The sequence below is a fragment of the Virgibacillus sp. MSJ-26 genome, assembly GCF_018918075.1.
Classification (GTDB): domain Bacteria; phylum Bacillota; class Bacilli; order Bacillales; family Amphibacillaceae; genus MSJ-26.
This window is the reverse complement of sequence record NZ_JAHLPW010000005.1, coordinates 115,344-230,686: the sequence shown is the minus strand read 5'-3', so window position 1 is coordinate 230,686 and position 115,343 is coordinate 115,344. Positions and strand designations below refer to the sequence as shown.

At 35.2% G+C, this 115,343-nt stretch carries 115 protein-coding genes, 6 tRNA genes, 1 other RNA gene and 3 other annotated features (1 of these 125 only partly in view); of the genes, 104 read left to right on the top strand and 18 right to left on the bottom strand.

The features are described from left to right. The 10 genes from safA to yajC all read left to right on the top strand — a co-directional run. Positions 1-149, top strand: partial view of a SafA/ExsA family spore coat assembly protein gene (gene safA, locus KQI49_RS18545; protein ID WP_253286701.1) — the 3' portion only. The gene continues 850 nt to the left of window position 1, outside the view; the window shows 149 of its 999 coding nt (coding positions 851-999); its start codon lies off the left edge, out of view; it ends in the stop codon at positions 147-149. A 3-nt stretch (positions 150-152) separates the two neighbouring features. Next, on the top strand, positions 153-1,124 hold the full coding sequence (locus KQI49_RS06670; RefSeq protein WP_216487591.1) for a phosphotransferase: 972 nt from the start codon (positions 153-155) through the stop codon (positions 1,122-1,124). 38 nt (positions 1,125-1,162) lie between these two features. Further along, complete coding sequence (gene nadE, locus KQI49_RS06665; protein ID WP_216487656.1) at positions 1,163-1,906, top strand: NAD(+) synthase; 744 nt, start codon at positions 1,163-1,165, stop codon at positions 1,904-1,906. A 206-nt stretch (positions 1,907-2,112) separates the two neighbouring features. Then, positions 2,113-2,844: a YebC/PmpR family DNA-binding transcriptional regulator gene (locus KQI49_RS06660; protein ID WP_216487590.1), complete on the top strand. Its 732-nt coding sequence runs from the start codon at positions 2,113-2,115 to the stop codon at positions 2,842-2,844. A gap of 101 nt (positions 2,845-2,945) precedes the next feature. Beyond that, positions 2,946-3,548, top strand: a complete 603-nt coding sequence (gene ruvA / locus KQI49_RS06655; RefSeq protein ID WP_216487589.1) for a Holliday junction branch migration protein RuvA — start codon at positions 2,946-2,948, stop codon at positions 3,546-3,548. Positions 3,549-3,564: 16 nt separating this feature from the next. After that, positions 3,565-4,563 (top strand): Holliday junction branch migration DNA helicase RuvB, encoded by a 999-nt coding sequence (ruvB, locus tag KQI49_RS06650; protein ID WP_216487588.1) that lies wholly within the window; start codon positions 3,565-3,567, stop codon positions 4,561-4,563. Between the two features lie 3 nt (positions 4,564-4,566). Beyond that, positions 4,567-4,764, top strand: coding sequence for a DUF2905 domain-containing protein (locus KQI49_RS06645; RefSeq protein ID WP_216487587.1), 198 nt, complete (start codon positions 4,567-4,569; stop codon positions 4,762-4,764). A gap of 21 nt (positions 4,765-4,785) precedes the next feature. Continuing rightward, positions 4,786-5,814, top strand: a complete 1,029-nt coding sequence (queA, locus tag KQI49_RS06640; protein ID WP_216487586.1) for a tRNA preQ1(34) S-adenosylmethionine ribosyltransferase-isomerase QueA — start codon at positions 4,786-4,788, stop codon at positions 5,812-5,814. Positions 5,815-5,830: 16 nt separating this feature from the next. Beyond that, on the top strand, positions 5,831-6,973 hold the full coding sequence (gene tgt / locus KQI49_RS06635; protein WP_216487585.1) for a tRNA guanosine(34) transglycosylase Tgt: 1,143 nt from the start codon (positions 5,831-5,833) through the stop codon (positions 6,971-6,973). Positions 6,974-6,989: 16 nt separating this feature from the next. Continuing rightward, positions 6,990-7,259, top strand: a complete 270-nt coding sequence (gene yajC, locus KQI49_RS06630) for a preprotein translocase subunit YajC (protein ID WP_253286700.1) — start codon at positions 6,990-6,992, stop codon at positions 7,257-7,259. A 72-nt stretch (positions 7,260-7,331) separates the two neighbouring features. Here the strand turns inward: yajC and KQI49_RS06625 are convergent, their stop codons facing one another. Next, positions 7,332-7,715: a TIGR04086 family membrane protein gene (locus tag KQI49_RS06625; RefSeq protein WP_216487583.1), complete on the bottom strand. Its 384-nt coding sequence runs from the start codon at positions 7,713-7,715 to the stop codon at positions 7,332-7,334. Positions 7,716-7,792: 77 nt separating this feature from the next. Continuing rightward, positions 7,793-9,343 carry a stage V sporulation protein B gene (gene spoVB, locus KQI49_RS06620; protein WP_216487582.1) on the bottom strand — a complete coding sequence of 517 codons (1,551 nt, stop codon included), beginning with the start codon at positions 9,341-9,343 and terminating at the stop codon, positions 7,793-7,795. A 123-nt stretch (positions 9,344-9,466) separates the two neighbouring features. Here spoVB and KQI49_RS06615 point away from each other — a divergent pair, with 123 nt between their 5' ends. The 11 genes from KQI49_RS06615 (at position 9,467) to ssrS (ending at position 22,802) form a co-directional block, all read left to right on the top strand. Then, positions 9,467-9,757, top strand: coding sequence for a post-transcriptional regulator (locus tag KQI49_RS06615; RefSeq protein ID WP_216487581.1), 291 nt, complete (start codon positions 9,467-9,469; stop codon positions 9,755-9,757). A 55-nt stretch (positions 9,758-9,812) separates the two neighbouring features. After that, positions 9,813-12,068, top strand: a complete 2,256-nt coding sequence (gene secDF, locus KQI49_RS06610) for a protein translocase subunit SecDF (protein WP_216487580.1) — start codon at positions 9,813-9,815, stop codon at positions 12,066-12,068. 762 nt (positions 12,069-12,830) lie between these two features. Next, positions 12,831-13,166 carry a LapA family protein gene (locus KQI49_RS06605; RefSeq protein WP_216487579.1) on the top strand — a complete coding sequence of 112 codons (336 nt, stop codon included), beginning with the start codon at positions 12,831-12,833 and terminating at the stop codon, positions 13,164-13,166. 64 nt (positions 13,167-13,230) lie between these two features. Further along, a complete protein-coding gene (recJ, locus tag KQI49_RS06600; RefSeq protein ID WP_216487578.1) occupies positions 13,231-15,558 on the top strand; it encodes a single-stranded-DNA-specific exonuclease RecJ in 2,328 nt (775 codons plus the stop codon). Beyond that, entirely contained in the window at positions 15,548-16,060 is a 513-nt protein-coding gene (locus KQI49_RS06595; protein WP_216487577.1) for an adenine phosphoribosyltransferase, read from the top strand. Before recJ ends, KQI49_RS06595 begins: the two co-directional genes overlap by 11 nt. Positions 16,061-16,211: 151 nt before the next feature. Next, on the top strand, positions 16,212-18,416 hold the full coding sequence (locus tag KQI49_RS06590; protein WP_216487576.1) for a RelA/SpoT family protein: 2,205 nt from the start codon (positions 16,212-16,214) through the stop codon (positions 18,414-18,416). Between the two features lie 20 nt (positions 18,417-18,436). Beyond that, the gene (dtd, locus tag KQI49_RS06585) at positions 18,437-18,883 is read left to right on the top strand and encodes a D-aminoacyl-tRNA deacylase (protein ID WP_216487575.1); all 447 of its coding nucleotides are present in this window, start codon (positions 18,437-18,439) and stop codon (positions 18,881-18,883) included. Positions 18,884-18,975: 92 nt separating this feature from the next. Further along, the gene (locus KQI49_RS06580) at positions 18,976-19,149 is read left to right on the top strand and encodes a hypothetical protein (protein ID WP_216487574.1); all 174 of its coding nucleotides are present in this window, start codon (positions 18,976-18,978) and stop codon (positions 19,147-19,149) included. 69 nt (positions 19,150-19,218) lie between these two features. Continuing rightward, positions 19,219-19,436, top strand: a binding site (T-box leader). A gap of 57 nt (positions 19,437-19,493) precedes the next feature. Next, positions 19,494-20,774 (top strand): histidine--tRNA ligase, encoded by a 1,281-nt coding sequence (gene hisS, locus KQI49_RS06575; protein ID WP_216487655.1) that lies wholly within the window; start codon positions 19,494-19,496, stop codon positions 20,772-20,774. Next, on the top strand, positions 20,771-22,543 hold the full coding sequence (gene aspS, locus KQI49_RS06570) for an aspartate--tRNA ligase (RefSeq protein WP_216487573.1): 1,773 nt from the start codon (positions 20,771-20,773) through the stop codon (positions 22,541-22,543). Before hisS ends, aspS begins: the two co-directional genes overlap by 4 nt. A gap of 73 nt (positions 22,544-22,616) precedes the next feature. Beyond that, a non-coding RNA gene (gene ssrS / locus KQI49_RS06565) (6S RNA) lies at positions 22,617-22,802 on the top strand. Positions 22,803-23,065: 263 nt separating this feature from the next. Here the strand turns inward: ssrS and KQI49_RS06560 are convergent. After that, entirely contained in the window at positions 23,066-23,734 is a 669-nt protein-coding gene (locus tag KQI49_RS06560) for an RsfA family transcriptional regulator (protein WP_216487572.1), read from the bottom strand. A 195-nt stretch (positions 23,735-23,929) separates the two neighbouring features. Next, positions 23,930-25,213, bottom strand: a complete 1,284-nt coding sequence (locus tag KQI49_RS06555; protein WP_216487571.1) for a replication-associated recombination protein A — start codon at positions 25,211-25,213, stop codon at positions 23,930-23,932. A gap of 237 nt (positions 25,214-25,450) precedes the next feature. Between KQI49_RS06555 and cymR the strand changes: the two genes are divergently transcribed. The 18 genes from cymR (at position 25,451) to KQI49_RS06465 (ending at position 42,443) form a co-directional block, all read left to right on the top strand. Beyond that, a complete protein-coding gene (gene cymR, locus KQI49_RS06550) occupies positions 25,451-25,870 on the top strand; it encodes a cysteine metabolism transcriptional regulator CymR (RefSeq protein WP_216487570.1) in 420 nt (139 codons plus the stop codon). A gap of 47 nt (positions 25,871-25,917) precedes the next feature. Then, on the top strand, positions 25,918-27,072 hold the full coding sequence (locus tag KQI49_RS06545; protein ID WP_216487569.1) for a cysteine desulfurase family protein: 1,155 nt from the start codon (positions 25,918-25,920) through the stop codon (positions 27,070-27,072). 5 nt (positions 27,073-27,077) lie between these two features. Then, the gene (gene mnmA / locus KQI49_RS06540) at positions 27,078-28,193 is read left to right on the top strand and encodes a tRNA 2-thiouridine(34) synthase MnmA (protein WP_216487568.1); all 1,116 of its coding nucleotides are present in this window, start codon (positions 27,078-27,080) and stop codon (positions 28,191-28,193) included. 105 nt (positions 28,194-28,298) lie between these two features. Further along, positions 28,299-28,958 carry a tetratricopeptide repeat protein gene (locus tag KQI49_RS06535; RefSeq protein WP_216487567.1) on the top strand — a complete coding sequence of 220 codons (660 nt, stop codon included), beginning with the start codon at positions 28,299-28,301 and terminating at the stop codon, positions 28,956-28,958. Positions 28,959-28,970: 12 nt separating this feature from the next. Beyond that, positions 28,971-31,301: an SF1B family DNA helicase RecD2 gene (recD2, locus tag KQI49_RS06530; protein WP_216487566.1), complete on the top strand. Its 2,331-nt coding sequence runs from the start codon at positions 28,971-28,973 to the stop codon at positions 31,299-31,301. Positions 31,302-31,378: 77 nt separating this feature from the next. Further along, on the top strand, positions 31,379-31,573 hold the full coding sequence (locus KQI49_RS06525) for a hypothetical protein (RefSeq protein WP_216487565.1): 195 nt from the start codon (positions 31,379-31,381) through the stop codon (positions 31,571-31,573). Between the two features lie 8 nt (positions 31,574-31,581). Then, a complete protein-coding gene (locus KQI49_RS06520; RefSeq protein ID WP_216487564.1) occupies positions 31,582-32,652 on the top strand; it encodes an AI-2E family transporter in 1,071 nt (356 codons plus the stop codon). A gap of 78 nt (positions 32,653-32,730) precedes the next feature. Next, positions 32,731-32,937, top strand: a binding site (T-box leader). A 699-nt stretch (positions 32,938-33,636) separates the two neighbouring features. Continuing rightward, a complete protein-coding gene (gene alaS / locus KQI49_RS06515) occupies positions 33,637-36,282 on the top strand; it encodes an alanine--tRNA ligase (protein ID WP_216487563.1) in 2,646 nt (881 codons plus the stop codon). A gap of 90 nt (positions 36,283-36,372) precedes the next feature. Beyond that, positions 36,373-36,642, top strand: coding sequence for an IreB family regulatory phosphoprotein (locus KQI49_RS06510; RefSeq protein ID WP_216487562.1), 270 nt, complete (start codon positions 36,373-36,375; stop codon positions 36,640-36,642). After that, positions 36,639-37,055, top strand: a complete 417-nt coding sequence (ruvX, locus tag KQI49_RS06505) for a Holliday junction resolvase RuvX (protein WP_216487561.1) — start codon at positions 36,639-36,641, stop codon at positions 37,053-37,055. The genes KQI49_RS06510 and ruvX overlap by 4 nt, the downstream gene beginning before the upstream one ends. 18 nt (positions 37,056-37,073) lie before the next feature. Next, entirely contained in the window at positions 37,074-37,364 is a 291-nt protein-coding gene (locus KQI49_RS06500) for a DUF1292 domain-containing protein (RefSeq protein WP_216487560.1), read from the top strand. A gap of 176 nt (positions 37,365-37,540) precedes the next feature. Beyond that, positions 37,541-38,659, top strand: a complete 1,119-nt coding sequence (gene mltG, locus KQI49_RS06495; protein ID WP_216487559.1) for an endolytic transglycosylase MltG — start codon at positions 37,541-37,543, stop codon at positions 38,657-38,659. 131 nt (positions 38,660-38,790) lie between these two features. After that, positions 38,791-39,456 carry an O-methyltransferase gene (locus KQI49_RS06490; RefSeq protein WP_216487558.1) on the top strand — a complete coding sequence of 222 codons (666 nt, stop codon included), beginning with the start codon at positions 38,791-38,793 and terminating at the stop codon, positions 39,454-39,456. Continuing rightward, entirely contained in the window at positions 39,446-40,093 is a 648-nt protein-coding gene (gene udk, locus KQI49_RS06485) for a uridine kinase (RefSeq protein ID WP_216487557.1), read from the top strand. The genes KQI49_RS06490 and udk overlap by 11 nt, the downstream gene beginning before the upstream one ends. Before the next feature lie 140 nt (positions 40,094-40,233). Further along, positions 40,234-40,710, top strand: coding sequence for a transcription elongation factor GreA (greA, locus tag KQI49_RS06480; protein WP_216487556.1), 477 nt, complete (start codon positions 40,234-40,236; stop codon positions 40,708-40,710). 116 nt (positions 40,711-40,826) lie between these two features. Then, on the top strand, positions 40,827-41,444 hold the full coding sequence (locus KQI49_RS06475; RefSeq protein WP_216487555.1) for a YrrS family protein: 618 nt from the start codon (positions 40,827-40,829) through the stop codon (positions 41,442-41,444). Positions 41,445-41,459: 15 nt separating this feature from the next. Continuing rightward, a complete protein-coding gene (gene mtnN, locus KQI49_RS06470; protein WP_216487554.1) occupies positions 41,460-42,146 on the top strand; it encodes a 5'-methylthioadenosine/S-adenosylhomocysteine nucleosidase in 687 nt (228 codons plus the stop codon). A gap of 72 nt (positions 42,147-42,218) precedes the next feature. Next, positions 42,219-42,443: a YrhC family protein gene (locus tag KQI49_RS06465; RefSeq protein WP_216487553.1), complete on the top strand. Its 225-nt coding sequence runs from the start codon at positions 42,219-42,221 to the stop codon at positions 42,441-42,443. Between the two features lie 833 nt (positions 42,444-43,276). On the opposite strand, the gene sigK is transcribed toward KQI49_RS06465, so the two are convergent. From sigK to sda, 8 genes are all read right to left on the bottom strand, one after another. Next, entirely contained in the window at positions 43,277-43,987 is a 711-nt protein-coding gene (gene sigK / locus KQI49_RS06460) for an RNA polymerase sporulation sigma factor SigK (protein ID WP_216487552.1), read from the bottom strand. Between the two features lie 154 nt (positions 43,988-44,141). Continuing rightward, a complete protein-coding gene (gene mnhG, locus KQI49_RS06455) occupies positions 44,142-44,513 on the bottom strand; it encodes a monovalent cation/H(+) antiporter subunit G (protein ID WP_216487551.1) in 372 nt (123 codons plus the stop codon). Continuing rightward, entirely contained in the window at positions 44,494-44,805 is a 312-nt protein-coding gene (locus tag KQI49_RS06450; protein ID WP_216487550.1) for a Na(+)/H(+) antiporter subunit F1, read from the bottom strand. Before KQI49_RS06450 ends, mnhG begins: the two co-directional genes overlap by 20 nt. After that, complete coding sequence (locus KQI49_RS06445; protein WP_216487549.1) at positions 44,802-45,278, bottom strand: Na+/H+ antiporter subunit E; 477 nt, start codon at positions 45,276-45,278, stop codon at positions 44,802-44,804. Before KQI49_RS06445 ends, KQI49_RS06450 begins: the two co-directional genes overlap by 4 nt. 6 nt (positions 45,279-45,284) lie before the next feature. Further along, positions 45,285-46,766, bottom strand: a complete 1,482-nt coding sequence (locus KQI49_RS06440) for a Na+/H+ antiporter subunit D (protein ID WP_216487548.1) — start codon at positions 46,764-46,766, stop codon at positions 45,285-45,287. Beyond that, positions 46,759-47,097: a Na(+)/H(+) antiporter subunit C gene (locus tag KQI49_RS06435; RefSeq protein WP_216487547.1), complete on the bottom strand. Its 339-nt coding sequence runs from the start codon at positions 47,095-47,097 to the stop codon at positions 46,759-46,761. Before KQI49_RS06435 ends, KQI49_RS06440 begins: the two co-directional genes overlap by 8 nt. A gap of 1 nt (position 47,098) precedes the next feature. Beyond that, positions 47,099-49,432, bottom strand: a complete 2,334-nt coding sequence (locus KQI49_RS06430) for a Na+/H+ antiporter subunit A (protein WP_216487546.1) — start codon at positions 49,430-49,432, stop codon at positions 47,099-47,101. A gap of 488 nt (positions 49,433-49,920) precedes the next feature. Then, positions 49,921-50,085, bottom strand: a complete 165-nt coding sequence (gene sda, locus KQI49_RS06425) for a sporulation histidine kinase inhibitor Sda (RefSeq protein WP_216487545.1) — start codon at positions 50,083-50,085, stop codon at positions 49,921-49,923. 519 nt (positions 50,086-50,604) lie between these two features. Between sda and KQI49_RS06420 the strand changes: the two genes are divergently transcribed. From KQI49_RS06420 to KQI49_RS06370, 11 genes are all read left to right on the top strand, one after another. Beyond that, on the top strand, positions 50,605-51,120 hold the full coding sequence (locus KQI49_RS06420; protein ID WP_216487544.1) for a YqeG family HAD IIIA-type phosphatase: 516 nt from the start codon (positions 50,605-50,607) through the stop codon (positions 51,118-51,120). A 2-nt stretch (positions 51,121-51,122) separates the two neighbouring features. After that, positions 51,123-52,223, top strand: a complete 1,101-nt coding sequence (yqeH, locus tag KQI49_RS06415; protein WP_216487543.1) for a ribosome biogenesis GTPase YqeH — start codon at positions 51,123-51,125, stop codon at positions 52,221-52,223. 13 nt (positions 52,224-52,236) lie between these two features. After that, positions 52,237-53,082 (top strand): shikimate dehydrogenase, encoded by an 846-nt coding sequence (gene aroE / locus KQI49_RS06410; RefSeq protein WP_216487542.1) that lies wholly within the window; start codon positions 52,237-52,239, stop codon positions 53,080-53,082. Position 53,083: 1 nt separating this feature from the next. Then, positions 53,084-53,374: a ribosome assembly RNA-binding protein YhbY gene (gene yhbY, locus KQI49_RS06405; RefSeq protein ID WP_216487541.1), complete on the top strand. Its 291-nt coding sequence runs from the start codon at positions 53,084-53,086 to the stop codon at positions 53,372-53,374. A 14-nt stretch (positions 53,375-53,388) separates the two neighbouring features. Beyond that, positions 53,389-53,958 (top strand): nicotinate-nucleotide adenylyltransferase, encoded by a 570-nt coding sequence (locus KQI49_RS06400; protein WP_216487540.1) that lies wholly within the window; start codon positions 53,389-53,391, stop codon positions 53,956-53,958. Beyond that, positions 53,945-54,529 (top strand): bis(5'-nucleosyl)-tetraphosphatase (symmetrical) YqeK, encoded by a 585-nt coding sequence (yqeK, locus tag KQI49_RS06395; protein WP_216487539.1) that lies wholly within the window; start codon positions 53,945-53,947, stop codon positions 54,527-54,529. Before KQI49_RS06400 ends, yqeK begins: the two co-directional genes overlap by 14 nt. Beyond that, a complete protein-coding gene (gene rsfS, locus KQI49_RS06390; RefSeq protein ID WP_216487538.1) occupies positions 54,522-54,884 on the top strand; it encodes a ribosome silencing factor in 363 nt (120 codons plus the stop codon). The genes yqeK and rsfS overlap by 8 nt, the downstream gene beginning before the upstream one ends. A gap of 4 nt (positions 54,885-54,888) precedes the next feature. After that, positions 54,889-55,644 carry a class I SAM-dependent DNA methyltransferase gene (locus tag KQI49_RS06385; RefSeq protein WP_216487537.1) on the top strand — a complete coding sequence of 252 codons (756 nt, stop codon included), beginning with the start codon at positions 54,889-54,891 and terminating at the stop codon, positions 55,642-55,644. A gap of 181 nt (positions 55,645-55,825) precedes the next feature. Beyond that, positions 55,826-56,419 carry a helix-hairpin-helix domain-containing protein gene (locus KQI49_RS06380; protein ID WP_216487536.1) on the top strand — a complete coding sequence of 198 codons (594 nt, stop codon included), beginning with the start codon at positions 55,826-55,828 and terminating at the stop codon, positions 56,417-56,419. A gap of 103 nt (positions 56,420-56,522) precedes the next feature. Further along, positions 56,523-57,083 carry a ComE operon protein 2 gene (locus KQI49_RS06375; protein ID WP_216487535.1) on the top strand — a complete coding sequence of 187 codons (561 nt, stop codon included), beginning with the start codon at positions 56,523-56,525 and terminating at the stop codon, positions 57,081-57,083. Between the two features lie 52 nt (positions 57,084-57,135). After that, entirely contained in the window at positions 57,136-59,394 is a 2,259-nt protein-coding gene (locus KQI49_RS06370) for a DNA internalization-related competence protein ComEC/Rec2 (RefSeq protein ID WP_371817528.1), read from the top strand. A 116-nt stretch (positions 59,395-59,510) separates the two neighbouring features. On the opposite strand, the gene KQI49_RS06365 is transcribed toward KQI49_RS06370, so the two are convergent. After that, entirely contained in the window at positions 59,511-59,645 is a 135-nt protein-coding gene (locus KQI49_RS06365; protein WP_216487533.1) for a YqzM family protein, read from the bottom strand. Between the two features lie 306 nt (positions 59,646-59,951). On the opposite strand from KQI49_RS06365, the gene holA reads away from it, so the two are divergent. Beyond that, entirely contained in the window at positions 59,952-60,971 is a 1,020-nt protein-coding gene (holA, locus tag KQI49_RS06360; protein WP_216487532.1) for a DNA polymerase III subunit delta, read from the top strand. A 155-nt stretch (positions 60,972-61,126) separates the two neighbouring features. Here the strand turns inward: holA and rpsT are convergent, their stop codons facing one another. Beyond that, on the bottom strand, positions 61,127-61,387 hold the full coding sequence (gene rpsT, locus KQI49_RS06355; RefSeq protein ID WP_216487531.1) for a 30S ribosomal protein S20: 261 nt from the start codon (positions 61,385-61,387) through the stop codon (positions 61,127-61,129). 168 nt (positions 61,388-61,555) lie between these two features. Between rpsT and gpr the strand changes: the two genes are divergently transcribed. The 38 genes from gpr to KQI49_RS06165 all read left to right on the top strand — a co-directional run bounded on the left by gpr (position 61,556) and on the right by KQI49_RS06165 (position 102,836). Further along, complete coding sequence (gpr, locus tag KQI49_RS06350; RefSeq protein ID WP_216487530.1) at positions 61,556-62,653, top strand: GPR endopeptidase; 1,098 nt, start codon at positions 61,556-61,558, stop codon at positions 62,651-62,653. Positions 62,654-63,060: 407 nt separating this feature from the next. Beyond that, positions 63,061-64,431, top strand: a complete 1,371-nt coding sequence (locus KQI49_RS06345; protein WP_216487529.1) for an alanine/glycine:cation symporter family protein — start codon at positions 63,061-63,063, stop codon at positions 64,429-64,431. Between the two features lie 262 nt (positions 64,432-64,693). Beyond that, positions 64,694-65,878: a stage II sporulation protein P gene (spoIIP, locus tag KQI49_RS06340; protein ID WP_216487528.1), complete on the top strand. Its 1,185-nt coding sequence runs from the start codon at positions 64,694-64,696 to the stop codon at positions 65,876-65,878. Continuing rightward, positions 65,879-66,217, top strand: coding sequence for a hypothetical protein (locus KQI49_RS06335; protein ID WP_216487527.1), 339 nt, complete (start codon positions 65,879-65,881; stop codon positions 66,215-66,217). Positions 66,218-66,438: 221 nt separating this feature from the next. Continuing rightward, positions 66,439-68,247 (top strand): translation elongation factor 4, encoded by a 1,809-nt coding sequence (lepA, locus tag KQI49_RS06330; RefSeq protein ID WP_216487526.1) that lies wholly within the window; start codon positions 66,439-66,441, stop codon positions 68,245-68,247. A gap of 279 nt (positions 68,248-68,526) precedes the next feature. Continuing rightward, positions 68,527-69,558: a heat-inducible transcriptional repressor HrcA gene (gene hrcA / locus KQI49_RS06325; protein WP_216487654.1), complete on the top strand. Its 1,032-nt coding sequence runs from the start codon at positions 68,527-68,529 to the stop codon at positions 69,556-69,558. 127 nt (positions 69,559-69,685) lie between these two features. After that, positions 69,686-70,276: a nucleotide exchange factor GrpE gene (gene grpE / locus KQI49_RS06320; protein WP_216487525.1), complete on the top strand. Its 591-nt coding sequence runs from the start codon at positions 69,686-69,688 to the stop codon at positions 70,274-70,276. Positions 70,277-70,305: 29 nt separating this feature from the next. Beyond that, positions 70,306-72,138, top strand: coding sequence for a molecular chaperone DnaK (gene dnaK / locus KQI49_RS06315; protein ID WP_216487524.1), 1,833 nt, complete (start codon positions 70,306-70,308; stop codon positions 72,136-72,138). A 175-nt stretch (positions 72,139-72,313) separates the two neighbouring features. Further along, on the top strand, positions 72,314-73,441 hold the full coding sequence (gene dnaJ / locus KQI49_RS06310; RefSeq protein ID WP_216487523.1) for a molecular chaperone DnaJ: 1,128 nt from the start codon (positions 72,314-72,316) through the stop codon (positions 73,439-73,441). Positions 73,442-73,519: 78 nt separating this feature from the next. Next, positions 73,520-74,461, top strand: a complete 942-nt coding sequence (gene prmA, locus KQI49_RS06305) for a 50S ribosomal protein L11 methyltransferase (protein ID WP_216487522.1) — start codon at positions 73,520-73,522, stop codon at positions 74,459-74,461. Positions 74,462-74,478: 17 nt separating this feature from the next. Beyond that, complete coding sequence (locus tag KQI49_RS06300; RefSeq protein ID WP_216487521.1) at positions 74,479-75,237, top strand: 16S rRNA (uracil(1498)-N(3))-methyltransferase; 759 nt, start codon at positions 74,479-74,481, stop codon at positions 75,235-75,237. After that, positions 75,237-76,586, top strand: coding sequence for a tRNA (N(6)-L-threonylcarbamoyladenosine(37)-C(2))-methylthiotransferase MtaB (gene mtaB, locus KQI49_RS06295; protein ID WP_216487520.1), 1,350 nt, complete (start codon positions 75,237-75,239; stop codon positions 76,584-76,586). The genes KQI49_RS06300 and mtaB overlap by 1 nt, the downstream gene beginning before the upstream one ends. 100 nt (positions 76,587-76,686) lie before the next feature. Beyond that, the gene (deoC, locus tag KQI49_RS06290) at positions 76,687-77,340 is read left to right on the top strand and encodes a deoxyribose-phosphate aldolase (RefSeq protein ID WP_216487519.1); all 654 of its coding nucleotides are present in this window, start codon (positions 76,687-76,689) and stop codon (positions 77,338-77,340) included. Between the two features lie 184 nt (positions 77,341-77,524). Further along, a complete protein-coding gene (rpsU, locus tag KQI49_RS06285) occupies positions 77,525-77,713 on the top strand; it encodes a 30S ribosomal protein S21 (RefSeq protein WP_216487518.1) in 189 nt (62 codons plus the stop codon). A 19-nt stretch (positions 77,714-77,732) separates the two neighbouring features. Beyond that, a complete protein-coding gene (locus tag KQI49_RS06280; RefSeq protein ID WP_216487517.1) occupies positions 77,733-78,179 on the top strand; it encodes a GatB/YqeY domain-containing protein in 447 nt (148 codons plus the stop codon). A gap of 198 nt (positions 78,180-78,377) precedes the next feature. Continuing rightward, positions 78,378-79,712 carry an NfeD family protein gene (locus KQI49_RS06275; protein ID WP_216487516.1) on the top strand — a complete coding sequence of 445 codons (1,335 nt, stop codon included), beginning with the start codon at positions 78,378-78,380 and terminating at the stop codon, positions 79,710-79,712. A 68-nt stretch (positions 79,713-79,780) separates the two neighbouring features. Further along, complete coding sequence (gene floA / locus KQI49_RS06270) at positions 79,781-80,785, top strand: flotillin-like protein FloA (protein ID WP_216487515.1); 1,005 nt, start codon at positions 79,781-79,783, stop codon at positions 80,783-80,785. A gap of 31 nt (positions 80,786-80,816) precedes the next feature. Next, a complete protein-coding gene (locus KQI49_RS06265) occupies positions 80,817-81,380 on the top strand; it encodes a hypothetical protein (RefSeq protein WP_216487514.1) in 564 nt (187 codons plus the stop codon). 169 nt (positions 81,381-81,549) lie between these two features. Next, positions 81,550-81,828 (top strand): sporulation protein YqfC, encoded by a 279-nt coding sequence (gene yqfC, locus KQI49_RS06260; RefSeq protein ID WP_216487513.1) that lies wholly within the window; start codon positions 81,550-81,552, stop codon positions 81,826-81,828. Positions 81,829-81,843: 15 nt separating this feature from the next. Continuing rightward, a complete protein-coding gene (gene yqfD / locus KQI49_RS06255) occupies positions 81,844-83,076 on the top strand; it encodes a sporulation protein YqfD (protein ID WP_216487512.1) in 1,233 nt (410 codons plus the stop codon). Between the two features lie 55 nt (positions 83,077-83,131). Further along, a complete protein-coding gene (locus KQI49_RS06250) occupies positions 83,132-84,094 on the top strand; it encodes a PhoH family protein (protein WP_216487511.1) in 963 nt (320 codons plus the stop codon). A 77-nt stretch (positions 84,095-84,171) separates the two neighbouring features. Continuing rightward, positions 84,172-86,343 carry an HD family phosphohydrolase gene (locus KQI49_RS06245; RefSeq protein WP_216487510.1) on the top strand — a complete coding sequence of 724 codons (2,172 nt, stop codon included), beginning with the start codon at positions 84,172-84,174 and terminating at the stop codon, positions 86,341-86,343. Continuing rightward, positions 86,344-86,808: an rRNA maturation RNase YbeY gene (gene ybeY / locus KQI49_RS06240; RefSeq protein WP_216487509.1), complete on the top strand. Its 465-nt coding sequence runs from the start codon at positions 86,344-86,346 to the stop codon at positions 86,806-86,808. Beyond that, positions 86,798-87,163 carry a diacylglycerol kinase family protein gene (locus KQI49_RS06235; RefSeq protein WP_253286699.1) on the top strand — a complete coding sequence of 122 codons (366 nt, stop codon included), beginning with the start codon at positions 86,798-86,800 and terminating at the stop codon, positions 87,161-87,163. The genes ybeY and KQI49_RS06235 overlap by 11 nt, the downstream gene beginning before the upstream one ends. A gap of 207 nt (positions 87,164-87,370) precedes the next feature. Continuing rightward, a complete protein-coding gene (gene era / locus KQI49_RS06230) occupies positions 87,371-88,273 on the top strand; it encodes a GTPase Era (RefSeq protein ID WP_216487508.1) in 903 nt (300 codons plus the stop codon). Positions 88,274-88,400: 127 nt separating this feature from the next. After that, positions 88,401-88,562 carry a YqzL family protein gene (locus KQI49_RS06225; protein ID WP_216487507.1) on the top strand — a complete coding sequence of 54 codons (162 nt, stop codon included), beginning with the start codon at positions 88,401-88,403 and terminating at the stop codon, positions 88,560-88,562. 31 nt (positions 88,563-88,593) lie between these two features. Next, on the top strand, positions 88,594-89,340 hold the full coding sequence (gene recO / locus KQI49_RS06220) for a DNA repair protein RecO (RefSeq protein ID WP_216487506.1): 747 nt from the start codon (positions 88,594-88,596) through the stop codon (positions 89,338-89,340). Between the two features lie 58 nt (positions 89,341-89,398). Continuing rightward, positions 89,399-89,574: a binding site (T-box leader), on the top strand. A gap of 59 nt (positions 89,575-89,633) precedes the next feature. Continuing rightward, entirely contained in the window at positions 89,634-90,512 is an 879-nt protein-coding gene (gene glyQ, locus KQI49_RS06215) for a glycine--tRNA ligase subunit alpha (protein ID WP_216487505.1), read from the top strand. Continuing rightward, on the top strand, positions 90,513-92,597 hold the full coding sequence (gene glyS / locus KQI49_RS06210) for a glycine--tRNA ligase subunit beta (protein WP_216487504.1): 2,085 nt from the start codon (positions 90,513-90,515) through the stop codon (positions 92,595-92,597). A gap of 122 nt (positions 92,598-92,719) precedes the next feature. After that, positions 92,720-93,349, top strand: coding sequence for a transcriptional regulator CcpN (gene ccpN, locus KQI49_RS06205; RefSeq protein ID WP_216487503.1), 630 nt, complete (start codon positions 92,720-92,722; stop codon positions 93,347-93,349). 20 nt (positions 93,350-93,369) lie between these two features. After that, positions 93,370-94,176 (top strand): pyruvate, water dikinase regulatory protein, encoded by an 807-nt coding sequence (locus KQI49_RS06200; protein WP_216487502.1) that lies wholly within the window; start codon positions 93,370-93,372, stop codon positions 94,174-94,176. A gap of 737 nt (positions 94,177-94,913) precedes the next feature. Continuing rightward, a complete protein-coding gene (dnaG, locus tag KQI49_RS06195; RefSeq protein ID WP_216487501.1) occupies positions 94,914-96,716 on the top strand; it encodes a DNA primase in 1,803 nt (600 codons plus the stop codon). An 83-nt stretch (positions 96,717-96,799) separates the two neighbouring features. Beyond that, entirely contained in the window at positions 96,800-97,924 is a 1,125-nt protein-coding gene (rpoD, locus tag KQI49_RS06190) for an RNA polymerase sigma factor RpoD (protein ID WP_216487500.1), read from the top strand. Between the two features lie 347 nt (positions 97,925-98,271). Beyond that, entirely contained in the window at positions 98,272-98,640 is a 369-nt protein-coding gene (gene cccA / locus KQI49_RS06185) for a cytochrome c550 (protein ID WP_216487499.1), read from the top strand. 81 nt (positions 98,641-98,721) lie between these two features. Then, positions 98,722-99,435, top strand: coding sequence for a tRNA (adenine(22)-N(1))-methyltransferase (locus KQI49_RS06180; protein WP_216487498.1), 714 nt, complete (start codon positions 98,722-98,724; stop codon positions 99,433-99,435). Further along, the gene (locus tag KQI49_RS06175) at positions 99,435-100,550 is read left to right on the top strand and encodes a Nif3-like dinuclear metal center hexameric protein (protein WP_216487497.1); all 1,116 of its coding nucleotides are present in this window, start codon (positions 99,435-99,437) and stop codon (positions 100,548-100,550) included. Before KQI49_RS06180 ends, KQI49_RS06175 begins: the two co-directional genes overlap by 1 nt. 39 nt (positions 100,551-100,589) lie before the next feature. Beyond that, on the top strand, positions 100,590-101,909 hold the full coding sequence (locus tag KQI49_RS06170; protein ID WP_216487496.1) for a DEAD/DEAH box helicase: 1,320 nt from the start codon (positions 100,590-100,592) through the stop codon (positions 101,907-101,909). 27 nt (positions 101,910-101,936) lie between these two features. Beyond that, positions 101,937-102,836 carry a deoxyribonuclease IV gene (locus KQI49_RS06165; RefSeq protein WP_216487495.1) on the top strand — a complete coding sequence of 300 codons (900 nt, stop codon included), beginning with the start codon at positions 101,937-101,939 and terminating at the stop codon, positions 102,834-102,836. A 28-nt stretch (positions 102,837-102,864) separates the two neighbouring features. Here the strand turns inward: KQI49_RS06165 and KQI49_RS06160 are convergent, their stop codons facing one another. Continuing rightward, positions 102,865-103,149, bottom strand: coding sequence for a DUF2624 domain-containing protein (locus tag KQI49_RS06160; RefSeq protein ID WP_216487494.1), 285 nt, complete (start codon positions 103,147-103,149; stop codon positions 102,865-102,867). A 163-nt stretch (positions 103,150-103,312) separates the two neighbouring features. Here KQI49_RS06160 and KQI49_RS06155 point away from each other — a divergent pair, with 163 nt between their 5' ends. Beyond that, complete coding sequence (locus KQI49_RS06155) at positions 103,313-103,744, top strand: DUF4190 domain-containing protein (RefSeq protein WP_216487493.1); 432 nt, start codon at positions 103,313-103,315, stop codon at positions 103,742-103,744. Between the two features lie 47 nt (positions 103,745-103,791). Here KQI49_RS06155 and KQI49_RS06150 read toward each other — a convergent pair whose 3' ends face one another. After that, positions 103,792-104,115, bottom strand: a complete 324-nt coding sequence (locus KQI49_RS06150) for a hypothetical protein (protein WP_216487492.1) — start codon at positions 104,113-104,115, stop codon at positions 103,792-103,794. A 78-nt stretch (positions 104,116-104,193) separates the two neighbouring features. On the opposite strand from KQI49_RS06150, the gene KQI49_RS06145 reads away from it, so the two are divergent. From KQI49_RS06145 to KQI49_RS06095, 11 genes are all read left to right on the top strand, one after another. After that, positions 104,194-104,829 (top strand): NfeD family protein, encoded by a 636-nt coding sequence (locus KQI49_RS06145; protein WP_216487491.1) that lies wholly within the window; start codon positions 104,194-104,196, stop codon positions 104,827-104,829. Between the two features lie 168 nt (positions 104,830-104,997). Next, on the top strand, positions 104,998-106,623 hold the full coding sequence (locus KQI49_RS06140) for a Na/Pi cotransporter family protein (RefSeq protein WP_216487490.1): 1,626 nt from the start codon (positions 104,998-105,000) through the stop codon (positions 106,621-106,623). Between the two features lie 396 nt (positions 106,624-107,019). Next, positions 107,020-107,094, top strand: a tRNA-Asn gene (locus tag KQI49_RS06135). Between the two features lie 3 nt (positions 107,095-107,097). Beyond that, a tRNA-Met gene (locus KQI49_RS06130) sits at positions 107,098-107,171 on the top strand. Between the two features lie 22 nt (positions 107,172-107,193). Further along, a tRNA-His gene (locus tag KQI49_RS06125) sits at positions 107,194-107,269 on the top strand. 23 nt (positions 107,270-107,292) lie between these two features. Further along, a tRNA-Ile gene (locus KQI49_RS06120) sits at positions 107,293-107,369 on the top strand. Between the two features lie 8 nt (positions 107,370-107,377). After that, positions 107,378-107,470: transfer RNA gene (locus KQI49_RS06115), tRNA-Ser, on the top strand. Between the two features lie 241 nt (positions 107,471-107,711). After that, a tRNA-Phe gene (locus tag KQI49_RS06110) sits at positions 107,712-107,784 on the top strand. A 173-nt stretch (positions 107,785-107,957) separates the two neighbouring features. Continuing rightward, complete coding sequence (locus KQI49_RS06105) at positions 107,958-108,569, top strand: superoxide dismutase (RefSeq protein WP_216487489.1); 612 nt, start codon at positions 107,958-107,960, stop codon at positions 108,567-108,569. 183 nt (positions 108,570-108,752) lie between these two features. Further along, positions 108,753-110,027, top strand: a complete 1,275-nt coding sequence (locus KQI49_RS06100) for an MFS transporter (protein ID WP_216487488.1) — start codon at positions 108,753-108,755, stop codon at positions 110,025-110,027. 73 nt (positions 110,028-110,100) lie between these two features. Further along, the gene (locus tag KQI49_RS06095; protein WP_216487487.1) at positions 110,101-112,188 is read left to right on the top strand and encodes a peptidoglycan D,D-transpeptidase FtsI family protein; all 2,088 of its coding nucleotides are present in this window, start codon (positions 110,101-110,103) and stop codon (positions 112,186-112,188) included. Between the two features lie 62 nt (positions 112,189-112,250). Here KQI49_RS06095 and KQI49_RS06090 read toward each other — a convergent pair whose 3' ends face one another. Further along, the gene (locus tag KQI49_RS06090) at positions 112,251-112,790 is read right to left on the bottom strand and encodes a hypothetical protein (RefSeq protein WP_216487486.1); all 540 of its coding nucleotides are present in this window, start codon (positions 112,788-112,790) and stop codon (positions 112,251-112,253) included. Positions 112,791-112,807: 17 nt separating this feature from the next. Continuing rightward, positions 112,808-113,146: an MreC domain-containing protein gene (locus KQI49_RS06085; RefSeq protein WP_216487485.1), complete on the bottom strand. Its 339-nt coding sequence runs from the start codon at positions 113,144-113,146 to the stop codon at positions 112,808-112,810. 177 nt (positions 113,147-113,323) lie between these two features. Between KQI49_RS06085 and rpmG the strand changes: the two genes are divergently transcribed. The 3 genes from rpmG to KQI49_RS06070 all read left to right on the top strand — a co-directional run bounded on the left by rpmG (position 113,324) and on the right by KQI49_RS06070 (position 115,209). After that, on the top strand, positions 113,324-113,473 hold the full coding sequence (rpmG, locus tag KQI49_RS06080; protein WP_216487484.1) for a 50S ribosomal protein L33: 150 nt from the start codon (positions 113,324-113,326) through the stop codon (positions 113,471-113,473). Positions 113,474-113,625: 152 nt separating this feature from the next. Continuing rightward, entirely contained in the window at positions 113,626-114,189 is a 564-nt protein-coding gene (locus tag KQI49_RS06075; RefSeq protein ID WP_253286697.1) for a 5-formyltetrahydrofolate cyclo-ligase, read from the top strand. Between the two features lie 12 nt (positions 114,190-114,201). Next, positions 114,202-115,209 (top strand): ThiF family adenylyltransferase, encoded by a 1,008-nt coding sequence (locus KQI49_RS06070; protein WP_371817527.1) that lies wholly within the window; start codon positions 114,202-114,204, stop codon positions 115,207-115,209. Positions 115,210-115,343: the final 134 nt, after the last annotated feature.

Here is a 115,343-nt window from a genome sequence, read left to right as displayed (position 1 = left end):
ATTATCAATCGTATTATGCTCTCTCACCGAAACCGTCAATAGAATTGACTGATAAAAAACCGATGAATCATTATCCACCAGCGCCACATAACCATTCTGAAAATTACTACCCAGCCCCTCCACATTTTAGAGCTGAAGAGGAAGAGTAAACGGTGAAAAATATTCGATATGAAGACAGAGACGACATCTTTTACAATCGTCTCTCTTCTTTTTTGTTTAATAAAGGTCAATTAGAGCCGAAAAAAATATCCACTATTAAGCCTCGCGTTTATTACATTGAAACGCTTAATAATGATTTGTTGGTTTTGAAAGCACATAAAAATAAAGAAAGCGTGGCTCAACAATGGAAGTTTTTTAATGAAATTAAAGGACGAGAATCCAATTCTATCCTATTTAAATTGTTTCCTAACGGCAAAAAAGTAATTAAATGTAATACTTACATTTGGACGATATCCCCGTATGTCTCTGGAAAAAAAGTTAACTATCGCTCTTGTGAGGAGCGAAGAAGTGTTGTGGCAGCGTTAAAAAAATTTCATAAATGTGCAACGGGAATAAAAATTAAACCAATGAAGAAAAACACCTTAATTACGGAGAGATGGTATAATCGCTTAAATACATTTAAAAAAACTGAATATATTTTTATAGAACATGGTTTTGAAAAACTCTATATGGATATAGTACATTTAACTGAAAAATATTTACTAAAGCTCTCTCGTTTACCGTGGTCTATTTCAGAAATAAAAGCGATTGAGAGAGGAACATGGATTCATGGAGATGTCGCTTCCCATAATTTTATTATAAATAAACAAATTTACCTTATTGATTTTGATCTGTTGGCCTGTAGACCTCAAATTTATGATTTCATTCAGCTGAGTCAACGATTTTTACCGTATATTCAGTGGAATTTGGACTCCTTATTAGCTTATGAAATGATGAACTCTGAAAATATGAGAAGGTTTCTTTTAGGAACACTTCTCCCAACTGACGTCATAAGGGAATGGATTTATTTTATTTCGCATAAATCAAACCAAGCTATTCGAAACTATTTAGTGAAAATGGACTTCAAATGGGAAAAACGTAAAATATTTTCACAACGGGCTGACACAATGTTAAAATTAATATAACTAGTAAGGGTTTTTAAAATGGAGTGATAATAGTGGAAATGCAAAAAACAATTGATGACATCGTGACATGGCTAGCAACAAAGGTAAAAGAAACAGGTGTGGAAGGTTTAGTAGTTGGCGTGAGTGGCGGGCTTGATTCAGCTGTAGTAGCTCATCTTATCCAAAGAGCAATGCCAGATGCCTCCCTTGGTGTGATGATGCCTTTAAATACGAAAGAACAAGATATGGTTCATGCTAATAAAGTAATCAAAAGTTGTGGCATTCAAGGGTTAACTGTTGATTTATCAGAAACTCACCAATTAATGTTTAAGCAAATCAAAGATGAAATTAAGGATGAATTCAATGAAAGTCATGGACAGTTGGCTGATGCTAACTTAAGAGCAAGGCTTAGAATGAGCACACTATACACTATAGCGACAAATTACAATTATTTAGTTGTTGGTACAGACAATGCTTCTGAGTATTTTACAGGCTATTTTACGAAGTATGGTGATGGTGGGGTTGATATCCAGCCGATTATTGATTTTACTAAAGCGGAGGTCAGGGAGATGGCTACTGTTTTAGGTGTCCCTGATGAAGTCGTGCAGAAGAAACCGAGCGCTGACTTATGGGTTGGCCAGACCGATGAAGATGAAATGGGTACAACGTATGATAAGATTGATGCTTATATTCAAGGCGAAGAAATCCCCGAAAAGGATAAAGAAATTATAGAAAAAATGCATAAAAAATCAATGCATAAACGTGTCCCACTCCCAAAATATCATCGAAAGAAACTTTTCTAGGGGACAAAAGCTATCCCTAAAGCAGTTTGGAAATAAATAATAATCAATTATTAAGTCCGAACATCATTCGAAAAAGTTGTCAATGTTTCGAATATGTTCGGACTACATATTTCTAATTTATTGCGTAAGATCAACAGTTGAGCCTTTTATTGAAGTGGATTTTTTGGTATAGTTAAAAAGGAATTTCTAGAGAGGAGAGTGTGCAGGTGGCAGGTCATTCTAAATGGAACAATATTAAAAGAAGAAAAGGTGCGCAAGACGCTAAAAAAGGCAAGATTTTCATGCGTCATGCTAAAGATATTTATACAGCGGCTAAAGAAGGTGGGGGAGACCCTGATACTAACGCGGCTTTAAGAACAGCAATTGATAATGCAAGAGCTGATAATATGCCTAACGATAATATAGAACGCAATATAAAAAAGGCAACAGGTACGCTTGAGGGCGTCACCTATGAAGAGATAACTTATGAAGGTTATGGTCCGGGTGGCGTAGCTGTTATTGTAAATGTGCTGACAGATAACCGTAATCGAACGGCATCTGAAGTACGCCATGCATTTAGTAAACACGGTGGCAACTTGGGGGAAACTGGGAGTGTATCCTTTATGTTTGATCGAAAAGGTTATATTGTTATTGCAAATGAAGATGGCAGCATAGATGAGGACGATATAACACTAGAGGCTATAGAAGCAGGCGCAGAAGATATATTAAAGGAAGAAGATATTTATGAAGTAACGACGGTACCCGAGGATTTTAAAGACGTCTGTGACCATCTGAAATCTCACGGTTATGAACTGGAAGATGCGGAAGTTACGTTAATCCCCCAGACTTATACATCTTTATCTGATAAAGATGAAGAAAAAATGCTTAATCTTATAGAAATGCTAGAAGATGAAGAAGACGTTCAAGATATTCACCATAATTTAAAGCAAAGTGAGTAGCTGAGAAACTTCCATTCCGTTGAATGGAAGTTTTACATTTTTCTATGTATAATTTATTCTTATGTTAAAATGAGGGAAGGAATAATAGAGGAGAAGATGTAATGATCGCATACGTGAAGGGAACATTGTCTTACATACAAGAAGAAGTCATTATCGTTGACGTAGGTGGTATAGGATATGAAATTCTATGTTCAAATCCTTATTTTTTTCAGACGTCTTTAAACGAAGAAGTAAAAATATACACATATCATCATGTAAGAGAGGATACTCAAGCCTTATTTGGATTTAAAAATGAAGATGAAAAAAACTTGTTTATGAAATTGATCTCTGTTTCAGGTATCGGACCTAAAAGTGCTTTAGCGATAATCGGAAGTGTTGATATTCCTGAGTTTGTTGCAGCTGTCGAAAGAGAGGACGATAAATATTTAACAAGTTTCCCTGGAGTCGGAAAGAAAACATCACGCCAAATTATTCTTGACTTGAAAGGTAAATTGACTGCTTTATTTTCAATATCTGACACTCGTGAACAATCTGAATCTAATACCAGTACGCAAATAGAACTTAAAGAAACACAAGAAGCTTTGAAGGCTTTAGGGTATACAAGTAGAGAGATCAACGATATTACCCCACAATTACAAAAAGAGAAGCTTTCGAATACAGATGAAATGATTCGAAAAGCTCTATCTTTACTTATGAAAAACTAAAAAGGAGGGAAATATAATGGAAGAACGGATGGTAACGGGCGAGCAACAAGAAGAGGATGCTGGCATAGAGCTTAGTTTACGACCAACTTCTTTAAAACAATATATCGGCCAACATAAAGTTAAAGAAAACCTGAGAATATTCATAGAAGCTGCGAAAATGCGAAATGAACCTTTGGATCATGTATTGCTTTATGGACCACCTGGACTTGGTAAAACAACGTTGGCTGCTATTATTGCCAATGAAATGGAAGTTCAATTCAGGTCCACTTCAGGCCCAGCAGTCGAAAGAGCTGGAGATCTTGCTGCTATATTATCATCGCTCGAGCCAGGAGACGTCCTTTTTATTGATGAGATACATCGCTTGCCAAGAACTGTTGAAGAGGTTTTATATTCAGCTATGGAAGATTTCTTCTTAGATATTGTCATTGGTACTGGTCCAAGTGCCCGTTCAGTTAGGATTGACTTGCCTCCATTCACATTGATAGGAGCAACGACAAGGGCGGGACTCTTGTCAGCACCTCTTCGTGATCGTTTTGGTGTGCTAAGTCGATTGGAATTCTACGAAGCAAAAGACTTATGTGCTATTATCGACCGAACCGCTGAGATATTTGAAACGGCAATCTCTCAAGAAGCGGCAGATGAAATATCAAAACGCTCAAGAGGAACGCCTAGAATTGCTAACCGATTATTGAAGCGCGTAAGGGATATCTCTCAAGTGAAAGGTGAAAAGGAAATTGGCTTTGAAACGACACAATTAGCTTTAAATATGCTTCAAGTAGATACGATTGGACTTGATCATATAGATCACAAACTATTGAAGAGTATTATTGAAAGCTTCAAAGGTGGGCCAGTTGGTCTAGATACAATTGCTGCAACCATTGGAGAGGAGTCTCAAACGATTGAGGATGTTTATGAACCTTACCTCCTTCAAATTGGATTTTTACAACGAACTCCAAGGGGCAGAGTTGTTACGGCAAAGGCCTATCATCATTTTGGCTTGAAAGCGAATGAATAAAAAATGAATGTTGGAAAAGTATTTATATTTCTTGGTATCGTCTTTCTACTGATCGGTTTATTATGGTCTATTATTGGAAAATTACCAGGGGATATTGTTTTTAAAAAAGGGAAGACAACGATCTATTTTCCGATTATGACGTCAATTGTTGTTAGCATTATTTTATCAATTGTTATGGTTATCATTAGTAAATTCAGATGAATTGTTAGTTAGGAGTTTATTATGCGTATTGAAGAATTTGATTTTAATCTACCAGAAAACCTTATCGCTCAAACACCACTTAAAGACCGTACCGCATCTCGGTTGTTAGTCCTTGACAAAGCAACGAAAAAAATTGAGCATAAACATTTTAAAGATATAAAGGATTACCTAAAAGAAGGTGATTGTTTAGTTCTTAATGATACCCGGGTATTACCAGCACGGTTGTATGGGGCAAAAAAAGATACAGGAGCAAAAATCGAGATCCTTCTATTACACCAACAAGAAGATGATAGGTGGGAGGTTTTAGTTAAACCAGCCAAAAAAGTTAAAATTGGAACGAAGCTAACCTTTGGAAATGGTAAACTTGAAGCAACCTGTATTGAAATAAAGGAACATGGCGGTCGCATATTGGAGTTCTCTTATGACGGAATTTTTTATGAAATATTGGAAGCACTAGGTGAGATGCCGTTGCCCCCTTATATAAAGGAACAACTGTCTGAACAGGAAAGGTACCAAACGGTTTACGCAAAAGAAAAGGGATCTGCTGCTGCTCCAACTGCTGGGTTACATTTTACAAATGAACTGCTAGAAGAGATTAGAGCAATGGGAGTAAAAGTGGAGTTTATAACATTGCATGTTGGACTTGGCACATTTAGACCTGTGAATGTCGAGGAGATTGACAAGCACCATATGCACTCGGAATTCTACCATATGTCTCAAAAAACTGCAGATATACTTACAAAAACGAGAGAAAACAACCAGCGTATTATAACAGTTGGTACGACATCTACACGAACATTAGAAACGATCGCCCGAGATAATGATGGTTCATTTGTTGAGAAGAGTGGTTGGACAGATATTTTTATATATCCACCGTATCAATTTAAGGCGATTGACGGATTAGTTACCAATTTTCATTTACCTAAATCAAGTCTTATCATGATGATCAGTGCATTTGCTGGAAGAGAGACTATATTATCTGCTTATGAAGAAGCTATCGAGAAACAATACCGATTCTTTAGTTTCGGAGATGCTATGTTAATAATTTAGAAAGGGAAGAAATAAGATGACGACACCTATAACATATGAATTATTTAAAACATGTAAACAAACAGGTGCAAGACTTGGACGTGTTCATACCCCACACGGCTCATTCGATACACCAACCTTTATGCCTGTCGGTACATTAGCTACTGTAAAGACGATGAGTCCTGAAGATTTAAAATCAATGGAAGCTAATATTATCTTATCTAACACGTATCATTTGTGGTTAAGACCTGGGGAAGAAGTTATTAAAGAAGCAGGTGGCCTTCATAAATTTATGAATTGGGATAAGGCCATATTAACGGATTCAGGTGGCTTTCAAGTGTTTAGCTTAAGCGAACGTAGAGAAATTAAAGAAGAAGGTGTGCATTTCAGAAGTCACTTAGACGGAAGAAAACTATTTCTATCACCTGAAAAAGCAATGCAAATCCAAAATATACTAGGTTCAGACATTATGATGGCTTTTGATGAATGTCCACCATATCCAGCTTCACATGACTATATGAAAGCCTCTGTTGAAAGAACTTCACGTTGGGCAGAAAGATGTCTCGAAGCTCATGAGCGTTCAAATGAACAAGGATTATTCGGTATTATCCAAGGTGGAGAATATGAAGATTTACGAGAGCTCAGTGCTAAAGACCTTACGTCCCTCGACTTTCCAGGGTATGCGATTGGTGGTTTATCTGTTGGGGAACCAAAAGATATTATGAACCGAATGTTGGAATTCACTACGCCATTACTTCCTAACGACAAACCTCGTTATTTAATGGGCGTTGGTTCGCCAGACTCTTTAATTGATGGAGCAATTCGTGGCATTGACATGTTCGACTGTGTCTTACCAACGAGAATCGCACGTAACGGAACATGTATGACTTCAAATGGCAGATTGGTTGTTAGGAATGCTAAATATGCGAAAGATTTTAATCCTATTGATGAAAATTGTGATTGTCATGTATGCCAAAACTACACGCGTGCGTATATCCGCCACTTAATTAAGTGCAATGAAACACTTGGATTTAGACTTACTACTTATCATAACCTATATTTTCTGTTAAAATTGATGAGACAAGTACGACAGGCGATTAAAGAAGATCGACTTGGAGACTTTAAAGAAGCATTCTTTGAACAATATGGTTTGAATCAACCGAATGCAAGAAACTTTTAAGGAAGGAGGGGTAGATATGGATGCTGGTGCATTATCCCCTTTGATTATGCTTGTATTGATGTTTGCCATCTTTTATTTCTTGCTTATTCGTCCACAACAAAAGCGACAAAAGCAAGTTAGAGAAATGCAAGATTCACTTGAAAAAGGACAATCCGTTATCACAATTGGTGGGTTTCATGGTGTTATCCATGCGATTGATGAAGGAACGGTTGTTCTCGAATCAGACGAAGGCGTTAAGCTTACATACGATCGTACGGCGATTCGTGAAGTTAAAAGCGAAGAATGATAATGAATATTCGAAAAGGATGTCCACTTACAACAGATGGGACATCCTTTTTGAATGGAATATATTCCATTATTATTTTTCACTATTTTCAACAAACACATTTACACCGACGACTCCACCAAGCAGGGCAACAGCAATATATCCTGCATGATGAATCATTTGCTCCAAAGAAAAACCTTGTTTATAGCCTAAATACTGAACTAGAAATGTAAATAGAGTAAAACCTGCACCAGTGATTCCACCAACAATCCATCCCTTGGCTTTCCCTTTGATACCTGCTACTAGTCCCCCTGTGAATAGAGAAATGAGTCCGATCACAAGAGTTACCCATGAAAGGGTCGGTTCATTGAATGATGAGAACTTTAATAGCAAGGCCAATAAAACGCTAGCGATAAATGTTAACCCTAAAATAATAATCCAGCCGTATAGAATTCCTGTAAACTTTTGATTATACACATGTATCCCCCCTATTTTTGTCCTAAATTATTAATAGTCTATTCAAATTTTATAAAAAAAGACGAAAAAAATTAAAATTAAAGCCATTTATTAATAAAAGGTATCTGCTTAAGCTCATCTTTTGAAATAAATCGCAAAAGAAATAGATAGGCAATATAAATGATACTTAAAATGAGAAGAATCAGTACAAATATGAATATATTCGGGTCTGTTTTTAGATAGATGTTTTTTAACATACTACCAGTCCACCAAGTAAGTACTAATAACAAAATCATTTTACAAATATCAATGAATGGAATGTAAAATTGAATCGCTTTTCTTAAAGTAAATAAATGTAGTAATGTTATTAAGACAACGCCCACACACATTGCAATTGCTACACCATATATTCCAATTGCTCTATTTGAAGCTAATAAAAAGAGAACAGTATATTTAACGACTGAACCAATTAAGCTATTCCACATAGCAGGTTTTGCTAGATCGAGAGCTTGGAGTGCTGACTGAAGAGGAGATTGGATATAAAGTAATATATAAAAAGGTGCCATTAAAACTAAAAAATAACTTGCATTCCCTGTTCCATACATATATGTTAATATAGTGGCCGCAAAAAGTGTGAGAACGACTGTGGCAATTGCCCCTGAAGCAAATGAAATTCGAATGGATTGATGAATTCGATAATGGATTAATGGTTGATTTCTACTCGCGTCTGCTTCAGATATATTTGGAACAAGCGCGACTGCTAGTGAATGTGTAATAAATGTAGGTAAAAATAACAAGGGCATAACATAACCAGTTAATTCTCCATATTGCTTTGTAACAAGCACACTGGAAAATCCAGCAATAGCTAGACTTTGAGCTACAATGATAGGCTCTAAAAAGTTTGAAAAAGAACCTATCAATCTGCTGCCTGTACTTGGTAATGCAATTGAAAAAAGCTCTTTCATCGTATCTTTACTCGTTTTTAAATAGGAAAAGAATCGGTATCTAATTTTAAAAGGTTTATTTCTTTTAAAATGCCAAAACATATAGAGTAAAGAAATACCTTCACCAAGGATGACACTAAACATAGCACCTGCAGCGGCATATTCAACTCCGAGTGGTAACAAAAGTTTCACAAATAAAGCGACACATGTAATTCTTACAACTTGCTCAATGACCTGTGCATAACTTTGGGGTTTCATGTTCTGTTTTCCCTGGAAGTAACCTTTAATTACTGAGGATAAGGCAATAATAGGTACAATAGGACTTATGGCTATTAAAGGGAAAACTGTCCGGCTGTCGGTTAAAAATGTATTAGCAATGATAGGTGAGACAAGGATCATACCGATTGTGAAAAAGACACTCGCAGAGCCGGTTAAAATAAGAGAAACAACTAGAATTCGTTTAATTTTCGCCCCGTCATTTTGTGCCTCTGCCTCGGCTACACGTTTTGAAATAGCTACAGGTAGACCTAATTGTGTAAGAGCGATAACTAAAAACAAGGTAGGAAGAGCCATCATGTAAAGACCCACCCCTTCCTCACCCATAAGTCGTGCTACTACTAAACGGTTAATAAATCCTAGAAACCTAGTTATCATTCCTGCTATAATTAAAGTTATAGTGCCTTGTAAAAATGTTTGTTTTGACAACTTGGAAGACCTACCTTCTCAAAAAATAAATTTTGCTATACAATGATATATATATGCATATGAGTGGTCCAAGCATGACAAGAAGGTATTTTTATTTTGGAAACGCCAGTGAGGGGGATTATAATGGAGGCAGAACGATCGGTTGAAGAGTGGAGAGAAAAACTAATACCAGCCCTGGAAAGTAAAGTAGAAGAGTTCCATCTAATGGGTTATAATCAAGCGACTATTGAGAACATCTGGACTTGCTTACAGGAAAAGGTTTGGAAGGGAACTCCTCATAAGCGATTGCACGAGGTTACTCAAGATATTTTTCATCTTAGTGGCCCTATTTTTATGAGTTACCTGACAGTCGATGCTTATAAAGATGATTCAAATTTAATGTCTTCAATCCAAGCAGTTATGGGGGGAAAATAAAGTGCTGGATTTACATATATTGAAAGTTGTAGCCTGGTAAGGAGGAAATCAGTCAATGAAAAATAGAGGTAGAATTGTTGTTTTTTTTCTAATCGTCCTTTTATTTGCAGGATTGATTGGGACGACATCTAAAGGAATTATGAAAGATATTAATTTAGGTTTAGATTTACAGGGAGGTTTTGAAATCCTCTATGAGGTTGAGCCTGTAGATTCTGATCAAAAAGTTTCTAAAGATTTAATGGAAGGAACGGTTCAAACGCTTTACGACCGTGTTGACCGTTTAGGAATAAGTGAAGCCAATATCGATATTGAAGGAGAAGACCGAATAAGGGTCCAATTAGCAGGTGTTGAAGATCAAGAGCAAGCTAGAGATATGCTCGCAACATCGGCTAGACTTACTTTTAGAGATGTCGATGACAATAAATTACTTGACGGTTCCGATGTTAAAGAAGGCAGTGCTAAACAGGACTTCCACCCAGAAAAAAATACACCGATTGTGACATTACAACTAAAGGATGCTAGTAAATTTGCTGATGTAACGACGAAAATTAAAAATATGGGACCACCAGACAATTTACTCGTTATTTGGATGGACTATCAAGAAGGAGATTCTTTTGCGGAAGAAGCACAAAAAGATGAACCTAAATTTGTTTCCTCACCAGGTGTATCTGAAACATTGAATACATCCAATGTCATGATAGAAGGAAATTTCACTGTTGAATCTGCTAAATATTTAGCTGATATTATTAATTCGGGTTCGCTTCCTGTCAATATGGAAGAGCTTTATTCTACGTCGGTAGGTGCCCAATTTGGTGAACAAGCCCTAAATCAAACTATTTTTGCAGGAATTATTGGGATAGGTTTAATTTTTGTTTTTATGTTAGTCGTTTATCGTTTTCCAGGCCTTATAGCTGTTATTAACTTAAGTATCTATATTTACTTAATACTTCTTGTCTTTAACTTAATGAACGGTGTGTTAACATTGCCGGGGATTGCAGCTTTAATACTTGGTGTAGGGATGGCGGTAGATGCCAACGTAATTACATTTGAACGGATTAAAGAGGAAATACGATCTGGAAAGTCAATTATTGCCTCGTTTAAAGCTGGGACTAAGAATTCCTTGGTAACCATTTTGGATGCTAATATTACAACATTATTAGCTGCAACGATTCTATTCTTCTATGGTACAAGTTCTATTAAAGGATTCGCGACCATGTTAATCGTTAGTATCTTAGTCAGCTTCATAACGGCTGTGTTTGGAACAAGATTATTAATGCAACTTTGGATTAAGAGTCCATTTTTGAAAAAGCGTCCAACATGGTTTGGTGTTAAGAAAGACTCAATTAAAGACATTGCCGCAAAAGAAGAAAAAGAAGCTACATTTATGAATCGTAAAGTTAATGTAGTCCAGCATCGCAAGAAATTCTTTATAGCTTCCACCTTGATGGTTGTGCTAGGAGGTATTTCACTCGCTCTTTTCCAACTTAATCCAGGTATTGACTTTACAAGTGGAACACGTGTTGAGGTGTTAGCCGACAATGCGCTTAGTTCAGAAGAAATTAGTGACGGTTTAGATGAATTAGGTTTGGATGCCAAATCGATTGTCATCTCAGGTGATAAAAATGTTATAGCGGTTAGTCGCTTTGACACCGTGTTGTCCAAAGAAAAGGTAAATGAAGTCAAACAATTCTTCGGTGATAAGTATGGAAATGAGCCTAACGTGAGTGTTGTTTCACCAATTGTTGGACAAGAACTAGTTAAAAATGCTGCGATGGCTGTAGCGATAGCATCAGTTGGTATGATCTTATACGTCACCATTCGATTTGAGTTATTCTTTGGAATAACGGCGATAATTACTTTACTTCATGATGCGTTTTTCATGCTTGTTCTATTCTCTATAACTCGTATCGAGTTTGATGTGACCATAGTGGCGGCTATTTTAACCATTATCGGTTATTCGATAAACGATACGATTGTAACTTTTGACCGGATAAGAGAGAATTTACGTAAAACGAAACAAGTTAAATCATTTAAAGAACTAGCAAGAATCGTAAATAACAGCTTACTACAGACATTTACGCGAAGTATTAATACGTCTGTGACAACCTTAATTGCTGTTTTAGCCTTCTTAATATTAGGTGCTCAATCCATATTTGGATTTGCTCTTGCTTTAGCTATAGGATTACTAATGGGAACATACTCTTCATTGTTCCTCGCATCACAGTTATGGCTCGTATGGCGTGGTAAAAATATCAAGAAAAAACCAGTAGACTTCAGAAAGAAAAAACGAGTAGAAGGCCCACAAGTCTAAACTTAAATTATTATCAAGCCTACATGGTAACCCCCTAAGGTAGATCATATCTAACTTTAGGGGGTTTTATGTTACAGCCGATCTATTAATGGTGAACAGTATACATAAACTGTGACATAGTGACAATTAATAATGTGTATCTTTTTATTCTGGCAAATTGAGTGCATACACCATCGCTACGGCAGAATACTTCGCTTTCCACGGGCACGGCCTCAGCCTCCTCGCGGAATAACCCTCCGCTGCGGGGTCTTCAGACTCGTGGGACTGCACTATCGTTCGTCCCATCGAAAACCATTTGCTGTTCTCGCAGGAGTCTACGTATTCTGCCTACGCTGGATTGACATTTTTTGATTATTAAATAGTCACATCCTATTAACTACCAATTTCTGGAATTCCTCTTACAAAAAAGAAAATTATCTTAGCGAAGGAAACACACGGAGACTCCTGGGGCTGCAGCAAGCTTCGCCCCACCGAAAACCTTTGTGGGAGCTAAGGCCTAGGTGAGACCCCGAAATGCGTTAGCATTCGGAGGCTCACCAGCCACCCACGGAAAGCGTAGTGTGTTTCCGTAGCGTTGTACTAGCGCTCATATTTAGTAGGATAGAAGAAATTCACCGTAAAGTTGCTTCGCAGTTTATATCTACTATGTAACAAGATGGCAAGAGATGTTGTATGTATTTTCCTAGATTTAAGAAACTATGCTTAATTCTTTTATAAAAGGGTATTTTAGTATTAGTACCGTTTGAGAGGAGCGATTTAGGTATGAAGGGGCAAACATATCCGATTTTAGCAATTATATTGGTAATTATTATTGCTGTTTTTGCGGTCATCAATGTCTCGCCAGTGGAAGTAAATTACTTATTCGCAACAGCAGAATCACCACTTATATTAGTTATTTTATTTTCTGTTTTAATGGGAGGCTTAATAACAGGGGCAGCAGGTATGATAAAAATATATAGACTGCAAAGAGATAATAAGGCACTCCAATCTGAAAACACAGAAATAAAAGATGTTCTTAAAAAGCATGGATTGATGAATAAAGTAAAAACGAATAAAAACCAATCCTCAGCGAACAGTAAAAACAATGTAAAAAGATAACTAATTAATTCTAATTGCTCCCCCGGCTTTACTTCGATATAATAGAAAAGTCAGGGGTGAATGTATGTTACAAAGCGAATCAAATTGGAGATTCATTGAAACTGAAACTATATTTAACGATGAAATCACAGGAAATGCACAAAATATATCTCCAGTCATTAAAGAGTTACTACTACAACGTGGAATTACTTCTATAAAAGAAGCAGGGGAATTTTTAAATCCACAATTAAAATATTTACATAATCCTTTACTTATCCACTCTATGAAAAAAGCGGTTGAGCGAATCAACCAGGCTATTGAGAGTGGAGAAAAGATATTGGTATATGGTGACTATGATGCAGATGGTGTTACATCAACAACCCTTTTATTAAAAACCCTCAAAGAGTTAAATGCAAGTTGCGACTTTTATATACCGAACCGGTTTACTGAAGGCTATGGGCCAAATGAAGCTGCCTTTAAATGGGCGAAATCGGCAGGGTTTGATTTAATAATTACTGTTGATTCAGGCATAGCCGCAATAAATGAAGCGAAAGTAGCAAAAGGTTTAGATATTGATTTAATTATTACTGATCACCATGAGATTCAGGAAGAGATTCCAGAAGCATATGCGGTTATACATCCGAAGTGCTCACCTGAATACCCATTCAAAGAGCTGGCAGGTGTGGGGGTAGCCTTTAAATTGGCAGAGTGCCTCCTTGGTTATTTTCCGGAGCATTTATTGGATTTAGTTGCTATCGGAACGGTTGCTGATATGGTTCCTTTAGTAAATGAAAATCGTGTTTTGGTTTATTACGGACTAGAGCAATTAACGAAAACAAATAGAGCAGGATTAGTTGCATTAAAACAGCAATGCAATCTTGATGGGAGAGTTTCAGAAGAAGATATTGGTTTTTTAATTGGGCCACGGCTAAACGCGGTTGGCAGACTTCAAGATGCAGACTTAGCTGTTGATTTATTAATGACAGAAGATAGGGAAGAAGCCTTATTACTAGCGGAAGATGTCCAGCAAATTAATAAGGAAAGACAACAAATTGTAAGCAATATTGCCAAAGAAGCAGAGAAAATGGTTGAACCGGGTCAAGATGTGATTGTGGTCGCTAAAGAAGGATGGAATGTAGGGGTTTTAGGTATAGTGGCATCAAGATTAGTAAAAAAGTTTAACCGGCCTGCCATTGTTATGGCTTTAAATGAAGATACGAGTAGTGCCAAAGGATCCGCGCGAAGCATTCCAAATTTTAATCTATTTGAGAATTGTATGGCTGTTAAAGATCTATTTACCCATTTTGGTGGACATTCTCAGGCAGCAGGACTAAGCTTACCAATTGAAAACATAAGAAGTCTTAGTGAAAGCTTAAATCGCCTTATTCGTGAGCAGCTAAAATCAGAGGATTATAAACCTATCCTAGAAGTAAATAAGCAACTAAATATCCCTGAAGTTAATGAAGCACTTGTTGAAGAAATTGATCAGCTTGCTCCATTTGGCATGGCAAATCCAAAGCCTCTTTTCTGTATCAAATCTAAGGCTAAGGATATCCGACAACTTGGGCACTTAAAAAATCATTTAAAAATACAGTTTAAATATGAAAATTACTTGCTTGAAGGTATTGGTTTTGGTTTAGGTGAGTTATATGCTCATATTTCTGAAACTGCATCTATATCGGTTGTAGGGGAATTAAATATCAATGAATGGAATGGTAATCGAAAGCCACAAGTTGTTATTAAAGACTTACAAATAGATGATTGGCAAATTTTTGATCATCGTGGGAAAAGGAATACTGATCTCGCACCCTATTTTGAAAGAAATAATCGTAATGTCATCATCAGTAATCAACCTATCGATATTCCTGAAACTAACACTGATCTTGAACAAATTAATTATTTAACTAATATTCAAGATATTAATCAAACTGACGCATTATATCTTTTTGACTTGCCGCCCGACATGTCGAACCTTAAGCAGATAATTGAACATTTAAAACCAACACAAATTCATCTGTGTTTTTATATTGAAAAGAGTACTTACCTTGCCACCTTTCCATCAAGAGATGATTTTAAGTGGCTGTATGCTCAGTTGATGAAGAGGAAATCGATTGACTTAAATAATGAACTGCAATTAATAATGGATACTAAGGGTTGGACGAAAGAAAATATAATTTTTATGTCAAAAGTGTTTTTAGAACTAAAATTTGTTAATATAGACAAGGGAGTTTTAACATTAAATCCAACCCCACAAAAAAACGACTTAAAGGCGTCAACTTTATATCAAAATCGACTGAATCAAGCAGATATGGAAAAACAATTATACTATTCAACCATCGATGAATTACATCGTTTATTTGCAAGTTTCATGTCTTTGGAAACAACCAAGGAGGAAGTAGTCAATGGATTATAAAAAACATATTAAAATAGTAGATAATTGGCCTAAAGAAGGCGTTGAATTTAAAGATATCACTCCGTTAATGGATAACGGAAAAGCTTTTAGTTCAGCTGTCAATGAAATAGTTGACTTTGCGAAAGAAAAAAAAGCTGACATTATAGTAGGGCCTGAAGCACGTGGTTTTATTATTGGTTGTCCTGTAGCTTATGCGCTTGAGATAGGTTTTGCTCCTGTTCGTAAAGAAGGAAAACTTCCCCGTGAAGTGATCAAAGTTGATTATGGTCTAGAATATGGTGAAAACGTACTTACAATCCATAAGGATGCCATAAAACCAGGTCAACGAGTTTTAATCACGGATGATCTGCTGGCAACAGGGGGAACCATTGAGGCTACAATCAAACTAGTTGAAGAACTCGGCGGTGAAGTCATCGGGTGTGCATTTTTAATTGAATTATCATATTTAAATGGGATGGAGAAATTGGAAGGATACGATGTTCTTTCATTAATGAGCTACTAATATTTTAAAGAAGTATTTAAGGTCTAACGTATGTCACAAATCGTTAGGCCTATTATTATAATTACATATAAGATTTTTTACTTTACTTTTTATAAAAAGTTTTCGATACTATTAGAAAGTGTATATTTATATAACGGATTAAGGTGATTAGATGGCCAAAAATGAAATTGTAACGATAGAGAATATTATAGAAAAAGCTAGTGACTATTTAGCAGAAGGGGATATAGAGTTTATCCGGCATGCTTATAATTTTGCTAAAGATGCACATAAAGAGCAGTACCGCAAGTCGGGAGAACCCTATATCAATCATCCTGTACAAGTTGCAAACATACTTGTAGACTTGCAAATGGATCCTGTTACAATTGCAGGTGGGTTTTTACATGACGTGGTTGAAGATACCGATGTGACGCTTGATGATTTACGTGAAGCGTTTAACGAAGAAGTAGCAATGGTCGTAGATGGCGTTACAAAATTAGGTAAAATTAAATATAAATCAAAAGAAGCGTTACAAGCTGAAAATCACCGTAAGATGTTTGTAGCAATGGCTAAAGATATCCGTGTTATTTTGATTAAATTAGCGGATCGACTGCATAATATGCGAACTTTAAAACACCTTCCTACTGAAAAGCAAAGAAGAATATCTAATGAAACATTAGAAATTTTTGCTCCAATAGCACATCGCCTAGGTATTTCAACAATCAAATGGGAACTAGAAGATACAGCTTTAAGATATTTAAATCCAAAGCAATATTATCGTATTGTGCAATTAATGAAACAAAAGCGCGCTGAACGAGAATCCTATATTGAAGAAGTCATAGAAGAAGTGCGAAGCCAGCTCAAAACAGTTCACATCGAAGCAGAAATGTCTGGTAGACCAAAACATTTATATAGTATATATAGAAAAATGGTTAAGCAAAATAAGCAATTTAATGAAATTTATGATCTGTTAGCTGTTCGAATAATTGTTGATAGTATTAAAGATTGTTATGCAGTTTTAGGAATTATCCATACGTGTTGGAAACCTATGCCCGGACGCTTTAAAGATTACATTGCAATGCCAAAGCCGAATCTTTATCAATCGCTTCACACGACTGTCATTGGACCTAAAGGTGATCCACTAGAAGTCCAAATCCGGACAAAAGAGATGCATGAAATAGCAGAATATGGTATTGCTGCTCACTGGGCATATAAGGAAGGTAAGCAAGTTAGTAAAAATGAAAAATCGTTTGAAGAAAAGCTTAGTTGGTTTAGAGAGATTTTAGAATGGCAAAATGAAACAAAAGATGCGGAAGAATTTATTGAATCTCTTAAAGTAGATTTCTTTTCAGATATGGTCTATGTATTTACACCAAAAGGTGATGTAATTGAATTACCTTCTGGGTCTATACCGATTGATTTTGCTTATCGTATCCATACAGAAATCGGTAATCAAACAATTGGAGCTAAAGTCAATGGAAAAATGGAACCTCTCGATTATAAACTAAAAAACGGTGACATTGTTGATGTAATGACTTCCAAACATTCTTATGGACCATCTCAAGATTGGTTAAACATTACACAAACGACCCAAGCTAAAAATAAAATAAGACAATTCTTCAAAAAACAACGAAGAGAAGAAAATATACTGAAAGGAAAAGAGCTTGTTTACAAAGAAATAAGAGCTCTTAATCTTCAACCAAAAGATGTTCTCACGCATGAGAATATTAATCGTGTGAATGAAAAGTTTAATTTTACTAGTGAAGATGATATGTACGCAGCCGTCGGTTACCAAGGAATAACAGCTGCACTAATTGCCACTCGACTTACTGACAATATTCGCAAAACACAGGAAAAGGAAAAAGATCTAGAAGAAACAATTGAAGAAGTTGTAAAGTCTGATACTTCTAAAAGTAAATTGGGTAAAAAAGATTCTGGCGTGCAAGTGGCAGGTGTTGATAATCTCCTTGTACGTCTATCAAAATGCTGTAATCCTGTTCCAGGGGATAAAATTGTCGGATATATTACAAAAGGACGAGGTGTTTCAGTACACAGAGCGGATTGTCCGAATGCACAAACAGAGGAAGCTAAGGAACGTTATATTGATGTAGCTTGGAAGCAGCACCATTTGCCCCAACGTCAATTTCATGTTGATTTAGAAATAACAGGCTATGATCGTCGTGGATTGCTCAACGAGGTTTTACAATCAGTTAATGAAATGAAAACAAATATTACGCATGTTAATGGTAGATCTGATAGAAATAAGATGGCTACCATACAAATAACAATTCTTATTAATAATATTGCTCATTTGCATAAGGTTGTTGACCGAATTAAGCAGATAAAAGATATTTATACTGTAACTCGAACCATTCAATAGATATAGAAGGAGATTGAACTATGAAAGTTGTTGTTCAACGTGCAAAAGATGCAAGCGTCAAGGTAGAAGATGAAACTATAGGAAAGATTGCAAATGGTTTAGTTTTACTTGTTGGTGTAACCCATGAGGATACAGTTGAAGATGCAAAGTATCTCGTTAATAAAATTACAAATATGCGTATATTTGAAGATAAAGATGGGAAAATGAATCTGTCTCTAAAAGATGTGGGGGGGAGCGTTCTTTCCATATCTCAGTTCACATTATATGCAGATACTCGAAAGGGGAGACGTCCAAGTTTTGTCAAAGCAGCACCTCCTGAACAAGCTAATGATTTATATGAGCAGTTCAATGAAATGATTGAAAAAGAAGGAGTCACAGTTGAAATTGGGAAATTTGGAGCTATGATGGATGTTCAGTTAACAAATGTAGGGCCAGTCACAATTATATTGGATAGTGTTGATAAATAAAAATCTTATTAATAATTGTATAACGTAAATTCCGTATTCCTTCTCTAATAAATTCCACATTATTGGAAAACCTAGAATAGAGGAGGATGACAATGCGGATAGAACATAATCACTGGTATGCGAAAGAAAACAAAGATGTATTCGGAGTGAATTTTCATCGGTTTTTGGAAATGGAAGGTTCAGCTAATCACATGGAAATAGCTGAAGAATTAGGGATTTCTATCGGTGAAGTAAAAGCATTAAAGAAAAAAGTAACAAGAACTTGACAATGACAAATGGATTCATTAACATATAGTCATTAATCAATAAATAAATGGACATACTGAAAATATAATTAAAATCCCGTTAAGGAAAAAGTAATTAAACCCACATGTGCAGAGAGAAGATGTCAAAAGGCTGAAAGCATCTTTACGTGATGGATTAATGAAAGACATTCCCTAGGAGACATATCGAAATTATATAGTAGATATGGACGTTTTGCAGGCGTTAACTGTGGAAGTGGTTACTTATGTAACAACTGGGGTGGCAACGCGGGAAAACTCTCGTCCCTATTTTTATAGGGACGAGAGTTTTTTGATTTTCAAAAACAGGAGGGAATTAAATGTCGGAAATGAAAGCACCTCGTGGGACAACAGATATTTTACCGAAGGATGCGAAAAAGTGGCAATACGTTGAAGATAAGATTAGAAAGATTTGTGACAGATATCATTATAAAGAAATCCGAACACCATTATTTGAACATACTGAGGTATTTCAACGGGGAGTGGGCGATTCAACGGATATAGTACAAAAGGAAATGTATACATTTAAAGATAGAGGGAATCGAAGTCTAACACTCAGGCCTGAAGGAACGGCCGCTGTTACGAGGGCATTTGTGCAAAATAAATTATATGGCGATCCCAATCAGCCAGTTAAACTCTATTATTTTATGCAAATGTTTCGCTATGAGCGACCACAACAGGGGAGGATGCGCCAGTTAAATCAATTTGGCGTTGAAGTCTTAGGAAGTCCAGATCCTGCGGTTGATGCGGAAGTGATTGATTTAGCTATGACATGTTATCAAGAATTAGGGCTCAAGTCACTCAAGCTAGTTATTAATTCTTTAGGCGATCAAGAAAGTCGATTGAATTACCGAAAGGCACTTGTAGATCATTTTACTCCTGTGAAAGAAGAATTGTGTGAGGACTGTCAGCTTCGGATTGATTCAAATCCATTACGGATACTTGATTGTAAAAAAGACATGAATCATCCATCAATGAAGAGTGCGCCATCTATTTTAGACTTTTTAAACAATGAGTCTAGAACCTATTTTGAGAAAGTGAAAGATTACTTGGAAATGATGAATATCGACTTCGAGGTTGATCCTAATCTTGTGAGAGGTCTAGATTATTATAATCATACAGCATTTGAAATTATGAGTGAAGCTAAAGGATTTGGAGCAATCACAACACTAACTGGTGGTGGCAGATATAATGGTCTTACTGAAGAATTAGGTGGTCCTGATACTCCAGGAATTGGTTTTGGAATGGGACTGGAAAGATTACTTATGGCATTAGAAGCAGAGAATATTGAATTTATCAAAGAAGAACAACTAGATTCTTTCATAGTTGCTGTTGGAGATAAAGCAGAAAAGGAAGCAATCAAAATCGTTCACGAATTAAGACAACATGGTATTCAAATCGATAAAGATTATCAAGGACGTAAAGTGAAGGCGCAGTTTAAAGCGGCCAACCGTTATAACGCTAGATTCGTTCTAATCCTTGGTGATGATGAGTTAGAGAAAGATATTATCAATATAAGAGAAATGGAAACGGGACATCAAGAGGAAGTTAAATTAGATAAGTTAATCGATTATATGCAGAATAAACTTTTAGGAGGACATGGGAAATGAGTGAACGAATTCTTGCAGGTACATTAAGGAAAGAGCACATTGAAAAGAATGTGCTGCTCAAAGGTTGGATTCAGAAACGCCGTGATTTAGGTGGCCTTATATTTATCGATTTACGAGATAAATCTGGGATAGTTCAAGTCGTATTTAATCCAGATCTTTCTAAAGAAGCGTTAGCTATAGCTGAGACAGTACGTAGTGAATATGTTATTAAAGTTGCAGGTAAAGTTGTCAAACGTGAAGAGAGTACAATTAATAGCACGATGAAAACAGGAGATATCGAAGTTATGGCTTCAAATATTTCCGTGTTGAATAAAGCGAAGACACCACCATTTTTAATTGAGGAAGAATCGGATGTCTCTGAAGATTTGAGATTAAAATATCGTTATATTGATTTACGACGAAGTACATTACAAGAAACCTTTAAATTACGCCATCAAATCACTCATGAAGTTCGCAACTTTTTAAATGATGATGGATACTTAGAGATGGAGACGCCTATCTTAACTAAAAGTACTCCAGAAGGAGCACGCGATTATCTAGTACCAAGTCGTGTACATTCAGGTGAGTTTTATGCTTTACCGCAATCGCCACAGTTATTTAAACAACTCATCATGTTAAGTGGCTTTGAAAAATATTATCAGATTGCACGTTGTTTTAGAGATGAAGATTTAAGGGCTGATCGTCAACCTGAATTTACGCAAATAGACATTGAAACTTCATTTATGACAGCTGTAGAAATTATGGAAATGACTGAAAAAATGATGCATCACCTAATGAAAGAAGTGAAAGGCATGAATATTTCACTTCCGCTGCCAACTATTACCTATAAGGAAGCTATGGAACGTTTTGGATCGGATAAACCTGATACACGTTTCGCCATGGAGTTAATCCATGTTGCTGATATTGTAAGAGACTCTGAATTTAAAGTTTTCCAAAGCGCTGTTGAAAATGGTGGAAAAGTTAGTTTGTTAAAGGTGGAAGGCCGAGCATCCCATTATTCGAGAAAAGATATTGATAAGCTAACTGATTATGTAAAAGTATACGGGGCAAAAGGTTTAGCATGGCTAAAAATAGAGAATACAGAAATCAAAGGTCCTATTGCAAAGTTTTTATCTGATAAAGAAAAAGAAAAGATTGTAGAAAGAGCCAATGCAAATGATGGTGACTTATTGTTATTTGTGGCTGATAAGACTTCTGTTGTTTATGATAGCTTAGGAGCTTTACGCTTAAAACTTGGGAAAGATCTTAATTTAATTGATGAATCTAAATTTAACTTTTTATGGGTCACTGACTGGCCACTGCTTGAATACGATGAAGAAGAAGAAAGATATTTTGCGGCTCACCATCCATTTACTATGCCTTTTGAAGAAGATTTAGATAAGGTGGAGACAGATCCGGCAAGTGTTCGTGCACATGCCTATGATTTAGTTCTAAATGGTTATGAATTAGGTGGAGGATCACTGCGTAACTATACTCGAGAGCAACAGGATAAGATGTTCAAAGTGCTTGGATTTACAAAAGAAAAAGCTGAACAACAGTTTGGTTTTCTTCTCGAGGCACTTGAATATGGAGCACCTCCACATGGTGGAATCGCTTTAGGTTTAGACAGAATTGTTATGTTGCTCGCTGGGAGAGCGAACTTAAGGGATACCATATTATTCCCTAAAACAGCATCTGCTTCCGATCTCATGACACATGCTCCAAGTAAGGTTAGTGCTACTCAATTGGATGAGCTTAGCATTCATGTAACAGAGGAAGATAAACAATAAGAAGTGGCTGATTGTAATTGAAAAAATACTCAGCGTATGATATTATAAAAATTACAAACAAATAGATAAGATTTAAATCCTGATGTGTACGTCTATCAATCATTTTGACCGAACATCTATAACAAAGGGAGCTCAATAGGTTTTTGTATTGCGTGCATGCCTCTGTGAAAACAGAGGAAGCACAAAAATATGAAACGGAGCACCCACCTGCCGAGAGCGGGATCAAAATTGTTATATAGACGGCACCATTGGGATTTTTATGTTTTATAATAATACCGATTATTTCTTCTCCGAGATAATCGGTTTTCTGTAACATTTAAAGTTTTATTATATTCCCTAACTATATCGTATCCATAATCTGTGACAAAGCAAAGATTTGTGATTTGATTATTTTAATCCTAGCAATTTAAGTGCGTCACCTTGCATCGGCAGAATAATTTTATAAAAAGTGAACAAAAAAAGGGGTGTGTATGAGTGCACCCCGAGTATTTGACTTAGATTTATTAAACTATAGAAGCCATGTTAGTTCACATCTTGAATCTGTTCTAGGTTACCGTTTTTGTCCATAACAAACTTAGGTGATTGAAAAGAGCCTTGATCATCAAGCACGGTCATTTTTCTAGCACGATCCATAATTTGGACAAATACTTGATAATCTTCTTGAATAGTATTTAGCTGCTTTTGTGTACGTTCAAGCTGTTTCTCAAGATCGGCGATTTGTTCATGAAGTCTTTCATTCTCTTGTTTGGTGTGATCTAAGGTTACCTTCGATTGATTTGTCTGATTCCATTCGACTTTAAGTTGTGTTAAATAATGAATAACTGAATCAAGTGTCAGATTAGTTTCTTCATTATCAGTGGTACTAGTGTTAGTTTCAATACTTGAATCAGTGTAACTCTGGTAAGTTATAGGAGGATTGGTAGATTGTTTTACCTTGCCCCTATTTTTAGCTTCCATTGCACGTTTTTTCTCTTTACGTTGCCTTTTTGCCAGATCAACGGCACTCTCGTATTTGTCCCTAATTTCTGCATTCCAACGAAAACCACATGCTGCAGAAGTGCGATTTAATTTGTCACCAACTTCTTCAAATGCATTTAATTGTGTACTGCCTTCTCTAATATGACGCAAGACGGTTTCAGCCAATAATAAGTCATCTTCATGGGACCAAGCGTCTTGTCTAACTTTAGCCAATTTCTTCATCTCCTTTTCCAATAAGAACTGTGATAACTTCATCACTAGATTTTATCGCAGTTAGTTTAGTGCTAAGTTTTTTTGCGATTTCTTTTAACATTCGATTAAGTATTATTTAAATAGAATACTAAACGACATAAAAAAAGTATTGTCTAGAATTTAGTTTGACCACTTGGAAAAGAAATTATACCTGTATTATCGCTGTTTATTTTTATCTTGATTAATTTTATCATTGACTTTTTTCATCGCTTGTTCAAATTTACTACTATTTTTAGGGAAATAGTATTGTTTGTTTTTAATAGCATCAGGTAAGTATTGTTGGCTTATCCAACTGTTTTCGTAATTATGGGGATACTTATAATCTAGCCCTCTTTGTAGGGACTTTGCACCTTTATAGTGTGAGTCCTTTAAGTGGTTCGGTATATCACCTGTATGGTTAGAACGAATATCTTGAAGTGCAGCATCTAGCCCTTTATAAGCTGTATTTGATTTTGGAGATAAGCATAATTCCACTATGGCTACAGCAAGTGGTATTCTTGCTTCTGGAAATCCGACTCGTTCTGCTGCTTCAACTGCGGCTAGTGCTCTAGGACCTGCTTGTGGATTTGCTACTCCGATATCTTCATAAGCTGTGACAATCATCCTCCTTGCAATACTATCTAAATCGCCTGCTTCAATAAGGCGACCTAGGTAATGAAGTGCAGCATCGACATCACTTCCGCGGATTGATTTTTGAAATGCTGATAGAACATCGTAGTGGGCATCACCATCTTTGTCATGTGAGAAATTTTTCTTTTGCATACACTCTTCAGCGGTTTGCAAATCAATGACGATAAGACCATCATTGTTTTCTGGTGTAGAAAATGCGGCTAATTCAAGGCCGTTTAAGGCGGAACGCATGTCACCATTAGAGCTTAAAGCAAAATGATCTAAAGCATCTTCTGTAATTTCTATATTTCTTTGCCCTAAGCCATCGTCTCTATCTTCAAGAGCATGTTTGATGGCTACTTTAATGTTTTTCGGTTGTAAAACATGCAGTTCAAATAAATGACATCTGCTACGGATTGCTGGATTAATGGAGTGATAGGGATTACTTGTTGTACAACCGATCATTGTTATTAAATTACTTTCTAAATGCGGCAATAAGAAATCTTGTTTTGCTTTATCTAGACGATGAACTTCATCGAGAATAAGAACTACTCGCCCTGTCAGTTTGGCTTCTTCAACGACAATCTCCATATCTTTTTTTCTATCCACTACTGCATTTAACATTTTCACTTTTAAGTTTAATGTTTCAGCTAGTGCTACAGCGAGAGAGGTTTTGCCGGTTCCTGGTGGACCAAACAGTATCATAGAGGCTAAACGATTGGCTTTTACCATTCTACTTAAAATTTTACCCTCGCTGACTAGGTGTTCTTGACCAATTATTTCATCTATGTGTTTAGGTCTCATGCGGAAAGCAAGTGGTTTTTGTTCCATGTATTTCATCCCTTTAGTTAAATTTTTTGTAGTTTAATAGACTAATTAATAAGAAAGTCATGCTGGTGAATTCTAATTAATTATTTGTGTCTTTCTTTTAAGCGTAGAATGAGACTGCATAAAATGCAAGGTGTACTCTATTCATGATATAATAACATGTATTATATGTTATTATTATATTTTTGACTCTTATCACAGATTTATAAGCAGTTGACTTGAAAATAGAGGTGTTCTTAATTGAAAATATCTACAAAAGGACGTTACGGGTTGACGATTATGATTGAATTGGCTCGAAAATACGGCGAAGGACCCACACCATTAAAAACAATTGCTCAAGATAATAATTTATCAGAACATTATTTAGAGCAGCTTGCTACACCATTAAGAAATGCGGGACTTATTACAAGTGTTAGAGGTGCTTATGGAGGCTATAAGCTCCCGAAAGAACCAAGCCAAATTACAGCAGGCGATATAATTAGAGTTTTAGAGGGACCCATTACACCTGTTGAAGGAATTGAAGATGAGGAGCCTGCTAAGCAAGCACTATGGATGCGTATTAGAGATGCTGTCAAAGACGTACTTGATACGACAACCTTAACAGACCTTACACAATATGATGATAAACAGAAACAAGAATCATACATGTTTTATATATAAAAGTTAAATCATAAGACACATCAATAGATTAGGAAGGATAGGTTCAAATGAAAGCAATATATTTGGATCATGCTGCAACAACGCCTTTATCGGAAGAGGTACTTGAAGCAATGATACCTATTTACAATGACATATTCGGTAATCCATCTAGTGTCCATTCGTTTGGTAGAAAAGCTAGACAAATACTGGACAATGCCAGACGCACGATAGCCGATAGTATTCATGCAAATGAAAAAGATATTATTTTTACAAGTGGTGCTACAGAGGCAAATAATTTAGCGTTGATAGGAACGGCTAAGGCCAATCGCAATAAAGGAAATCATATTATAACAACTGAACAAGAACATCATGCCGTTCTTCATGCGGCTGAGTATTTAGAAGAAGAAGGGTTTAATGTTACTTATTTACCAATCAATAAGGATGGGAAAATTTCAATCAATGACTTAAAAAATGCATTAACAGATGATACCATTTTGGTCTCGGTTATGTACGTCAATAATGAAACTGGTGTCATCCAACCTATCAATGAAATTGCTGATGCATTAACAGAAGCAGATGTCATTTTCCATACGGATGCAGTCCAAGCGTTTGGATTGATTGATATAAATGTAGAAACATTAAAAGTTGATTTATTATCAGTTTCTTCACATAAAATTAACGGGCCGAAAGGAATTGGATTTTTATATACTCGTGAAAATATACCGATTTATGCTCAATTGTATGGTGGAGAACAAGAAAGAAAAAGACGTCCAGGTACAGAGAACATGGTTGGTATAGTTGGTTTTCAAAAAGCAGTGGAATTAGTCGTTAAAAATAGAAACTTATGGCAAGAGCAATATAAACAATATAAAGAAGCGTTCTTAGCTGTGTTAAAAAATGAAAAGATTAATTTTGAAATAAACGGTGACCCGAAATCAATGATTCCTTCAACAATTAATCTAAGTTTTCCGGGAATTAATGTAGAAAAAATGCTTATGAATCTTGATATAGAAGGCGTTGCAGCGTCAAGTGGTAGTGCGTGTACCGCGGGATCAATTGACCCCTCTCATGTCTTAGTGGCTATGTTCGGAAAAGATACAGAACGTACACAAAACTCGATTAGATTTAGTTTTGGTATTCATAATACACTTGAAGATGTAGAAGAAGCAGCTCGCCGGCTTGCTAAAATTGTTCATAGGTTAACAAGAAATGAAAGTAGGTAACAGAAATGGTAAATGATAATCAAAACACACGTGTAGTGATTGGTATGAGCGGAGGCGTTGACTCTTCCGTTGCAGCATTACTATTAAAAGAACAAGGTTATGAAGTAATCGGTATCTTCATGAAAAACTGGGATGATACAGATGAATTTGGAGTATGTACCGCGACAGAAGATTTCGATGATGTTGTCAGGGTCTGTAATCAGCTAGATATCCCATATTACTCAGTTAATTTTGAAAAACAGTATTGGGATAAAGTGTTCACATACTTTTTAGATGAATATAAAGCAGGACGAACACCTAATCCTGATGTGGTATGTAATAAAGAGATCAAGTTTAAGGCTTTCTTAGATCATGCTTTAGATTTAGGTGCTGACTACGTAGCGACAGGTCACTATGCTCAAGTGCGTGAACGTTCAGGACATTATGAAATGCTTCGTGGAATAGATGAAAATAAAGATCAAACATACTTTTTAAATCAATTAACAGAAGATGTTTTAAAAAGGGTTATGTTCCCACTTGGTCATATGGATAAATCTGAAGTACGCGAAATTGCAAAGGAACATCATTTAGTTACAGCGAGTAAAAAGGATAGTACAGGAATTTGCTTTATTGGTGAACGTAATTTTAAAGAGTTCTTAAGTGAATATTTACCTGCACAACCCGGTGAAATGAGAACGTTAAATGGTGAGTGGAAAGGTCGACATGATGGACTTATGTATTATACAATTGGCCAACGTCAAGGGCTAGGAATCGGTGGTCCCGGTGATCCGTGGTTTGTAGTAGGGAAAAACTTAGATGAAAATATACTGTATGTGGAGCAAGGCTTCTCCAATGATTATTTATATTCGGATAGTTTACTAGCTATTGATATCAACTGGATTAATCCTGTAAGAGTCGAAAAGACATTTACATGCACTGCGAAGTTTCGATATCGTCAAAAAGATAGCGACGTTACAGTCACTCTTTTAGAAAACAATCAAGCATTGGTCACTTTTGATGAAAGCCAAAGAGCAATTACACCTGGTCAAGCAGTTGTTTTTTATGATGGTGAGGTTTGTCTAGGTGGAGGAACGATTGATCGAATAATGAAAAATGACAAACCACTTGATTATGTAGGATAAATTAATATATAGATAATGAGGTTAGAATTATAGAGAAGAAAGCCATAAAATATTTTGGCGTCTTATTCTGACCTCATTGCTATATTAAGTTATAGGAGAGGTAAAATGGACAATAATCAATTAGCAATCAAATATATCCAAGAGCAAAATTTTGAAAAAGCAACAGAACTCCTTAACGAAGCGATTACAAATAATCCATCTGATCCCTTAGGTTATGTTAATTTTGGAAATTTATTGTTACATATGAGCGATAAGGTTCGGGCTGAGAGATTTTTCAAGAAAGCTATTGAGATTAATGATAAGACGGCCACGGCCTATTATGGACTCGGGAATATTTATTATGAAAAAGAATCTTATGATAAAGCACAGAGAAATTATCAACAGTCAATTGATCTAGGTTTGGAAGATGGTGACGTTTACTATATGCTCGGCATGTCATTTAGAATGCTTGAACAAGATTTATTAGCGCTGCCTTATTTACTGCGAGCAACAGAGCTTAATCCAAATGATCTAGAAGCATTATTTCAATACGGTTTAACATTGGCTCAGACAAATTACATAAATGAAGCAAAAGAAATTTTTGAAAAGATTTTACTATCTGACGAACATCATGCAGATGCTCATTATAATTTAGGAGTTATCGCATTATTTAATGAAAATACAGAAGAGGGACTCAATCACTTTGAACGAGCTCTTTCAGCACAGCCAGATCATATCCTAGCAGCCAACGGAAAGAAGACAGTATTAGAAGCATTGGAAGAATAGAGAGGTTTTACCATGGTTGAAATAAGCCAAGAAAACGAAAAAGAGTATTTTAAAGGACAACTTTTACACACTATTTTTCGTAATGAACAGGAACATTTTTCAATTGCAAAGATAAAAATTGATGAGACGAATACAGCCTTTAAGGAAAAAGAAATAGTTATTAAAGGTTATTTTTCTAATTTGCAAGAAACTACTACCTATCTATTTTATGGACAATTTGAAAACCATGTTAAATTCGGGATGCAGTTTGCTGTTCAGGCTTATCAAACATACATACCTGATACAAAAGAAGGCTTAGTCGCCTATTTATCCAGCGATTTATTTTATGGTGTTGGTAAAAAAACCGCCGAAAGAATTATAGATCAATTAGGTGAAACTGCTATTTCTCAAATTATTAATGATCCAGGTGTATTATCAAACGTAAAAGGTTTAAAAAAAGATACAGCGGACGCCTTAACGAAAGCATTAAAAGAAAATCAAGGGTTTGAACATGTGGTTGTTTATCTTGCGAAATATGATATCGGTCTGAAAATGGCCCAAAAAATTTATCAAGAATATAAAGAAGATACGATTGAGTTATTGAATGAAGATCCTTATAAATTTGTATTTGATATTGAAGGGTTTGGATTTCAAACGGCTGATCACATTGCTAGAAAAAACGGATTATCATTGTCACATCCAAATCGAATTGGTGCGGGCTGCATTTACATCCTTGAAAAAAGCATTCAGCAAGGTCATGTATATTTACCCGTCGACCAATGCATGCAAAAGGTCAGTCAACTATTATATCATCCGGATACCATGATAAGCAGTGACGATATCTCTAATGTGATTAAAGATTTAAATTCAAGCAAATCGGTTATTCTACAGGAAGGTCGTCTATACTTACCATCACTGTATTACGCTGAGGATGGATTTGCATCTCACTTAAACCGGATATTGGAAAGTCCAACTGATGTGGAAATCCCTTTAGCTGAACTCATGAAAATTATTGGAGAGATTGAAGAGACTGAGATATTAAATTATGGTAAAGAGCAGTTTAATGCTATTAATCAGTCTTTACATTCCAAAGTGATGATTCTAACAGGTGGGCCAGGGACAGGTAAAACAACAGTTATTAAAGGGATTTTGAAAGCATACTCGAGTTTCCACGATGTATCGATGGACCCTGAGGATTATGATGACAAATCAGAATATCCTTTTATCCTGACGGCGCCTACTGGTAGAGCAGCCAAAAGATTAACCGAATCAACGGGACTTCCAGCTGTTACAATACACAGACTACTTGGCTGGAATGGAAATAATGGTTTTGATAAAGATGAAGAAAATCAATTGTCAGGACGGTTCCTTATCGTTGATGAGTTTTCGATGGTTGATATTTGGCTAGCAAATCATTTATTTAAGGCGTTGCCGAATGATATACAAATATTACTTGTAGGAGATGAAGATCAGTTGCCATCTGTTGGTCCTGGTCAAGTGCTCTCTGATTTATTGGAAACAAACACTATTCCCTGTGTCAGTCTTCATGAAGTCTATCGCCAAAAAGAAGGTTCAAAAATCATCCAACTTGCTCATGAAATCAAAAATAATGAATGCAATATAGAATCATTAACTAATGATAAAGATTTTAGTTTTATATCATGTCGGGAGCACCATATTATAGATGTATTAACTAAAGTTTTAAGCAGTGCTGAGAAGAAGGGGATTGATTTAAAAAACATACAAGTTTTAGCGCCTATGTATCGCAGTACAGTGGGGATTAATGCTATTAATCAAGCATTGCAACAACTAGTCAATCCAAAATCAAGGCAAAAGAGGGAGGTTGTCTTTAATAATGACACTTACTTTAGAGTTGGTGACAAAGTCATCCAACTTGTAAATCAACCTGAAGATAATATTTTTAATGGTGATATTGGTGAAGTTGTTGCTATATTTACTAAAGATGAGAACAAAGAAAACGTCGAACAGCTTGTAGTCGCCTTTGAAGAAAAAGAAATTGTCTACGAACGAAAAGATTATGTGAATATTATGCATGCCTATTGTATTTCGATACACAAATCGCAAGGAAGTGAGTTCCCGATTATTATCATGCCTATATTCTCAGCATATCACCGTATGTTGCGGAAAAACTTACTTTATACAGGTCTGACTCGGGCGAAACAATCCTTAATTATTTTTGGTGAAAAACAGACGTTTCTAAAAGGAATCGAAACACTTGATACAAATAAACGATACACCTCATTAAAAGAAAATATAGCGCTGAGATTGAAAAGTATTCATCAAGACGAAGTAGTGCCAGAAAACAATGATGATGAAGAATTATCCCCCTATGATTTCATGTGAACAATTAACCAGCATGTATAAAGATGTGTAATTTGGAAAAAATAACATAATAGCTACATGAATATAGGGGAGATTATATGTTAATTAGATGTCCGAATTGCGCAAGCATAGATGTGGGTAAAATAGGTACAGAGCAATTTTATTGTTGGCATTGCTTTATAGAGATGACTTTTATAGACAACAAAGTTACAATCCACCAAGTAGAATCGGATGGTTCCTTAAGCTCATTAGATGACCTATATACAGACGATGAACGAAAGGCTTATTGGTAGACGGTTGTATGTATAAAGATAAAAAATACATCCGGTTTTTATATTGGATGATATCAGGAATTATTGTATTTCTATTTATTTTTTTACTTGTAAAACTGTTTCCTTTTTATGGAGCTTTTTTTTCATTTTTATGGCATGTTTTAGCACCGTTTGTTATTGCCTGCTTTCTTGCTTATTTGCTATACCCGATTATCGAAAAGATTCATAGTTATGGCATCCCCAAAGGAATAGCTATCTTACTTATTTATTTGTTATTTTTCGGAGGTGGCGCCTATTTAAGTTATCGTCTTTATCCTGTTACTATGATCCAATTAAGAGACTTTAAGGAACAGCTACCTCAGTTACTTGAAATGTATGAGTCAGCAATTTTTGAATTGTATGAAACGACATCTTTCCTACCTGAAACTGTACATGACAAGATTGATCAAGTGATAACGGGTATTGAACAAAAATTGGAAAGCCTTACTGGAAAGCTAATTGGTGGCATCACAAAAATATTTGATATGATAGTTTTTATTACTGTCCTTCCAGTCATTGTTTTTTATTTCTTAAAGGATTATGAAAAAATTAAAAAATATGGATTAAAATATATACCAAATAAATATCAACTCATGATAAAACAGATAGTACGAGGCATTGATGTGAGTTTGGGAAATTATATTCGTGGCCAGCTTCTTGTATGCCTGTTTGTTAGTGTGGCAGCTTATCTTATTTTTGAATTACTAAATATGGATTATTCTCTGTTGTTGGCTATCATTATGGGCTTAACGAATATCATTCCTTACTTTGGTCCAATAATTGGAGCAGTTCCAGTTGTAGCCATTGCCCTGACGATATCAGGTAAGATGGTTATCTTTGTGTTAATTGCTGTGTTTGGAATTCAACTTATTGAAGGTAACTTAATATCACCATACATTGTTGGGAAAAGTATAGATATACATCCAATAGCTATTATTTTTGTCTTATTATTAGGAGGAAAGTTAGCTGGTGTAATAGGTATGATTTTGGCTGTTCCTTTATTAACGATTTTGCGAGAAATCATTCGCCGGGTAGTGGCAGTTAAAAGATTCAAAGGATAATTTGTTGGTAGAGAGTTGAATTATAACATGAATATTGACATTTAAATAAAAGTTTTATATACTATCGCTAACATAGTGAACAAAACGTTGATAGTAAGGAGTACATGGAACTCCATTTCTTAGAAAGGGATTTTCAACTGGCTGAAAGAAATCCTGAATGAGAGCCATGGAAGCTATACTGGAGTGCGGCTAATCATCGCCGGTATCAGACCGTTAACATGACCAAGAGATGAACATAAGTATGTTCATAAATAGGGTGGTACCGCGAACAATCTCGTCCCTGCAACCGTGCAGAGAGGGGATTTTTTTATTGGAACCAAATTAATATTACCTATATTGTTTCCTTAGTCGCCATCGATATAAACTACGACACAGTGACAACTAATTATGTGTGAATGAAGAGTCTTTTCCCTTCTGTTAGAGAAAGCGATAATACGAACGCTGCGGAAAAAACGCTACGCTTTCCGTGGGCGGCTGTTGAGCCTCCTCGTGCTACGCACTGCGGGGTCTCATCTAGGCCTCAGCTCCCACAGGAGTCTCCGCGTTTTTTCCTCCGCTTAAGGTGATTTTCTTTCCTGAGGGAAACATATTCCTTAAAATGAAATTATATAGATTATAACCTTTTTATTAATCAGAAAATCTCTAACTAGCGTAGGTGGAATGCTGAGACTCCTGCGGGAACAGCACGAGTCTGAAGACCCCGCAGAGTGTTCTTCTCGAGGAGGCTGAAGCCGTGCCCGCGGAAAGCGAAGTATTCTGCCGAAGCGATGATAATAAGCTTAACTATCATCAGAACAAGAAAAAGCTACTGTGTCGCATCATATGAATTATGTTCAATAGGACCTTTATTTGTACTTTCTCTTAATAGCCAATGTTTAGGTGGAGAGAATAACGCTGATAGCCTTTTGGCCTCGAGATACTTTAACAAATTCTTTGATTCAAGCATTTTACATATATCATTAACTTATAAATGGAGGAATTATAATGAAAAATTTATCTTCTGCTCAGGTTAGACAAATGTTTTTAGATTTTTTTATTGAAAAAGGACATCGTCAAGAGCCGAGTGCTCCACTTGTACCAAAAGATGATCCAACACTTTTATGGATTAATAGTGGTGTCGCTACGTTAAAGAAATATTTTGACGGTCGAGTAATTCCGGACAATCCTCGTATTGTTAATGCTCAGAAAGCCATTAGAACAAATGATATAGAAAATGTTGGCTTTACAGCTAGACACCATACTTTCTTTGAAATGCTTGGTAACTTTTCTATCGGTGATTATTTTAAAAACGAAGCTATTGAATGGGCATGGGAGTTTTTAACAAGTGATAAGTGGATTGGCTTTGATTCTGATTTATTATCTGTAACTGTCCATCCAGAAGATGATGAAGCGTATGATATTTGGTTGAATGAGATAAAATTACCTAAAGAAAGAATCATACGCTTGGAAGAGAACTTTTGGGATATAGGAGAAGGGCCAAGTGGACCAAATACTGAAATATTTTATGACCGAGGAGAAGAGTACGGAAATGATCTCAAAGACCCTGAACTTTATCCGGGTGGAGAAAATGATCGTTATTTAGAGATATGGAATTTAGTGTTCTCACAGTTTAATCATAATCCTGATGATACGTATACACCGCTTCCAAGTAAAAATATTGATACTGGTATGGGTTTAGAACGAATGGTTTCTATTATTCAAGATGCACCGACTAACTTTGAGACTGACTTATTTCTACCTATCATTCATAAAATAGAGGAATTTGCATCAAGCAAGTATGGACATAGCGAACAAGCAGCCACTGCTTACAAAGTTATTGCGGACCATATCAGAACTGTTGCCTTTTCAATCGGTGACGGGGCACTACCTTCCAACGAAGGACGTGGCTATGTGTTACGGCGTCTTATCAGACGAGCTATACGTTTTGCTAAGCAAATTGGGATAGAAAAACCATTTATGTATAAACTCGTCACTACGGTAGGAGATATTATGGAAGACTTTTATCCAGAAGTCTTAAAAGAACATGAATTAATTGAACGAATTATTAAAGTTGAAGAAGAACGATTCCATGAAACTTTAAATGAAGGTTTAGAAATTTTATCATCCATTATTCAAAAAGAAAAAAAGAATGGAAGCACAATTTTTCCCGGTGAAGATGTTTTTCGTCTCTATGATACGTATGGATTTCCAAAAGAGCTGACAGAGGAGTATGTTGCTGAATATGGTTTTACAGTTGATGAACTAGGGTTTAATAAAGAAATGGAAAAACAACGTGACCGAGCTCGGAGCGCAAGACAAAAAGTCGACTCAATGCAAGTTCAAAGTGATATTTACTCAAAAGTAAATGTAGAGAGCAAATTCATAGGTTATGATAATAACGAATCAAAGACTAAAGTTGTTGAATTAATAAATGATGATGCATTTATAACGAGTGCAGGTAAAGATGAAGAGGTCATGGTTATTTTAGAAGAAACGCCGTTTTATGCAGAAAGTGGAGGACAGGTCGCTGATAAAGGATGGATATATACTGACGGTGTCTCGGCTTACGTAGAAAATGTCCAGAAATCACCGACAGGGCAGAATATTCACCAGGTGAAAGTTATCGAAGGTCAGCTAGAAATCGGCCAAGAAGTAAAAGCTACGATTGACCAAGCATTTCGCACTGGTATCACGAAAAACCATACTGCAACACATTTATTACACCAAGCACTAAAAGACGTCCTAGGCACTCACGTTAACCAAGCAGGTTCATTAGTTTTACCAGACCGTTTGAGATTCGATTTTACACATTTTGCAGCTATAGAAGATAAGGAAATAGAAGAAATAGAACAGATAGTCAATGAGAAAATATGGGAATCGATTCCTTTAGCTATTGATTATAAAAAGCTAGATGATGCAAAAGCAATGGGAGCTATGGCATTATTTGGAGAAAAATATTCGGATATTGTACGCGTCGTCAAAATTGGTGATTACAGTCTTGAGCTTTGTGGTGGTTGTCATGTCGTCAATACATCGCAAATCGGCTTGTTTAAAATTACTTCAGAAGCAGGAATTGGAGCAGGAACTCGTAGAATTGAAGCAGTTACAAGCAAAGATGCTTTTGATTACTTAAATAGGAAAGAAAATTATTTGAAGAAATCTGCTATGATCCTTAAAACAAAAGATGAGGTTGTTCCTGAACGTATTGAAGAATTATTCCAGAGTATTAAACAGCTTCAAAAGGAAAATGAATCATTACAAGATAAATTATCCCATCAAGAGGCGGGTAATATTATTAATCAGACAAAGAATGTTGAAGGTATTAATGTGCTTGCACACAAAGTGAACGTACCAGATATGAATCAATTACGGACGATGCTTGATGATTTGAAACAACAGTTAAGTTCGGGTGTTATTTTGTTAGCAAGTGAGAATAATGGTAAAGTCCAACTGGCAGCAGGAGTTTCAAAAGATCTTGTTGCAAAAGGATTTCATGCTGGCGAATTAATAAAACAAGCAGCATCCATTTGTGGTGGTGGCGGTGGCGGTCGTCCTGATATGGCTCAAGCTGGTGGTAAGCAACCAGAAAAAATCAACGATGCCTTAAATTATGCTAGAAAATATGTTAAAGAGAATAGTAAAGTAAAATAAAGTTCAAAACTAACTATAAAAGATATAATTATTACACTAAACGTGTTAAAATGTGTACAAGAAGGGTAAATATTGGAACGAGGTGTCACGATGAGCTCTATTGATAAGACGATGAAATTCAATTTTTCAGAAGAACCTTTTGATCAAGATATTAAAGAAATATTATTAACGGTTCATAAGGCGCTTGAGGAAAAAGGCTACAATCCTATTAATCAGATTGTTGGTTATTTATTATCAGGTGATCCTGCCTACATTCCAAGATATAATGATGCACGAAATTTAATTCGTAAAATTGAACGCGACGAAGTGATTGAAGAGCTAGTTAAATACTACCTTGAACAACAAAAGGATAGCCAATGAGAATTATCGGACTTGATGTTGGTTCCAAAACGATTGGTGTAGCGGTCAGTGATGCTTTTGGCTGGACAGCTCAAGGATTAACAACCCTTAAGTGGAGTGAAAGAGACATTACATCCGCTGATATAGACCTAAAAAAAATCATAACAGAACATGAAATAGGGAAAGCTGTTATAGGCTTACCAAAAAACATGAATGGAACGATTGGAGAACGTGGAGAAGCATCTAAAACGTATGCTACCCATATTGAAAAAATCCATCAAATACCGACTGTTTTATGGGATGAACGTTTGACGACAGTGGCAGCCGAACGAGTTTTATTAGAGGCCGATATAAGCCGAAAGAAAAGAAAGCAAGTCATTGATAAAATGGCTGCTGTCATGATTTTACAAGGTTATTTAGACCAAACAAATTAGAATGTAGGAGTGAATCATATGGCACTAGAAGAGAATGAACGTATTATCATTCCAGATGAAAATGGAGAAGAACATTTATTTGAAGTATTATTTACTTTCGATGTAGATGATACAGAGCAATCATATCTTGCTGTGGTTCCAGTTGAACAAAAAGATGGCGAAGAGATAGAAGTCTATGCTTTTCGATATGAAGAAAAAGAAAATGATGGTGACGATTTGGCATTATTCCCAATTGAAACAGATGAGGAATGGGACATTGTAGAAGAGATGCTAAACACCCTAGCGGATGAAGAAGATAAAGGGGAATAGAAAGACTAGCTCACCTAAAAAGCTGGTGTCATACTGACATCAGCTTTTTAGGTGATAATCTAAATCAATAAACTTATGTGAAATAGATCCATGGATTCTACCTCGAAATTTTCATCAAAGTCTAGCACAAATTGAAATATTTTAGTATAATGTACCAGATGAGAGGGGTAGATGGCATGTCCAAAAAGAATAAAAAGAAAGAATTTCGAGACAATTTAATTGCTCGAAATGAAGAAGCCAGCACCGTTCGTAAAATTGTATCTATTATAATTATTTCACTTATACTCATTTTCTTAGTCGGAATTATCTCAGGATATATGTATATTAAGTCCGCATTACAACCTGTAGATCCAGGTAATGAACAAGGCGTCGAAGTAGAAATACCTTTGGGTTCCACATCTTCAAGTATAGCTAACATTCTTGAGGAAAAAGGGATTATCAAAGATAGTCGGATATTTAGGATTTATACAAAGGTTAAGAATGAATCCGATTTTCAAGCGGGAGCTTATACATTTACCCCTGCAATGACAATAGACGAGATTATAGAGTCCTTAAAATCAGGCGTACTCGTAAAAGAACCAATCGATAAAGTTACTATACCTGAAGGTAAAACGGTAGAAGAAATCGCAGAAATCTTTGCTGAAAAAAAGTATTTTTCAAAAAAGGATTTTATTGACAAAGTGAATGACGAAAAATATGTCGAAGAACTTATTGAAGCCTATCCCTCAATTTTATCTGAAGAAATTTTAGATGAAGACATCCGAACACCTTTAGAGGGATACTTATTTGCTGCTACATATGATATATATGTTGAAAACCCAAATATTAACGATATAATTGAGACGATGTTAGATCGAACTGCTGAAGTTGTGAATGAAAATCAGAAAGATATAGATAAAAAGAAATTTACTGTGCATGAGGCACTTACCTTTGCTTCACTGGTTGAGAAAGAGGCTAGTTCTAAAGACCAACGTAAAGGAATAGCGAGTGTCTTTTATAACCGACTGGAAGAAGGGATGCCGTTGCAGACCGATCCGACGGTTTTATATGCCATGGGAGAACATAAAGATAAGGTATTATTAAAAGATCTTGAAATTGAATCACCTTATAATACTTATCAAATTGATACACTACCCGTCGGTCCTATATCTAACTTTAGTGTTAATTCTTTGAAGGCAAGTTTGCATCCAGAAAAATCAGATTATAAGTATTTTTTACATGATAACGAGGGTGGCATACACTTTGCTGAAACACATGAGGAACATATTAAATTGAAACAAAAATATATCGATTAAAACTTATAAAATAAAATTTATCTTGTTTAAACAGCTTCACCTAAATAGGGTAAGCTATCGGAAATGTGGCAGTCACATTTCCCGTTTTTTATAATTCAAAAAGCTCGATCATTAACAAAAGAGGTTTCGAAATGGATGAACAAATCACAAACTATTTATTAGCGCTTTTACCTGAAAAGGATAATTGGATTGTTGACCTGGAAGAACAGGCACAAAAAGATCGTGTTCCAATTATGGATTCAATTGGGATGGATTTCATTATGCAATTGATTCGAATGAATAAGCCGAGTGAAATTTTAGAAATAGGTACAGGTATAGGATATTCAGCGCTTCGAATGCTTGAAGCTAGTCCAGAAAGTACAATTACAACCATTGAAAAAGATGAAAAAAGATATAATCAAGCAAAAGCAAATTTAAAAAAGTATGATAACCGGAAGAAAGTTACATTGGTTCAAGGTGATGCTTTAAGTATCATGACGAATATGGCTGAACATGAAGGAAAATTTGATTGTATTTTTATTGATGCAGCTAAAGGTCAATATGAAAAGTACTTTGATTTAGCGGATTCACTTTTAATTAATAATGGCTTTATTATAGCGGATAATGTACTATTTAGAGGTTATGTAGCAGATTATGATTTTGAACATCGGCGCTACAAGAGTATAGTGAATCGATTAAGAGAATATAATAAACGGGTTACGAATCATTCAAGCTATCATACATCGATTGTGCCTGTAGGGGACGGTGTAGCTATAAGTTTTAAGAGCAGCGAGAGGAGTCACACGAATGAAAAATAGAAAACCTGTTGTTATTGGTGTAGCTGGTGGCAGCGGGAGTGGGAAAACTTCAGTAACTAAATCAATCGCTAAACGTTTTCCTGACAAATCGATTCTTGTAATTGAGCAAGATTATTATTACAAGAACCAAAGTCATCTATCATTTGAAGAAAGACTTAACACAAATTATGATCACCCGCTCGCCTTTGATAATGATTTATTAATTGAGCATATTAATGAGTTACTTCAAAATAAGCCTATTGATAAGCCGGTTTATGATTATAAAATGCATACTCGTTCAAAGACAGTTATCCCTGTTGAACCAAAAGAAGTGATTATTATTGAAGGAATTTTAATACTTGAAGATTTGCGCTTAGTCGATTTAATGGATATTAAAGTATTCGTCGACACAGATGCAGATATACGTATTATCCGTAGATTACTTAGGGATATAAAGGAACGAGGACGAACACTCGACTCAGTTATTGATCAATATGTTAATAATGTCAGACCGATGCATCTCCAATTTGTTGAACCAACAAAAAGATACGCCGATATCATTATTCCCGAAGGTGGAGAGAATCACGTAGCTATCGATCTTATGGCTACGAAAATCGAAAAAATATTATCAAGGAATCGAAATGATAAAATCGATTGAAATATTAAGTATAATTTGTCATAGTATGAATAGTTAACAATATTATTAATATAATTTAAAAACCTTAAAATTTAATAGGCTATCCAGTTCTTTAAAATTAAAAAGATGTTATGCTATAAAGATAAAAAGGAGTGTTTGTAATGTCAGCAGATAAAAGTTACTACATGACACAAGAGGGGAAAGAAAAATTAGAGGAAGAATTACATTATTTAAAAACTGAACGTAGACAAGAGGTTGTTGAACGTATAAAAATAGCGCGTGACTTTGGTGACCTTTCTGAGAACTCAGAGTATGATGCGGCTAAGGATGAGCAGGCTTTTGTTGAAACACGAATCGCGCAAGTGGAAAAAATGATTCGTAACTCTGTAATCATTGAGAACGATGAAGAAAACCAAGATGTTGTAACTCTTGGGAAATCCGTTACATTTAAAGAATTACCTGATGAAGAAGAAGAAACATATACTATCGTTGGAAGTGCGGAGGCCGATCCATTCGAAGGAAGAATATCAAACGATTCACCAATGGCTCAAAGCTTATTAGGCCAAAAGGTTGGAACAGAAGTCACTGTAACGACTCCAGGTGGAGATATGCAAGTGAAAATTATTAATGTGGAATAATTCACTGTTATAATGAAAAGTTAAATAAAAAAATTAGTCGTCAATAACGTAATATTATTGACGATTTTTTTCAATGGGATGATGTTAAATAAAACGATTTTTAGGGGTGACTTCAGTTGAACGATAAACATTCACGCTTAAACAAGTTTGAAAAACGACGTAAAAATACAAAAGCCATTTCTGTTTTCATCGTTATCGGAAGCATTTTGCTCGTTCTTTTAATTGGATTGTTTGTTTTTGGTGATGATGACAATGATACAGATCAAGCAGAAGAAAAAAAGTCCGAATTAGTTATTGAAGAATCAGGGCAAGAAGAGACCGAAAAAGATAACAATGACACTGAAGCTGAAGAAAGTGAAGAAGATACCGAAGAGGAAGAGGATGAAACAATCGAAAAAGAATCAGTTGAATCATCTGATGACAATGTCACTGATGCATATACAGCAAATTGGAAACCAATTGGTACGAAGCAAGAAGGGGAACATACCACTCAATTTGAAAAAGAAACTCAGGACTGGAAGGAGATGGAACAAGCAGCCAGTCTAGCAGCTGAAATTGACGAGAGTGACATGATGACATGGAGAATCGAAAATGGTGGCGCTCCCCAAAAAACTATCGCAACTGTTTCCGATAACGAAGAAACAGAGGTATACCGAGTTTATCTATCTTGGATAGATGAAGAAGGCTGGCAGCCAACGAAAGTAGAAATATTAAAAGAAAATGATAAAAAATAGTGAAGGAGGCAAAAAATGACTATAGGTATAATTGGTGCTATGGATGAAGAAGTAGAAATTTTACTAAACAACATGTCAAATAAACAACAATTAACAATAGCCAACTGTGTGTTTTATTCAGGAAGTTTGAATGATCAAGATGTTGTGTTATTGAAATCAGGTATAGGAAAGGTTAATGCAGCGATGGCGACGACAATAATGTTTGAACGCTTTTCTCCAGAATATGTTATTAACACTGGGTCAGCTGGTGGGTATTCCGATAAATTAGATGTCGGTGATATTATTATCTCAACAGAAGTTGTTCATCATGATGTAGATGCGACTGCATTTGATTATATTTACGGACAAGTTCCAGGTATGCCAGCGACTTATCGAGCTGACGTAAAGTTAATCGACAAAACTATGCATGCCGTTGAGAATCTTGATGTTCACGCTGTGAAAGGAACTATTGCAACCGGTGATTCATTCATGAGTGATCCTACACGTGTTTCCTTTGTCTTAAAACAATTTAAAGATGTCATTGCTTTGGAAATGGAAGCTGCGGCGATCGCCCAGGTATGTTATCAATACAAAAAGCCTTTTGTCGTTATAAGAGCTTTATCCGATATAGCAGGAAAAGATTCGTCCGTTTCCTTTGATCAGTTTCTTTCACAAGCAGCGAAGAATTCTAGTCAATTAATTATGAACATGATTGATTTTTAATTAAATATACTAATATTTACCATTTGTGCTTTGCTTCTTAGTGTGATACGGTGCAAAGAGGAGGTAGTCTGAGTGAAATCTACTAAACACGTTAAAGATAAAATAGAAGATTACCAGCGCTTCATAGCAACTTTATTAGTTTTTGGGAGCTATTTATATATTGGAGCAATTAATGAAATATACATCCATCCTTCCCATGATGGAAAAGTCTACTTAATCTTATCATTTACCTCTATTTTGGTGTCTATTATTTTGTTTGAAAGACAATATAAATTACAGAAGAAACTAAAAAAGTGAGCGGTACGTTAAATCTAACGCTCACTTTTTTCTTCTATTAATTAAAATTCTAATCCTTATAGATAACGAGACATCGCTACGGCAATACACTTCGCTTTCCGCAGGCGCTGCTGAGCCTCCGAATGCTAACGCATTTTGGGGTCTCACCTAGGCTACTTTTCCTGCTGGACAAGGAATGCTTCGGCAGCGATACATCGCGATTTTTTCAAGGAGTCTCCGTGTATTTCCTCCGCTTAGGATAGTTCATTTTCAATAATAAGCTGTAGTATTAAAAAACATCAGTATAATATTTGCTCAAAGTAAAGATAAATCTTGCTGGTAATGTGAGACCATTAACTTTATAAAATGTAATTACCCTTAAATCAGAAAGTATATAGTAGCGCAGAAAGAACGATATGGTGTAAATTTAATCCAAAAAATGTAACTAAAAGTCTACTCTTTGAATTCCAAACGAAACCTATCTATAGCGAAGGAAAAAATGCGAGACTCCTCGAAAATAAAAACCAATTTTCTTCGTGCGATGTAACGCGCTGAAGTCCCTCATGTCCTATGGGAAAGGAACAGTGCAACGATGGTCAAGTTAATGATGGCCGACAAAAAACCGTTCTTTGCGGACAACGCCGGCATACCCCTTGCCGGGGCAAGAAGGCTGAAGCGTTCCCCATGGAAAACGAGTATTTTTTCCGTAGCGATGGAATAAGCGCATATCTTTTTAAGAGGGAAGAATTATGCTAACGTTACCGCGTATCACATATATTTTGTACGGTACCATTTTTGGTTTAGGCAAGTATGGAGGGAGAGTGGTTTCAGATATGGTGTGGTGATTTTTAGGCTTATTCTTGTTTCTGTCTTTCGTTTCTAAAATATTCATGAAAGACTTTCATTAAAGCCCGTTTTTCGATTCGTGACACGTAACTGCGGGAAATATCAAGTTTTTTGGCAATCTCTCTTTGTGTTTTCTCTTTGAAGCCATTTAAACCGAAACGATAGACCACAACTTCCTTTTCACGTTGATCAAGAATTGTAAAGTATTTCTCTAACTTTTCAATTTCCATATTGAGTTGGATATATTCAATAACATCTTCGTTCTCTGCTTCAAGTATATCAATTAGACTAATCTCATTCCCTTCTTTATCCTGCCCAATAGGATCATGCATGGAAACATCTTTACTTACCTTTTTTAATGCTCTAAGATGCATTAATATTTCGTTTTCGATACATCGAGCGGCGTAAGTAGCCAACTTTGTACCTTTACCAGCAGAGAAGCTTTCAACCCCTTTAATTAATCCGATTGTTCCAATTGAAATTAAATCCTCTGTTTCTTCACCCGTATTATCAAACTTTTTAACGATATGTGCGACAAGCCGTAAATTATGTTCAATGAGTTTATTTCTTGCTTCATGACTGCCGTTTTCCATTTCTTTTAGATATTTGGCTTCATCTTCAGGAGAGAGAGGTTGAGGGAAAGCTTGGTTTTTGACATAGGAAACAAAAAATACAGCTTCCTTGATAAGTAGGGCAAGGGCACTTAAAATACCGGACAAACACATACACCTCCTAATTACTTAGGCAAGCGCCTATATAACATTTCTATGTTGATAACTTGGTCATAGTGTCTGTCCTTCATAAATATCTTAAAACTTTATTTGACTTGTTTAAATAACACGAAACAAAAAAACAGAGTGATTCTTTAATAGTTCACTCTGTTTTTTCCTTGTTTAACGCCTCTTCATAAGCATCCTTTCTATGACGCAACACTAATTTAGCACCGCTATGGTGAGCGGCTCTAGAAATCATATGCCCAGAGACAGGGTTGGTTAATAAGATGAAGAAGATAGCTAGCAGTAGCTTTCCACTAACAACATCGTGGGCAACATACAGGAAAATGAATGTTCCAATTAAAATGCTTGCAATGCCTAGTGTTGATGCCTTCGTAGCTGCATGTAGTCTAGTATAGACATCAGGAAATCGAAATACTCCTAATGAACCTGAAAATATAAAAAAAGTGCCAATCAATAAGAAGAGGATAGTTAATATGTTTAAAATGCTGTTAATCAAGATCTCGTTCAATGATAACACCCTTTTCTAAGTATTTCGCAATAGCCACAGTCCCTAAGAAGGAGAGTATTCCTATCAACAAGACAACATCGGTTAGCTTGGATGTAATCAAGAAGATTCCTATGAATGCAGCAACTCCCATAAGGTTAATGCCGATTGAATCTAGTGCTACAGCCCGATCAGCATTAGAGGGTCCTTTTATAATTCGATACATAAGTAAGATAATTGAGGCTGAGATACCGATAAAACAAATAAATAAGGTAATATCCAGTAGATTTTCGGTTAATAACAGAAAGTCGTTCATCTCGTCACCTCCATAATGGCTCTTTCAAAGGTGTTTTTTATAGAATGGATGGAATCCTCGGTATCGTCTATGTGCATAGCATGAATAAAAATTTCTTTATTATCAAGTGATACGGCAACAGTTAATGTACCAGGTGTTAGAGAAATTAAGTTAGATAATAATGTAATTTCCCAGTCACTGCTTACTTCTAAAGGATAGGAAAAGATTCCAGGTTCCACATTTAGATTAGGTTTATAAACTAATTTTGCAATATCTAGTGTAGATGTAATGAGTTCTCGAATAAACAATAAAATCAATTGTATAATTTTTATCACACGATGTAAGTAGAATCTGCCAGGAACAAAGCGATCAAGTAGAAGGAGTAAGATAAGACCTAATACAAAGCCTAAGAAAAAACTGGTTCCCGTATAGGTTTCACTCAAAAACATCCACATGAAGGCAATAATTAAATTAATAACAATTTGGAAGGCCATTGTCCACTACTCCTTTAAAACAGAATGAATATAATTTTCAGGGTTAAGTAAATAAGTTGCAATAGAATCAATGGATGGATATATAAATTCTGCGCCTAAACCTAGTAATACAGATAGTGTTAATAGAAAAGCAACGGGGCCAATAAATCCTTTTGGTGAACGCTTTTCTGTCGGTTTGAGTTCTTGCTTTTCCCCCCAAAATCCTCGAATAAATATTTTTAAAACGGAGTAAAGAATTAATAAACTTGTTAGCAAGCCGATGATGACTATACCAATCTCGCCTTCAGCTAACGCTCCTTTTAAGAGAAGAACCTTTCCAATAAATCCACTAAAAGGAGGGATACCTGCTAATACAAAAGCTGCTAAAAATAGTAACCAACCAAGCAATGGATAATGATTAATCAATCCATTCATTTTCCTTAAATCAGAGGTCCCTGCTACATACGCTATTGCACCCACGAGTAAAAATAAAGCTGTCTTGATAATCATATCATGTACTAGGTAATAGATTGATCCACTTAATGCATCTTCATTAAATACACCAATACCCATCATAATAAAACCAATAGCAGGTATAATGTTATAAGCAATAATCAGTTTTATATTATTTGTAGACAGGGCACCGAGGATACCAAATATCATTGTTAAGCCAGCCATCCATATGAAGAGTTGATGAGTGATATCCGTGTTATAAGTGAAAATTAATGTAAACACACGAATAATGGAATACACACCAACCTTAGTTAATAATGCACCAAACAGGGCAGAAATAACAGGATTTGGAACGATATAAGATTTAGGCAACCAATAATATAGCGGGAATAACGCTGCCTTTGTAGCAAAAACAAAGAATAGAAGTATCGCAATAGTCGTCAAAATACCTTGTTGTTCAACCCCGTGGACTCGTTCAGCAATTTGTGCCATATTTACTGTACCAACAGCGCCGTATAAAAAGGCGACGGCTGTTACAAACAAAATTGAAGAGAACAGGTTGATTAACACATATTTAATAGATTCTCTCAGTTGGATTCTCTCTCCACCTAACACAATTAATGCATAAGAAGCCATCAGAAGTACTTCATAAAACACAAACAGGTTGAATAAGTCGCCTGTCAAAAATGCCCCTGAAACACCAGCGATTAAAAAGAAAAAGAAAGCATAAAAGTAATGTTTTTCTTTTGATAAAGGAAGTGAGTGAGGTGCATAAAAAGCACAGGCTGTAGCAAGAATATTTGTTGTCAATACAAGTACGATTGAAAGTGAGTCCGCTACAATCGTGATACCATAGGGCGCTTTCCAGCTACCTGTTTCTAAAACAATTGTTCCGTTAGCAAAAACATACCAACAAATAAATGCAGTGACTCCTAGATTAACGATAGAGAGACTTTTAGTTAAGGTTCGAGAAACAGGTACTTTTTTGTTTGTAAAGGCAACAATTATTGCTGCAAATAGTGGTAATATAATTGGCAAAATAGCTAGGTTACTCATTTGACTTACCCCTTAATTGATCCATATTATCAGTCTTGTTCTCATTCGCGGTGCGGTAGGATAAAACAAGAAGCAGACTCGTAATTCCAAAGCTAATCACAATAGAAGTTAGAATTAAAGCTTGTGGCAATGGGTCTGTATAGCTTGTAACAGTTTCTTTTAAAACGGGTGGTTGTCCGCGCTTTAACTTACCCATGGTTAATATGAATAAATGGGCACCGTGAGAGATTAATACAGTTCCAATAATGATTCTTAATAGTTGCTTTTGCAATAAGTTATAGACAGCAATAGAAATTAAAGCTCCTGATAATATTAAAATAATTATTTCCAATTTATTCGGCCTCCTTATTTTTTCTTAATTTAATGAGGCTGAAGATAGCTAAACCTGCAATTCCTAACACCGTGATTTCGAATAAAGTATCGAGACCTCTCATATCAACCAGTATGACGTTGACAATGTTTTTACCGCCACCAACAGGAAGCGACTTTTCAATAAAGTATTCGGAGATGGATTCATACCAATTGGTACTATGTGCTGAGATACCTATGAGTGTCATCAAAGAACCAATACTGATTGCAATAATGACGTTCAGCGTCTTGCTGCCTAGCTTTTCATCCCGTTTTCTAAGTTGAGGCAAATGATAAAAACACAGTAAGAATAGGGCAACTGACACCGTCTCTATGACTAATTGTGTAAGAGCCAAGTCAGGTGCACGGTAGATCACAAATAGAATTGAAACACCATAACCGACAATACCGGTAATTAAAATAATTGCTAAATTATTATTTGCAAATATAGTAGCAACGGCTCCTATCAAGATGACTAAAACAACCACCATCTCTATTATCGTTATATCTGCTAAATCCGAAAAATTTATACTAAATCCATTGGTTAAGAACATAATTGTAGAAGTTCCAATGACGATGGCCAATATGATGTATGTCATATAATGTTTTAAGGAACCTGACATATAAGTGTTGGTTAGTTTATGGGGGAAAGTATCCATCCCAGAAACACCTTTGTTATAGATATTATTTACACTTCGAGTCCCGGGTATAAGTTGATAAATATTTGCCCATTTATCTCTAGTTACATATATTAAAGTTCCTACACCTATAACGATTAGGGACATAATAAATGGCGTTGAAAGACCATGCCAAAAAGCAACACTCTGTGATTGAAACTGAGAATTAATAGAGTGGGCTGCATGAGCCAAGAATGAGCCATTGACACTGTTTGGCATAATTCCGATAAGAATAACACCTAACACTAAAACGATTGGTGAAATTAGCATTCCAAGTGGTGCTTCATGCGGTTTTTTCGGTAATTGATCTAATTGTTTAGGTCCTGCAAAGACACCAAATAAAAAGTACATTGAATAGGCAAAAGTGAAAATACTTCCAAAAACGGCTAAGTAAGGAATGATAGTTACTAATCCATTAGCAAAAGTGCTTGTTGCATTACTTAAATTTAACGTTGATTCGAAAAATAGTTCTTTACTATAAAAGCCATTTAAGAATGGTAAAGGAATACCGGCCATAGAAAATGTGCCAAACAATGCTAAAGTTGCAGTCATTGGCATGAACGTTAATAAGCCACCAAGTTTACGGATATCCCGAGTTCCAGTCTCATGATCGACAATACCAGCAACCATAAACAAACTACCTTTAAATGTAGCATGGTTTAAGATATGGAATACCGCAGCGAAAACGGCAATTTTGGTACCAAACCCTAGCATCGCCATAATCATACCAAGTTGACTGATAGTCGAGAAAGCAAGAATAGCTTTTAAATCTGTTTGTCTTACCGCCATATAAGAACCCCAACATAAAGTGACGATACCTACTAGGCTAACAATGATAAAGAACCATTCATAACTCGAAAATATTGGTGAAAAACGCGCCACAAGAAAAAGTCCTGCTTTAACCATTGTTGCAGAGTGTAAGTAAGCACTAACAGGTGTGGGGGCTTCCATTGCATCAGGTAACCAAATATGAAAAGGAAACTGAGCCGATTTTGTAAAAGCTCCGAGCAATATAAAGATTAAAATTAACGGCAAATAATTGCTTTGTAAAATAACATCTGATTGAGAAATCATTGCTTGGATACTTGTCGTTCCAGTAATAACGGTGAGAAGAGTAAGACCACCGAACATGCTTAGTCCGCCGAAAACTGTTAAAAGTAACGACTTTTGAGCACCATAACGGGAACGCTCTTTAAAGTGCCAATACCCGATAAGTAAAAAAGACGAAATCGAAGTCAATTCCCAAAATGTATAAAGGACAAATACATTATCAGATAAAACAACACCAAGCATTGCTGCCATAAACATCAATAAAAACACATAAAAATGACCCAGTCTTTCTGACTTACTTAAATAGTAAATTGAATAAAGGACGACAAGTGCTCCTATCCCACTAATAAGCAAAACAAACAGCAGACTAAGACCATCCAAATAGAAATCAAAGTTAATGTTTAATGAAGGAATCCATCGGTAAGTATGACGGATGGGTTCAAAGCTGTTTCCTATAAATCGTATAAAATATATAAATATGATAAATGGTATAAAAAAAGTGAATATACCTGTATGTACTTTATCCTTAAATCTACTTAGAAAAGGAATGAAACAGGCGAAGAGTAAGGGCAATAAAACAGCAAAAATCATTTTGGTAAAATCCTCCTTCAACCATTACAAAAATTGTACTACGCCTTTCTAAAATTGTATCAAACATAGATTATAGCATGTCATTTATAAAAATAATCTAAATTTGTATAATACGGTATTGTTGAAACGTAGTTAATAACAGTATTAAAATATTTTGACAGAAAAAACGTCGCCTTTCTAATTGAAAAGCGATAAAAAACTTAGCTTTCGATAATTTTTCTCCTTTTTTTGACGATAAAAACAAGTAAGCCCTTCTTAATAATATCTCCTTATATGTTTCGACTATGTAATAAAGTATTAAAATTAGAATAACATAATTCTTATTTAATGGCATAAAAAAAACCCTTTAATCGTAAAATGATTTGGGTTTAAGGAAAAGTCAAGTATCGGTAGGTCCTTGTAGTAGATTATTGTGATTTTCTCAAGAAGGCATATATTATGGTAGTGTATATGTTCACAATTATGAAATGGATATAAGCGACTTTAGGCTATGTAGAGCTTACTTTGTTTGTTGATCTTTTTGTTTTTATTTTGTTATCTAAATTTCGTCTACGTATTTCATGTTCAATTAATGCGAGAAAATCAGGGCTTAAATCTAATTCATTTGCTTTAAAATACGATTCAATTAACAACTCATCTGACAAATGTTCCATTCTAGCCCTCCTTAAGTAACATATATAATATTTACCGCAAAACATCTTATTGTGGTATTGTTTAATTCTGTCGAAAGGTTTATTTGAGTATAGCATTATGTTATTCGTGCACAAAGATTAACTAGTCATTTAAGTTACTATATAATCTACCATGATTCTATCGACGCTACAAGACGTGAGTTATCTACAGAGGGGTGTAGATAAAATGTGCACAACTCAGTAAAATCATTCGGAAACACTGATGTTATATTGTGTGTAATGTTGATAACGTTATCCACACATCGAATTTTGAAAGAATTTGTCGAACGGTTTTACCAATATTATTGGTTAATTTACAGGATTCTTGTTTATTCAACCCATTATTAAATTACGTAGGTTGGCTTAATATTTTATGACAATTTAGGTATGATAGGTTAAACTTATATTATATGATTACCCGTTGTTTAAAATTTAAAACACAGATGAATATACTAGGACGAGGATATAGTATAACTAGATTAATGAGTTGGGGTGGAAGGGTTGTTAAAGAATTTTTTACCAAATAAACATGTCAAAACAATTTTTGATATAAAGCCAGAGCAATTAAAAGAACAAGGCATTAAAGGGATTATTACAGACTTAGATAATACACTCGTAGCTTGGGATGTGGTGGATGCAACTCCTGAAGTGATTGAATGGTTTAAAAGAATGGAAGATCAGGGTATTTCCATTATGATCATTTCAAATAATAAAATGGAACGTGTTAAGATCTTTTCTGAACCACTTGGAACGCCATATGTTTTCAGTGCGAAGAAACCTTTACGCAGAGCTTTTAAGAGAGCTGCTAATCAAATGGGCTTTAAAAAAGATGAAATAGTAGTGATCGGTGATCAGCTTCTCACGGACGTTCTAGGTGGTAATTTGGCAGGATTTTACACTATTTTAGTTGTTCCGATTGTTCAAACAGATGCTAAAATCACAAAAATAAATCGAACAATTGAAAGGCGCATTCTGAATCATTTTCGTAAAAAGGGAAAAATCACATGGGAGGATTAGGTATGGAAGATTTAATATGTCAAGGGTGTGGAGCAGTGATTCAAACAACTCATTCAGAAGCCCCAGGATATACCCCAAAATCATCACTTAAAAATGAAAATATTTTATGCCAAAGATGTTTCAGGTTAAAACATTATAATGATATACAAGACGTTAATATTACTGATGATGATTTTCTTAAAATGGTTAGTGACATAAGGAAAAAGGAAGGGTTGGTCGTTCATATTATCGACTTGTTTGATGTCACTGGTAGTCTTATTAAAAGTTTACCGAGAATAACTGGTGATAATCCCATAATTTTAGTAGGAAATAAAGTTGATTTATTACCTCGATCTGTTAATCAACATCAGCTCATTAATTGGGTCAGATCTATGGCGAATGAGGCTGGTCTTAAAGTAAAAGACGTTTTTCTTATTTCCTCTACAAAAGGACATGGTATGGATGACTTGACCAACCAGGTTGAAAAGTATCGTAATAAAAAAGATGTGTATATAGTTGGGACGACGAACGTAGGAAAATCAACATTTATTAATCGTTTAATTAATCAATCAATTGGTTTGAAAGAAGTTATTACCACGTCTTATTTCCCGGGGACCACATTAGGATTTATTGAAATACCGTTAGACGATCAAACATCAATGATTGATACGCCTGGAATTGTCAATGAACAACAAATGGCTCATTATGTATCAAACAAAGACTTGAAGATAATTACACCGGCAAAAGAAGTCAAACCTAGAGTTTATCAATTAACCCAGGGGCAAACATTATTCTTTGGTGGTTTAGCTCGCTTGGATTTTTTAAAAGGAGACAACCAGTCTCTTGTTTGTTACTTTTCTAATCGTCTTTCAATTCATCGTACCAAAATGGAGAAAGCGGATGAATTATATGAAAATCATGTAGGCGAACTACTGTCGCCGCCGGATGAAAAGACAATGGAGTTACTACCTGAATTCACAAGAAGTACTTTTAAAATAACAGGAGAAAAAACTGATATTGTATTCCCAGGTCTAGGTTGGGTCAGTGTTCCAGGTAAAGAAATAACAGTTGTTGCTTATAGTCCGAAGGGTGTTGCCGTATCACTTAGAAAATCTTTACTATAGAAGGAGACTTAAAATGGGTTTACAGCTAGGGCTTATTGGTCATCCCATAAGCCATTCACTGTCACCATGGATTCATAAACAATTCCTTGAAAAGGTAGGGATAGCAGGAGATTACAGACTTTTTGACTTTCAATCACCTGATTTACATGAAGACTATATAAATCAGTTGAAAAATCAGAATCTTAAAGGGTTTAATATAACAGTACCTTATAAAGAAAAGATTATTCCTTATTTAAATTCTATTAACTCGGAAGCAAAAATTATGGGTGCGGTTAATACGGTGTTATATAAGGATAATAAATGGATAGGTTTTAATACCGATGGTCAAGGATATTTACGATCATTAATAGAAAGTTATCCCTACATTTTAAAAAATAAAACAATCCCTATTTTAATTATAGGTGCTGGTGGGGCAGCTAAAGGGATTTACTATTCATTATCTAAATTCGGCTTTATTCATATTGATATTGCCAACAGAACCTTGGAAAACGCAGAAAAAATTGTTGAGTTGAAGACTAAGAACACAAAAACAACTTGTTACACAGTGGAAGCGGCTGAAGAATTGCTTGGCAACTACAAAATTATTATTCAGACAACCTCGGTTGGCATGAAGCCTGATGAGTATAAATCAATAATGAGTTTGGAAAAATTAAAACCAACTACTATAGTTAGTGACATTGTATATCAACCCTTAATGACAACATTTTTATGTGAAGCAGAGAGAAAAAATGCTTTACTACATTTTGGACATAAAATGCTTTTGTATCAAGCTCAACACGCCTTTGAAATATGGACAGGATGTCGTGTAAACATAGAGGGAATCGATGCAAAATTACAAATGAAATTGGAGGATAAGTAAAATGTTGACTGGAAAACAAAAACGCTATTTAAGATCTCTTGCAAGTCAAGAAAAGGCTATTTTCCAAGTTGGAAAAGGTGGCGTCAATGAAAATATGATTGCGCAAATAAATGATGCTCTTGAGAAGCGTGAATTAATAAAGGTGAATATCCTACAGAACTGTGATGAAACTAAAGAAAATGTAGCGGTCGAGCTGCAGGAAGGAACAGGTGGGGAAGTTGTGCAAATTATAGGGTTCAACATTGTTCTTTACAAAGAATCTAAAGAGAATAAAAAAATTGAACTACCGTAATAAAGGAGTCTAAAATGAAATCAATTGGTATCTTAGGAGGAACATTTAATCCTCCACATATAGGCCATTTACTGATTGCAGAGCATGTACGTGTCGAGTTAGGACTAGATGAAATTTGGTTTATTCCAACCAACGAGCCCCCACACAAATTGGCATCTAATATTAATGTGGAAGATAGACTTACTATGCTGAGGCATGCTGTGTATGATAATCCTTTCTTTAAAGTGAATCCAATTGAAATCAAACGTCGTGGTAAATCTTATACTATCGATACAATAGTGGAACTTAAACAGAAACATCCCAACCATCAGTACTTTTTTATAATTGGAGCTGATATGGTTGAATATTTACCAAAATGGTACAAAATTGATGAATTGATAAATTGCCTAACATTCGTGGGTGTTAAGCGTCCAGGCTATCACATGAATAGTCCATATCCTGTATTGGAAATAAACATTCCCCTGTTTGATATTTCATCAACTCAAATCCGTGAGAGACAAGCGGAAGGCAAGTCAATTAAATATCTTGTCCCTGATACAGTTGATCATTATATTAAGGAGCAAGAACTCTATGAACAGAAATGAAGCAATAAAACGAATTAAACCACACCTAACTAAAGAAAGATATGAACACACCTTGAGAGTTGCTGATACTGCAATTGAATTGGCTGGAGTTTATGGTGAATCTGAAGAGAAAGCTCAGTTGGCTGCTTTATTTCATGATTATGCTAAATATAGACCAATAGAAGAATTAAAACATTGGATTATAAAGAGTAACTTACCTAAAGATTTATTAGATTATCATCATGAACTATGGCATGGGCCAGTTGGCTCGATACTCATTGAATATGAGCATGGTATTCAGGATTCTATTATAAAAAATGCGATTTATTATCATACAACAGGTAGAGCATACATGAATAAGTTGGATATGATTCTATTTGTTGCAGACTACATTGAACCAGGGAGAGATTTTCCGGGCCTTGAAGAAGTAAGAAGAATAGCAAAAAAAGATTTAATTAAGACGGCATGGATGGTATCTCGTAATACCATAAACTATTTAATGAGTAGGAACAACACAGTTTACCCTGATTCGTTCTATGCATATAATTATTTAACTCGGAAAATTAAACGAAAGGATGGATTAAATGGATAATGTTAAACATAATCTTCAATTAGCAGCAGACGCCTGTGATGATAAAAGAGCACATAATATTACCGCCCTAGATATGGAGGGGATTTCAGTTATAGCAGATTATTTTTTAATTTGCCATGGGAATAATGAAAGACAAGTACAGGCGATTGCCCGCAGCGTTAAAAATATAATGGCGGAGCATGATATTGAAATTGACCGTATTGAAGGGTTTGAACAGGGAAGATGGGTTTTAGTTGATATTGGCGATGTTGTTTGCCATATCTTCCATAAAGAAGAGCGTGATTATTATAATCTGGAACGACTTTGGGGAGACGCTGGTCGCGTCACCTTAGATATTGAAAGCAAGGGCGAATAATTATATGGAATACCAACACATGGCATATATATATGACCAGTTTATGTCTGACGCTCCCTATGAGAAATGGGCTTTTTTTGCCAGAGAAATGTTCGAAAAGTCGAACAAAAAAATTAAACGGATTGCTGATCTTGGGTGTGGTACTGGAGAAATTACAAGTATGTTAGCACAAAAAGGCTATTCATTAGCCGGTATTGATAACTCACTAGAAATGCTTTCACTGGCAGAACAAAAAGCATTTAATCAAAACTTGAAAATCCACTGGCTGGAACAAGATATACGTTTACTAGAAGGTTTAAGTGGTTTTGATGCTGCCATAAGTTTCTGTGATGTTATTAATTACATAACAACTCTTGATGACGTTAAATCGGTGTTCCAAAATACTTGGAATCTTTTAAACGATCAAGGAATTTTTTTATTTGATGTTCATTCTCTTTATCATGTTAAACATAATATGGTGAATAATACATTTGCTGAAGTAACTGATCAGACAAGTTATATTTGGTTTTGCAATGAAGGAGAAGAGCAAGGCGAAATGTATCATGATTTAACATTTTTCACTTTAAGTAACAATCATTACATACGGTTTGATGAGACACATTTTCAAAAAGTATTTTCGATTGAAACCTACCAGGAACTGCTTAAGGAAACTGGATTTAACATTAGGGGTATATATAGTGACTTTCAATTCGGAACAAACACCATATCAATGAAACCTGAAAGAATCTTCTTTTTTGCAGAAAAGATCGGGGACAAATAAGCTCCCGGTCTTTTTAGTATCGAATAATTAAATAAAAAAGCAGGAACTTGAGGATAAGTGTCGAATTTATTATATACGCATATATTGCACCTTTATGATCCCCGCAAATTAGCACACATTATTTATTCCCTCCACCTTAACCTTATCAGTTACCATTTCATTGAAGGAAGTGTCACCATAAATGATTGAATGGTTTAAAAAGAATTCATTTTTTATTATTTTAGGAATCTTTATCGTCGGCTTTTTATTTATTACTAGGGAAAAAGAAGAAGTGAGAACCAATGAAATAATTCCTGTTGACCTGACATCTGAAGAAACAGAAGAAGAGGAAAATTTTTTGAATGAACATGTCGTAGTTGATATCAAAGGAGAAATTAATAAACCTGGTGTTTATGAGTTAGATTTCGGAGCTAGAGTAGAGGATGTCATCAAGATGGCGGATGGCTTTACAAATGACGCAGAGGAAACGGCTATAAATTTAGCTCAAAAATTACATGATGAAATGATCATTATTGTTCCGAATGAAAATGATGAAGAAACTGGAAAAAATCAAGAATCCTCTTCAACTTCCGGAGAGGAAGTGAAAATAAGAGTCAATTACGCTACACAGGAAGAAATTGAAAACTTACCAGGGATAGGTCCTTCAAAGGCACAGGCAATTATTGATTACCGGGAAGAAAATGGTCTATTTCAATCTGTTGAAGATTTATTAGACATTTCAGGGATAGGGGAAAAGACATTAGAAAATATGAGAGATTATATTCATGTTCCCTAGTTGGATTGACTACAGGCTGCTGGTCGTTGTAAACTTAATTAATACAAAAGATAATAATATATAAAGTTATTTGAAAACAGGTAATAAAAAAGGTGGTTCATAAATGGAAAGAATATCGTGGGATCAGTATTTTATGGCACAAAGCCATTTATTAGCCCTTAGAAGTACTTGCACTAGACTTATGGTTGGAGCGACGATTGTTAGAGATAAACGTATTATTGCAGGTGGATATAACGGGAGTGTATCGGGTGGCGTTCATTGCATTGATGAAGGATGCTATGTTATAGATGGTCATTGCGTGAGAACTGTCCATGCAGAGGCAAATGCATTGTTGCAATGTGCTAAATTCGGAGTTCCGACAGAAGGTGCCGATATATATGTGACCCATTTTCCTTGTCTTCAGTGTTGTAAGCAATTGATACAGAGTGGTATTAAACACGTTTATTATGCTGAAGATTATCGTAATCATGAGTATGCTGTTCAATTATTCAAAGAAGCTGGAGTTAGCACAAAAAAAGTTGAATTAACATATTTGACTTTTGACACACAGTATCAAGAAAAGAAAGCCTATATTAATAATTTAATAAACAAAATAACTGATCAATCAGTAAATGATTTAGATTTAATAAAAATCAAAAATGAAGCAGAACAGCTTTTTAGCTAAGAGGGGATGAGAGCCAATTAAAGGACACTGGCATATTGTCGCTTTATCTGTTGTGATATGTATTTTATCTATTTATTTTGATAACTATTATTTTATTTTAATCCTCTTGCTCTGGTTAGTTTTGTTGAATAAGTTTAAACGGTTAGGGAAAACAGTTATTTTACTATCCTTAACCTCTTCACTTTTCTTTATCTTCCATATTCCATCTCTTCCAGATAATCATTCGTCTGTGGATTTAATTGAATCTTCTAATAACCTTACACTTATTGGTAAGATTACAGGGATCGTAGCAAATAAAGAAAGGTCGGTACAATTTTATTTTCAAACTGAAAACCCTTCACAAAAGTATCTCGCCATTTACTTTCCTAACTCTAATAATAATAGTAATACAAAACCCATAAAAAGCCTAAATACAGGTGCTACATGCCAGATAACCGGCAATATCGTTATCCCAGAAAAAAATACAAATCCAGGAGAATTCAATTATCAACATTATCTAAAAACTCAAGGCATGCAATTTCAATTAGTCATTGATTCTCTAACGGATATACAATGTGAGGGTATCTCGACTTTAGGAAAAATATATGAGTCGCGAGAAACTATACAAGATTATATGTTAAATACATATAGCAAAGATACTGCGGCCTGGATAGTCGCATTAATTTTAGGGGACGATTCACTTTTAGAAGAAAGAACGATTGATCTTTTTAGAGATTGGAGTATATCACATTTACTGGCCATATCTGGATTGCATGTTGGTTTAATTGTTGCATTAATTTATTTTATATTAATTAAGACTGGGATAATGACTAAAGAAAAAGCGCAATGGTTCATGCTGTTTTTTTTACCTATATATGCCTTACTAGCCGGCGGAGAACCTTCAGTATGGCGTGCAAGTATCATGGTTTTTTTATTCATTGTATTTTCAAAATTGAAATTGAAATTAAGCGTATCAGATGTAGTGAGCATTGTATTTTTATTATTAATATTTTTTGATGGCTATATTATATATCATATAGGTTTCCAATTTTCGTTTATTGTAACATTTAGTCTAATTTTATCAAGGGATTGGTTAATTCAAACGTCATCACGTTTTTTTCAATTAATTAACATTAGCTTTGTTTCACAAATGGTTATCCTACCCTTTCAATTCATTTACTTTTCGATGGTGCAACCCCTATCGATTTTGTTAAATGTCATTGTTGTCCCATATTTTTCTTTTTTAATTATTCCCGGAATGTTCCTTATGGGAATACTATCTCCGCTACCATTTATACCTTCGATGTTAGATAAGCTTTTCCTTTTGTTGCATGAAAGATTCTTAATACTTCTCGAATTACTAGATAAAAAATTAAACTATCCATGGGTAAACGGTTCTTTCCCGTTGATGTTTATTATTTTATATTACGTTATTATTTGCATGCTGATGATATCAATTAACCGGAAGGAACTAGTGCAAGCATTCAAGTATGGCGTGACACTTACACTGTTCATAACAGCACTTCTAATTCGACCATATTTTTCACCGTATGGGTCTGTAACGATGCTTGATATTGGACAAGGTGATGCATTTATTATAGAACTGCCTTATCGACAAGGGGTTATTTTCATGGATGCTGGCGCTACCTTTTCGTTTTCCGAAATGGATTTTACAGATAGGGTATATGAACAAATCATAAAGCCGTATCTTTATTCAAAAGGGATTCAGTCCATCGACGCTATTTTTATTAGTCATGAAGATATGGATCATATGGGGAGTGTTGATGTTCTTGTCGAAGAGTTTAGTGTAGATCAGATTTACATCAGCCCTTATTATGTATTGTCAGAGAAGTCAGCTGACGTTTGGAATAAAAATAACGTGGATATAAACATCATACATAAAGGCGAGCAATCAGTAATTAATAATATACCTTTTCAAGTTCTTTCTCCCGTTAGAGATACAGGTTCTGATAATGAAAATTCTTTAGTTATTTATACAGAGATTGGAGGGAAGAGCTGGCTTTTTACAGGGGATGTAGGAGTGGAAACTGAAAAAGAAATCATGAAAAATTATTCAAGATTATCAATAGACGTATTAAAAGTGGGTCATCACGGGAGTAAGTCGTCAACAGATGAATCATTTATAAAACACATCGAACCACTTTATGCACTTGTTTCTGTGGGGGAAAATAATACTTATGGTCATCCAGCTAAAGAAGTTATTGATACCCTAGAAGATAATGGGGTCTTCATTATGCGAACTGATCAGCAAGGAGCGATTATATATAAATTTAAAGATAATGAAGGAACGTTTTTACAGTACTCACCATAGAATGAGACTAGATAACCCCCTCCTAAATAACAAAAAGAGACTGTTTGCACAGTCTCTTTTGAATACATTTAAAGAAAAATGTATATAGCAGCTATAAAAGAATCGGATATGTAATTTTAAGAACCAATGACACTTATAGTAACACCAATAGCAAAAATAAGTACGAAAAATACAAAAGAAAAAGTGAATCCTTTAATGGAATCGACAACATCATTATTTTTTGCTTGCGGATCCTTTTCAAATTCATTCATAACTACCCCTCCTATATCAAATATAGTATAAATTAAATACATAAAAAAATCCACTAAAAGGTGAAAAAGTTTGAGTTATACAAACTAATTTACTGCAAAGATTAGAAAGACTTTCTAGCTATACTTTTTCTTATGGGGGAAAAGATATAACTAGTTCCGTTTAAAGGACAGTTCCTAGGGCTGATCTTTTAAACGTTTATATAGATGCGAGAGGGAGCTTAGGCCCTCCCTCTCAATTTATTCCTCTTGCCATTATTTAATATACAGATTACGATAAGAGTATACATAATAATGGAGTGTAGAGCAATGAATTATATTCAGTTGACACAGCAAATTAAAAAGAATCAAATTCCGACCATATCTCTAGTATATGGAACAGAACCATATTTTACCCAGAATATTAAACATTTATTTATAAAAAAAGTACTAAAAGAGGAAGAAAACCTAGCTACATATGATTTAAAGGAAACCTCTATTCAAGAAGTGATAGCAGATGTAGAAACATACCCGTTTTTTGGTGATAGGAAATTAATTTTTGCAATTAATCCTATTTTTTTACAGCCAAAACCCGAAAAAGTATTAGTGGAAGGACTAGAACATGATTTATCTGTCTTAGAGCGTTACTTAAGCAATCCAGTTGATTATTCGGTATTAGTTTTTATAGCTCCATATGAAGGAATCGATCAACGTAAAAAAATATCAAAATTATTTAAAAAGAAAGCAGTAGTCACAGAATGTAATCCAATTAAGCCATATGAGCAAAGTAAATGGATTAATGAACTAGCAGCAGGGCTTAACATAAAGATTGATAATAATGCCTATGATTTATTTGAAGGTTTTTCTAGTGATTTGCATCAGTTAGAGAGCGAACTTACGAAAATATCCTTATTCGTTGGTGAAGATGGAACTATAACAAAGGATGTTGCGGAGCAATTAATTTCTCAGACATCAAATAGTTCATCTTTACAATTGGCTGATGCTGTTATTAACCGTGATTTACCTAAAGCTATGTCAATATATAAGGATTTAGAAAAAATGAATGAAGAGCCCATTGCACTCATTGGTTTATTAGCTTTTCAGTTTAGAAATATATTACGTGTGAAACTACTTAAGCAGAAAGGATATAATCAAGCACAAATTCAAAAACAAATAGGTGGACATCCTTACGTTATTAAAATCGCATCAGATCGAGAAAGACGGTTCTCAGAACAAAAACTAAAAAACATCATTGATATGTTAGCAACGACCGACGCTACGATAAAACAAGGAAAAATGGATAAAGGACTTGCTTTTGAAATTTTATTATACAATTTAATTCAGAAATAAAAAAACAATCCTCATTGGATTGTTTTTTTATGGTTTAAAAACCTTGAATCTATGCCCAGCCCGCCAAAAGTCATAAGCATAACCTACGCGACAAAAATCGCCACTATGGTTTCTAACTTAAGCTTTTCGGGGCTACTCAGGCGCTTACGCTTTTATTATAATGAATTTACTTTTTTAGAAAGACGTGCTTTGTGACGATTTCCGTTGTTTCTGTGGATAGCTCCTTTTTGAATTGCCTTATCGATTTTTTGATTTGCTTTTTCCAGTGCATCTTTTGCCTTATCTTTTTCATTTGCTTCAATTAGATTTTCTACATGTTTAATTTGTGTTCTCGCATCAGATTTAAAGCGTACATTTGAAATACGTTTTTTATTATTTACATGAACACGTTTTTTCGCAGATTTAAGATTAGCCAATATATCACCTCCAGAGCAAGATTCCAAATAATGGTTTTGGAATGATTTAATATTATCAAATTATGTCTCAACTTTCAAATAATAAGGGGAATATGTTTATGCATGTTTTAAATCAAAAAGGTTAATCCTATAACTACTGCATGGCTATATTTGAAAGGTGGGCTGATTATGGATAAAGAAGAAAAAGCATATCAGGTAAGAACGGATTTAGCTGTCGAAGCAAAAGATATGTATGTGGAAAATGAGGAGAAGCAAGAGTCTAATTTAAAAGGTGTTACTATTAAAGAACTAACTAAACAAGATATTAAAATTACTTATGTTGATATAAATGATGTTGGAGCTAAGAACCTTGGTAAAAAAGCGGGTTCCTATACGACCATTTATGCGGATGGAGTTAAAAAACAAGATACAGCTAGCCAAGAAGATGCAGCTAAAATACTTGCAGCCGAGATAGAAAAGATGCTATCGAAAAATAAAATAGCAAAAGATGCAACAGGTCTTGTTGTTGGGCTCGGTAACTGGAATGTTACTCCGGATGCACTTGGCCCAATGACTGTAGAAAAAGTACAAGTGACAAGTCACTTATTTAATCTTAGTTATGAAACAGTTGCAAAAGGATATCGCCCAGTGGCTGCTGTCACTCCAGGTGTCATGGGGGTAACGGGGATTGAAACAAGTGATATTATCCATGGAATTACCGAAAAATTCGATCCGGATTTTATTATTGCGATTGACGCGCTGGCATCCCGTTCCATTGAACGTGTGAACGAAACAATCCAACTCTCAGATTCGGGAATCCATCCCGGTTCTGGAGTGGGAAATAAGCGAAAAGAATTGAGCAAGGAAACGCTCGGGATTCCCGTTTTTGCTATTGGAGTTCCAACTGTAGTTGACGCAGTGACAATATCAAGTGATACAATTGACTTTTTACTGAAGCACTTTGGTAGGGAGTGGAAGGAAAAAAATAGACCGTCCAAATCCTTGACCCCTGGTAACTTTTCATTTGGAAAAAAGTCATTTACAGAAGATGATATGCCAGACAGTGAAAAACGTAAAACCTTCTTAGGCATGGTTGGCATGTTGTCAAACCAAGAGAAAAAAGAATTAATAACAGAAGTTTTGTCTCCTATTGGTCATAATCTAATGGTAACCCCTAAAGAAGTGGATGGGTTTATGATTGATATGTCCCATGTTATAGCAAATGGACTTAATGCAGCCCTTCATGAAAGTATTAACGTTGATAATTTTGCTTCTTATTCTAGATGAATGTAAGCGTATTGTCACAAGTGAATCAAGTCAAATAAATGGATTTTTGATATTAAATACACTAATTAAATAATGTGAAAATCTATCCGAACAAATTCGAAACTAATAAAAGATTATTCGACTGTTGTTCGGATTTATTTGTTTAGTTTACTTATCCAACTTTAATGGAACCATCATTAAATAAATATTCTCATTATTTTATATAATGCCTTGACAATGTTCTTAATATTCGTTTTAATAACTATAATCAGTTAAATATTAAGAGGGAATAACAACTTTGAAAGCGGATTCATTGATAGGTTTTTAAATCTTGAAAAAGGATTTAAAGAATATAAATCCTAAGCAAAGGAAGGAGGGCGCTTCATAGTAGTGGCGTTGATAATAGATATAAACAAAGGGGGATTATAATGGAAACTATTGAAAGTATACTTAACCAATTAAGTGACTTTATCTGGGGTATACCTTTATTAGTACTTTTAGTTGGAACTGGAATTTATTTAACTATTAGACTAGGATTTTTGCAAATTCGATCATTGCCATACGCTTTAAAATTAGCTTTTTCAAGAAATCAAGATAAAAAGTCAGAGGGAGACATATCTCATTTCCAAGCTTTGATGACAGCTTCAGCTGCAACTGTTGGAACTGGGAATATTGTAGGTGTAGCAACTGCCGTAGTTCTTGGTGGTCCAGGCGCTGTATTTTGGATGTGGGCAGCTGGATTGTTTGGTATGGCTACTAAGTATGGTGAAGCTATATTGGCTGTAAAATATCGTGTTAAAGATTCTGAAGGTAATATGGCTGGAGGACCAATGTATTATTTGGAGCACGGTTTAAAACAGAAATGGCTTGGTGTATTATTTGCGGTGTTCGGCGCCCTTGCAGCATTTGGTATAGGGAATGGAACTCAATCTAAGGCTGTAGCTGACTTAATGAATGATACATTTTCTATTCCGGTTTGGATCACAGGTATAGCTCTCGTTATCTTTGCTGGATTGGTTATATTAGGTGGTATTAAGTGGATTGGTCGAGTGACTGCGTTCTTTGTTCCGATCATGGCTGTATTCTATATTTTGGCTGGACTGATTGTAATGATTGCGAATATTAATCTTGTACCAGAAGCTTTAGGGACTATTTTCACTTATGCATTTTCAGGTGAAGCCGTTGCAGGTGGAACGGTTGGTGCCGTTATACGGTTTGGAGTAGCACGTGGGTTGTTTTCAAATGAAGCGGGCTTGGGATCCGCACCTATTGCGGCTGCAGCTGCGAAGACTGATTTACCAGGTAGGCAAGCACTAGTTTCGATGACTCAAGTTTTGATAGATACGTTTATTATTTGTTCCATTACTGGTATCACCATTGTTATGTCAGGTCAGTGGCAAGATACATCCATCGAGGCCGGTGTGCTAACCTCTTCTGCTTTTGGAACATTATTAGGTGATGTGGGCCCTTACTTAATTACCCTAGGATTATTGTTCTTTGCTACTTCTACGATTTTAGGATGGGGTTATTACGGAGAGAAATGTTTCCAATATTTATTTAAGAACCCGACTGCTGTAAAAGTATATCGAACAGTATTTGTACTATTCATCTTCGTCGGCGCTACGGCAAGTCTTGATGTCGTTTGGACTTTAGCTGATGTTCTCAATGGACTAATGGCTATTCCAAACCTTATCGGATTATTAGGTTTATCAGGTATCATTATCTATGAAACAAAGCGATTTCAGAAAAAGGTAAAAGAAGAAAAAGAGGAAATGGGACAAATAGCTAGAAAAGCATAATTTATAAGAACTAAGATTGAAAGTAAAACGATCGATCTATCCAGTCTGATAGATCGATCGTTTTTTTAGTGTTCAATCATTCATATGCCTTACCTGATTGGTTCAAACCGCCACTATATTTTTTTGCTTAAGATTGTCTGGGCTAAACCAGGTGCTTAGTCTTTTATATTAATTAAAAATTTTTTGTGTGATTGGGTTCTAGCGCCTATTAAATTTACATAGAGTTAAATATACAGTGATAGATTTCTAAAGGAGTAGAATGATGCCATACAAAAAAAATAATGTTGACCAATTTAACATTGGTCGTTATGTTAAAAAAATTATTATCTATATTATAGTGTTATTGTTTTTATTTGTGAGTATTGCATTCATGACAACGATAACTTCGGCGGAGCGGTTTTCTTCTGCGAAATTAACTGACTTTACAAAGCGAATTGAAAGTTCAACGTTTTTATGGTTAATGGGCATGGAAGGAAAAGCATATAGGGACGCATTTCCAGATGATATGGAAGTACCTAAATTATCATCGATTTCCTTTCAACTCGCCACAAGTATTAAACCGAGGAATCCAAGAAGTTTATTAGGCAACGAGCTCCCGGGTTTTTCTATATTTGATCATGATGTCTTAATGGCTGAAGAAGACAGCTATCATACAACCCATCCGATGGAATCAGCACCTTCATTGGAAGAAATTTTAAAAGATCGAGAAGCTGTTGTAGATGGTTCAGAAGAGGAGGAAGAAGAACCGAATGATAAGGAGCTGGAAAATTCAACAGGGGATCGGGAGGTAGTGTATATATACAATACCCACAATACAGAATCGTTTTTGCCACATTTACCCGATGTTGATAATCCAAATTTAGCACACCATAATGAAGTGAACATAACTAAGGTAAGTGAACGTCTAGCGAAATCGCTTCGTGGAGAAGGAATTGGAACGAACGTAGATGACACTAATATTGTTAATATACTACATGATAAAGGTTGGGAGTTGGGCAGAGCTTATGAGGCTTCTAGATCGGTTGTACGAGAAGCCATTGCTGGAAATGAACATTTTCAATATGTTTTTGACTTACATCGTGATTCGGCAACAAAGGATAAAACAACCGTAAATATTAATGGAGAATCTTATGCACGAATCATGATTGTTATTGGAGCAGATCATAATAATTACAAGACAAATCTCGCACTCGCCAATGAATTTCATGATCTTTTGGAGGAGAAATACCCAGGCATTACTAGAGATAATGGTGTAAACACTAAGCAAGGTGCAGGAACAAATGGGGTGTTTAATCAAGATTTATCAGAGAATGCCTTATTATTTGAAATGGGCGGTGTGGAGAATAATCTTGACGAGTTATATCGTACGGCAGATGCCTTGGCAGAGGTGTTTAGTGAATTTTACTGGGAAGCAGAAAAAGTACAGGCTGAAGAGGGAGGAAGTTAGATGTTACGATTTTTCACTTCAATTTTAATGCTGACCATATTTTTTTTAGTAGGAATGGTTTTGGGCATGAGTCAAGAAACTGAAGACCGTTCAACCTCCAATGACCACTCTGAAGCTTTACAGGATTATCAACTCACCAACCAAAAAGAATATGAGATAAACTCAACTGACATTGAATCTGAGCCTAAGCTAGACGACGTTGGAGAATTGGATTCTCAAAATGCTACGATGTCACTAACTTTAACTCAAAAAACTGCATCTTTTCTTGAAAGAGGAATAAAAGGTTTTTCTGAAGTTATCGTTGGTATTCTTCACCAGATTGCACTTTTGTTCTTTTGAAAAAATAAATAGTATGATATTCAAATGCTTGATAGGATTAACATCTTAGCATGCTCTTCGCCTAAGCTAAATCTTGAAACATCGCTTTTCTACTGCTATAATCAATCCATATTAGAAAGCTACCGGAGTTGTTATGCACTATTAAGTTGCTTTAAGCATAATGCAATGGTTAGGTGTTTTATTTAGAGTTGTAAGATTTAACTTGGGAGTGAACGTTATAAATGGTGAGAAATCAAGAGAATGTACGAAACTTTTCTATAATTGCACATATCGATCACGGAAAGTCTACTCTTGCCGACAGAATTTTAGAAAATACGAAGGCATTGACAGAAAGAGAAATGAAAGAGCAATTTTTAGATGGAATGGATTTAGAACGTGAACGGGGAATAACCATTAAACTTAATGCCGTGCAATTAACATATAATAGTTTGGATGGAGAAGAATATCTTTTTCATTTAATTGATACCCCTGGGCATGTTGACTTTACATATGAGGTGTCCAGAAGTTTGGCTGCTTGTGAGGGGGCGATACTTGTTGTTGACGCAGCACAAGGAATTGAAGCTCAGACACTTGCAAACGTTTATTTGGCACTAGATAATGATTTGGAAATTATTCCAGTTATAAACAAAATTGACCTCCCCAATGCTGATACAGACCGTGTCACACAGGAGCTAGTTGATGTGATTGGAATAGATCCTGATGATGTTATTTTAGCATCTGCGAAGGACAACATTGGAATTGAAGAAATATTAGAAAGTATTGTTTCGCATATCCCGCCACCAGAAGGCAATGTTAAAGAACCTCTTAAAGCACTTGTGTTCGATTCATTGTATGACTCATATAAAGGAGTCGTTGCTTCAATATGTGTTAAAGAAGGAACTTTATCGGTAGGGGATAAAATTAAAATGATGGCTACTGGTAAGGAGTTTGAAGTTAATGAACTTGGTGTTTTCACTCCAGGACAACAACCACGTGATACTTTGAGTGTTGGTGAAGTTGGTTATTTAACAGCAGCAATAAAAAATGTTGCTGATTCCCGCGTAGGAGATACTATAACATTAGCTGATGAACCTGCAACAGAACCTCTTCCCGGATATCGTAGACTAAACTCAATGGTGTTTTGTGGCCTGTACCCAGTTGATTCAGCAGATTACAATGACCTAAGAGAGGCGCTTGAACGTCTTGAATTAAATGATTCGGCATTAGAATATGATGCGGAAACATCTCAGGCTTTAGGATTTGGATTCCGTTGTGGTTTTTTAGGTTTGTTGCATATGGAAATTATTCAAGAACGGATTGAGCGAGAATTTAACATAGATTTGATTACAACAGCGCCAAGCGTTATTTATGAGGTTGAAAAAACCGATGGCGAGGTTGTAGAAGTTGATAATCCATCATTTATGCCCGATCCACAAATTATAGAAGAAGTTCGTGAACCCTTTGTAAAAGCGACTATCATGGTACCGAATGATTATGTTGGCGCTGTGATGGAAATTTCACAAAAGAAGCGTGGGCAATTTATTGATATGCAGTATCTTGATGATATCCGGGTTAATGTCATTTATGATTTGCCGCTTTCTGAAATTGTTTATGAGTTTTTTGATCAACTAAAATCACATACAAAGGGATATGCCTCATTTGATTATGAATTAATTGGCTATCGTGCATCAAATCTCGTTAAAATGGATATTTTGCTAAACTCAGAACCAATTGATGCGTTATCTCTTATTGTTCACAGAGATTTTGCTCATGAACGAGGAAAGCAAATTGTTGAAAAACTTAAAGATCTTATTCCAAGGCAACAGTTCGAAGTTCCAGTGCAGGCTGCTATTGGAAACAGTATTACGGCAAGGTCCACCATTAAAGCAGTCAGAAAAGATGTAACGGCTAAATTGTACGGAGGAGACGTTACGAGAAAAAGAAAATTACTTGAAAAGCAAAAAGAAGGTAAAAAGCGAATGAAAATGGTTGGATCAGTAGAAATACCACAAGAAGCATTCATGTCAATCCTAAAATTAAACGACGAATAAACACATGTCTTTGGAGAAAACTATCTAGTTTTCTCCTTCTTATTTATGGTATTTGAAAACCCCTGGCTATGCCGGGGGTTATTATTAATTGTCACTATGTCGTAGTAGTTTATATCAAATATGATGTTAAGCGACACTCAAAAGTTTTCAGTTAGATAATCGCTCCATCTAATTTTTTTCTAAAATAAGTTCTTGTTGATTGACAAAAAAAAGCGTATTTGATAATTTATTATTAGCATTAGCACTCGGGAGGTTTGAGTGCTAACAGAGGTGATCATCATGTTAACAAAAAGACAATTGTTGATCTTGCAAGCTATTATTGATGATTTCATTGAGACTGCACATCCAGTAGGCTCTCGGGCTATTTCAAAGAAAGATGGTATTACTTATAGTGCTGCAACTATTAGGAATGAGATGGCCGACCTAGAAGATATGGGGTTTTTAGAAAAAACACATTCTTCTTCCGGTCGTATTCCATCTGAAAAAGGTTATCGATACTATGTTGATCACGTTATTGTTCCATCCCTTAATCAAAGTAACTTAAATATAATGCGAAATATTATAAAGGATGAATTCTATGAAGTGGAACAAATTGTGCAAAAATCAGCCGAAGTTTTATCTGACTTAACTAGTTACACATCCATCATCCTAGGTCCTGAAATATTTGAAACGAGGTTAAAACAATTACAGATTGTCCCTCTATCGCAACATACCGCGGTGGCAATCCTAATAACGGATACAGGACATGTAGAACACCGTTCATTCTCAATTCCAGGACAAATTAAACCTAGAGATTTAGAAAAAATGGTGAACATTTTAAATGACCGTTTATATGGAGTGCCTTTGTTTCATTTACAAGATATTTTAAATAAAGAAATTATTACTTTGATGAAGATGTATTTAGACGATTTTGCAAGGTCGTATGAATATATAAAATCGGCCTTTTTTAGCGAACAACCCGTTAAGTTATATATTGGTGGAAAATCAAACATTCTGCTTCAGCCCGAATTTAATGATATCGAAAAAATCCGCACATTTTATTCGGTCATTGAAAATGAAGATAAACTGGCTGAATTGATTAAAAACAACCACGAGGGAATAAATGTAAGTATTGGGCAGGAAAATGAGATGGAGGCTATCAAAGACTTTAGCTTAATAACTGCTTCATATCATTTTGGTGGCAATAAAAAAGGAACAATAGCTTTACTTGGGCCAACCAGAATGGAATATAGAAAAGTGATTAACTTATTGAACGCTTTATCAAATGAAATGACAGCAGCTTTACAATTATGGTACAAAAATAATGATTGAGAATTGTACCTGTTATTCAGATGATCATTAATTAAAAGGATAAAGAAGTTTATTTCCAATTCTATTCATGGTATAGTCAGTCTTGGTGATTTTGGTCATAGGGTACTTTATTTCGGAGGTGGCAATAATGGAGGAAAAGAATGATACATCCCATGTAGAAGATAAGCATGAAAACGATGTGGAAAACGATCAGCCTGATATAGAAGTTATCGATGAAAATATAGAGGATGACAGCACATCAAATTTAAATCAAAATTCAACAAAAGACTTAGAAAAAAAGATAACAGATTTGCAACAAGAAAAAGATGATGTCTATGATAAATTAGTGCGATTGCAGGCTGAATATGATAATTTTAAAAAAAGAACGCAAAAAGAAAAGCAATCCGAACGTAAATATAAATCACAAGACCTCGTTAATGAATTATTACCAGCTATTGATAACTTCGAACGTGCTCTTCAGGTAGAAGTTAGCGAGGAAGCATCCAATTTTGTTGAAGGCGTGTCTATGGTTTACAGACAAATACAAGATGCTTTAAAAAGCCAAGGTGTTGAAGAAATAGAGTCTGTTGGAACAGAATTTGATCCAAACATACATCACGCTGTCATGCAAGTTGAAGATGAAGAGCAAGAATCCAATGTTATTTTAGAAGAAATGCAAAAAGGGTATACCCTAAAAGATCGTGTTATCAGACCAGCAATGGTTAAAGTAAATAAATAATTGAAAGTTGTTAAGGAGGAAGTTTTGTTATGAGTAAAACTATTGGTATTGATTTAGGTACAACCAATTCATGTGTCTCAGTTATGGAAGGTGGAGAATCTGTTGTTATCCCTAACCCGGAGGGAAATCGTACAACACCTTCAGTAGTATCATTTAAAAACGGTGAACGCCAAGTTGGTGAAGTTGCAAAACGTCAAGCGATTACTAATCCTGATACAATACAATCTATTAAACGCCATATGGGCACAGATTATAAAGTAACGATTGAAGATAAAGAATATACACCACAAGAAGTTTCTGCTATTATTTTACAACATTTGAAGTCCTATGCAGAAGACTATATTGGCGATACAGTAGATAAAGCTGTTATTACAGTACCTGCATATTTTAATGATGCTGAGCGTCAAGCAACCCGAGACGCTGGTGTTATTGCTGGTCTCGAAGTTGAGCGTATCATTAACGAACCGACTGCAGCTGCACTCGCATACGGAATCGACAATGATAAAGAAGATCAAACTATCTTAGTTTATGACTTAGGCGGAGGAACATTTGATGTTTCTATCTTAGATATTGGCGATGGAACATTTGAAGTAGTATCTACTGCCGGGGATAACAGATTAGGCGGAGACGACTTTGATGAGAAAATAATTGAATACATGGTTCAAGAATTTAAAAAAGAAAATGGGATTGATTTAGCTCAAGATAAAATGGCAACTCAGCGTTTAAAAGATGCAGCTGAAAAAGCTAAGAAAGATTTATCAGGGGTTTCTCAAACTCAAATTTCATTACCGTTTATTACAGCAGGCGAAGCGGGACCACTTCACTTAGAAATGACATTAACTCGCGCTAAATTTGATGAGTTAACATCTGAGTTAGTTGAAAGAACAATGGTTCCAGTGCGTAAGGCTCTCTCAGATGCTGACATGGCAGCATCTGAATTAGATAAAGTGCTATTGGTCGGGGGATCAACTCGTATTCCTTCAGTTCAAGAAGCTATTAAACGTGAAACAAACAAAGATCCTTCCAAAGGTGTTAACCCAGACGAAGTGGTTGCTTTAGGAGCAGCTATTCAAGGTGGAGTCTTGCAGGGAGATGTAAAAGATGTTCTTCTCCTAGACGTTACACCATTATCGTTAGGAATTGAAACGATGGGTGGAGTCTTTACTAAATTAATTGAACGCAATACGACAATACCCACTAGTGAATCACAAGTTTTCTCAACCGCTGCAGATAACCAAACAGCTGTAGATATACATGTGCTTCAAGGTGAACGTGAAATGGCTGCGAATAATAAAACACTTGGTCGTTTCCAACTAACAGACATTCCACCAGCACCTAGAGGAGTTCCACAAATCGAAGTTAAATTTGATATTGATGCGAATGGTATTGTTAACGTAAGTGCTAAAGATAAAGGTACAAATAAAGAACAATCAATTACGATTAAATCTTCATCAGGATTATCAGATGATGAAATAGATCAAATGGTAAAAGATGCTGAAGAAAACGCAGAAGCAGACAAAAAACGCCGTGAAGAAGTAGATCTTCGAAATGAAGCGGATCAACTTATCTTTACAACGGATAAAACAATCAAAGATTTAGAAGATAAAGTATCAGAAGATGAGAAACAAAAAGCTAATGAAGCTAAAGATGCTTTGCAAAAGGCATTAGAGTCTGAAGATATGGAAGATATTAAAGCTAAAAAAGAAGCTTTAGAGGAACAAGTGCAGCAATTGTCTGTCAAATTGTATGAACAAATGGCTCAAGATGAGCAAGCGCAGCAAGGTCAAGAAAAAACTGACGATGATGTGGTAGATGCTGACTATAAAGAAGTGGATGACGAAGATAAGCAAGACGATAAGTAATACGTTGGTGAATAAGTATAAATAAAAGCCGATCAAGTAAAGTCAAAGTCAGGATTCTCTTGACTTTGACTTTTTCATGTATTCATCAAAGGATATGTAACATAATTTGCTATGAAGGAATAAAAAATGATAAGATGACAGTTATGTAAAGAGTGTAGCGGGAGAGTGAATAATAGTGAGTAAACGAGACTACTATGAGGTACTCGGATTAGATAGAGATGCTTCAAAAGATGAAATTCGAAAAGCTTATCGTAAACTAGCAAGAAAGTATCATCCAGATGTTAACAAAGAAGATGGTGCTGAGGAAAAGTTTAAGGAAGCGAAAGAAGCTTACGAAGTATTAAATGACGAACAGAAACGTGCTCAATATGATCAATTTGGCCATGCCGGAGCAAGCGGGCAAGGGTTTGGCGGATTTGGTGGTGCTCAAGATTTCTCGGGCGGTTTCGGTGACATTTTCGATATGTTCTTTGGTGGAGGCGGTCGTACACGCGACCCAAACGCCCCACAGCAAGGTGCAGACTTACAATACACAATGGTGTTAGAATTTGAAGAAGCTGTTTTCGGAAAAGAAGCAGAAATTACAATACCTAAAGAAGAAGAATGTGATACCTGTCATGGCTCAGGAGCTAGACCTGGATCTAAAGTAGAAACATGCTCTCATTGCCATGGTTCAGGACAGTTAAACACAGAACAAAATACACCATTCGGTAGAGTGGTTAATAGAAGAGTCTGCCATTATTGTAATGGGTCAGGTAAAATAATTCCTGAAAAATGTCCAACATGCCATGGTTCAGGTAGAGTTAAAAAACAAAAGAAAATTAAAGTATCTATTCCTGCCGGTATCGATGAAGGTCAACAAATTAGAGTATCTGGCAAGGGGGAGGCTGGAGTTAATGGAGGGCCTGCTGGCGATTTATTTGTCGTTATTCAAGTTAAGCCACATGATTATTTTGAACGTCAAGGAGACAATATTTACTGTGAACTACCGTTAACTTATACACAGGCGGCTTTAGGTGACGAAATTGAAGTGCCAACTGTACATGGAAACGTCATGCTGAAAATCCCAGCTGGAACACAGACAGATAAAGTCTTCCGTTTAAAAGGGAAAGGTGCTCCGAATGTTCGAGGCTACGGTCATGGTGATCAACATGTTCAAGTGAAAGTCATCACACCAACTAAATTAACAGATAGGCAAAAAGAATTACTACGCGAGTTTAATGAAATTGGTGGGAATGAAGCTACCGATGAGCAAGGGGACTCTTTTTTTCAAAGATTTAAAAAAGCATTTAAAGGTGAATAACGGTGGATTTTAAACCTCCGTTATTCTCTTTCTCTATTTTTATATACTAATTGAAAAATTAGAAAAGAGTTGAGTGAAATGGAATGGCTAGAAATCTGTATACATACATCCAACGAGGCAATTGAGCCTATTTCAAATGTATTATCTGAAATCGGAACAAGTGGGATTGTCATAAAGAATTCTCTAGACTTAATGAAAAAACGCAAGTCTACTTTTGGCGAAGTATTCGAGTTAAACCCAGAAGACTATCCTGATGAAGGAGTTTACGTTAAAACTTATATCCCTAATAATCATGCCAGCAAAACTATTATTGAACAAATTAAAAGATTTATTGAAAATTTGCGTCAGTTTAATATTGATATAGGAAAAAACCATCTAACTGTTAATGATGTAGATGAGGAAGAGTGGTCTACAGCGTGGAAGAAATATTATAAGCCTGTTCAAGTTTCTGATAAGATTACAGTTAAACCAACATGGGAAGAATATACACCTAAGACATCAAATGAACTTATTATTGAACTAGACCCAGGAATGGCTTTTGGAACGGGGACACATGCGACGACACAATTAAGTTTACGTGCATTAGAAAAATATGTTCATCAAGAGGATTTAATTTTAGACGTAGGTTGCGGTTCTGGTGTGTTGAGCATTGCTTCTATTCTTTTAGGAGCTAAACGTGTTTTGGCGTACGATTTAGATGAAGTCGCAGTAAAAAGCACTACAATAAACGCTGAATTAAATCAAGTAAATAATAATATTGATGTTAACCAAAATAACTTGTTAGAAGGTATTGATAACAAAGAAGCAGACATTATAGTTTCCAATATTTTGGCTGAAATAATTATTAAATTGACAGAAGATGCCTGGTGTAATCTGAAAAGTGATGGATTACTTATCACTTCTGGAATTATAAAAGATAAAGAAAAATTGGTTATCGGAGACTTACAAGAGAAAGGTTTTAATATTATTGCGACAGATGAAATGGATGGTTGGATATCCATTATTGCAAAAAAGATATAAAAAGTAGGTGTGATAGATTGCAGCGCTATTTTATTCCTGAAGAGGATTGGAAGGACGATAAAATATTAATAAAAGGCGATGATCAACATCATATCACTCGAGTTATGCGTTTAAATGTATCTGATCAGATCATTTGTGTTCATCCAAGTAGTTATGTAGCAATATGCAAAATTACAAATATAAATGAATCATATGTTGAAGCAATGATTGAGCAAGACTTGCATGAAGATAAGGAATTACCAGTTTCAATTACAATCGCTCAAGGTCTTCCTAAAGGAGAAAAATTAGACTTCGTTCTACAAAAAGGAACAGAACTGGGCGCTGCTGCCTTTATCCCTTTTCAAGCAGATCGCTCTGTAGTAAAATGGGATCATAAAAAGTTTTCCAAAAAAAAGCAGCGTTTTACCAAGATAATAAAAGAAGCAAGTGAACAAAGCCATCGAAATAAACAACCCATGATAACTTCATTTATGACATTACCTGAGCTTATAGAGGAAAGTAAACGCTATGATAAAAAAATATTTCCTTATGAGGAAGAAGCAAAAGGATCAGACCATCAATTATTTGGTGATGTTGTAAATGGGATTAAAAAAGGAGACAAAGTCCTCGTTTGTATAGGACCAGAAGGGGGATTTTCTCAAAAAGAAGTGGACATGTTAAAGGAAAATGATTTTCTGCCTGTCCGGCTTGGTCCAAGGATTTTAAGAACAGAAACAGCTGCATTATATGTTTTAGCCAGTGTTTCATATCATTTTGAAGAATTGAGGTGTACATAATGCCAACGGTAGCATTTCATACATTAGGATGTAAAGTGAATCATTACGAAACAGAAGGTATTTGGAGAATGTTTAAAGAAAATGGTTATGAACGTGTTGATTTTAATCGACAATCTGATGTATACGTTATTAATACATGTACGGTTACGAATACAGGTGATAAAAAGAGTCGGCAAATTATCCGCCGTGCGATTCGTAAAAATCCGGAGGCTATTGTATGTGTAACAGGTTGCTACGCACAGACTTCTCCGGGAGAAATAATGGAAATCCCCGGTGTCGATGTTGTGGTAGGGACTCAAAATCGTAAAAATATGATTATGTACATTGAAGAACACCAACGTACTAGACAACCAGTCAACGGTGTCGCTAATATTATGAAAAATCGTGTCTTTGAAGAAATGGACGTCCCTGAATTTACCGATCGTACAAGGGCTTCTTTGAAAATACAAGAAGGATGTAATAATTTTTGTACATTTTGTATTATCCCCTGGTCTAGAGGGCTTTTAAGGTCAAGGGATCCAGAAAACGTTATCTCTCAAGCTCAAAAACTTGTTGATGCGGGTTATAAAGAAATTGTTCTAACTGGAATTCATACAGCTGGGTATGGTGAAGATATGAGTGATTATAATTTTGCTAAATTGCTAAGAGATCTAGAATCAAAAGTAGACGGATTAAAAAGAATCCGAATATCTTCTATTGAAGCAAGTCAAATCACTGATGAAGTCATTGCTGTACTTGATCACTCTGAAAAAATTGTCCGTCATCTGCATATTCCACTTCAATCTGGATCTGATACAGTTCTTTCACGGATGAGAAGAAAATATTCAAGTGATTTCTATTATGAAAAAGTAAAACGTATTAGAGAAGCATTACCCCATTTAGCCATCACTTCTGACGTTATTGTTGGATTTCCAGGAGAAACTGAGGAAGAATTTACGGAAACTTATAATTTCATCAAAAAAGTAGGCTATTCTGAATTACACGTGTTCCCTTTCTCCAGACGTACTGGCACACCAGCTGCACGCATGGCTGATCAGGTGGATGAAGGGATTAAGAATGAACGTGTTAATAAAATGATTGCTCTCTCAGATCAATTAGCTAAGGAATATGCTGGAACTTATGATGGGGAAGTTTTGGAAGTAATCCCTGAAGAAGTTATCGAAAATGGAGAGAAATCCATTTTATTAGAGGGGTATACAGACAACTATTTAAAAGTTCAATTCGAAGGTGAACCAGAGTTAATAGGAAAAATTGTTCGTGTTAAATTAACTAAAACGGGTTATCCGATTAACACAGGAGTGTTTGTGAAAGTCGTTGAAGATGCATCACACGCTAAAATAGAAGCCTAGTCCTATGTGACTAGGCTTCTACCTGTTTATAATAGCTTTTACAAAAGGTAAATGGTATCATGAAGATGTACGTACAACATAGCTGAAAGGGTGTAGAAGATTGAGTGAAAACTTAGCAAAGTATATTGATCATACATTATTAAAACCTGATACGACGCAGGAACAGATTGGACTACTATTGAAAGAAGCTAAAGAATATGAGTTTGCGTCTGTTTGTGTTAATCCTTATTGGGTATCCTACAGTGCTGATTTTTTGAAAGAGGCAAATGTGAAAGTATGTACAGTGATAGGCTTTCCACTAGGAGCTACGACCACAGATACAAAAGTATACGAAACAAAACAAGCTATTGAAAATGGAGCAACAGAAGTGGATATGGTAATTAACATCGGTGAATTAATATCGGGAAATGTCGACAACGTTCATCAAGATATAATAGCTGTTGTTAAGGCAGCTGAAGGAAAAGCTTTAACAAAAGTGATTATTGAAACATCACTATTAACTGATGAACAGAAAGTTAAGGCTTGTGAGTTAGCTAAATCAGCAGGCGCGGATTTTGTTAAAACATCTACCGGATTCTCAGGTGGCGGGGCAACTGAAGCAGATATAAAGTTAATGCGTAAAACAGTTGGAACAAAAATGGGAATTAAAGCTTCAGGTGGTGTGCGTACTCGTCAAGATGCCCTATCAATGATTGAGGCGGGAGCGACGCGAATCGGTGCAAGTGCGGGGATAGATATAATAAAAGAATCATAAACATATCTTATATCTTATTATAATGCAGACGATGAAAACGAAGAAAAAATCATTGATTGAAGTTTATAATCACAGAAAAATTGTGTTGACCATAGCCCAAGGTTATATTATAATTACACAAGGCATAATAATCTTTAGATTGCCTGTATCATTTGTTTTATGCTTCGGAGGGAGGGAAATAAGCATGTCAAATTCTACTCGCGTTCGTAAAAACGAGTCTCTTGAGGATGCTCTTCGTCGCTTTAAGCGTAGTGTATCAAAAAGCGGTACACTATCAGAATATCGTAAGCGTGAATATTATGAAAAGCCTAGCGTGCGCCGTAAAAAGAAATCGGAAGCTGCTAGAAAACAAGCTGCTAGAAGACGTAAATAACTAAAGAAGGTGTCTTGAAATGTCCTTAACAAATCAGCTTAATGCTGACATGAAAGACGCAATGAGAAGTAAAGACAAAGAAACTTTGAATGTTATTCGTATGGTAAAAGCTTCTTTGCAAAATGAATCAATTAAACTTAGCAAAAATGAACTTTCAGAAGATGAAGAGCTTACTATACTTTCAAGAGAATTAAAGCAAAGGAAAGATTCCCTCCAAGAATTTAGTTCAGCTGGACGTGATGATCTAGTTGGAAAAATAAACAATGAAATTGCAATTCTTGAAAAATATATGCCCGAGCAATTATCAGATGACGAATTACAAACTATTGTTCAAAAAACAATTCAAGATACTGGTGCAACTTCTATAAAAGATATGGGAAAAGTGATGGGTGCCTTAATGCCAAAAGTAAAAGGAAAAGCAGACGGCTCACGTGTAAATCACTTAGTAAGAGAATTATTGAATTAACTGAAAATCCTTGTCAAATTATGGCAAGGATTTTTTATTTAGCCCATATATTGAGAATAAACTATCTTCTACATATCACGCACACCAAATTATATGGTATTATTTATATAATATAAAGATTTTTAAAGAAAAAATGAAACCTATACTATTATTAAGACGTATATTATATAAGTAAAAAAGTAAAGAGGAGGTGATGTTTTGCGTGTTAGAAAAATTGCCCCATACATAACCTTGTTTGTAGTCATACTTACATTATTATCATTTGATAATCTTGAACACATAACAGCAGCAGATAGTGAAGGGGAAGGTAAACTTGTCTATGTCGTACCTGTTGAAAATGAAGTTGAAAGAGGTTTAGAGGCCTTTTTAAAACGAGTCACACAAGAGGCAATGGAAGAAGGGGCCAATCATATTATCTTTGAAATCGATACACCTGGTGGTCGTGTAGACGCTGCAGGGCAGATTGCCAATATACTACAAAATCTAGAAATTCCGTCAACATCGTTTATAATAAACGAAGCTTTGTCCGCTGGTTCATATATAGCTTTAAACACCGATAGTATATATATGAAACCCCATGCAACGATGGGGGCAAGCGGTGTTATTACTCAAGAAGGAACAGCTGCAGATAAAAAAGCTCAATCAGCTTGGCTTGCGGCTATGAAAAGCGCTGCTGAATCAAAAGGCAGAGATCCATTATATGCTGCCGCAATGGCAGATCCAGACATTGACCTTCCAGAGTACAGTGCGGGTAAGGGGGAGTTTTTGACACTTGGACCGAAAGTAGCAGAAGATATTAATTACTCAGAAGGTACACTTAATAATCGAACTGAACTTTTACATGAGCTTGATTTATCCGGAGCCACTGTAGTTGAGACCGAAACAAGTCTTGCTGAGGAAGCTGCTCGCTTTCTGACTAATCCGGTTGTCATACCCATTCTTTTATCTATTGCTAGTCTTGGGCTGGTCGTAGAATTATATTCCCCTGGTTTTGGTGTACCTGGGATTATGGGATTAATTGCTTTAGTTCTGTTCTTTTATGGACATATTATTGCAGGCTTAGCTGGAATGGAAGCTATTATTTTATTAATAATAGGAATAATTTTAATTATAATAGAGTTTTTTGTTGCCGGTGGAATCATTGGGCTGCTAGGGGTAGGAGCTGTTCTTACTTCTCTATTTTTATCTGGCGCCAGCATTACTCATATGTCCTTAAGTATAGCAATTGCATTAATTGTAGCAATTGTAATGGCAGTTATATTGTTTAAGTGGATAGGGATGGATCGAGGGGTTTTCCGTCATATTGTTTTAAGGGATAGTGCTACAACAGAACAAGGATATGTTTCTTCTGAGAATAAACTCGAATTAATAGGTTTAGAAGGAAAGACAGTCACCCCTTTAAGACCCTCAGGTACTGCCGAGATCAACGGAGAACGGGTTGATGTTGTCTCAGAGGGTGGATTTATTGAAGTGAATCAAAAGGTTAAGGTTGTTAAAGTGGAAGGCGTCCGCGTCGTTGTACGTGTTGGATGATAATCAAAGATTTTATTAATCTACGATGCCAATTACTTTAATATATAAAATATTTAGGAGGAAATATTATGGGATTAGGAGAAGTTATGCCGATTATTTTAATTGCAGTTATTTTGATTGCAGTAGCTATTTTATTTACTTTTATTCCAGTGATGCTCTGGATCAGTGCGCTTGCTGCCGGGGTTAAAGTAGGGATATTTGAATTAGTTGGGATGAGACTGCGTCGTGTTATTCCTAACCGCGTCATTAACCCGTTAATTAAAGCTCATAAAGCAGGGTTGAGTGTTAGTACGAATAAGCTAGAAAGTCACTATCTTGCTGGTGGTAATGTTGATCGCGTAGTTAATGCTTTAATTGCAGCACATCGCGCGAATATTGAGCTATCTTTTGAACGTTGTGCTGCAATCGACCTGGCTGGCCGTGACGTACTTGAGGCTGTGCAAATGAGTGTTAATCCTAAAGTTATCGAAACACCATTTATAGCGGGTATTGCTATGGATGGAATTGAAGTGAAAGCTCTCGCTCGTATAACTGTAAGAGCAAATATTGATCGACTTGTAGGGGGAGCTGGTGAAGAGACCGTTATCGCCCGTGTAGGTGAAGGTGTTGTTAGTACAATAGGTAGTTCAGAAACACATAAGCAAGTGTTGGAAAATCCAGACTCAATCTCACATACAGTTTTAGCGAAAGGCCTAGATGCAGGAACAGCTTTTGAAATACTATCTATTGATATTGCGGATGTAGACATTGGTAAGAATATTGGAGCTATCTTACAGACGGATCAGGCTGAAGCGGATAAAAACATCGCACAAGCGAAAGCGGAAGAACGCCGTGCAATGGCTGTGGCTCAAGAACAAGAAATGCAAGCCAGAGTTGAAGAAATGCGTGCATATGTGGTTGAAGCAGAAGCTGAAGTACCTAAGGCGCTTGCTGAAGCCCTTCGTTCTGGAAATCTTGGTGTCATGGATTATATGAATTATAAAAATATTGATGCCGACACAGATATGCGTGATATGATTGGTCGTCTGTCTAAAGATGATCATGAACATAATCATGGAGAAGATGAAGATTAATTTAATGCCTGATCATTAAAGGAGCGACATGATGGAAACGATTATAGATTTTATCTTCAGTAACTTCATCATAGTTCTAATTATTATCGGAGGTCTTGCCAAACTATTTGGTGGGGATAATCAGGAACAACAAAAAAAGCAAACTAATCGTACACCACGGCCTGTTGAAACAAGAAAACAGGCCTCCCTACCTCGGGGAAGGACGGAAAAACATAATAGACGACAACATGCAAAAAACGAAACATCATCCAGTCCAATCGGTGAAACCGGTTCTATAGGCGAAGATATTTCAGTAGAAGACCAACAGCAAAAACAGCTTGAACAATTGGCAGGGAAAATGCAGAACGAAACTATACAAAATTTTGATGATTTACCTAATCAAATCGATTACGAACATCAATCTTTCTCTTCTATGCAGAGTAAAACAACGAGTCCATCTTTACAGGATAATAATAAATATAAAAAAGAAGTAAAGAAACAAATGAAAAAAAGACTGTCAAGAAAAGGGCTGACTGAAAGTATTATTATGGCTGAAATTTTAGGCCCTCCTAGGGCTAGGAAACCTTATAAAAGTGTTATTGATGAAAGAAGATAACTACATCACTCATGGTAAGTTGGAACTTACCATGAGTGATTTTTTTATGTTTTTAAATAAAGCTTCTAAAACTTTTATTTCCATATCTAAAAACAACTCCTGTTTAAAGTTTAATGTTCTTATCTTCCTTGAATAATCATAAATATAAAAATGAGAGGAGACTGCTTATATGAAAAAGTGGCATCAACGCATTCGACCATTATTAAGAAAATACTTTGATTTACCATCTGATGTATTGTTAGAGCTTCCTAGAATCACTATGATTGGTCAATTGCATGTTTATATAGAGAACCATAAAGGACTAGCAGTTTTCACAGATACAGAACTAAGATTAAAAATGGCAAAAGGTTATATTCAAATACAGGGAAGTTCGTTTGTATTAAAGACCATGTTACCAGAAGAAATATTATTAGAAGGAACAATCTCGGAAGTGAAATTTATTCCATAATAAAGGAGTGACACAATGAAACCCATTCAAGGCTCTTTTCTTTCTGGATACGTCAGGATAAGTATAGAGGGTCATTTACCTGAAATGTTTTTTCAATCTTGCATAAATCAAAGCATTCCAGTCTGGAATATTAAAAAAGAAGCGAAGGATAAGTGTAGTGGCAATATCAAATTAGAACATGTCCAACTCATTAAAAGAATCAATAGACAACATCGATATAAAATTAAATTCACACAAAAGAAAGGTATACCTTTCTTTTTCAACCGTTTTTTAGGTAAGAAAGAATTAATTTTTGGACTTATAGTCGGTATAATGCTCGTTATTTTTTTATCGAATATTATTTGGAAAGTAGAAATCACAGGGGTGCCAAAAGATTTAGAAGAAAAAATTAGTGAACAATTAACGAGCTATGGTATTCATCCAGGTGTATGGAAGTTCACGTTAGATTCACCTGGAGATATTCAAAGACAATTAGAAGAAGATGTACCTGAATTACTATGGGTTGGTGTACATAAAAAAGGTACAACCTTTGTACTTGAAGGAGTAGAGAAACTAATTGTTGAAAAAGAAAAGGTTCAAGGTCCCCGTGATTTGGTTGCAACTAAAACAGGTGTTATTAAAAAAATGTATGTGTCTAAAGGACAACCTAAAGTCCAAGTTAATGATTATGTGGAACCAGGTGATTTGCTCGTTTCTGGAAATTTAACTAATAAAGACGATGAAGAAGATAGTGAAAAAGGAGAAAAAAAACCAATTTATGTATCTTCCGAGGGGGAAGTTATTGCTAATACTTGGTATGAGCTATCAGTTACAGTACCTTTAAAAACAAATCACGAGAGGTTAACAGGAAATCAAGTAAATAAATATTATCTACAAATGAATGATATAAATATACCAATCTGGGGATTTCGCTCACCTGAATATGAATTAAGCACAATTGAAAATGAACATAATGCTATTCGATTTTTAAGATGGCAGTTACCGGTGAATATTGTGAAATCGACAATTAGCGAGAAAGAACACCTTGATATGGAGCGAAGTAAAGAAGAGGCAATAAAGACTGGAGTCGAACAAGCTAAAAAAGAGCTGAAACTTCAGTTAGGATCCGATGTTGAAATTACTTCTGAAAAACTTTTGCATCAAACTATCGAGAATGGTAAAGTAAAGTTAAAGTTATATACTACTGTAGAAGAAAATATTGTTAAGGAACAACCGATAAAAGGTGATGATAAAAATAAAAAGGAATAATTCAACATATACCCATTAATTTATTTACTAATTTAACTAATCAAGGAGATTGAACATGCCTGACAACCTTCATAAGATTGATTTACAACTTAATGGACCGAATGAAGCATTAGATCTTTTTGGAATAAATGACAAATATTTAAAACATATAGAAGATCAATTAAATGTTACAATTACAACCCGCGGAGAACAAGTTAGTGTTTCTGGTGATAAATCTGATATTACTCTTGTTGAAGATATACTTTTAACTGTTTTATCAGTTATAAGAAAAGGTCAAACAATAACCGAACGAGATATTGTTTATGCAATTGACTTGGCGAAGAAGGATAAAATAAATCAATTTGAAACATTGTTTGAAGATGAAATTACACGGAATGTTAAAGGCAAACCAATCCGTGTTAAAACATTAGGTCAAAAAAAATATATTTCAGCAATAAAGTCGAATGATTTAGTGTTTGGAATTGGACCAGCTGGAACTGGAAAAACGTATTTAGCTGTAGTGATGGCCGTACATGCTTTGAAAAATGGTTTAATAAAGAAAATTATTTTAACCCGACCCGCAGTCGAAGCAGGGGAAAGTTTAGGTTTTCTTCCAGGAGATTTAAAGGAAAAAGTCGACCCGTATCTACGCCCACTTTACGATGCATTACATGATGTTCTTGGTGTAGAACATACAATGCGTCTGATTGAGCGAGAGACGATAGAAATTGCACCTTTAGCCTATATGCGTGGAAGAACGCTTGACGATGCCTTTGCAATTTTAGATGAAGCGCAAAACACAACGCCAGAACAGATGAAAATGTTTCTTACAAGACTTGGTTTCGGCTCGAAAATGATTATAACGGGTGATATTACCCAAGTTGATTTGCCGCGAGGTGTTCAATCTGGACTTAAAGAGGCCGATAAGTTCCTATCTGATATAAATGGAATTTCTTTTGTTCATTTAGATCAAACCGACGTCGTCAGACATCCACTTGTACAACGTATTATTGATGCATATGAAAAAGAGAACAAGTAATTTTAAATAATTGCAAAAAGCCCGCAAAGCGGGTCTTATTTATATATAATACTTACCTAAAACATGAGGTGCTCGTTATGCTTACAAATTTAAAAGAAAAAATATCAATTTTTCTTAAAAGTAAATCAAACTGGTTTGTCATTAGTTTAGCTGTTCTTGTTTTAGGTATTTTCTTTTTCTTAATGACATTTAATAATGTTTATACTAAGACATATGATATAGAACGATTTAATCGAGCCAAAGAAACGATACGTTCACCTATTACAATTGAGAATGAACAAGAGACTGAGCGTAAAACAAGAGAAACCTCTCAAGCTGTGCAAGATCGTTATGATATATCAACTGAAATTACTGATGAGAGAATTAAATATGTTGAGGAGATATTTGAAGCACTAGATAAAATGGAAGATGAAATTGATGGAGATGCTGAGGCAAAAAAAGATGATAAGGATGAAGAAGAGGAGAATGATGAAGATAAAGATAACGCTATTCCCTTTCAAGAGAAACTCAATCATCTTAAAGAAATATTATCTGAGCAAATAACAGACAATATAAACGATAGTGTCTTGATGACTTTAATTGAAATCCCTGTTGAAGATAGGGAAGAGGGAAAAAAAGTTTTAATTGATTCACTGAAGAATACCCTTGAAAAAGGGGTTCGAACAGAAACAATAAAGAGTGCCTCAACTGAAGTGAAGGATAATCTCAAATTTAGTCATCTTAATAGCGAATTGAAAGTAGCTTTATATGAAGTAGCAGAATTTGCAATTGCAGAAAATTCATTTTTCGATGTTGAAAAAACAGCTAAAGCACGCAAAGAAGCGGAGAGTAATGTGGAGCCTGTCGTTATTAGAGCAGGTGAAATCATTGTCAGAGAAGGGCAAACCATTACAAATGAGAAATATGATGAGCTGATACTCGTGGGCTTATTAAATAAAGAAAGAAATATTTACCCGATTATTGGATTGTCTATATTAATTGTTTTATTAATATTAGTTATCGCCAATGAATTGGTTAATCTTGATAAGAATAATAATCTAGATAAGCGAAAAATGGCTACAATATTATTAATAAGTGTCATAGTTGTGGGTATGATGAAAATAGTAAGTGTGTTTATGTCACAAACGGATCAACTCTTTTATGTAGTTCCTGTGGCAACAGGTGTATTGCTCATTAAGCAATTGATTAATGATAGATTAGCTATTGTACTCGCCTTTTTGTATTCTATATTGGGGTTTGTTATTTTCAATGGAGAAATTCCAGGTTCACTTAATATGGAGGCTGGCATATACTTCTTTTTCTCTCAAATGGCGGCCATCATCTTTTTAAGAAATTTAAAAGATCGATTAGCAGTCATAAAAGCCGGGTTTGGTATGTCGGTTATCAATATAATGTCTTTATTACTATTTATATTTCTTTCTTTCGAAAAATATACCTTTATAGATATACTTATTCAATCTGGTTTGGGAATTACTTCAGCTTTCTTATCGACTGTACTTACAATCGGACTTTTACCGTTTTTCGAGACGGGATTAGGCATTCTTACTGACATTAAATTATTACAATTGTCAAGTCCAAATCAACCATTACTCAAGAAAATTTTAACGGAGGCTCCTGGAACCTATCACCACTCTGTAATGGTTGCTAATTTAAGTGAGACTGCGTGTGAAGCGATTGGGGCTAATGGATTGCTCGCAAGGGTAGGAGCTTACTATCATGATATTGGGAAGACGGTAAGACCACATTATTTTATTGAAAATCAATTGGCTGTTAGAAACCCACACGACTTTTTAGCGCCAAGACAGAGTGCGGATATCATTATTAGTCACCCATATGATGGTGCGGATATGCTTAAAGAAGCAAAAATGCCAAAAGAAATCATTGATATCGCTTTGCAACATCATGGAACGTCATTACTTAAATATTTCTATTATAAAGAGAAGGAAAATGATAAATCAGTCAATGAAAGAGAATTCCGTTATCCAGGTCCTAAACCGCAAACAAAAGAAGCAGCCATCGTATGTATCTGTGATTCAGTTGAAGCTGCCGTTCGTTCTCTGAAAGAACCGACTGAACAAAAAATAGAGGACATTGTTACATCAATAGTAAATGACCGGCTGCAAGATGGCCAATTGGATGAATGTCCAATTACAATAAGTGAGCTTAATACAATTCATCAGACCATTTGTGAAACGTTGAAGGGAATATTTCATTCTCGTATCCAATATCCAACAGAGGAGGCAAACTAAATGCATATACATTTTCAAGATAACACTCAAACAGTTACCGCCGAAAATATAGACTTGTTACAAAATATTTTGCTGTTTGCTGCAAATAAGGAAAAAGTTCCTCAGGAAGCAGAGGTTTCAGTTAACTTTGTCAATAACCAAGAAATCCAAGAGATAAACCGTAATTATCGACAGATAGATAAACCGACTGATGTTATTTCATTTGCACTCTTAGATCCAGTTGAAGGAGATGTAGGGATAATTGGTGGAAATATACCCTTGGCACTTGGAGATATTGTGATTTCAGTTGATAAAGCAAACGAACAAGCTGATGAATATAATCACTCATATGAGCGTGAACTTTCCTTTTTAGCTGTTCATGGATTTCTTCATTTATTAGGGTATGATCATATGAATCAAGAAGACGAGAAAGAGATGTTTGAAAAGCAAGAGTTAATTTTAGGAGAGTTTAATCTTGGCCGATAGGAAGAAAGGTATTGGTCTTAAGCATGCATGGCATGGTATTAAAGTTGCTATTAAATTAGAACGTAATTTTAAAATACATGTCGTCATAGGTTTATTAGTCATTATGATGAGTGTCTATTTCAATATAGCTACGTTTGAATGGTTAGTGATTCTATTAGTAATTGGTAGTGTCTTAGTAGCGGAAATATTTAACAGTACGATAGAAAAATTACTGGATTATTTAAATCCAGCGATTCACCCCGCTGCAAAAATTATTAAAGATTTATCTGCAGCTGCCGTTCTTATCACTGCATTTACAGCTGTTATTATAGGATTAATTATTTTTATACCTAAACTTATTAATGTATTTACTTAAAAACTGCAATTAATTTGCAGTTTTTTTTATTATATTCATGAATGTTGAATCGATGTTATTACTATTAAGGTTGATAAACAAGTCTTTGTTTGTGTTAAAATATGGGATATAAAGTTGAATAATACAATGTTATTATAAGTTTTGTCGAAAGTGTGAAATCAACTATTTTTTGTAGTAAGATATAGATAATCAAATGGAGGTCTCAACATGAAAACTAACTATAATTCAGGATTTATAGCAATTATTGGGCGCCCTAATGTAGGTAAATCAACATTTATGAACAGAGTTATCGGACAAAAGATCGCTATAATGAGTGATAAGGCACAAACAACACGAAATAAAATACAAGGTGTCCTCACAGATGAAGACTCTCAAATGGTCTTTATAGATACACCAGGAATCCATAAACCAAAGCATCGATTAGGAGATTTTATGGTGAAAATGGCGGAAAGCACATTGAACGAAGTAGATGCGATTATGTTTATGATTGATGCTAGAGAAGGGTATGGCCGTGGAGACCAGTATATTATCGACCGATTAGAAAAAGTAAAAAAGCCGGTATTTTTAATTGTAAATAAAATAGATTTGGTTCATCCTGATGAACTGTTGCCGCTGATTGATTTTTACCGTGAGAAATATGAATTTGAAGAAATTGTACCAGTCTCTGCTCTGCAAGGAAATAATGTGGATCACTTACTTGATGTATTAAAACAACATTTACCTGAAGGCCCTCAATATTATCCTAAGGATCAAGTGACAGACCATCCAGAAAGATTCATTATTAGCGAACTCATTCGAGAAAAAGTACTGCATTTAACAGAAGAAGAAATACCTCATTCCGTTGCTGTCAGAATAGAGAACATTGAAAAAAGAAACCAGGGAAAATTACTTATTCAAGCAACCATTATTACTGAACGAGCCTCTCAAAAAGGTATTTTGATTGGTAAGAAAGGTAGTATGCTTAAAGCAATTGGAAAAAAAGCACGAGAAGAAATTGAAGTATTATTAGGAACTCAAGTTTATCTAGAATTATGGGTTAAAGTTCAAAAGGATTGGCGTAATAAACAGCGTCAATTAGATGAGTTTGGCTTCAAACATGATGAATATTAACTCACTTGGAAAAAATTATTAGTTATTCTTTTTTAATAAGGGGTAAATATAAACATATAGCACATTACCTTCAATATGTTTGAGGTCCAGAAATAAAAACATTAAGTTTAAGAAAGGTGGTTTTCTTGTGATCGATGTAACATGGAAGTTATTCAGTCAAACGGGAAATATTGAAGCCTATTTACTTTTACGAGAGTTAGAAGGCAGTAACCAATTGAATACTGATCTATCACATGCTTCTGAACCATCAACATTTAATTCAAAAGAGATGGTTTATAAACCCCATTAAGAGATAATATTAGAGCAGAAGGTGACGATGTGTGCTTGAAAAAATAAATGGCGTGATTATAAAAACGCATGACTATAGTGAAACACATAAAATAATTACGATATTCAGTAAAAAAATAGGGAAATTTACTGCTCTTGCAAGAGGCGCTAAAAAGCCTAAAAGTAGAATGGCTGCCTTAACGCAGCCATTCATATATGGTGAATTCTTCGTTTATATTTCTAAAGGACTTAGTACACTCCAACAAGGAGATGTTGTTAATTCTTTTCGAGCCATTCGTGAGGATATAATTAAAACGGCTTATGCTGCTTATATAGCAGAGTTAACGGATAAATTACTCGACACAGGCTCACCGGAATATTATTTATATGAACAATTTTATAAAACACTTGATTGGATATCGGAAAATGAAGACCTGGATATCCCGGTGATTATGTATGAATTAAAATTATATAAAAAAGCAGGATTTGCACCATTTGTTGATTACTGTGTTAATTGCCGTGAAGATAACAGACCATATTCTTTTTCTGTTCAAGAAGGAGGACTTTTATGTGATAAGTGTAAAAGTTCTACAGATCCCTATGCGGTTCGGCTGCCAGATGGTGTTGCAAAGTTATTATACATGCTTGTTCATGTCGGCATCGAACAAGTCGGTAACATTGCAGTAAAAAGAGAGAATAAGGAGTTACTTAGAAAATTACTTGACTCCTACTATGATCGTTATGGTGGATATTACTTGAAATCAAGAAAAGTTTTAAACCAACTACATTTGCTTAAGTAGGTAAAAAGTTGACATTTTCTAAAGTATCTTGTATATTATTGCTACATATTTTCAATACATAAATGCAAGGATAGAGAGAAGTAATTATCATTTACTAATCAAAGCGAGTCCAGAAAAGTGAAAGCTGGATATTAGGGTGGTAAAGAATGGCACTCTTGAGCATTTCACTATTATAAAGTGGCTCTTACAGGAGAGCAAATAGGGTGGAACCGCGGACTAAAAATCGCCCCTATGTCTATTTAAAAGACATAGGGGCTTTTATTTATATTTAAAGAAAATTGGAGGTTTATTAAATGAACATACAGGAAATGATTTTGACGTTACAAAGGTACTGGGCTAATCAAAACTGTCTTTTAATGCAAGCATATGACGTGGAAAAAGGCGCTGGTACCATGTCACCGATGACATTACTTCATAGTCTTGGGCCAGAACCTTGGAACGTTGCATACGTAGAGCCATCAAGAAGACCAGCAGACGGTCGTTACGGAAAAAACCCAAATCGGCTTTATCAACACCATCAATTTCAAGTGATTATGAAACCATCACCAGATAATATCCAACAACTTTATTTAGATTCCTTGGTCGCTTTAGGAATTGATCCATTGCAGCACGACATTCGGTTTGTTGAAGATAACTGGGAGAACCCAACATTAGGTGCTGCAGGTCTAGGCTGGGAAGTTTGGCTTGATGGAATGGAAATTACTCAGTTCACCTATTTTCAACAAATTGGTGGTTTAGAAGCTTCTCCCGTTTCAGTCGAGTTAACTTATGGTATTGAACGTTTAGCATCTTATATTCAAGATAAAGAAAACGTATTTGATTTAGAATGGAATAGAGGCACGACTGTGGGGGATATATTTTCACAGCCCGAATATGAACATTCAAGATACGCTTTTGATGAATCCGACACCGACATGCTCTTTAAGCTTTTTTCAATGTATGAAAAAGAAGCAGCTGCAGCAATGGAAAAAAGGCTTATTTTCCCTGCATACGATTATGTTTTAAAATGTTCACATATATTTAATTTACTTGACGCCAGGGGAGTTATTTCTGTCACTGAACGAACTGGTTATATTACACGTGTTAGAAACTTAGCCAGAGAGATAGCAAAAAAATATGTTGAAGAGAGAGAAGAACTTGGATATCCGATGTTGAAAGAGGAGGTTGAGTAAATGGGTAAGAATGTTTTATTTGAAATAGGATTAGAGGAGTTACCTGCCCGATTTGTAGACCAGACTGAAAAACAGCTTGCTGACGAAACTGAACAATGGCTGAATGAATTAAGAATTTCTTATTCATCGATTAAGTCATTCTCGACACCACGCCGGCTAGCTATTTTAATTAAAAACATATCTGAAACGCAAACCTCGCTTGATGTTGAAGTGAAGGGGCCTTCTGAAAAAATAGCTAAAGAATCTGATGGTAGCTGGTCAAAGGCAGCATTAGGATTTACAAAAGGGCAAGGTAAAACTCCAGAAGACATATATATTAAGGAAGTTAAGGGCACGCCTTATATTTATGTAAATAAGTTTATTGAGGGAGAAAAGACGTTTAATTTACTTCCTACCTTTAAAAAGGTTATTGAGTCCCTGCAATTTCCGAGCAATATGAAATGGGGAACTGGTGCGATGCGTTTCGCCCGTCCGATAAGATGGCTGGTTGCGTTGTATGATAAAGAAGTTATACCATTTGAAGTAGCTAATGTGACGACTCAAAATATAACTTACGGACATCGTTTTCTTGGGCAGCAAGTTAAAATAGAAAATCCCCTTTACTATGAGGAGTTACTAAATGAAAATTACGTAATCGTAAATTCAGTTAAAAGAAAAGAGTTAATCGAGAACGGAATAAAACAACTAGAAAATCAGCATAGTTATATTATTTCTGTTGATCAAGGCTTATTAAATGAAGTTAAAAATTTAGTTGAATATCCAACTGTATTTATGGGTTCTTTCGACGATCAATATTTAAAACTTCCAACTGAAGTACTCGTTATTTCGATGAAAGAACACCAGCGTTATTTTTACGTTGAGGATAAGGACGGTAATTTACTGCCATACTTTATAGGTGTACGTAATGGAGATGATTATAAACTTGATAATGTTATCAAAGGGAATGAAAAAGTTCTCCATGCAAGACTTGCAGATGCTCAATTTTTCTATGAAGAAGATAATAAACATACAATAGAATATTATCAAAATAAACTTCGAAATGTCATTTTTCAAGAAAAATTAGGCACAATTAGTGATAAAGTAAAACGTATTAGATATATAACGAAAGAAATCGCGACACGCTTATCATTGTCAGAAGAGGAACTCCAAAAAGCAGATCGAGCTGCTGAAATTTGTAAGTTTGACCTAACGACGAACATGGTTAATGAATTTACTGAGCTGCAAGGGGTTATTGGTGAGAAATACGCCATGAACTTTGGTGAAGATGAAATAGTGGCCAAAGCTGTTAGAGAACATTACCTACCTAATCATGCTGCAGGTAAACTGCCAGAGTCGTTGATAGGTTCCATTGTTAGCCTCGCTGATAAACTTGATACGATAGTAGGAACAATTTATATTGGACTTACCCCCACTAGTTCGCATGACCCTTATGGATTAAGGCGTCAAACCATAGGTATTTTAAGAATTCTTGAAGCATGGAAGTGGGATATTTCCGTACGAGAATTATTTAATATCCCGTTTGAATTATATAATGAATTAGCTCTTAAACATAATATGGAAATAAATGCTAAAGAAATTTTACGTGATTTTATAAAGTACCGCGTGATGTTTTTACTTAAAGAACGACAAATCGAACCTGATGTTATGGAAGCTGTATTAAATAGAGGCGTTGAGAACTTACCTTATTTAATGAATAAAGCTAGTATAATCTCTTCAAAGAGAAATGATGATCGCTTTAAAATTGTTCAAGAAGCTCTTGTTCGCGTATTAAATCTTGCTAAGCAAGCAAGCGATGTTGAGATAGACCCAACTCTATTTGAGACGGAGGCTGAACAAAATCTTTTTAATGTCTTACAAGAGGTTACGCAAGCTTATCGCTCTAAAAGTAATGAAAAAGATGCTTCAGAGGCTTTAAGTCAGTTAAGTCAATTAGCTAAACCCATCCATGACTTTTTTGATACAACAATGGTTATGGTGGAAAATAAACAAGTACGCGATAATCGACTTGGATTAATTAATAGGATTAGTGAATTAGTTAAGGACTATGCTGATTTATCCGAAGTGGAATGGAAACAAAACTTTTAAATATTTGGCAAAAATATAGAACTCAGATAAAGAATAGTATAACTAAAATTCCCTTTTCGCTATAAATCGTATATAATAATACGAAAGTAGTGTGACGTATTCGCTTAGGTAGGGGTGAAAATGTGGAGTTATCAGAACGACAAGAAAAGATACTTGAAATTGTTAAAGAAAATGGGCCTATTACCGGTGAGAAAATAGCAGGTTGCTTAGAGTTGACAAGAGCAACCCTGAGGCCAGACCTAGCCATACTTACAATGTCAGGCTTTTTAGATGCACGGCCACGAGTAGGTTATTTTTATACTGGTAAAACTGGAACAGAATTGTTAACTGAGCGACTTAAAAAATATAAAGTTTCGGAATATCAATCTGTTCCTATAGTTGTTAAAGAAGATGTTTCTGTTTATGATGCAATATCTTCAATGTTTTTAGAAGATGTTGGAACCTTATTTGTTGTGGATGAGCATGCTTGCTTAACAGGCGTCTTATCCAGAAAAGATTTGTTACGTGCAAGCATAGGACAAAAAGATTTAAATGCGATACCTGTCCATATAATTATGACAAGAATGCCTAATATTGCTATTTGTTATAAAAGTGACTTACTAATAGACGCAGCAAAAAAGTTAATTGACAGACAAATAGATGGCCTACCTATTGTAAAGGACACAGAGCATGGGTGTGAAGTCATTGGACGTGTTACTAAGACAACAATTACCAAAGTTTTTGTAGAGTTAATTACAGATCACAATATATAACTTATAGAGGGGGCACAGCGATGGTTGTCAACCCAAATGTGTACGTTTTATCTGATTCCGTTGGTGAGACTGCAGAATTAGTTATTAAAGCTGGCTTAAGTCAATTTGTAAGCGGAGATTATGAAATACAAAGAATTCCATATGTGGAAGATACAGAAACAATTGAAGACGTATTATTCATGGCCAAAGAAAAAAATGCGATGGTTGGATTTACATTAGTTGATCCCTATTTAAGAGATTATGTAAATAAGAGAGCCACGGATTTAGGATTAGAAGCTATCGATATTATGGGGCCGATGATGCATTCAATGGAGAAGAAGTTTAACAAATCGCCACGGTTAGAACCGGGACTTGTTCATAAGCTTGATGAGGATTATTTTAAAAAAGTTGAAGCTATTGAATTTGCTGTTAAATATGATGATGGACGTGATCCAAGAGGCATAGCAAGGGCTGATATTATTCTTTTAGGTGTTTCTAGAACATCTAAAACTCCATTATCTCAATATTTAGCTCTGAAGCGATTGAAAGTGGCAAATGTCCCTATTGTGCCAGAAGTCGATCCACCTGAAGAATTATTTACGGCTAATCCCGCTAAATGCATAGGTTTGAAAATCACTCCAGATAAACTAAATGACATTAGAAGAGAGAGATTAAAAGCTTTAGGATTAGGTGATCAAGCAATCTATGCAAATATAAAAAGAATCCATCAAGAACTTGATTACTTTGATAGAGTCATTAATAGAATAGGGTGCCGAGTTATAGATGTATCTAATAAAGCAGTTGAAGAGACGGCGAATATCATTATCCATTCTATACAAGGTAAATAATGAGATCTATGACCAGCATTGCCAAATAAAGGTTTTTTAACCATAAAGGCTGGGACATAAGTATTATAGTTAATGTAAAAGCGAACGTGTTAAAGTATATTTCTTTATATACATTTTTTAAATCAACGTAGTATTTAACATTCACTTTCGTCTTTTAATAAATCAATACTTAGTTTTGTCGCAACCTCACTATGCCCTGAAAATTAGTGGATAAGGTCATCCGTCGATGATTTTACCCACTAATCTAGTTTTAATAGTATAAATTGGAATGTTGTGATGGTGTCGCTAATCACGTAGTAGCTGAGTCTATTTATTAGTATTTATCTAATTTATGTATTATAATCTTTTATTGGGTAAAAAATAGTGATAATTATGTTTAGAGATAGTGAAATTCTGAAAAATAAAACATTATTTATTTAGCAGGAGTATCTAAGGCTTGTGTAGAATTATAATTATTAGGGTAGTATGAAATTACTATTTTAAGTATTACTTGAGTAATTATCCGTAAAAGGAGTTGGATAAGTTTATCTTAAGGTTAAGAGTGGAAAATAAGAAATAGCATTTTAATGTATGAGTTCGCTAAGTCCTTCTTTAGATATGCTTTATAATATAGAAGGAATTTTTTTCGACAACGACAAGAATATTGTCGAAAAGGATTTACGATTATGATAGCGAATTAAAAAGTAATTAAGAAATTAACAATCTTCTGTGATAAAAATGAAAAACTGGTGGTATAAATGACAAATCAAATCCCAGAGGAAGTTATTGACAATATTAGGAAATCTAATGATATTGTAGATATCGTTGGGGAATATGTCCAATTGAAAAAGTCAGGAAGAAATTTTTTTGGACTATGCCCTTTCCATGGTGAAAAAACACCCTCATTTTCTGTAACGCAAGAAAAACAGATTTTTCACTGCTTTGGGTGCGGAAAGGGAGGAAATGTTATTACGTTCATGATGGAAATTGAAGGCTTTTCTTTTTTTGATGCTCTTAAATTTTTATCAGATCGTAGTGGCATAGAATTACCTATAGAAAATAAAGCAGAAAGTAATCTATCACAAGATAATCAAAGTCTCTTATCTGCTTATGAATGGTTATCAAAACTTTACCACCATCTTTTAAGACATTCAAAAGATGGAAAAGAAGGATATCATTATTTTAAAGAGCGAGGCATTACAGATGAAACGATTGATTTGTTTCAATTAGGATTCGCTCCAAATTTGAACGATTTCACAGCAACGTTTTTAGAAAAAAAAGGCTTTCATCTACAAACATTAGTTAGAGCTGGACTACTGACCATGAGAGATGATAAAACAGTAACTGATCGATTTCGTGGGCGAGTGATTTTTCCAATTAGGAATCATTTAGGAAAGACTATTGCATTCGGTGGACGAGCAATAAATGATGATGGACCGAAGTATTTAAATAGCTCTGAAAGTGAATTGTTCCAAAAAGGGCGAATGCTTTTTAACTTTGATTTGGCAAAAAAGCATATACGAACTTCCAATGAAGTTATTTTATTTGAAGGATATATGGATGTTATAAGTGCCTATCAGGCAGGAATTAAAAATGGAATTGCAACTCTTGGTACGTCTCTAACAGAAATACAATCGAAATTACTAAAGAGATATGTCGACACGGTAGTTATTTGCTTTGATTCGGATGAACCAGGAATTAAAGCAGCATATAAAGCAGCAACACTATTACAAAAGACAGGATGCTACGTTAAGATAGCGAATGTCAGGGACGGTCTCGATCCTGATGACTTTATTAAAAAGTATGGAGCAGAAGATTTTAAAAATAAAGTTATTAATGTAAGTGAGACCTTCATGAGTTTTTTAATGCGTTATAAAAAGAAAGATTTCAACCTGAGTCTAGAGGGAGATCGATTAAAATATATCGAACTAGTTATCAAGGATTTGGCATTAATTAATAGTCAAATTGAGAAAGAGTATTACTTGAAAGAACTGAGTGAAGAGTTTGATATATCAATGAACACTCTTGAGGATGAGCTCGCTAGACACCACCAAACTTTTAAGCAAAATAAGGATAAGGAAAAAAAAGACAGATATACTAATAATAGTACTACATTTTATCGAATTAACAAATTAAGACCAGCTTTTCATAATGCAGAAAGAAAATTAATCGCATATATGTTGAAGAATCGGGCTATAACTGATAAGGTACGCGAGGAAATTGGTGCTTCTTTTAATATTGATGAACATAAAGTCATCGCCACTCATTTATATGCCTTTTATGAAGAAGGGCATGAAGGTGATGTTAGTATATTTTTAGAGAAAATCCCGGAAGTTCGACTGAAACAACTTGTTACGGAGATTGCAATGATACCAATATCAGAAGAAATCAGTGAAAGAGAAATAAATGATTATATAAGAATTATTTCTACCGAGTTAACCGATACTGGGACGATTAATTCGTTAAGGGAAGAACAAAAAGTTGCTGAGCAGCAAAACGATTTTATTAAAGCAGCAGAAATTGCTTTAAAAATAATAAATATACAAAAAAAAGCAAGGTAACTTAATTAGTCAAAGTTATCATTATAATATTTTCGAATGGCGAAGAGTCATAATTTTAAATGTAGCTGGAAGGAGGGGGACTCATGGCCGAAAATGAATTTTCACATACTAAGGAAAACGAACATGAATTGACCCTTGAACAAGCAAAAGAACAATTACTAGAGATGGGCAAGAAACGCGGTACCTTAGCCTATGAAGAAATCGCGGATCGATTGTCAAACTTTGAAATAGAATCGGATCAAATGGATGAATTTTATGAGTACCTAGGAGAACAGGGTGTTGAAGTAATAGGTGAATCAGAAGATGATCCAAAAATGAAAGAAATAGCTAAGGAAGAAGAATTTAATGTTGAAGAGGATCTAAGTGTTCCATTAGGCATTAAAATAAATGATCCTGTACGCATGTACCTTAAAGAAATAGGTAGGGTAGATCTGTTATCTGCTGAAGAAGAAGTTGAATTAGCAACTCGTATTGAAAAAGGTGAAGAACTTGCTAAAAGAAGACTTGCTGAAGCAAACTTACGACTAGTTGTAAGTATAGCAAAACGCTACGTTGGGCGTGGCATGTTGTTCTTAGACCTTATTCAAGAAGGAAATATGGGTCTAATGAAAGCAGTTGAAAAGTTTGATCATACAAAAGGGTTTAAATTCAGTACGTATGCTACATGGTGGATTAGACAAGCTATAACTCGTGCTATTGCTGACCAAGCAAGAACTATCCGTATCCCGGTTCATATGGTAGAGACCATTAATAAGTTGATACGCGTTCAACGTCAATTGCTTCAGGATCTTGGAAGAGATCCGACCCCGGAAGAGATTGGAAAAGAGATGGAGCTTTCTCCTGATAGGGTCCGTGAAATTCTTAAAATTGCACAGGAACCTGTGTCGCTTGAAACCCCAATAGGTGAGGAAGATGATTCACATTTAGGTGACTTTATTGAAGATCAGGAGGCCGTGTCACCGTCAAATCATGCATCCTATGAACTATTAAAAGAACAGTTGGAAGATGTACTTGATACGCTAACCGACCGAGAAGAAAATGTTTTACGTTTGCGTTTTGGATTAGATGATGGCCGTACTAGAACCTTGGAAGAGGTCGGTAAAGTATTCGGTGTTACTAGAGAAAGAATTCGTCAAATAGAAGCCAAGGCTTTAAGAAAACTCAGACATCCAAGCCGCAGCAAGCGATTAAAAGACTTCTTGGAATAAGGGGATAGGGTAACAACGGACATTTGTGCAAAGCAGAGTTAGAAATACTTTGCACATTTGTTCTTTTATTTTAGATACTGCTCTAATTGTAAAATGATGACTTTGTTAACGTTTTCATTACTTGTAATATATATTACTTAATTCCATACCAAATTGCAACCCACAAAACATAGCTTTAATTTTAATTTGATTAAGTTAGTAAATAAACGATTCAAATTGTGATGTTTTATGTAAATATAATTTTTTTATACTAATCTCTTTAAAATAAATGTTTTTTCAAGTAATATATATATAGCTTTGCGCAATTAATAATAAAGTATAAGGGATTACATAAGGAGGAAAACAGAATGAAGAACCCAGTCATTCCTTACGCACTAATTGCTGGACTAGGTATATTTGCAGTCATTTTAGTATCTGTTTTGGGAGTTAACCAACGAAATGACATCCAGCAAGCAGAAGAAGGTGAACCAACAGAAGAGGTTCAAGAAGGCGAAACATCAGATGATCCGGAAGCGTTATTTGAAAATAACTGTGCTTCTTGTCATGGTGATGATTTATCAGGTGGTATGGGACCAGACTTAACTCAAATCGGGAACAAACACTCAGCAGATGAAATTAAGGAAATTATCCTTCAAGGTCAAGGGGATATGCCTGCTATAGATGTGGAAGATGAACAAGCTGAAGCACTAGCTGATTGGTTATCTGAAAAACAGTAAGTTATTTTAAATAATAAACAATAGAAGCTTTCTGGCTTTAACAGAAAGCTTTTCTTTTATCTTAATCTTAAGGAGTATAGTATGAAAGAAGAAATCACAGTTCCTCGACGTTTAAAAACTTTATCCTTTTATCTATCACAGGGCGCAAAATTTGCAGATATCGGCTCAGACCATGCTCTACTGCCAATCTATACATGTTTAAATGATTCAAAAGCAATAGGAATTGCTGGAGAAGTAAACAAGGGACCATATGAACGAGCGAAAGATAATGTTAAACAGTACCAGTTAAGTCACGTGATAGATGTCCGACTTGGGAATGGGCTCGCAATCATCCAACCCAATGAAATCAGTGAGCTTGTTATTGCTGGAATGGGAGGCCCATTGATTACTTCAATTTTAGAAGAAGGTAAGGGAAAGTTAGCATCGATTAATAAACTAATACTCCAACCAAATATTCACGCGAGAAAGGTTAGATATTGGTTATTTCAAAATAACTTTCAAATCACTGAAGAAACGATTCTAAAAGAAAATGGTCACTTTTACGAAATTATTGTTGGTGAATTTAAATCTGATACGTCACTAAAAAATATGCCATATGAAAGACAGGAAAAAGACTTTATTTTCGGACCAATCTTGCTGCAAAATAAAACATCACTTTTTAAGCAAAAATGGAGTGAAGAAAAAGAAAATATAATAAAAATAATAAATCAAATGAAAAAAGCAACAGTAAAAGATGATTCCAAAATCATGCAGTTTGAAAAAGAATTAAATTGGATTGAGGAGGTATTATCTTAATGACAAAATCAGTAACTAATTCTGAACTATTTAAAATAATGGAAGAATGGGCCCCACAACATTTAGCGTATGATTGGGATAATATCGGCTTACAAATAGGCTCTTATTCTCAAAAAACGACAAAAGTTATGGTGACACTTGATGTAGTAGAAGACGTCGTAGATGAAGCAATCGAAAAAGATGTTGATTTGATTATTGCGCATCACCCTATGTTATTTAAACCTCTTAAACGAGTTAACATAGACACCCATCAAGGGAGAATAGTTAGAAAGTTATTAACTCATAATATTACTGTTTATGCGGCTCATACGAATTTAGATTCGGCTGTTGGGGGCGTGAACGATTTACTTGCTGAGCCACTAAATCTTCAGTCAACTAAAGTATTAGTCGATGTCTATCATGAAGATTTATTTAAGGTGGCTGTATTCGTTCCAGTCACACATATGGAGGCCGTTCTAGATGCACTTAACAAAGCTGGGGCTGGCAATATTGGAAAATATAGTCATTGTACCTTCCAAACACAGGGTCAGGGAACATTTAAACCGCTAGAAGAAACAAATCCATTTATCGGATCAAAAGGAGAATTAGAGAAGGTCGAAGAAGTAAAAATAGAAACCATTGTACCTCATACTATATTATCCAAGTCTGTACAAAAAATGATCAAGGCACATCCTTATGAAGAAGTTGCTTACGATATTTATCCTCTTAAAAATCAAGGAAACGGTTTTGGTTTAGGAAGAATTGGTGAATTGAAAGAAAAGGTTACTTTAAAATCTTTTGCCGAATATATCAAAAAAGCATACGATATTCCATCAGTTAGAGTAACAGGTGATTTAACGCAAGAAGTGAAAAAAATTGCCATTTTAGGTGGTAGCGGAGAGAAATATATTTCAACAGCGAAGAAAAAAGGTGCCGATGTATATATTACAGGAGATATGACATTTCATACTGCACAAGATGCTGAAAACATGGGACTCTCGGTCATTGACCCAGGACACCATGTTGAAAAAGTGATGACAGAGGGTACCCGAAATTATTTGAAAAAGAAATTAACTACACAGAATGTGGATGTTATAATTTCTGAGGTAGATACAGAACCTTTTAAATTTATTTAGTAAAACAGACCACAAGTATATAAAAGGAGTTCACAAAGTATGGAAAAGAATAACTTTAATCAACTTTCTTTACAACCGGTGATGTTAGATGTTGTCCATAAATTAAAATTTAAGCATCCGACTGACATTCAAAAAAAGGTTATTCCACAAATTTTAAATGGAAATAGTGTCATCGGCCAATCATTTACAGGGTCTGGAAAAACACATGCTTATTTGCTGCCACTCTTCAACGACCTTGACTCAAATAAACAAGAAGTTCAAGTTGTCATTACAGCTCCAACTCGTGAACTAGCCAGGCAAATATTTGATGAAGTGAAGAAGATCATCAATTATGCTGACAAAGAAGATGAATGGCGGGCGCAACTATTGATAGGAGGAACTGATAAACAAAGAGCAATTGAAAAATTGAACCAGCCTCCTCAAGTTATTGTTGGTACGCCAGGTAGGATTTTAGATCTCGTTGATGAACATGCTATTTCAATATACAATGCTAAGTCGTTTGTTATAGATGAGGCTGACCTCATGTTGGATATGGGCTTTATAGAAGACGTAGACAAACTGTTGGTTAGATCGAATCTAGGTATCCAACTTCTTGTATTTTCAGCGACCATCCCAAAACGATTGCAACACTTTTTCAAAAAGTATTTAAGGAATCCTAGCTATATTAAAATTGATGATTTAATCCCTGAGAATATGGAGCATCGTTTAATTGATTTAAGACACCGCGATGAAGTAACGGTGATAATGGAGTTATCAAAAGTGATTCAGCCTTATTTAGCTTTAATTTTTACAAACGGTAAAGAAAAGGCAAATGAACTGGCGAGTCAGTTGCAAAGTGAGGGAATAGAAGTTGGACTAATACATGGTGGTTTAACTCCTCGTGAACGTAAAAGAATGCTCAAAGACATTCAAAGCTTACGTTACCAATATGTGGTTGCAACAGATTTGGCATCTCGGGGGATTGATATAGAGGGTATTAGCCACGTCATCAATGCCCAATTACCAAAAGAAGAAAACTTTTATATTCATAGAGTAGGGCGGACAGCAAGAGCCGGGATGAAAGGAACAGCTATTAGTTTCTTTGACGAAGGTGATATTCCACTCATTAAAAAGTTGGAGGAAAAAGGAATCCCTTTTCTTTACTCAGATGTAAAAAACGGAGAATGGAAAGAAGTAAAACCTTGGGATGAGCGATCTGAGCGTTTAAAAAGGCAGACGTCAATGGATAAAGAGGCTTGGAAACGTGTTAAAAAACCTAAAAAAGTTAAGCCTGGCTATAAAAAGAAAATGAAGAAGCAACAAGAACAAATAAAAAAAGAATTAATACGAAGAAACAAACAAAAAAATCGTAAGAAATGATAACAGTCATATGGGAGAGTGGAAGCAATGTTAAAAATAGGATCACACGTATCAATGAGTGGAAAAAAGATGTTGCTTGGAGCAAGTGAAGAAGCAAAATCATATGGAGCTAATACTTTTATGATCTATACAGGGGCTCCCCAAAACACTAGGAGAAAACCCATTGAAGAATTAAATATCCCCGCTGGTAAGCAACATATGGAGGAAAATGGAATAAATATAAATGATATTGTTGTTCATGCACCCTACATTATCAATATTGCTAACACAACAAAACCTGCTACATTCGAACTTGGTGTCAATTTTTTACGTAACGAAATAGATCGAACTGCTGCGCTTGGAGCTACTCAAATCGTCTTACATCCAGGAGCTCATGTTGGCGCTGGAGCAGATAAAGGGATAGAGCGTATTATAGAAGGCTTGAATGAAGTATTAAATAAAAACGACGTTGTGCAGATTGCTTTAGAAACAATGGCAGGAAAAGGTACAGAAATAGGTAGATCTTTTGATGAAATTGCTAAAATAATCGATGGCGTCACACATAATGAGAGATTGTCTGTATGCTTAGATACTTGTCATATTCATGATGCAGGTTATGATATAGTAAATGATTTCGATGGTGTCTTAAATGATTTCGATAAAATCATCGGTGCTGAAAGAATAAAAGTGGTACATGTTAATGATAGTAAAAATGAAAGAGAAGCCCATAAAGATCGCCATGAGAACATCGGTTTTGGTTATATTGGATTCGACGCACTTCACTACGTTATTAACCATCCACAATTTAAAGACTTACCAAAAATTCTTGAAACACCTTATGTAGGTGAAGATAAGAAAAATAAAAAGCCACCTTATAAATATGAAATCGAAATGATTAAAAAGGGCGAGTTTACGTCCGATTTAAAGGAACAAATTATGAATCAATAAAAAAGCGAAGGATAACTCCTTCGCTTTTTTAATTAAAGAGAGAATCAAGTCCATATGAAGAAATGAGTTGAACAAATAAATCTTCTGCTTTATCAGCAGTCTCATTGGAGGTTATTTTAGCTAATTCTTGAAATGCTTTTTTTCTATCAGTCGAATTGAAGGGATCGATCGAATTATTTTTTAGAAAGTTAGTTATCTCAGCAGCTTCTCTCTTAGAGATTTTAAATCCGTATTGGTGACCATAATGTAAAATTTCTTCTGACGATAACTTCTTAAGTTTGTTGGTAATTAGTTCCTTTAAAAAAACAGACATGGGCAAACTCCTTTTTAAAATATTCCTTCAATACTATATGTAACTCCCTCTTGATAGTTGCAGCTTTATTTTAAACCCATAAAATAAAGCCAAAAAGTAACATTATAATATTAAAAGTTCGTCGCAAACTAAGCCTGTACCTCACTATAAAGGAGGTTAAAAAATGGATGAACAGGAAAAACAGCCTGATATAAACAACCAAAATAACACACAAAATGCCAATTCAAACACACAAGATGTAAGTCAACCACCAAAATTAAATGATAATTATGATTCACCTGGTACACTCGCTTCTTACAGCAGTCGAGACGAAGAAACAGCAGCAGAATTAAGTGCTCAAGACGTTAGCAAAAAGAAAACCACTGAAGATGATTCAGGTTTCGATATGCAAACAAATAGTGTTATTGGCTGGGCTGCGGTTGCTTTATCAGTTATATCGTTTTTCTGGTTACCCATACTATTCGGGGCTGCAGGGATTATTACGGGATTCATGGCTCGAAATAGACATGCAACCACTTTAGGTAATATTGCGATAGCAGCAGGTGCTGTAGCAATTATAGTGTCCTTGTTTGTTACACCGTTTATGGCAAGGTAGCTGTTCTTTAAATCCAAAACAAAGAGGCTGAGACATCAGCCTCTTTGTTAATTGTGTTTATACAAAGGGAAAAAATAGTATTTATTCGGTTTAAGATGGTATGGATCGACATGAGGATTAGCTTTTTTAAAGTCTGTCATCACTTTTTGTATGTTAATCTGTTCCTCATCAAACTGGTTAAATTTTTCAACAATAGATAATACTGTATCTCCTCGTTCTATCTTAACTTTAATTACATTAGTATTATTTTTAATTGTTTCACTGGCAGCATATTGTAAAGTGCTTGGAGTGCTAAGTTCTAAATCTTTATATATACTTGTAATCAGTAATAAAAACAATAAGATGAAACAACAATTTTTAATTGTTTTCATGGAAAAACTCCTTTTGTGAAACAAATCTCGCTTTGCTATCGTATAATTAATTAAAGTCGGTCAAGAGGGGGAAACAAAATGGATATTTTTTCACATGATTGGATTGGTTTTGTAATTACAGGATTTGCTACTTTATTTTTAATTGGTGAAATCTTAGTTAATATGCGAGGAATCTTTGCATTATTAGGGATTGGATTTATTACAGTTTATTTTTCAGTCTTTTTAGCTACTGATTCTCTTTTACTTATGCTTATTGTCTATTTCGTCGGATTATTACTCATAATCGTTGATGGAAAACTGGTGAACGATGGAACTTTAGCTACAATAGGATTGGCAAGCATGATCATTGCAGTCGCCTTACCTGCGCCTAATTTAACAGCAGGAGTCTATGGTGTATTAGGTGTTATTATTGGTGGTGCAGCATCCCTTTCATTTCTTAAGGTCTTTAAAAGAAGAAAAATGTGGGGGAAAATGACTTTAAAGGAAAGTTTAACTTCAGAAGCAGGTTATAATTCCTTAAGTGAAGAATACGGAAGCTTACTTGGTAAAGATGGAATAACCCTAACTGATTTTCGTCCAGTTGGAACTGTTCAAATTAAAAATAAGACTTATAGTGCTGTTACAAATGGCCAATGGATATCAAAAGATAGTGCTGTAAAAGTAATAGCTGTCGATGGAACAAAAATTTTAGTGGAAAAACAGAATAGCAATTAATCGCTATTAACGCAATTTTAGTTTTACTTTCAAACAGATAATTTTTTAAAAGGATTGATTGTAAACTTTATGTAAATTAATCTAAGTAACACTTTACAAAGGTACAATATTCGACAATAATGGTATAGGAATGTTTTATCAATTTATTTTGAAGGGACGGACTAGCCATTGGATATCGATCTGCAAACACTCCTATTTGATTTCTTTGGAGGCTTAGGTATTTTCCTTCTAGGAATCAAATTCATGGGAGATGGATTACAAAAATCAGCAGGAGACCGATTGAGAGATATATTAGATAAGTTTACAAGCAATCCCTTTTTAGGCGTCCTTGCCGGTATCGTAGTAACGGTCTTGATCCAGAGTAGTTCTGGAACTACTGTTCTAACTGTCGGGTTAGTTAGCGCTGGTTTTATGACGTTAAGACAAGCAATTGGTGTTATTATGGGTGCTAATGTGGGTACCACCGTTACAGCATTTATTATTGGTTTTGATCTTGCGGCTTATTCTTTGCCTATAATAGCAGTAGGCAGCTTCTTAATATTCTTTTTTAAAAACCAAAAAATCACCGCCTTAGGACAAGCAGTTTTTGGTTTTGGAGCACTCTTTTTCGGCTTGGAATTGATGAGTAGTGGAATGGCTCCGCTACGCAGTTTGGAAGCATTTCATGAATTAACTGTAAATATGAGTGATAATCCAATTTTAGGTGTTGTTATAGGAACAATTTTCACTTTTATTGTTCAAAGTTCAAGTGCTACAATTGGTATATTACAAGGATTATATGCTGAAGGAGCGATTAATTTACAGGCCGCTCTACCAGTACTTTTTGGTGATAATTTAGGTACCACTGTTACGGCCATCTTAGCATCACTAGGAGCATCTGTAGCGGCAAGGAGAGCCGCTTTTACACACGTAATATTTAACTTGGTAGGTGCAACCGTATTTCTGCTATTATTGGTTCCATTTACGTCGTATGTTTCTCTACTTCAAAGTTATTTGGGCTTAAACCCTGAAATGACATTGGCTTTCGCGCATGGAAGCTTCAACATTGCCAATACTGCCATTCAATTTCCATTCATAGGTGGACTGGCTTATATTGTGACTAAAATTATTCCAGGTGAAGATACAGTTATTGAATACACTCCAAAACATTTAGATCCTATTTTTATACAACAATCATCAGCAGTGGCCTTGTCGCAAGCTAAGGCAGAAATTATTCGCATGGGTGAATACGCAGCCCAAGGGCTTGAAGAAACGAGTTCTTACTTAACTACACAATCACAAAAGCATGCTGAAATGGCGCAACAGATCGAAGGAGCAATTAATAATTTAGATCGCCGCATTACAGATTATCTTGTTGAAATATCAAGTGGAACCATGTCAGAGTTAGAGAGTGCAAAACATACAGCTTTAATGGATTCAGTAAGGGATATCGAGCGAATAGGTGATCATTTTGAAAATATTATTGAACTTATAGATTATAAAATATCAAATAAGGTAGATTTAACGGATAAAGCTCAGGAAGATTTAAACAACATGTTTGATTTGACCATACTAACGGTGAAACAATCGATTGAAGCGCTGAATAATATGAGCCGCGAAGAAGCACTTGCAGTTATTCAAAAAGAGGACGAAATTGATAAAATGGAACGGATGTATAGAAAGAAACACATCATTCGTGTAAATGAAGGGCAATGTTCTGCTTCTGCCGGTATAGTTTTTGTTGATATAATTAGTAATTTAGAGCGAATAGGTGACCATGCCGTAAACATTGCAGAAGAAGTATTAGGAGACTAAAAAAACAGTTTCATCGGAGAGAAAAACCATTGTTATTTCTCTCCTTTTTACTTTTGTGAAGCTAGTAGTAGACTGTTAAAGTAATTCAGTTAAAAACTTATATATATTAATTGTTGAAATGTATAAATGAACATGCTATTATATAAATTGTTGTTTGCATGTTGCGTTATTTAATTAAAACTTTTTTTAAAAAAATGAAAAAAGTTGTTGACAGGAATTCAGATCCGTGGTAAATTATATTCTGTCGCCAATAAACGACAAACATTTTTACGGTAACAAATAAACGCTGCAAGTAAGAACGAGTGCAAATCAAACTTGAACTCGAATAACTGAAAAGATGTAGGCGTCACATGTACAAGCTTTATTCATTAACAAATAAGAAACACTAACAATCATTCCACAGTAGCTCAGTGGTAGAGCAATCGGCTGTTAACCGATCGGTCGTAGGTTCGAACCCTACCTGTGGAGCCAAATGGCGGCGTAGCTCAGCTGGCGAGAGCGTACGGTTCATACCCGTGAGGTCGTGGGTTCGATCCCCTCCGCCGCTATTATCTTTATTCGTCAAACATGGCGATCGTGGCGAAGCGGTTAACGCACCGGATTGTGGCTCCGGCACTCGTGGGTTCGATCCCCACCGGTCGCCCCATAAACATTATATATAACATAGATGGACCCTTAGCTCAGCTGGTTAGAGCTATCGGCTCATAACCGATCGGTCGCAGGTTCGAATCCTGCAGGGTCCACCATCTAATACGGAGGAATACCCAAGTCTGGTTGAAGGGGTCGGTCTTGAAAACCGAAAGGGGTGTCAAAGCCCGCGGGGGTTCGAATCCCTCTTCCTCCTCCATACATATTTTAATATCGAAAAAGAAATTAGGCGCCGCTCTTAAACATTAAAGAAACGATATAAGAAAATAACAACTTACATAATACGGCTCGGTAGCTCAGTCGGTAGAGCAACGAGCATGTACTTCCGCCGAATACGCTTCGAGTAACGCCGAAGCATGAAACATCCATGAGTAATCTGGGAGATGCAGGCGTCGGACTTAATTAGAAACTCTATAAGAAAATAACAACTTATATAATATGGCTCGGTAGCTCAGTCGGTAGAGCAAAGGACTGAAAATCCTTGTGTCGGCGGTTCGATTCCGTCCCGAGCCATCTCGAAATTCTAAAAACAAGTTTAAACTTGTTTTTTTTATTCAAAAGGGCAAGCTATCACGTTTGACAATGCATTTAATTTGCAACAATAATTTCACTTTGTTAATGTAGAAGGTGAAGGGTGAATTTTCAATCCTTTTAATATACTATAATTATTAGAGGAGGAATTATTTATGGCAAAATTTCAGTTACCAGAATTACCATACGCATATGATGCACTAGAACCTACAATTGACAAAGAAACTATGAACATTCACCATACAAAGCATCATAATACTTACGTTACAAATTTAAACGGTGCTTTAGAAGGACATTCTGATCTTCAGGAGAAATCTCTGGAAGATTTAGTTAGCAATCTTGACGCTGTACCAGAAGACATTCGTACCGCTGTTCGTAACAACGGTGGAGGCCATGCTAATCATAGTTTATTCTGGAAAGTTTTATCACCAAATGGTGGTGGAGAACCTTCAGGAGAATTAGCTGACAAACTTAATGGCAAGTTTGGTACATTTGAGAAGTTTAAAGAAGAATTTGAAACGGCTGCCAAAACTCGTTTCGGTTCTGGATGGGCTTGGCTCGTATTAAATAATGGCGAATTGGAAGTTATGAGTACACCTAACCAGGACTCTCCATTAATGGAAGGTAAAACTCCATTACTTGGACTAGATGTTTGGGAGCACGCTTATTACTTAAAATACCAAAACAAACGTCCTGAATACGTTTCTGCATTCTGGAATGTTGTTAATTGGGATGAAGTCACAAAGCGTTACGACGAAGCAAAATAAACAAAATTATTTTAGAGTACAAAGTAGACTTTAACTTTGTACTCTTTTTTTGCGTTAAAACTATAAAAGTCATCAATAGCATCTCGTTAATGATTCGCTTCTACATCGTCTTATTTTTACATAACTGTATATACCCTGGTGAATTGCTCACACTAAAATAGAGAAGAAAAGGAGCAATTCATCATGCAAAAGACTTTAAAATCCGTTATTAAAAATACTGATATAAATCGTGACCTCATTTTCCTATTAATTATTGGAGGGCTATATTCACTTGGTATCTTTTTATCCAATACATTCGTTAATATTTATTTGTGGAAACAAGCAGGAGACTATATAACGATTGCAGTCTACAATTTGGCAATATTTATATTCCAGCCCTTAACATTTATACTTGCCGGAAGAATAGCTAAAAAAGTCGACAGAGTCATTGTATTACGATTGGGGGTTTCTTTTCTCTCCATCTTCTTTTTAACTGTATTAATTATTGGTGAGAAAGCGTCTACTTATAATTTTGTTCTTGGAAGTGTTTTGGGGATTGGTTACGGCTTTTATTGGCTCGCCTTTAATGTACTAACCTTCGAAATAACGGAACCCGAGACACGGGATTTCTTTAATGGATTTTTAGGTGTGTTACAATCATTGGGTGGTATGATCGGACCAATCACAGCTGGCTTCATTATCGCTAAAATGACAGAGAATGCCGGCTATACAACCATTTTTACCGTTTCATTTATTTTATTTATATGCGCTGTAGTTATGAGCTTTTTCCTGAAACGCCGGCAAGCCAGGGGAAGTTTTTATTTTAAAGAAGTTTTACAAGAAAGAAAACATAATAAAAATTGGAGAAAGATTCTCCATGCCCATCTGTTTCAAGGCTTAAGAGAAGGTGTTTTCGCTTTTGTCATCACGATCTGGGTGTATTTAGTGACAAAAAGTGAACTATCGTTAGGTATGTTTAACCTTTATTTTTCTGGCTTTTCTTTTGTATTTTATTTTATAGCAACGAAATTCATAACACCCACAAAACGTAAAAAAGCTATACTTTTAGGCAGCTTATTACTATACCTTTCCTTATTTGTTATTTTGTTTAAAACAACATATATGACATTAATTATTTATGCTATTTTAATTGGTATAGCATATCCAATTATAAATGTTCCCTATGTTTCTTTAACATACGATGTAATCGGTAAAGCACGTAAAGCGAAAGAAATGAGAATTGAATATATCGTTGTTCGAGAGCTATTTACAAATATTGGACATGTTTTATCGATTAGCTTATTTTTGATTATAATGTATCTTTATGATCCTGAAGTAAGTATTCCTCTATTATTAATTGTGTTAGGAGCGGGGCATTTATTCATATTTATGTTTATTAAGGATATCCACTTATCCTCTGTAGAGTCGAACAAGAATGAATTAGTAAGTGATAAGATTACTGATGACAAAAATCGATAAAATGATTATCTTTCATTCATATCAATGGTATAATGGGTAGGTGATAATTCGAATTAAAAAAGGGTGAGTAAAAGTGAATAAGAAAAAGAAAAAGGTCCAACTCCCTTTTCGATTGAATATATTGTTTTTCGTAATCTTTTTATTGTTTTCGGTTTTAATTCTTCAATTGGGTGTTGTACAAATTTTAAATGGAGAGGAATATGAAAATGAAATTAATCGCACGATACAAGATACAACAAATATTCCTGTTCCAAGAGGTAAGATTTATGATCGCAATCTTAAAACAATCGTAGATAATAAACCGTTATATTCCATAACATATACACCTGAAAAAAATGTTCAAGCCGAGAAGCGGTTAGAAGTAGCTGAAGAGCTTGCGAAATACATTTCAATGTACACTGATAAGAATAAAAAGGATAAAATCAAAACGATAACTGAACGTAATAAGAAAGAATACTGGTATCTAAATAACAAAGAGGAAGCGGATAGCAGGCTTAGTGATAAAGAAGCTAGTGAGATGGATAATGCTGAACAATATAAAACTATATTGAAACGAATTACTAAAGATGAATATGAAGATTTAAAAGAAGAAGATTATAATATTATTTTAATTAAAAAAGAACTTGATAAAGCCTATTCTCTAACACCGCAAATTGTCAAGAATGAAGATGTTACACCTGAAGAGTATGCAAGAGTCGCAGAACATCTGGATGATCTACCTGGTGTTAATGCTACAACAGACTGGAATCGAGAGTATCCATATAAAGGCACATTACGAAATTTACTCGGCTCGATTACGTCCCAAGAACAAGGAATTCCGGCCGACAAAGAAGCATATTATTTAACAAGGGGTTATAGTCGTAATGACCGTGTAGGGAAAAGTGGCCTTGAAGAGCAATATGAAGAAACACTTAGAGGTAGAAAAGAGAAAATTGAACATACAACCAATAAAGATGGCGATGTGATTGGTTCGAAAGTTGCTGTCAAAGGTGAAAGAGGAAAAGACCTCGTTTTAACAATCGATTTAGAACTTCAAGAAAAAATAGATAAAATTATTCGTGATGAACTAAAAACAGCGATTCAAAAACATCCATACGAAAACCGTTATCTAAAAGAGGCAATGGCTGTGGCAATCAATCCACAAACGGGTGAATTATTAGCTGTATCAGGACAAGAGTATGATCGTAAAAATAATAAATTTAAAGATGCAGCATACAAAGCATTGCAAGAAGCTCATATCCCGGGGTCTACTGTCAAAGGGGCGAGTGTTCTGGCAGGATATCAATCAGGGGTGATTTCTCCAGGAGATTCATTTTTTGACAGTCCGATTCAGATTGCTCAAACAAAAAAAGGTTCTTGGAAACCACTTCAGCATGTAAACGATATTGATGCTTTAAGAATGTCCTCTAACGTCTATATGTTTTACATTGCTTTGAGAATGGGTGGGGAATACCGCTACCCATTTCCAAATGGCTCAAGTGTCAGCTTTGATCGCTCTGCCTTTCAAGAAATGCGCAATTACTTTAACCAGTTTGGTCTAGGTGTAAAGACGGGTGTGGATTTTCCATTTGAATCAACAGGAGTTGTTGGTAGTACGTCTTCTGCTAAAGCTGGTAATTTACTTGACTTGGCGATTGGCCAGTACGATACGTATACAACGCTTCAATTAGCTCAATATGTGTCAACCATTGCTAATGATGGCTATCGGGTCCGGCCACATTTCTTAAAAGAAATAAGACTGCCTAATAACGAAGAGGAAGATAATCTAGGGACAGTTTATCGGAGTCAGAATACGGATGTACTTAATCGGATACAAATGCCGAAGTCACAAATAGAACGTGTGCAGGAAGGCTTTCGTCAAGCATATCAGGTCCCTTCAGGTACAGCTTATCAGTATTTTACAGGAGTTGATTATAAACCGGCAGGAAAAACAGGAACCGCTGAAAGTTTTTATGTAGACGATGGTACGGTAATGACAACAGAAAACCGTTCACTTATCGGCTATGCGCCTTATGACGAACCAGAAATAGCGTTTGCTGTAATTGTTCCATATTTGGGTAAGCCAACTAGCCAGCATCCGATAAACCATAAAATTGGTAGAGGAATTATGGATACCTATTTTCAGTTGAAAAAGGAACGGGATCAAGGGAAAGAAGAATAAATTAAATAAAAGAGCACTTTTACCAAGCATGGTAAAGTGCTCTTTTTGCTTTATCTTATTTTTTACCGTGTAATTGCTTTTGCTAATTCTTTGAAATTCATATCACTTGTAACTTTGAATTTTCCTAATTGGACCCCTTTATGATATCCTTCGTCTTCCAAGTACTTATTAAATTTACTACTGTCTTCAATGATGTCATTTTCTTCGAGAAGATTCCCTATGTCAGACGATGGCATACCATCTTTGATATGAAGAGTATATTCCTTTACGCTATCTTTTTCCTCTTCTTCGTCGTTTTTGTCTTCTTTATCTTTTCCATCAGAACTTTCATCAGACTCTTTTTCACTAGATTCTTCTTCATTGTTATCTTTTTCAGCTTGACTTTCTTGTTCATTGCCATCCGCCAAGGATAAAGTAATATATTCTTCTTCAGTTACAACACGATAACCTTCATTTTTCATAACTTCAATCATTTCATCAAGCGGAAGATCCTCAGCATTTTTTTTAGAAGCTGCATTGTCTCCCGAAAATAAAAAGGTTACTACCATCATAATACCTGCAACAAACAGTCCAAGGGAAAAAGCTCGTATGGTTCTTTTCATCTATCATTCACCTTACTTTAATAGTTTTTTAATATGGCTTGAATGTCGTGGGTGCTTAGGTTAGTAGCTTTAGATATATCATTATAAGAATAGCCCTGTTGAGACAATTCATAGACTTTTTGCATCATAATGGGTTTTGTATCTTGAGTGTGAGTCGCATGATCATTCATATCATCTGTAAGCAATTCTTCTTCAAGGATTTTTATTTTTTTCTTCATTTGATATGTATCTTGCATTGTTGAGACGGATAGTTGCTCGATTTGACTCTCTAAGTCTTCAAATTTATCATTTGTGAAAAATGATAGAATAAACAGGACTACAGCTATCACGGTGATACTTATTCCTACATATAACATTTTTCTACCTCCATTCCTCTCCAATAATAGTTATACCATATAATAAACAAACTTGAAACAATAAATTTTTTCCTTTTCGTATCTTGATTGTTTTTCTTAAATCTGCTATTATAATAAGGTCTGAAATGGATTTATTAATGAGGTAAAAGCAAGTTTTTAAAGTTTGGAGGGATAATCATGCGTGTAAATATTACATTAGCTTGTACTGAGACTGGTGACCGTAATTATATCACAACTAAAAATAAACGAACAAACCCTGAGCGTATTGAACTTATGAAATACTGCCCACGTTTGAGAAAACATACATTACATCGTGAAACAAAATAAGTATGTAACTAAAGGAACTCTTATCAATAACGATAAGAGTTTTTTATTTTGTTTAAAGTCAAAAATTATACAGTTTTAAAATGAACTATATTTCTTTTCATAGTCTGTCTAACTACGATATACTTAAATTGATAAGTTTATGTTGTGGAGTGATGACTTTGAATAAAGCAGATATACGCCAAATGATAATAAGTAAATTGAAAAAAATTACAGATAAAGAACGTTATATTATCGAAAATGCGTTGTTAAAGGGTTTAGTGGAATCGAATCTTTGGAAAAAGGCTAATTCTATAGGTATTACGATATCACATGGCTTTGAATGGGATACGAGTGATCTTATAAAAACAGCATGGAAACAAGGAAAACAAGTTTATGCACCAAAATGTTTGCCAAGTGAAAGAGAGATGGTCTTTTATCGAATTGAAAATTTTAACCAACTTGAGGTCGTTTATTATAATTTGCTTGAACCAAAGCCTCAAGAAACCAAGCCGGTTGAGAAAAACTCTATCGATTTAATCGTTGTTCCAGGCGTCGTATTCGATAAAGCTGGTTATAGAATTGGATTTGGTGGTGGGTATTATGATCGATTTTTAGCTGACTATCAGAATGAGACAGTTTCACTTTTACATACAGAACAACTAGTAGATTGTATTCCTATTGATTCACATGATATAGCCGTAAACCACCTACTTACAGAAAAAGGATTAGTAAAATAAGGAGGACGTATGATGAACCGCTATGCACGGCAAATGCTATTTAATCCAATAGGGGAAGAAGGACAACAGAAATTAGCAGACAGTAGTGTCTTAATTGTTGGTGCTGGAGCACTCGGTGGTGTTATTGCCAATCAGTTGGCACGAGCAGGATTAGGAAAGATACGATTAATTGATCGAGATTATGTGGAATTAACTAATCTGCAGAGACAAATATTATTTGATGAGCAAGATGTCGAAAAGTCGGTTCCAAAAGCAATTGCAGCAAAAAATAAACTTCAAGCTAGCAATAGTGACATAGAGGTGGAAGCAATTGTTGCCGATGCTACAGTTGATAATATTAATGACTTAATCCAAGGAATTGATGTCGTCCTTGATGGAACGGATAATTTTTCAACACGTTTTATGCTTAATGATATATGTTTTAAACACGGGATTCCGTATTCATACGGAGGAGTGGTTAGTTCAAGAGGAATGACATCTTTTTTTATCCCTGAACAAACACCATGTCTTAGATGTATGATAAGTGAGGGAGCAGGTGATGGACAAACTTGCGACACGGTCGGAATTATTTCTCCGATTGTTGATATTATCTCTTCATATCAAGTTACGGAAACAATTAAATATTTAACTGGCCACTTTAAAAACTTACGTCAAACATTTAAAACAATTGATATTTGGTCAAATCAGCAGTTTGATATAAAGTTGGCGCAACCTAAAAAGGAATGCTTGACATGTCAACAGCATATTTATCCAGCATTAAAGAAAACAATGAACGAAGAAGCAACCATTTTATGTGGTCGTGATACTGTCCAAATTCATAAGAAGTCTGAGATGAATCTTGTGAAATGGAAAGAACGCTTAGAGACGATTGCCAATGTTACACGAACACCCTTTTTACTTAAAGCACAATTTGATAATAATATTGATTTTGTTATATTTTCTGATGGAAGAGTGCTCGTGCAGGGAACAGAAGACATTGTTAAAGCAAGAACATTATACGATCGTTATATAGGCTCTTAGTAATCGTGTATAAAAATGAAAAAACGTAAAAAACTATGATCATTCAATAGGAAGGATGATCATATGAGACGTGTTTATTTATTTTTTGCTATACTTATTCTAAGTGTATTTGTCTATCGGAAGCGTTACCGAGT

What these genes read in the sequence shown, in the direction of transcription:
- spoIIP (WP_216487528.1), top strand. Translation starts at nt 64,694, where the DNA reads ATGCCATACAAAAAAAATAATGTTGACCAATTTAACATTGGTCGTTAT.
- KQI49_RS06535 (WP_216487567.1), top strand. Translation starts at nt 28,299, where the DNA reads ATGGACAATAATCAATTAGCAATCAAATATATCCAAGAGCAAAATTTT.
- KQI49_RS06200 (WP_216487502.1), top strand. Translation starts at nt 93,370, where the DNA reads ATGGTTGTCAACCCAAATGTGTACGTTTTATCTGATTCCGTTGGTGAG.
- KQI49_RS06545 (WP_216487569.1), top strand. Translation starts at nt 25,918, where the DNA reads ATGAAAGCAATATATTTGGATCATGCTGCAACAACGCCTTTATCGGAA.
- tgt (WP_216487585.1), top strand. Translation starts at nt 5,831, where the DNA reads ATGACGACACCTATAACATATGAATTATTTAAAACATGTAAACAAACA.
- ruvX (WP_216487561.1), top strand. Translation starts at nt 36,639, where the DNA reads ATGAGAATTATCGGACTTGATGTTGGTTCCAAAACGATTGGTGTAGCG.
- KQI49_RS06070 (WP_371817527.1), top strand. Translation starts at nt 114,202, where the DNA reads ATGAACCGCTATGCACGGCAAATGCTATTTAATCCAATAGGGGAAGAA.
- rpsU (WP_216487518.1), top strand. Translation starts at nt 77,525, where the DNA reads ATGTCAAATTCTACTCGCGTTCGTAAAAACGAGTCTCTTGAGGATGCT.
- KQI49_RS06595 (WP_216487577.1), top strand. Translation starts at nt 15,548, where the DNA reads ATGGATTATAAAAAACATATTAAAATAGTAGATAATTGGCCTAAAGAA.
- KQI49_RS06100 (WP_216487488.1), top strand. Translation starts at nt 108,753, where the DNA reads ATGCAAAAGACTTTAAAATCCGTTATTAAAAATACTGATATAAATCGT.
- KQI49_RS06510 (WP_216487562.1), top strand. Translation starts at nt 36,373, where the DNA reads ATGAGCTCTATTGATAAGACGATGAAATTCAATTTTTCAGAAGAACCT.
- KQI49_RS06145 (WP_216487491.1), top strand. Translation starts at nt 104,194, where the DNA reads ATGGATATTTTTTCACATGATTGGATTGGTTTTGTAATTACAGGATTT.
- udk (WP_216487557.1), top strand. Translation starts at nt 39,446, where the DNA reads ATGAAAAATAGAAAACCTGTTGTTATTGGTGTAGCTGGTGGCAGCGGG.
- yqeK (WP_216487539.1), top strand. Translation starts at nt 53,945, where the DNA reads ATGAACAGAAATGAAGCAATAAAACGAATTAAACCACACCTAACTAAA.
- rsfS (WP_216487538.1), top strand. Translation starts at nt 54,522, where the DNA reads ATGGATAATGTTAAACATAATCTTCAATTAGCAGCAGACGCCTGTGAT.
- aspS (WP_216487573.1), top strand. Translation starts at nt 20,771, where the DNA reads ATGAGTGAACGAATTCTTGCAGGTACATTAAGGAAAGAGCACATTGAA.
- KQI49_RS06345 (WP_216487529.1), top strand. Translation starts at nt 63,061, where the DNA reads ATGGAAACTATTGAAAGTATACTTAACCAATTAAGTGACTTTATCTGG.
- dnaG (WP_216487501.1), top strand. Translation starts at nt 94,914, where the DNA reads ATGACAAATCAAATCCCAGAGGAAGTTATTGACAATATTAGGAAATCT.
- KQI49_RS06335 (WP_216487527.1), top strand. Translation starts at nt 65,879, where the DNA reads ATGTTACGATTTTTCACTTCAATTTTAATGCTGACCATATTTTTTTTA.
- yajC (WP_253286700.1), top strand. Translation starts at nt 6,990, where the DNA reads ATGGATGCTGGTGCATTATCCCCTTTGATTATGCTTGTATTGATGTTT.
- yhbY (WP_216487541.1), top strand. Translation starts at nt 53,084, where the DNA reads ATGTTGACTGGAAAACAAAAACGCTATTTAAGATCTCTTGCAAGTCAA.
- KQI49_RS06500 (WP_216487560.1), top strand. Translation starts at nt 37,074, where the DNA reads ATGGCACTAGAAGAGAATGAACGTATTATCATTCCAGATGAAAATGGA.
- dnaK (WP_216487524.1), top strand. Translation starts at nt 70,306, where the DNA reads ATGAGTAAAACTATTGGTATTGATTTAGGTACAACCAATTCATGTGTC.
- ruvA (WP_216487589.1), top strand. Translation starts at nt 2,946, where the DNA reads ATGATCGCATACGTGAAGGGAACATTGTCTTACATACAAGAAGAAGTC.
- KQI49_RS06160 (WP_216487494.1), bottom strand. Translation starts at nt 103,149, where the DNA reads ATGTCTGTTTTTTTAAAGGAACTAATTACCAACAAACTTAAGAAGTTA.
- KQI49_RS06085 (WP_216487485.1), bottom strand. Translation starts at nt 113,146, where the DNA reads ATGTTATATGTAGGAATAAGTATCACCGTGATAGCTGTAGTCCTGTTT.
- KQI49_RS06075 (WP_253286697.1), top strand. Translation starts at nt 113,626, where the DNA reads ATGACTTTGAATAAAGCAGATATACGCCAAATGATAATAAGTAAATTG.
- KQI49_RS06165 (WP_216487495.1), top strand. Translation starts at nt 101,937, where the DNA reads ATGTTAAAAATAGGATCACACGTATCAATGAGTGGAAAAAAGATGTTG.
- yqfC (WP_216487513.1), top strand. Translation starts at nt 81,550, where the DNA reads ATGAAAAAGTGGCATCAACGCATTCGACCATTATTAAGAAAATACTTT.
- mltG (WP_216487559.1), top strand. Translation starts at nt 37,541, where the DNA reads ATGTCCAAAAAGAATAAAAAGAAAGAATTTCGAGACAATTTAATTGCT.
- KQI49_RS06450 (WP_216487550.1), bottom strand. Translation starts at nt 44,805, where the DNA reads ATGAACGACTTTCTGTTATTAACCGAAAATCTACTGGATATTACCTTA.
- sda (WP_216487545.1), bottom strand. Translation starts at nt 50,085, where the DNA reads ATGGAACATTTGTCAGATGAGTTGTTAATTGAATCGTATTTTAAAGCA.
- KQI49_RS06250 (WP_216487511.1), top strand. Translation starts at nt 83,132, where the DNA reads ATGCCTGACAACCTTCATAAGATTGATTTACAACTTAATGGACCGAAT.
- yqfD (WP_216487512.1), top strand. Translation starts at nt 81,844, where the DNA reads ATGAAACCCATTCAAGGCTCTTTTCTTTCTGGATACGTCAGGATAAGT.
- KQI49_RS06170 (WP_216487496.1), top strand. Translation starts at nt 100,590, where the DNA reads ATGGAAAAGAATAACTTTAATCAACTTTCTTTACAACCGGTGATGTTA.
- KQI49_RS06445 (WP_216487549.1), bottom strand. Translation starts at nt 45,278, where the DNA reads ATGGCCTTCCAAATTGTTATTAATTTAATTATTGCCTTCATGTGGATG.
- gpr (WP_216487530.1), top strand. Translation starts at nt 61,556, where the DNA reads ATGGATAAAGAAGAAAAAGCATATCAGGTAAGAACGGATTTAGCTGTC.
- KQI49_RS06150 (WP_216487492.1), bottom strand. Translation starts at nt 104,115, where the DNA reads ATGAAAACAATTAAAAATTGTTGTTTCATCTTATTGTTTTTATTACTG.
- yqeH (WP_216487543.1), top strand. Translation starts at nt 51,123, where the DNA reads ATGGAAGATTTAATATGTCAAGGGTGTGGAGCAGTGATTCAAACAACT.
- KQI49_RS06555 (WP_216487571.1), bottom strand. Translation starts at nt 25,213, where the DNA reads ATGGAACAAAAACCACTTGCTTTCCGCATGAGACCTAAACACATAGAT.
- mtaB (WP_216487520.1), top strand. Translation starts at nt 75,237, where the DNA reads ATGCCAACGGTAGCATTTCATACATTAGGATGTAAAGTGAATCATTAC.
- prmA (WP_216487522.1), top strand. Translation starts at nt 73,520, where the DNA reads ATGGAATGGCTAGAAATCTGTATACATACATCCAACGAGGCAATTGAG.
- KQI49_RS06580 (WP_216487574.1), top strand. Translation starts at nt 18,976, where the DNA reads ATGCGGATAGAACATAATCACTGGTATGCGAAAGAAAACAAAGATGTA.
- glyQ (WP_216487505.1), top strand. Translation starts at nt 89,634, where the DNA reads ATGAACATACAGGAAATGATTTTGACGTTACAAAGGTACTGGGCTAAT.
- recD2 (WP_216487566.1), top strand. Translation starts at nt 28,971, where the DNA reads ATGGTTGAAATAAGCCAAGAAAACGAAAAAGAGTATTTTAAAGGACAA.
- KQI49_RS06490 (WP_216487558.1), top strand. Translation starts at nt 38,791, where the DNA reads ATGGATGAACAAATCACAAACTATTTATTAGCGCTTTTACCTGAAAAG.
- KQI49_RS06280 (WP_216487517.1), top strand. Translation starts at nt 77,733, where the DNA reads ATGTCCTTAACAAATCAGCTTAATGCTGACATGAAAGACGCAATGAGA.
- KQI49_RS06520 (WP_216487564.1), top strand. Translation starts at nt 31,582, where the DNA reads ATGTATAAAGATAAAAAATACATCCGGTTTTTATATTGGATGATATCA.
- mtnN (WP_216487554.1), top strand. Translation starts at nt 41,460, where the DNA reads ATGACTATAGGTATAATTGGTGCTATGGATGAAGAAGTAGAAATTTTA.
- KQI49_RS06375 (WP_216487535.1), top strand. Translation starts at nt 56,523, where the DNA reads ATGGAAAGAATATCGTGGGATCAGTATTTTATGGCACAAAGCCATTTA.
- KQI49_RS06245 (WP_216487510.1), top strand. Translation starts at nt 84,172, where the DNA reads ATGCTTACAAATTTAAAAGAAAAAATATCAATTTTTCTTAAAAGTAAA.
- KQI49_RS06400 (WP_216487540.1), top strand. Translation starts at nt 53,389, where the DNA reads ATGAAATCAATTGGTATCTTAGGAGGAACATTTAATCCTCCACATATA.
- KQI49_RS06615 (WP_216487581.1), top strand. Translation starts at nt 9,467, where the DNA reads ATGGAGGCAGAACGATCGGTTGAAGAGTGGAGAGAAAAACTAATACCA.
- glyS (WP_216487504.1), top strand. Translation starts at nt 90,513, where the DNA reads ATGGGTAAGAATGTTTTATTTGAAATAGGATTAGAGGAGTTACCTGCC.
- KQI49_RS06440 (WP_216487548.1), bottom strand. Translation starts at nt 46,766, where the DNA reads ATGAGTAACCTAGCTATTTTGCCAATTATATTACCACTATTTGCAGCA.
- era (WP_216487508.1), top strand. Translation starts at nt 87,371, where the DNA reads ATGAAAACTAACTATAATTCAGGATTTATAGCAATTATTGGGCGCCCT.
- nadE (WP_216487656.1), top strand. Translation starts at nt 1,163, where the DNA reads ATGCAAAAAACAATTGATGACATCGTGACATGGCTAGCAACAAAGGTA.
- aroE (WP_216487542.1), top strand. Translation starts at nt 52,237, where the DNA reads ATGGGTTTACAGCTAGGGCTTATTGGTCATCCCATAAGCCATTCACTG.
- KQI49_RS06365 (WP_216487533.1), bottom strand. Translation starts at nt 59,645, where the DNA reads ATGAATGAATTTGAAAAGGATCCGCAAGCAAAAAATAATGATGTTGTC.
- KQI49_RS06605 (WP_216487579.1), top strand. Translation starts at nt 12,831, where the DNA reads ATGAAGGGGCAAACATATCCGATTTTAGCAATTATATTGGTAATTATT.
- KQI49_RS06430 (WP_216487546.1), bottom strand. Translation starts at nt 49,432, where the DNA reads ATGATTTTTGCTGTTTTATTGCCCTTACTCTTCGCCTGTTTCATTCCT.
- lepA (WP_216487526.1), top strand. Translation starts at nt 66,439, where the DNA reads ATGGTGAGAAATCAAGAGAATGTACGAAACTTTTCTATAATTGCACAT.
- secDF (WP_216487580.1), top strand. Translation starts at nt 9,813, where the DNA reads ATGAAAAATAGAGGTAGAATTGTTGTTTTTTTTCTAATCGTCCTTTTA.
- queA (WP_216487586.1), top strand. Translation starts at nt 4,786, where the DNA reads ATGCGTATTGAAGAATTTGATTTTAATCTACCAGAAAACCTTATCGCT.
- grpE (WP_216487525.1), top strand. Translation starts at nt 69,686, where the DNA reads ATGGAGGAAAAGAATGATACATCCCATGTAGAAGATAAGCATGAAAAC.
- recJ (WP_216487578.1), top strand. Translation starts at nt 13,231, where the DNA reads ATGTTACAAAGCGAATCAAATTGGAGATTCATTGAAACTGAAACTATA.
- KQI49_RS06105 (WP_216487489.1), top strand. Translation starts at nt 107,958, where the DNA reads ATGGCAAAATTTCAGTTACCAGAATTACCATACGCATATGATGCACTA.
- ruvB (WP_216487588.1), top strand. Translation starts at nt 3,565, where the DNA reads ATGGAAGAACGGATGGTAACGGGCGAGCAACAAGAAGAGGATGCTGGC.
- rpmG (WP_216487484.1), top strand. Translation starts at nt 113,324, where the DNA reads ATGCGTGTAAATATTACATTAGCTTGTACTGAGACTGGTGACCGTAAT.
- mnmA (WP_216487568.1), top strand. Translation starts at nt 27,078, where the DNA reads ATGGTAAATGATAATCAAAACACACGTGTAGTGATTGGTATGAGCGGA.
- floA (WP_216487515.1), top strand. Translation starts at nt 79,781, where the DNA reads ATGGGATTAGGAGAAGTTATGCCGATTATTTTAATTGCAGTTATTTTG.
- KQI49_RS06380 (WP_216487536.1), top strand. Translation starts at nt 55,826, where the DNA reads ATGATTGAATGGTTTAAAAAGAATTCATTTTTTATTATTTTAGGAATC.
- cccA (WP_216487499.1), top strand. Translation starts at nt 98,272, where the DNA reads ATGAAGAACCCAGTCATTCCTTACGCACTAATTGCTGGACTAGGTATA.
- KQI49_RS06265 (WP_216487514.1), top strand. Translation starts at nt 80,817, where the DNA reads ATGGAAACGATTATAGATTTTATCTTCAGTAACTTCATCATAGTTCTA.
- KQI49_RS06180 (WP_216487498.1), top strand. Translation starts at nt 98,722, where the DNA reads ATGAAAGAAGAAATCACAGTTCCTCGACGTTTAAAAACTTTATCCTTT.
- hisS (WP_216487655.1), top strand. Translation starts at nt 19,494, where the DNA reads ATGAAAGCACCTCGTGGGACAACAGATATTTTACCGAAGGATGCGAAA.
- KQI49_RS06175 (WP_216487497.1), top strand. Translation starts at nt 99,435, where the DNA reads ATGACAAAATCAGTAACTAATTCTGAACTATTTAAAATAATGGAAGAA.
- ybeY (WP_216487509.1), top strand. Translation starts at nt 86,344, where the DNA reads ATGCATATACATTTTCAAGATAACACTCAAACAGTTACCGCCGAAAAT.
- holA (WP_216487532.1), top strand. Translation starts at nt 59,952, where the DNA reads ATGAATTATATTCAGTTGACACAGCAAATTAAAAAGAATCAAATTCCG.
- rpoD (WP_216487500.1), top strand. Translation starts at nt 96,800, where the DNA reads ATGGCCGAAAATGAATTTTCACATACTAAGGAAAACGAACATGAATTG.
- dtd (WP_216487575.1), top strand. Translation starts at nt 18,437, where the DNA reads ATGAAAGTTGTTGTTCAACGTGCAAAAGATGCAAGCGTCAAGGTAGAA.
- KQI49_RS06525 (WP_216487565.1), top strand. Translation starts at nt 31,379, where the DNA reads ATGTTAATTAGATGTCCGAATTGCGCAAGCATAGATGTGGGTAAAATA.
- KQI49_RS06590 (WP_216487576.1), top strand. Translation starts at nt 16,212, where the DNA reads ATGGCCAAAAATGAAATTGTAACGATAGAGAATATTATAGAAAAAGCT.
- greA (WP_216487556.1), top strand. Translation starts at nt 40,234, where the DNA reads ATGTCAGCAGATAAAAGTTACTACATGACACAAGAGGGGAAAGAAAAA.
- KQI49_RS06155 (WP_216487493.1), top strand. Translation starts at nt 103,313, where the DNA reads ATGGATGAACAGGAAAAACAGCCTGATATAAACAACCAAAATAACACA.
- KQI49_RS06385 (WP_216487537.1), top strand. Translation starts at nt 54,889, where the DNA reads ATGGAATACCAACACATGGCATATATATATGACCAGTTTATGTCTGAC.
- hrcA (WP_216487654.1), top strand. Translation starts at nt 68,527, where the DNA reads ATGTTAACAAAAAGACAATTGTTGATCTTGCAAGCTATTATTGATGAT.
- alaS (WP_216487563.1), top strand. Translation starts at nt 33,637, where the DNA reads ATGAAAAATTTATCTTCTGCTCAGGTTAGACAAATGTTTTTAGATTTT.
- KQI49_RS06090 (WP_216487486.1), bottom strand. Translation starts at nt 112,790, where the DNA reads ATGAAAAGAACCATACGAGCTTTTTCCCTTGGACTGTTTGTTGCAGGT.
- KQI49_RS06645 (WP_216487587.1), top strand. Translation starts at nt 4,567, where the DNA reads ATGAATGTTGGAAAAGTATTTATATTTCTTGGTATCGTCTTTCTACTG.